We start from the raw sequence: 112799 nt of genomic DNA on the forward strand, positions 1-112799 counted from the left end.
GCGGTCGATCGCGGCAAGATCCGCCTCGCCGATTCGACCACCATCACGAAGAAGGATCTGACCCTGTTCCACCAGCCGAGCGCGGCGATGGTGGGATCGAGCGGCTGGACCACCACCTATTCCGACCTGATGCGCCGCGCGATGACGCAGAGCGACAATACCGCCAACGACACGCTGCTGCGCGCGGTCGGCGGGCCGGACGCGGTGCGTGGCTATCTGGCACGCCGCCACATCGCCAATATCCGCTTTGGTCCGGGCGAACGGCTGTTGCAATCGACCACCGCCGGCCTCGACTGGCGGCAGGATTATTCGATCGGCCGCAATTTCTACGCCGCCCGCGCCGCGCTCCCCATGTCGGTGCGGCAGAAGGCGCTCGACAATTATCTCGCCAGCCCGCCCGATGGCGCCGCGCCGGCGTCGATCGTGCAGGCGCTGGCCAAGCTCAAGGAAGGCGACATGCTGTCCTCCGCATCGGCCCGCGTGCTGATGAACTTCATGGAGGAAGCCAAGACCGGGCCGCAGCGGATCAAGGGCGGCGTGCCGCATAGCTGGACCTATATGCACAAGACCGGCACCGGGCAGGATCTGCCGCCGCGATCGACCGGCTTCAACGATGTCGGCATCATGACCGCGCCCGACGGCACCAGCTATGCGGTTGCGGTGATGATCGGCAGCACCACCGTGTCGATCCCCGAACGCTGGCAGCTGATGCAGGCCGTATCGCGCGCCGTGGTTGCCAATCACGAGAAACGGTGACGATCAGAAGCGCCTGACGAGGCCGACATAGAGTTCGGCGTCGGGGCTGTGATGGTTGAGGCCCAGATTGGCGCCGGCATCGAACTGCATGTCGTCGCCCGCCTGCCAGCCGAGCGACAGGCCGGCCAGCGCCTGGGTGGCATGGCCGTCGGGATCATCGTCGCGCATCAGCGACGCCTCGATCGATCCGGACAGGCTGTCGCTGATATCGAAGCCCAGCCCGGCGACGCTGCCATAGGCCAGATGCCGGCCATCGCCATCCTCATCGACCGCCGCATCCACTTCCGGCGTTGCCAGCAGGCTGAAACCCTGGCCCAGATCATAGCTGATCGGCACCAGCATCCCGGCGCCCCAGTCGCCATCGCCGATCGCGTCGCCGCCGGTCGGCAGGCTGGCATAGGGCATGACCGCGATCGAGAAGCCCGAACCATCCGGATTGCGCAGATTCTGCCGCAGCGCGACGCGCATGTCGCCGATGCCACTGTCCTTCTCGACCGCACCGGTCACGCGATCGCGCGTGCGCACATGGCCAAAAGCGGTCCAGCCCAGTTGCGCTTCCAGGCTGTCGGTCAGTCCGATGCGCAGCAGTGCGTCGCCGAAGTTCACAGTGTCGATGCGGCTCTCCGCATCCTGCTCGCGGGTCCAGTCGCCCAGCCCCAGTTCGACCTGCACCTTGCCCGGCGCCATGGTGCAGGGCGGCGTGTCCAGACCCGGCCGGTCGGCGCAGAATTCCCGCGCGTCCTGCGTCCAGGCCGCGCTGCCCTGCGCCGCCATCGCCAGCAGCATCGCCGCCCCCCATGCCCGCATCATACGCCCTCCCCTTCCCAATCTGTTTCCAGCGCAACGAAACGGATAGGAAGCGGCAAATATCCCGCGCTGGCCTTTACTGTCCCGCTGCGGCACTAAGTCCCTATGCCGCGCCCCTTTTCCTCGCTGCTCGACCGCGTGACGCCGCGCACCATCGATGAACTGGAATGTGCGCTGTCGGTGCTGGGCGCGATCCTGCTCGCCCATCTGCTGGGCGCCACCCATGTCTCCTGGGCCGCCTTTGCCGGCTATATGGTCATGCGCGGCCATGCCGCTGAAACATTGGCGCGCGGCGTGCTGCGGATTATCGGCACGGTCGCGGGCGGCCTGATCGCGCTGGGCAGCGCGCCCTTCATTGTCGGCTACTGGCCCGCCGCTGCTGCTGCGCTGGCGCTGATGGGGACGATCAGCCTCTATGCCGCGATCACCTCGCGCCGCTCCTATGCCTGGCTCTTCTTCGGACTGACCTATGCGATGGTCGTGCTCGACAAGATCGAGCATCCTGCGATCGCCCTGCCCGAATTCGTCCAGACCCGCGTGCTCGAAACGCTCGCCGGTATCGCCGCCAGCCTGATCGTCAGCCTGGCCTCCACCCTGACCCTGCGCCGCCGCTGGCCGGCCAAGCGCACGCCCGCCGCGACCGGCGCGGGCTGGCACGGGGATTCGCTGCGCCATGCGCTGCAGGCCGGCGTGGCGCTGGCGCTGCTGGTGGCGCTCAATGCCTGGATTCCCGTACCCGCGCTGGCGCAGGGGGCGATCATGATCATGGCAGTGATGCTGCTGCCGGTCACCGGCATCGGGTCGAGCGGCCTCGCCCCGGTCAGCCAGCGCATCCTGCAACGCATGATCGGCTGCATCGGCGGCGCCTTGTTCGCCGCCTTCTTCCTGGTCGCGGGCGCCGACAATATGACGCTGCTGCTCGGCGCCACCGCGATCGGCGTGATGCTGGGCCGGCATCTGGAAAATGGCGATCCGACCCATCGCTATGTCGGCACCCAGTTCACCCTGGCGGTGCTGGTGATGCTGGTGCCCGACCGCTATGACCAGCTGGTGCTGGAACCGGGCGTCGAGCGGCTGATGGCGATCTTCATCGGCATGGCCGTGCTGATGCCGGTGCTGCTGGTCGGCCATCTGCTGAGCCGCCGGCGCGCCGACGAAGTGACCGCCCCGGCCAGCGGCGAGAGCGGCGGCGTGTAAGCGCCCGGCACTGGAGCGGCGGGCCAAACCCCGCTATCCCCTGCCCCATGTCTCAGCAGAATCATCTCTATCTGGTCGACGGCAGCGGCTATATCTTCCGCGCCTATCACCAGCTTCCGCCGCTCACCAACCAGCACGGCCAGCCAGTCGGCGCCGTCTATGGCTATACCACCATGCTCTGGAAGCTGGCCGAGGAGCTGGGCAAGGCGGAGGGGCCGACCCATCTGGCCGTCGTGCTGGACAAGGGCAGCCACACCTTCCGCAACGACATGTATGATCAGTATAAGGCGAACCGGCCGCCCGCGCCCGAGGATCTGGTGCCCCAGTTCCCGATGATCCGCGACGCCACCCGCGCCTTCTCGCTCCCCTGCATCGAGGAAGCCGGGTTCGAAGCCGACGACATCATCGCCAGCTACACCCAGGCCGCCGTGCGCGCCGGCTGGCATGTCACCATCGTCAGTTCCGACAAGGATCTGATGCAGCTGATCCAGCCCGGCGTCGACATGTACGACACGATGAAGAATGAGCGGCGCGGCGCCGACTATGTCATGGGCAAGTTCGGCGTGCTGCCCGAACAACTGGGCGACGTGCTGGCGCTGATGGGCGACAGCGTCGACAATGTGCCGGGCGTGCCGGGCATCGGCCCCAAGACCGCGGCCAAGCTGATCACCGAATATGGCACGCTGGAAGCGGCGCTGGACGCGGCCCCCGCGATGAAGAAGTCGAAGATGCAGGAAAACCTCATCGCCCACGCCGACATGGCGCGGCTGTCGCGCCGACTGGTCGCGCTGCATGACAGCATGGACCTGCCCGAGCCGCTGGACGACCTGACCTTGAAGGGCATTCCCAAGGAGCCGTTGCAGGCCTTCCTGTCGCATCATGGCTTCAAGACCCTGCTCAACCGCCTGGGCGCGCCGGCCGCTGCGGTTGCGCTCGCCAGCACGGCCGCGGCGACCGGCAGCGCCGACGCGCCACCGCCGCCTCCCGTGGTCGAGGTCGAGCATCCGCCGATCGACTGCGCCCTCTATGAAACCGTCACCACGGTCGAGGCGCTGCAGGTCTGGATCGACGAAGCCCGCGCGCTCGGCGTGGTCGCGGTCGATACAGAGACCGATGCGCTCGACAGCATGGAATCGGGCCTGGTCGGCATCAGCCTGTCCACCGGGCCGGGCCGCGCCTGCTACATCCCGCTCGCCCATCGCTCCGCCGACGACATGTTCGGCGAAGTGCCGCAGCAGATCCCGCTCGACGACGCCATCCGGTTGCTCAAGCCGCTGCTCGCCGACGATGCGGTGCTCAAGGTCGGCCATAATATCAAATATGACCTCAACGTCCTCGCCCGCGTCGGGCTGGAGGTGACGCCGATCGACGATTCGATGGTGATGAGCTTCGACCTCGACGCCGGCAAGTCGCTGGGCGGCCATGGCATGGACGAGGCGGCAAGCGTCCACCTCAACCACACATGCATCAGCTTCAAGGAAGTGACCGGCACCGGCAAGAAGGCGATCAGCTTCGCCCATGTGCCGCTCGACAAGGCCACCGCCTATGCCGCCGAGGATGCCGAGGTCACCTGGCGTCTGTGGCACAAGCTGTCGGGCCGCCTGCCGGCCGAGGGCGCGACGCGGGTCTACCAGTTGGTCGACCGGCCGCTGATCCCGGTGGTGGCCGGCATGGAGCGCCAGGGGATCAAGGTCGACCGCGAAGCCCTGTCACGCCTATCGGGCAGCTTCTCGCAGTCGATCGCCGGCCTTGAAGCCGAAATCCACGAACTCGCCGGCCATCCCTTCACCATCGGATCGCCGCAGCAGTTGGGCGTCGTGCTGTTCGATGAAATGGGCCTCAAAGGCGGCAAGAAGGGCAAGAGCGGCACCTACTCCACCGACGTCACCGTGCTGGAGAAGCTCAAAGCCGAAGGCTCCGCCATTTGCGGACTGGTGCTGGAATGGCGCCAGCTTTCCAAGCTCAAGTCGACCTATACCGACGCGCTGCAGCAGCAGATCAACCGCGACACCGGCCGGGTCCATACCAGCTATTCGCTGACCGGCGCCCAGACTGGCCGCCTGTCCTCGACCGATCCCAACCTGCAGAATATCCCAATCCGCACCGAGATCGGCCGGCAGATCCGTCATGCCTTCGTCGCCGAACCCGGCAATGTCATCCTGGCGGCGGACTATAGCCAGATCGAACTGCGGCTGGCCGCGCACATGGCCGATGTCCCCGCGCTCAAGGACGCGTTCGAGCAGGGCGAAGATATTCATAACCGCACGGCCATGGAATTGTTCGGCGAGGTCAATCGCGACACGCGCGGCCGCGCCAAGACCATCAACTTCGCGATCCTCTACGGCATTTCGCGCTGGGGCCTGGCCGGCCGGCTGGAAATCAGCGCCGAGGAGGCGCAGGACATGATCAGCCGCTATTATGAGCGCTTCCCCGGCATCAGCGTCTATATCAACGAGACGCTGGAAAAGGCGCGCGCCAACGGCTTCACCGAAACCCTGTTCGGCCGCAAGACCTGGTTCCCGCGCATCAAGGCACCGGTCCAGCACGAACGGCAGGGCGCCGAACGCGCCGCGATCAACGCGCCGATCCAGGGCACCAGCGCCGACATCATCAAGCGGGCGATGGCGCGCATGGGCCCGGCGCTCGAGGCCGCCGGCCTGCCGCGCGTGCGCATGCTGCTGCAGGTGCATGACGAACTGGTGTTCGAACTGCCCGAAGCCGATGTCGAAGCCGCCAGCAAGGTGATCCGCCAGGTCATGGAAAGCGCCGCCGAACCGATGGTCAGCCTGTCCGTACCGCTGGGCGTGGAAATCGGCATCGGCCCAAGCTGGGGCGCGGCGCATTGAGAAAATCTAAGAAGCCAACATCTGCTGGCGTGACCGGACTGTCCCCCTCCACTCCCCGTCATGCCAGCGAAGGCTGGCATCTCACTGCCTTTTGACGCAGCATCACGGCCATGACGGGCGGCTGGGTCTATATCATGACGAACCGCGCTTATGGCGTGTTGTATATCGGCGTGACATCCAGCCTGCCGCATCGAACCATGCAGCATCGCGACGGGACGGGTTCGGACTTCTGTCGCCGATATGGTCTCGATCAACTGGTCTATGCCGAGCGGCATGCAGCGATCATCGACGCCATCGCCCGAGAAAAGGCGATGAAGGCATGGAAGCGTGAGTGGAAGGTGCGGTTGATCGAAGAGATCAATCCGCAATGGGCGGATCTGTTCGACACGCTGCACATGGAATGAAGCGTGGCGCCAGAAGAAAAGTGAGATGCCAGCCTTCGCTGGCATGACGGAAGGAAGAAGTCCTCTCCACGAAAAAGGCCGGCCCCATCGGGACCGGCCTTTTTCTCAATCGAACAGCTCTTCCAGAAAGCTCTTCCTGCGTTTCTTCGGATAGCCGCGCCCGTCGTCGCGATAGTCGCGGTCGGGGCGGTAGCTCATCTGCGGCGCGGCGGGAGCCGGGGCCGGCTGAACGGAACGCTCGATGATCTTGTCGAGTTCGCCCCGGTCCAGCCAGACGCCGCGACATTGCGGGCAATAGTCGATCTCCACCCCCTGCCGGTCGCTCATGTGGAGCCCCACATGGCAGACCGGGCAGAGCATGGCCGACACGGTGGCCTGGTCCCGCATGCTTATTCGCGCTCGCCGGTCAGGCTCAGCAGCATCTGGAACAGGTTGACGAAGTTCAGGTAGAGCGACAGCGCGCCCATCACCTGCATCTTCTGCGCCACCTCATGGCCGGCATAATAGAAATATTCCGACTTGATGCGCTGCACGTCCCAGGCGGTGAGGCTGGTGAAGACCACCACGCCGATGATCGAGATGACCATCGCCATGGCCGACGAGCCGATGAAGATGTTGATCAGGCTGGCGACGACGATGCCGATCAGGCCCATCATCAGGAAGCTGCCCATCTTGGTCAGGTCACGCTGGGTGGTATAGCCCCACAGCGCCATGGCGAGGAACATCACCGCCGCCGAGAAGAAGGCCTGGGCGATGCTGCCGCCGGTGAAGACCAGGAAGACGCTGCCCAGCGACACGCCCATCACCGCCGCGAAGGCGTAGAAGGCGGTGCGTGCGCCAGCCGTCGTCATCTTGTCGATGCGGAAGCTGAAGAAGAAGACAAAGGCCAGCGGCGCGAAGATCGCGACCCACTTCAGCGGCGTGCCGAAGATGGCAGCGGCCAGCACGGGGGTATTGCCGACCAGGGCGGCGACCAGGCCGGTGATGACCAGACCGATGCCCATGTTGCGGAAAACGCCGAGCATGTGCGCGCGCAGGCCAGCATCGGTCTGCGCCGTCTGGCTGGCACCATAGCCCGGCATGCGTACGGGATTGTTCACGGCTTCACTCACTCCATCATAAATGTGGTTCGAGTGAGCCCGGTGCGGTCTCCTGCGGCAAAAAGAGGGGGGAATTGCCACAAAACCTGCACCGGGCGCACCCGATGCGGTCCGACATCGCGACCTGGATCAAGGGGGAAGAGATCCATGTCGCCAGAGGGGCCCGGTCCGCTCCAGCAATATCGGGTCGCCCGGACGATCGCGCAAGGCACCACCGCCCAAGCAACAATTTATTACATTTGCCGCGCCGCCCCGACGCTGCGGATGAAGTCCCACACGGCCGATGCGAAGGGCGGGTGCCGCTCGTCCTTCCACTCGTCGACATGGTCGTACATGCGCGTCACCCCCTCCATCATCGCCGGCGTGGCGATGGCGGTGAAGGGCGCGAGCAGCGCCTGCCATTCGTCATAAAAGGCCCCGGCTGCGGCGCTGGCCGGATCGAGCGGCAGCGCCGCCTCTATCCGGGTGGTGAGGTCCGCCCATTGCGCGCTATAGGCCGCCTGATCGAAATCGGCCGGCATGTTGGGCATCGTCTCGGCAAAATCGGCCTCGGCCTGGGCGCTGATATAGCGGCCACTGACCGCCTTCCATTCTTCTTGCATGGTCATGCTTTCTCCACTGCGGATCAGCGAGCAAAGGGTCGCGGCATCGAGCGGCTCGCCACGGTCGATGCGGGACAAGGCAGTTTCCAGATGGCTGCGCGCCTGCGCCAGTTCCTGCGCCTGCGCGTCGATCGCCGCAATCTGCGCGCGCAGCAAAGCGCCAAGGTCGATCGGCCGGCCATCGAACAGGGTCTTGATCTGGGCGAGGCTCAGCCCCGCGCGCTTGAGCGCCAGCAATTCATGCAGCCGCGCCAGCTCGGCCGGGCCGAACAAGCGCCGTCCCGATGCGGTGCGCAACGGTGCAACCAGTCCACGCGCCTCATAGAAACGCAATGCCCGGCTGGTGAGGCCCGTGGCGCGGGCGATGGCGGCAATATCCAATATATCGGTCATGCCCCCTGCTACCGCTTGACCCAAGGTCAAGTTCAAGCGCTTTTTTGCGGTGCCCGCCCCGTTGACGATCGCGCCGTCTCGCGACATGGCTGGCGCCATGAGCCAAGACCAGCATAGCGACGCGCCCCTGCGCCTGTTCAACAGCCTGACCCGGTCGATCGAGCCGTTCGCGCCGATCGAGCCCAACCATGCGCGCGTCTATAGCTGCGGCCCGACCGTCTATAATTATGCCCATATCGGCAATCTGCGCGCCTATGTGTTCGTCGACACGCTGCGCCGGACCCTGCTGTGGAAGGGGCTGGACGTCACCCAGATCATCAACATCACCGATGTCGGCCATCTGACCTCGGATGCCGATGCCGGTGACGACAAGATGGAGGCGGCCGCCCGTGCCAGCGCCAAGAGCATCTGGGACATCGCGGCCCATTATACGCAGGCGTTCAAGGCTAATATCGCCGACCTCAACATCATGGCGCCCAGCGAATGGACGGTCGCGACCGACTATGTGCCGCAGATGATCGAATTTGCGCAGAAGATCGCCGACGCCCATTGCTACGAACTGGACAGCGGCCTCTATTTCGACAGCTCGACCGTGCCCAATTATGGCGCGCTGGCCGGCGGTCGCGACGATGCCGCCCACGCCCGCATCGACCCGGTGGCGGGCAAGCGCAACCCGAGCGACTTCGCCATCTGGCGCAAGTCGCCGCCGGGCGAGCAGCGCCAGATGGAATGGGACAGCCCCTGGGGCAAGGGCGCGCCGGGCTGGCACCTGGAATGCTCGGTCATGAGCCAGGCGCGCCTCGGACAACCGTTCGACATCCATACCGGCGGCATCGACCATCGCGAGATACATCATCCCAACGAGATCGCGCAGAACCAGGCCTATTGCGGCTGCACCGACACGCAGCCCGATTTCACCGGCGCGCGCTGGTGGATGCACAATAATTTCCTGGTCGACCGCCAGGGGAAAATGTCGAAGTCCAAGGGCGGCTTCACCACCCTGTTCAGCCTGGTCGATGCCGGCGTGCATCCGATCGCCTATCGCCTGCTGTGCCTGGGCGCCCATTATCGCAGCGAGCTGGAGTTCAGCGCCGACAATCTCGCCGCCGCGCTGACCCGCCTCAAGCGGCTGGTCATGGGGGTCGAGGGGCTGAAAAGCCGGGCCGAGGGCATCACCTGGCAGTCGGTGACGCTCGATTATCTGCGCGCCAATCTTCACCCCAAGCTGGTGCCGCTGCTGGAGCAGTTCGACGCCGCGATCGCCGACGACCTGATGACGCCCCGCGCTTTGCCGCTGCTGGAGGAAGCGATCAGCATGAAAAAGGTGCCGGTCGACGAGAAGCTCTGCCTCATCGCCGCGTTCGACCAGGCGCTGGGCCTGCGCCTGCTGGACCTCACCCGCGCCGAGTTGCGGGTGCAGCCCAAGGATGCGCAGATCACGCCGGAAGAGATCGAGGCCGAACTGGAACGCCGCACCGCCGCCCGCGCCGAGAAGGATTTCGCCCTGTCGGACGAGATTCGCGACGCGCTGATCGCGCGCGGGGTCGAGGTGATGGACGGCGATCCGCTGCGCTGGGACTGGCGCCTGACGCTGGCCTGATGGCTTGACGCCGTCCTGGGTTCGACCCAAGACGATATCGGGTCGAGAAAAGTGGGGCGCATCATGCTGTTTTCCGCGCGCGCGGGCGCGTTCCTGCTGGCCTTGGCCGGCCCCGCGCTGCTGCCTGCTGCCGCCGCCCCGCCGCCCGCCTTCCGCACCGACGATCCGCGCTATGCCCGGCTCTACGCGCTGGAGGACAAGGCCGACGCGCTGTTCGAGAGCGATGATTATGCCCTGTCCATGTCGCAGAAGACGCGCGATGCCTGGACAGCGCTCGAAACGGCGGCATCCCACAACAAGGTGCAGGGCCAGGCCCATCCGCTGGCGGGGGTCGCGCTCATCAACCTGTCGTCGATGGACCAGATCGACGGCCGCAATCCCGACGCGCTCGCTCATGCGGACCGCAGCCTTGCCCTGCTGGCCCCCTTCCGCGACGCCTATCCGATCTACTGGATGCAGGGCCTGTCGATCAAAGGCTATGTCCAGGTCACGCTGAACCAGATCGGCGCCGGGGGCGAGACGCTGGCCGAAGCGAGCCGCTATATCGACGGCTATTTCGCCCGCACCGATCCCAAGGCGCTGGATGAATCGGCGATGATGCTGAAATCCAACATCGCCTTCGCCCATGCCCAGGCGCTGTCCCGCCTCGGCCGCAACAGCGAGGCGGTCGAGGCGCAGCGCCGCAGCATGGAGGCGCGGGTCGCCGCCAGCGGCCAGAACAGCGCGGACGCGGTCGGCGCCTATTATATGTATGCGCAGATGCTCTCGCGCGCGGATCGCGATGCCGAGGCGGAAATCTATGCCCGTCTGGCGGTGGATACCGCAACCGACCATGTCGATCGCAAGCACCCCAATTATGCCCGCGCGCTCGAAGCGCTCGGCCTGCTGCTCTCGCGCACCGGGCGGCGCAGCGAAAGCCTCGCCTATCTGGAGCGATCGATCGCGATCAAGCGCGAGACCAGCGGCACGAAGAGCCTGGCCTTTGACTTCGCGCTGCAGAATCTCGGCAATCTGCTGCTGCCGCTGGAACGCTATGACGAGGCGGAACCGCTGTTCCTGGAGGCCGAGCGCGGCTTTCGTGACATCGAAGGTGACACCAGTCCGCAGTCCGCACGCGCGCTGGCCTTTGCCGGCGTCGCCGCCTTTGCCCAGGGACGCAGGGATGAAGCGATCGGCCGGCTGCAGACTGCATTGGCCCGCGGCCGCACCGGCAGCGCCGAGGATCGCGACATGGGGCAGCGCGTCTATCCCTTTCTGATCCCGGCGCTGATCCAGGCCGGCCGGATGGACGAAGCGCGCGCCGCCGCCGCCGATTTCGACCGGGAGACCCGCCAGCTCGACAATCTTCCCGGCTTCGCCATCGCCAATGCCGGCATGCTGTCCGCCTGGGCCAATGGCGGCGACAGCGTCGATGCGGCCTGCCGGCTGATCGCGCTGCTGCGCACCAGCCTCAGCCTGCAGGAGGACGGCGCCCTGACCGAGGATCAGCGCGCCGCGCTGGACAGCGTGCTGGCGATCGCGACACAGGCGCGCGACGCCGGGCTGGGGATGGACGCGATGGCCCTGCTTGCCGGATCAGGCATCGTCCAGGCCAATCATCTGGTCGCGCAGCGGATGGTGGACGACCCCGCACTGGGCAACCGGGTCCGCGCGCTGCAGGACCGGACCCGCGCGCTACAGTCCGCCGACAGCCTGTTGCTGCAGGCGCTCGCCCGCGACGAAGGCGTCGCCGCCGCACGCGCCAGCCGCGCCGCGCTGGCCAAGCAGGTCGATGCCGACCGCACCGCCATCGCCCATGACTTCCCCCGATGGCTGGAGGCGCGCGGCGGCGCCCTGCCCGACCTGGCATCGCTGCAAGCCAATCTGGCGGCGGACGAGGCGCTGCTGGCGGTGACGCCGGCCTTTGACGGCGTATATATTCTGGCCGTCAGCCGCGAACGGACCACCATCATCCGGGCGCAGGAGACGCGCGCCGATCTGGTCGGCCGGATCGCGCGACTGCGCGCATCGCTGAGCGCCACCGGCTTCGACCAGGAGGGCGCCCATATCCTCTACACCCAGATCTTCACGCCCGATGTCCAGGCCGCGCTGGGCAAGGCGCAGCGCCTGCGGGTCGTGCCGACCGGCGCTTTCGCCGCCCTGCCCTTTGCCATGCTGCCGCAAAGGCCGGTGCAGCATATCGACCGCAACACGCCCTGGCTGATCCGGCGCTATGCGCTGCGGATCGACAGCGGCTTCCGCCCGGTCGTGGCGCAAAAGCTGGCGGCGCAGGATGACCGGATGCTGGGCATCGGCGCGCCCCTGCCCTTTTCGCAGGAGACGCAGGCCATCGCCCTCAAGCAGCGTGGCGGCGGCGCGGCCACGCTGGCGCAATTGCCGCCCCTGCCCGGATCGGCCGAGGAATTGCGATCGGTCGCGCGCTATTTCGGCCCCGATCATGCCCGGCTGCTGATCGGCGCGAACGCCAGCGAGGCGATCCTACGCACCAGCGACCTGCGCCCCTATTCGGTCATGCTGTTCGCCACCCATGGGCTGGTCGGCGGCCAGATGGAGGGACTGGACGAACCGGCCCTGCTGCTGTCGCCCCCCGATACGGATTCCGGCAATGACGGGATACTGACGGCATCGGAAGTGACGCAGATGCGGATCGGCGCCGACTGGGTGATCCTGTCCGCCTGCAACACCGCCGCCGGCAGCAGCGCCCAGGCGCCGACCTATTCCGGCCTGGCCCAGGCGTTTCGTTATGCTGGTGCCGGCGCCCTGCTGGTGTCGCACTGGCCGGTGCGGGACGATGCCGGCACCTTCATCACGGTCGAGACGGTCAAGGCCAACCGGCGCGGCGCCTATCGTGGGGTGGCGCTGCAACGGGCGATGCTGAAGCTGATCCGGTCCGGCAAGCCGGACGCGGTGCAGCCCTATGTCTGGGCGCCCTTCATCCTCGTGGGGCAATAGCCGCTTGCGGATCGACCCGGTTGGCGAGCGGACGACCGGCGGCGAAATCGCTGATATTGGCCATCGTCGTCTCGGCGATGCTGGCCAGTGCCTCTTCGGTCAGGAATGCCTGATGCCCGGTGACCAGCACATTGGGGAAGGTCAGCAGCCGCTGGAACAGATCATCCTCGATGATCTCGTTGGACAGATCCTCGAAGAACAGGTCCGCCTCCTGCTCATAGACGTCGAGCGCGACACCGCCGATCTTGCGCGACTTGAGCCCCGCCACCAGCGCCTGCGTATCGATCAGCGCGCCGCGGCTGGTGTTGACGATCACCAGTCCATCGCGCGCCCGGCCGATCGCGTCGGCATTGATGATATGGCGCGTATCCGGGGTCAGCGGGCAATGGAGCGAGACGATGTCGACCTGTTCCAGCAGGTCGCGCGGCGACACGTAGCGCACGCCCATCGCCAGCAGTTCGGGATCTTCCGCCACATCGCTCGCCAGCACCTCGCAGCCAAAGCCCAGCTTCAGCGTGCGGGCGACCAGCGCGCCGATCCGCCCGGTGCCGATCACGCCCGCCACCCGGCCGTGGAGGTTGCGGCCGATCAGCCCGTCGAGCGCGAAATTATTTTCCCGCACCCGCGCCCAGGCGCGATGGATGCGCCGGTCGAGCGCCATCAGCAACGCGACGGTGAATTCCGCAACCGCATGGGGCGAATAGGCCGGCACCCGCACCACCGTCAGCCCCAGATCCGCCGCCGCGACCAGGTCGACATTATTATAGCCGGCACAGCGCAGCGCGATCAGCCGCGTGCCACCGGCCGCCAGCTTGGCCAGCACGGCTGCGTCCAGCCGGTCGTTGACGAACACGCAAACCGCCTCGAACCCTTCGCCCAGGCTCGCGGTATCCGCGTCCAGCCTGGGTTCCAGGAAATGCAGTTCATGTCCCTGATTGGCGGCCGACAGGAAATGCCGGTCATAGCCCTTGGTGCCGAAGATCGCGATGCGCATGGCAGCATAGTGCCTGCCCGACCGCCATCGTCAAGCCGCGGCCTATACTGAGCCAGTCCGTTTCACATGTCGGCCAGTCCGGTTGGACAGGCTATCCCAAAGACGGCACTTTGCGTCGCATCCTCAACGATCCGATATGAGTGCCCCGCCCCCATGTTTGCGCTTCTGCTGGCGATCGCCGCCGCGTCATCGAGCAAGGTTCCGCCGCCACCGCCCGCATCGGACGAAGGCGGCATCTACATGTTCGAGACCGGCACCAGCCTGCTCGCCAAATGCCGCAACAAGGCGCCGGAATATAAGCTCGCTTGCACCGCATATATCGCCGGGGCGACCGACGGCATCCGCAAGGAGATGTTCCTGGGCCGCGCCCGCACCGTCTGCTGGCCCAAGCGGATGGCGGCCGAGGATGTGAAAAACACCGTCGTCGCCTATCTGGAGCGCTACCCCGATCAGCGTGGTGCTGCGGCGTCGGCGCTGGTCAGCATCGCCCTCAACGATCGCTATCCCTGCCAGAAATAAAGCCGCTCGATCAGTCTGATCGATAGTATCCTTGCGCAAAGAGGCGCTGCAACCGCTATAAACTTGCCCTGCCGGGCGGTTGCGCGTAGATGCGGCCCCTATTTTTTTGACGTGAAGGAGACTCGACGTGGCGGCGAAGTGGACGCCGGAAAGCTGGCGGGAGCATAAGGGCATCCAGATGCCCTTTTATCGGGACCAGGAGGCGCTTGCCTCGGTAGAGGCCCAGCTTGGCCAGTTTCCGCCCCTCGTCTTTGCGGGCGAGGCACGGAATCTGAAGGCCGATCTTGGCCGCGTCGCGAACGGCGAAGCCTTCCTGCTGCAGGGCGGCGACTGCGCCGAAAGCTTTGCCGAGTTCCATCCGAACAATATCCGCGACACGTTCCGCGTGCTGCTGCAGATGGCGGTCGTCCTGACCTTCGCCTCGAAGCTGCCGGTGGTGAAGGTCGGCCGCATGGCGGGCCAGTTCGCAAAGCCCCGCTCGGCCGATACCGAGACGATCGGCGGCGTGGAACTGCCCAGCTATCGCGGCGACAATGTCAACGACATCGCCTTCACGCCCGAAGCGCGCGAGCCCGATCCGCAGCGGATGATCCGCGCCTATAACCAGTCGGCGGCGACGCTGAACCTGGTGCGCGCCTTCTCGACCGGCGGCTATGCCAGCCTCGACCGGGTGCATGGCTGGATGCTCGATTTCATGGGCCGCAGCCCCTGGGCCGCGAAGTTCGAGGCGATGGCCGATCAGATCGGCCAGGCGCTCGACTTCATGCGCGCCTGTGGTCTGGACGCGGACAGCGTGCCGCAACTTGGCGGCACCAGCTTCTACACCAGCCATGAGGCACTGCTGCTGCCGTTCGAACAGGCGCTGACCCGTCAGGACAGCCTGACCGGCGACTGGTATGACACTTCGGCGCACATGCTGTGGATCGGCGACCGCACCCGCTTCGAAGGGTCGTCGCATGTCGAATATCTGCGTGGCATCGGCAACCCGATCGGCATGAAGTGCGGCCCGACGCTGGAGCCCGACGAATTGCTGCGCCTGCTCGACCTGTTGAACCCGAAGCGGGAAGCCGGGCGTATCACGCTCATCACCCGCTATGGCCATGACAAGATCGAGGCCGGCCTGCCCAAGCTGGTGCGCGCGGTGAAGCGCGAGGGCCATTCGGTGGTCTGGTCCTGCGACCCGATGCACGGCAATGTCATCAAGGCGGCCAATGGCTACAAGACGCGGCCGTTCGACCGCATCCTGGCCGAAGTGCGCGGCTTCTTTGCCGTGCATCGCGCCGAAGGGACGTTTGGCGGCGGCATCCATGCCGAAATGACCGGCCAGAATGTCACTGAATGCACCGGCGGTGCGATCGCGATCACCGACGAAGGTCTGGCCGATCGCTATCACACCCATTGCGACCCCCGCCTCAACGCGGCCCAGAGCCTGGAACTGGCTTTCCTGCTGGCAGAAATGCTGAACGAGGAACTGAAGGAACGCCGCGCCGCGGCCTGACGAAAAAAGGAACCGGCCCCTCCGAACCGCAAGGAGGGGCCGGTCCAGCCGGCTTCTGCCCCCTGTTCAGCCGGGATCCGCGATCGGGTCGAATTCCAGATGCAGGTGCCGCAGCGCCCGCAATATATAGGTGGGCTCATAGTCAAAGCGCAGCGCATCACCCGCCCCATGATGGGCCGGGGACAGGCGGATATTGCCCATCCGCGCCAATAGCCGTTCGATGCTGACCGCCACCTCGCGCCGGGCCAGCGGCGCGCCGATGCAGGTATGGGCGCCCCGGCCGAACGCCAGATGCTCCTTGGCACGCGGCCGATCCATGTCGAACTGCGCCGGATTGTCGAAGCGGCGCGGATCGCGATTGGCGGCCATGTGCGACATCAGGATCGTCGTCCCCGCCTTGATCTCGACCCCGCCCAGTTCCGTCGTCCGCGTGCAGATGCGCCCGCCACTCTTCACCGACCCGTCATAGCGCAGCACTTCCTCCAGGAAATTGGGGATGCGCTTGGGGTCGGCGCGCAACTGCGCCTGGATATCCGGCCGGATCGCAATGATGCGGAAGGCGTTGGCCAGCAGCCGGTTGGTCGTGTCCTGCCCCGCGCCGAACAGGAAGGCCGCCATCGCCGTCAGATCGACCAGGGTCGGGCTCGTCCCATCCGGGAACTTCGCCAGCGCCAGCGTCGTCAATATGTCCTTCTTCTCCGTGTCCGCGCCCAGCAGCCGGCGCACCGGCAGCACCGCCGGATGGTTCAGGAAGCGGCGCCAGGCGATGTAGCGGAACATATGCTTGCCAAGGCCGACCAGCGGATTGTGCTTCAGATCTTCGGGCGATCCGTCGATCTGGGCCGGCACCGCCCCTTCCAGCAGGACGCGGAAGGCCGCGCGCCCCTTGGCCGGGATGCCCAGCAGATCGGCGATCACCAGCGTCGCATAGGGGCCGCCATATTGGCGCACCAGATCGACCTTACCGTCGGCGGCAAACTCGTCGATCAGGCTGTCGGCGGTCGCATAGAGGGATGGCTCCAGCGCCTTCAACCGGCTGGGAGTGAACAGGCTGCCGATCACCGACCGCAGCTTGGCATGGCGGGTGCCGCTTTCCGTCACGATCTGGTCGGCGAAGGCGATCTTGGGCCGGGCGGCCTCCAGTTCCGCCGCGATGTCGTCGCCCTGCGGCGTGAAGGGCAAGTCCGTCATCGGCCCGGTCACGGCGTTGATGCTGGAAAAATGCTCGGTGTCGAGCATCACCTGCACCGTTTCCTCATAGCCCGTCACCGCCACCACATTGCGATGGGGCAGCCGCGTCACCGGCCCCTGGGCGCGCAGAAAGTCGAAATAGGCATGGGGATCATCAACCAGATCCACATCCTTGTAGAAGTCCGCCGTGGCGTAATCGCGCATGATCCTCACCCATTTATGATATACATTGGATCATATCATCCGCCATGCCGCTGTCAACGACGGCAAAATGGTAAAGCAAATCGCAGGGCTTTCGCGCTAGGACAGCGCCATGCATGGGTCGGCACCACAGGAAAGCAGCATGATCGGGGCGGGTCGCTATCGCCGCGACATTGACGGGCTGCGCGCCATCGCCATCCTGCCGGTGCTGCTCTTCCATGCCCATGTGCCCGGCTTTTCCGGCGGCTATGTCGGCGTCGACATCTTCTTCGTGATCTCCGGCTTCCTCATCACCGGCATCATCGCGCGCGAGGTGGATGAACAGCGCTTCTCGCTCGTCCATTTCTATGAACGCCGCTTCCGCCGGATCATGCCGGCACTCAGCCTGATGATCCTGGCCGTGCTGGCGGCGGCCTGCTGGCTCTATCTGCCCGGCGATATAGAAGGCGTGCCGAAATCCGCGCTCGCCGCCACGCTGTTCGCCTCCAACCTCTGGTTCTTCACCGACACCGGCTATTTTGCCGGCGGCGCCGACGTAAAGCCCCTACTCCACACTTGGTCGCTGGCGGTGGAAGAGCAATATTATCTCGGCTTCCCGATCCTGCTGATGCTGGTCGCGCGCTTTGCCGCCCGCTGGCGCAGCCTGATCGTCGGCGTGATCGCCGCGATTTCGCTGGCACTGGCGATCGCGCTCCAGCGCGACACCAGCGGCTTCACCTTCTACCTGCTGCCGACCCGCGCCTGGGAATTATTTGCGGGCGCCTTGCTGGCGCTCGGCGCCATACCCGCCCCGCGCCCGCGCTGGCTGCGGGAGGCGCTCGCGTGGAGCGGCCTTCTATCTGTCGCCTTCGCTGTCATCTTCTATACGCGCGAGACCGTTTTCCCCGGCATCACCGCCCTGCCCCCGGTGCTGGGCGCGGCGCTGCTGCTGCACAGCGCGCCGGGCACCAGCGTCGGGCGCCTGCTCAGCCTGCCCCCGTTCGTCGGCGTGGGCCTCATCTCCTACTCCCTCTATCTGTGGCACTGGCCGCTGATCGTCTTCACCGAATATGCGACCGATGCGGCCCTGACCGGCTGGACGGCAATCGCCGTCGTGGCCGCCTCCTTCATCGCCGCCATCCTCTCCTGGCGCTTCGTCGAGCGTCCCTTCCGCGATGCCCGCCGCATCCCCGCCCGGCGCATCTTCCAGTTTACCGGCGGCGCCATGGCGCTGCTGTGCCTCCTGTCGCTGGCACTGCTGGCGATGGGCGGCTGGCCGCAGCGCTTTGCGCCGCAGGTGCTGCAACTCGCCGCCGGCCGCACCGACATCAGCCCCGCGCGCAAGGCCTGCCACGACACGTTCGCCCGCGGTGCCCAGCCCTGCATTCTCGGTGCCAAGGTCCGCCCCGACGCCCTGCTCTGGGGCGACAGCCATGGCGTGGAAATGGCCTATGCCCTATCGCTCGGGGCCAGGGCAGAAGGCCGCGCCCTGATCGAGCGCACCACCTCCAGTTGCCCGCCGGTGCTGGGCTATGACGCGCCCAAGGATGCCCGCTGCGCTCGCGCCAACCAGGCCGCCTTAACCGCCATCCGCGCCGATCCGGCCATTCGCCGCATCTATCTCGCCGCCTTCTGGGCCAATGGTGAATTTGACGATCCCGCCTTCGTCGCGAAACTCGACGCCACCATCCATGCGCTGCGCGCCGAAGGACGGCAGGTCATCCTGATCGGACCGGTGCCGCCCCAGCCCTTTGACGTGCCACGCCATCTGGCCCATCTCGCCCGCGCCGGCGATCTTGCGCAGGCGCAGGGCGTGGACCGCGCCACGATCGAGGCCCGCACCCGCAATCTGCGCGCACTCTTTGCCCGCTGGCAGGCACGGGGCGTGACGCTGATCGATCCGATGGCGCGGCTATGCGATGCCCGCCGCTGCGCCATCATCCATGACGGCAAGCCGCTCTATTTCGATTCCCATCATCTGAGCCTTGCCGGCGCGCGGTTGGTGATCGGCGAATAGGCTATTCCGCCGCCATCGCGTAGCTGCGCGGCAGTTCGTTCGCCAGCGCCTCGGCAATCGCCGCCACCACGCCCTGCATGCGCGTCAGCCCCGGCCCCGGCCGGTCGAGCGTGACGTCGAGATAAAGGGCACGGTCCACCTCCAGCTGCAGCGCATGGAAACCGCGCTCCGGCCGGCCATGCCGCTCGATCAGATGATCGCCGGCATAGGGATGGTTCTGCGACGTCAGCACGCCATGCCCGGCCGCGACATCGGCCGCCAGCATCATCAGCCGTGTCGCGGCGCTGCGGCCGAAGCGATCGCCCAGCACCAGCGCCGGGGCAGCCTGTCCGGCGGCCGGCGGCGGCAGCGGCGGCATCGAATGCAGGTCGATCAGGATGGCATGGCCATGCCGCTCCCGCGCGGCCGTCATCATCTGTGCCAGCCGGGCATGATAGGGCCGATGCACCGTTTCGATCCGCCGCCGCGCTTCTTCCCAGGGGATGGGGCGCTGCCACAATTCCAGGGCGCCGGGCAGGCGACGGGGAATGAGGCCCAGCCCGCCGCGCAATTTGGCGCTGCTCTGCAGCGGCTGATCGCGGGGCAGACCGGTCACCATCACCGGATCCAGCTCCCGCTCATGCCGGTTGAGGTCGATCATCGCACGCGGCGTACGGGCGACCAGCACGCTGTAGCCCCGCGCGACCAGCGGCCCTGCCAGCATGTCGGCCCAGCGATCCTCCAGCCGGCGCAGCACCTCCGGCCGCACCCGCGCCAGAGCCAGCAAATCAGGGGAATAGTCGCGCCCGGCATGGGGCACGGACACAATCAAAGGACCATTGGGAAGAGCAGGACCATGAAGATCATAGGCCGCCGTCGATTCGGTTGGCGGACACGTACCAAAATGATCCAACGCCATTCCTTTCACCGGCCGGGGAAAAATTTGGTCGGCTGGATAATCTTTAATCCTTGTCGCATATATCCGAACGGCTTGCCAGTCTGTGGGCAAGGCAAGGGGCGCCGCGGAAGACGGCTTACAGGAAATTTGGGGTCAATGGTTCGAATCCTGCTGGCGGAAGATGATGACAGCATGCGCGCCTATCTGGCGCGGGCGCTGGAAAAGTCGGGTTATGAGGTGGTGGCGGTCGCCACCGGCACCCAGGCCGTGCCGCATATCGAATCGGATCGGTTCGACCTGTTGCTGACCGACATCGTCATGCCCGAAATGGACGGCATCGAATTGGCCCAGCACACGGCCAATGTCGCGCCCCAGACCCGCATCATGTTCATCACCGGCTTTGCTGCCGTGACGCTCAAGGCCGGGAAGGCGGTGCCGCAGGCGAAGGTGCTGTCAAAGCCCTTCCACCTGCGCGACCTGGTGCTGGAAGTCGAACGAATGTTCGGCAGCGAGACGCTGACCGGCCTTAGCTGAGCGCTTCGGCCGCGACCTCGTCCGCGCCCTGCCCCAGCGGCGGCAGCGGCTTGCCCGCCATGGCCGCCGCAAAGCGCTCGCGATCCAGGCCCTTTTCCCAGACCGACACCACCACCGTCGCCACCGCATTGCCGACGAAGTTGGTAAGGCTGCGGCATTCGCTCATGAAGCGATCGACGCCCAGGATCAGGGTCATGCCCGCGACTGGCACCGACGGCACGATCGACAGGGTGGCGGCCAGGGTGATGAAGCCAGCCCCAGTCACACCCGCTGCGCCCTTGGACGACAGCATCGCCACCAGCAGCAGCAATATCTGTTCCTCCAGGCTCAGATGCACGTTGGTCGCCTGCGCGATGAACAGCGCCGCCAGCGTCATGTAGATATTGGTGCCGTCGAGGTTGAAGCTGTAGCCGGTCGGCACGACCAGCCCGACCACCGACTTGCGGCACCCCGCCTGCTCCATCTTCTCGATCAGGCTGGGCAGCGCGGCTTCCGACGAGGATGTGCCCAGCACCAGCAGCAGCTCGGCGCGCAGGTAGCGGATCAGGTGCAGGATGTTGAAGCCGGCGAACCAGGCGACCGTCCCCAGCACGACGAGCACGAACAGCAGCGAGGTGAGGTAGAAGGTCGCGACCAGCCCGGCGAGGTTGGCAAGCGTCCCGACGCCATATTTGGCGACGGTGAAGGCCATTGCGCCGAATGCGCCAAAGGGCGCTGCCTTCATCAGGAAGGACACCAGCTTGAAGATGGCGAGGCTGGCCGATTCCAGCACCGTCATCAGCGGCTCGGCCTTTTCCCCGATCATGCTGAGCGCGATGCCGAACAGGATCGCGACGAACAGCACCTGCAAGATATTATGCCCATCGGCCACCGCCGATACCAGGGTCGCGGGAATGACGTTCAGCAGGAAGGCGACCAGCGTGCGGTCATGCGCCTGCTGCGCATAATCGGCGATCTTGCTGGCATCCAGGGTCGCCGGATCGATGTTGAGCCCGGCGCCTGGCTGAACGACATTGGCGATGATCAGGCCGACGATCAGCGCCAAGGTGGAGAAGGTCAGGAAATAGGCAAAGGCCTTGGCCGCGACCCGGCCGATCGCGCCCAGTTCCTTCATGCCGGCAATGCCGGTGACGATCGTCAGGAAGATGACCGGCGCGATGATCATCCGCACCAGCGCGATGAAGGCATCGCCCAGCGGCTTCATCGCTTCGCCCGTCGCCGGGAAATAATGGCCGAGCAGCACGCCCAGCGCGATCGCCACCAGCACCTGGAAATAGAGATGGCGATAGAAGGGGAGCGGCCGAACCGGTTCCGTCGGCGTCGATGGCGTAGGCAACATGATGTTTTTGCGTCCCCCCTTATTTGCACCGCAGCATATGGCCTCCCCACCCCCTGTCCAGCGGGTTGGAAAAGTTTCTACAAAAAAGTGTCATTTAGCGCTTGCGCGAGTCACCGACCCCCGTTATTGGCCCCCTCCACGGCGGGCGTGTAGCTCAGTGGTAGAGCACTGTGTTGACATCGCAGGGGTCGCAAGTTCAATCCTTGCCACGCCCACCATTGAAAACCCCGGTAGGTCAACGACCTGCCGGGGTTTTTATTGCTCTGCAGCACAGAGCTCGTCCGGTTCAGTTGAACCAGCCCCTCACTATCCATCACCCCACATCAAGCTCACCAATCGAGCGCATCAGCGGCGTCTCGCATGAAGCCAGCGCTGTATCTCGCATAGGTCCGCTCGGTCACGCGCGTCGAGGTATGCCCGAGGAGCTGCGCGATCTTCTGCATGGCCACATCAGGCAGATCCATTCGAGTGAGTGTCGCCACCAGGCAACACCCTTCAAAAACGCAAATATGCTATTGCGAATCTATTGCATTAAAGGTCAGGCCAGCTTAGCAGGCGCCCCCTAAGCCAGAAAAGGGGTCGCACATTGAGACAGATCGTAACGCGGGCATTGCTCGCGAGTGCTGCGCTATTGCCTGTTCAGATCGCTACCGCACAGGATAGCGGCACCGATGCCCGCCTGCTGCCTGAAGTCGTTGCCGATGGCGAACGCACCGACGACAGCTATATCATGGGCACCGGTGCCGACGCCGGCACCACGCGCATCACCGAAAAGGAAATTCGCGCCCGCACGCCCGGATCAGGCGACGTCAATCAACTGCTCAAGGCGCTGCCCACGATCCAGTTCCGCAGCGATGAGTTCCTCGCAACGGAGGAAGATATTCAGGATATTCGTCCATCGGATATCTCGATTTCAGGCGGCCGCTACTACGACAATCTCATCAGCATCGACGGTATCGATGCCAATGCCCGTGTCGACATAACCCAGAACAGTCCCCAGCATTATGCAGAGCCGGCCGGGGCCAGCGCACAATCGCTATGGGTCGACGCCAATCTGGTTGGCGAGATCGTGGTGCGCGATTCCAACATTTCTGCCGAATATGGACGCTTCACCGGTGGCGTGCTGGACATCAGGACACGCGATCCCAAGCGCCGCTTCGGCTTCACCAGCACCCTGTCCTACACGTCCGACGCGCTGACCCATTTCAAGATGTCGGATGCGTCGCGTGAGGCAATTGGCGACGATGCCATGCCGGGAAAGCCCTCCTTCGAAAAATGGCGCTACGGCGTTACCGTCGATGCCCCGCTCAACGACGATATCGGGTTGCTGCTGGGCTATAACCGCTCGCGTGCCGACGTTATTTACACACGCAACGCCAAATATGGCGGCACGCGTTACGGTCAATCGAGCGTCAGCGACAATTATCTCGCCAGGCTGGTCTATGACATTCGCACCGACCTGAAACTGAGCGGCCAGTTTGCCTACACCCCCTATGAAAGCGAATCCTCCTCCGCTTCCGGGGTCGACAACAAGGTCACATCCCATGGCGGCGGCATCACCAGCAAATTGGAACTGGCGAAATCGGGCGACACCAACTGGTCGATCTCAGCCAGCCTCTCGCACAGCGACACCAGCCGCGACGCATCGCCCACCAATTATTCCATCCCATCCTGGACCACGAACGGCAATGTCTGTTCCAACACCAACTGCACCATCGGCGGCTTCGGCAATGTTGACCAGTGGCAGAATAATTACGCCCTGACCGGCCGCTGGTCGACGCCGATCGGCGCAGGCCGCCTGAGCCTTGGCGCGGATTATCAGCGGATCGAGGTGATGCGGAGCCGGCCTGACGACAATATTGCCTATTCCAGTGGCACAAGCCAAGCGAACGCCGCCAACATCCTGTGCAGCGACGGCAACAGCATGACCTGCGTTACCGGTGAATATGCCCTGACCACCTATTCGGTCTACCGAGCCTATCGCGCGCGGGTCAATCTCGACAGCTTTGCCGCCTGGGCGCAGTATCAGATGGAACTGGGTGACCTGACGCTGCGCGGCGGGCTGCGCTATGACTATGAAAGCTTCCTTGGCAATCATAATGTCTCGCCGCGCCTCTCGGCCAGCTATGACCTGCCATGGGACGGCTGGAACGTCACGCTCGGGGCCAATCGCTATTATGGCCGCTCCATGCTGGCCTATGCCCTGCGCGAACAATATCCCAATACCCTGACCTACAGGCGCACGGCGACGACATCGGGCTCAAGCCTCGTCTATGCCGACAGCGACTGGTATCTCTACCGGGCCAGCTCCGCGGCCAGCTATTCGGATGGGAACAAGAAGACTCCCTATTCGGATGAATTGTCGGCAGCCCTGACGGCTGGCGTGCTGGGCGGCAGTCTGCGCGTCAAGGGTGTATACCGCGAAGCCAAGGATGAGTTCGTGCGCTCGGCCGGCGAAACACTGACCACCACGCTCGAAGACGGCCGCACCACGACCAATACAAACTATGTCGTCACCAATGACGGGTTCAGCGAATATCGTGGCCTTTCGCTCGAATGGACACGCAGCTTCGGCAAGCATGCGATCGCGCTCAGCACCAACTTCTCCAAGACCAAGAGCAGCAACGACGATTATATTGAATCGGACATCGACGACCTGATCGAAAACCCTCTGGTCGTGTTCGATGGAGCGGTGCGCAGCTATGCCGATGTGATGGCGATGAACCAGCGCCCCGACATGGCCGCGCCCCTGATCATCAACGCTACCTGGACCGCCAACTGGCTGGACGATCGCATCACCACCAACATGAACCTGCGCTATCGCAGCGGTTTCGACCGGATCGAGGATACCGGCCGGAGCGCTACCGTGGACGGCACATCCTACGACCTTTACGACTATGTCCATTATCCCGATGCGTTCGACATGAACATGAACGCGCAGGTGGAGGTGATCCGCTCCCGCTATGGCACGCTGACCGCCGACGTGCGTGTGGCGAACCTGCTCGACAACACGCCCTCGCCCAACAGCAGTTCCACCTCTCAACCCTATCAATATGGCCGTTCCTTCTGGTTCGGGCTGAATTATCGCTTCTGAGAGGATGACGATCCGTATCCTGCGGCCCGTTCGCCTCGTGATGATGCTGGCCTGCGCCGCCATCGTCGCGGGGCCGATGGTGCGGGCAACCGCCGAGCCGGCGAGCCTGCGCCTTCTCTATGCGGGCACGCCGGAAAGCTGGCCGCGCCCATTGCTCAAGGATGGCGCGGCCTTCAGCGAATTTGCCCCCCTGCCCGCAAGGCCGGCGATGAGCGATCGCGACAAGGCACTTGCCGAGATCGGCCTGCGCCTGTTCGATGATCCGGCACTGTCCCGATCGGGCCAGATCGCCTGCGCATCCTGCCATAACAGTGAATTGGGTCTGGCCGATGGCATTCGCACATCCTTTGGCCACGACCGCCAGCGCGGCCGACGCAACGCCCAGTCGCTGTTCACCGCCGCCTGGATGACGCCGCTCTTCTGGGATGGCCGCGCCGCAGACCTGGAGGCGCAGGCGCTGCATCCGCTGGTCGACGGCAAGGAAATGGCGAGCAGCATTCGCATCGTCGAACGGCGGGTCAATCATGACCAGATCTATCGGACCGCCTTCGCCAAACTCAATGGCCGGCGGCGGATAAGCATCGCCGACGTGAGCGCCGCGCTTGCCGCGCATGAGCGGACCCTACGGCCGCCGCGATCGAAATGGTCCCGCTTCATCGCCGGCGATCTTCGGGCACTGGACGACCAGGAACTGGAAGGGCTGCACCTGTTCCGCACCAAGGCAGGTTGCGTCAATTGTCACAATGGACCGCTGCTGTCCGATCGGCAGTTCCACAATCTGGGCCTGAGCTTCTATGGCCGCCGGCTGGAGGATCTGGGCCGCTACGAGGTGACCGGCGCAGCCGCTGATGTCGGCCGTTTCCGCACGCCTTCGCTGCTCGGCGTCAAGCAAACCGCTCCCTATATGCATGTCGGCCTGTTCCAGACGCTCGATAATGTCGTTGCCTTCTACAATGGCGGCGGCGGAAAAGACCGCACGAAGAGGCCCGGCAATGTGCCCAGCCCTCAGCCCGATCCACTGGTAGCACCGCTCGGGCTCAGCAAAACGGAGCGCGATGCCCTGATCGCCTTCCTCCAGACATTATAGCCATTCAGAGCGGAGAGCGCCGCGCGATGTCGTCCAGCGCGAAGCCGATCAACGCGGCCGCGCAGGGCGTAGCGAACAGGACGAGGAAGCCCCAGGCCACGGGATCGGCAAAACCTACCATCAGGGCTGGCAGACCGAGCAGCGCAATCAGGATGTTGGGCGTCACCAGCGCCATCCTGGCCCAGGCGCGGTGCGGCACCAGGAACAGCATGTTGCAGAGATAGAGGATGGCCGTGCCCGCTGATAACCAGGCGATCGTCTCGTCCGTTCCCGCGCCCACACGGTCCTCCAGGAAATACCAGGACAGGTAGCTCAGGAATTGGAAACCATGCAGGGCCAGGAACATGAAGTTCACACTGCGCGCCACGAAATGGGGAATGGAGAGCACTGCCATCCGTCAATAATATGCTATTGAGAATCTTGAGCAACAACATTAGGGCGCGGACATGGATTTTTCGCGCACGACCTCCGGCCTGCTGACGCTGGGTGTTCACGGGCTGGTGATCGGCCTCGTCCTGATGCAGCGATCCTTCGGCGCTGCCCCCATGACCGACACTGCGGCCCTCTCCGTCTTCGCCCTGCCCGCCCAACCGCAGTCCACTCCCAAGGTCGAACCGCAGCCGGAAAGAGCAGAACGCGCTTCACCGACACCGCCCCCAAGCCTGACACTACCCACGATGATGCCCGCTCAGCCGCTTCTGCGTCAGCCTGCCCCCCTGGTGCAATTGGCAGCCCCGGTCCGTATTGCGGCGCCTCCGCAGATGATTGCTTCGCGCTCGGCTCAAAGCAGCACATCAATGGGCAGCGCCCCCGCAGCGGATATAGGCGATACCGCCCCGAACGCGGCCCCATCGCCCGATGCCGGCAAGGATGATGCCTATGCCCGCAAAGTCCTGGCCTGGATCGGCCGGCACAAGGATTATCCCCGCAGCCTCGCGCGCGAAGGGACCGAAGGCACTGTCCTCGTCCGCCTGCATCTCGCATCGGACGGCGATCTGGAGGATGTCGCACTAGCCCGTAGCAGCGGTTTTGCGGAGTTGGATCGGCTGGCGCTCGACCAGTTGCGCACAGCCACGCCCTATCCCCGGCCACCGCGGAATTTGCCGGCAATGGCACGCCGCTTCCTGGTGCCGATGCGCTATCGTCTGGCAGGATAGCATGTCGCCAAGCCGATCGCCTGCTCACGTATAAAGCATGAAGGTGCGCGCAACAGAATCAAGCTATAACCATTAGTTAGACGGATCGAAAACCTACAGTGGTCGTCTGGTTCAATATGAACCCAAGTGACCGTGCAGATCGAGAATCATGGGGTAAAACGCCCTGATTCGCCTGCATTTCGATACAGAAAACCGCAGTTTTGCGTGGATATCTGGTGTTGACATCGCAGGGGTCGCTTGCATGCCCTCCCCTAATCCTCATGCCCTTCCTGCGAGGTCCAGACCTCATGCGCGTCGATCTGGATGCGCAGGATGGCGCGCAGCAGCGTGGCGCGGGCGTCGATTTCCTGGCGGCGCGTCTCGTTCGCCTGGCGGCGGGCGAGCAGCGTATCGGCGAGGTCGATCTGGCCCAGTTCATAGCCTCGCTTCGTCCGGGTCGCGGCGGCGGCGGCGCTGGCGGCGGCGCTTTCCATGCTGCGCCAGACCGCTTCGCGAGCGCGGACATTGCTGAGGTCGGCGGCGGCGGTCGCCTCTATCTCGCGCCGCACGCGGGCGAGTTCCAGTTCCGCCGCACTGGCGTCTGCGGTCGCCTGGTCATGGGCGGCGCGGCGATAGCCACCGCCCAGCGGAATCGAGCCGACCAGACCGACGCCCTTTTCCAGCCCACCCCGTTCACTGAAGACGCGCACGCCGAAGGACGGATCGGCGATGCGATCGGCCCCAGCCCGGCGAGCGACCATGGCCAGCCGCTGCGCCTCCCGCTCCGACGCGCGAATTTCATGGCTGCGCTCGATCACCAGATTGCGCAGATCCTCCAGCGCCGTGGCGGGCATGGCCGGATCGGCGAGCAAGGGTGCCTCTTCGGGCAGAGCGAGGCCGGGGAAGCCGGCGGCGAGCTTCACCCGCGCCTCATCCCGCGCCGCGCGGGAGGTCGCGGCCTGCGCCTGCGCCTGGGCCAGTGCGGCTTCAGCCTGATCCACGTCCAACAGCGACGCGTCACGCAACTGGGCGCGGCGGCGCACGGCCGCCATATCCTGCGTCAGGCTGGCAGCGGAATCGAGGTCGGTGCGATGCTGGGCACTGGCGACCAGCCAGTCATGCCAGAGATCGGAAAAGGCGAGCGCGGTCTGATGCCGCACATCCTCCATGAGATTATGGGCGACTTCGACGCCCAGTTCGCCAGCCTTGCGATCCAGCGACGCCTTGCCGGGCAGGCGGAACGGGCGGGTGAGGTTGACGTCATATTCGCCATAATCGCCCTCCCCCTCGGCCGAGCGGCGGGAGACCGTGCCCTGAAAGGTAAATTCATGGTTGCCCCGGCGGAGCATGGCGGCGCCAGCCTCGGCCGAACGCACGCGCGCCTGTGCCGCGGTCACGGCGGGATGGCTATCAAGCGCTTCGACCACCAAGGGTTCAGGCGGCAGGTCGCTGCGCTGGGCTAAAGCCGGCGTGGTGATGAGGGCCGTGGCGGTCAGGAGAAATGCGCGGATCATGCGATGCGCCCCCGTGCCGCGACCGGGCAGGCATGCCAGCGAACCGGATGACCCCGCCGCGCATCGGTGACGGCGGCGACGAGCGCGTCGATATCGTCCGCCGGCACGATCAGGTCGATCGCCGCCCGGCGCAGCGTGCCGCGCACCTGCTCGCCCGCGCCGGCATCGCCGAAATCGCGGCCCAGCACCTGCTCGTCGCGCAGATGGAGCGGTGCCGGGGTGCGACCGCGCAGGGCATCGGCCACGCCGTCGCGGTCGATCGCGGCGCAATAGAAGGTCAGCAACATGTCGGTCATGATCGGGCTTCCGTGGCGCCTTCACCGAAGCGCTCGAACAGGATGGGCAGGAGGATGAGGGTGAGCAGGGTCGAACTGATCAGCCCGCCGATCACCACGATGGCGAGCGGCTTCTGGATTTCCGACCCCGGTCCGGTCGCGAACATCAGCGGGACAAGGCCGAAGGCGGTGATGCTGGCGGTCATCAGCACCGGGCGCAGCCGCCGTTCCGCGCCCAGTCGCACGGCCTGGGCCATGCTCTGCCCTTCCTCGCGCAGCTGGCGGAAATAGGCGACGAGGACGAGGCCGTTCAGCACCGCGATGCCCAGCAGCGCGATGAAGCCGACCGAGGCGGGCACGGAGAGATATTGGCCAGAGCCCCAGAGCGAGATGATGCCGCCGACCATGGCGAAGGGGATGTTGGCGAGGATCAGCAGCGACGCGCGCATCGATCGCAGGGTCATGAGCAGCACCAGCAGGATCAGCAGCAGCGCGGCCGGGATGACCAGCATCAGCCGGGCGGAGGCGCGCTGCTGATTTTCGAACTGGCCGCCCCAGACCATGCGATAGCCGGCCGGCATCTTGATTTCGCGATCGACGGTGGCGCGCGCCTCGTCGACATAGCCGACCAGATCGCGGCCGGAGACGAACGCCTGGACCAGCGCATAGCGCGAGCCATTTTCATGGTCGAGCTTGACCGGCCCCTCGGTGCGCTCGACCCGCGCCATGTCGCTGACCCGCGCGACGGTGCCGTCCGGCGTGCGCAGCGGCAGGTCGGCAAAGCGGGTCGCGTCGCTGCGGATTGTCTCGTCGCCCTTGACCAGGATCGGCACGCGCTTCTGCCCGTCGGCGACGACACCGGCATGCACGCCCTCGATCTGGGCACGCAGCGTGTCCTGCATCTGGTCGATCGGCATGCCGAAACGGCCAGCGGCGGCGCGATCGATATCGAGCTGGAGATAGTCGACATGGTCGTTGGCGACCGTCATCACCTCCGAAGCACCGCGCGTCTTCGACAATATCTTCTGCACCTGTCCAGCAAGGTCCGACAGGGTGGCGAGGTCCGGGCCGAAAATCTTGACGGCAAGGTCACCGCGCGATCCGGTCAGCATTTCCGAGACGCGCATCTCGATCGGCTGGGTGAAGGTCGGCTCGATGCCCGGCAGCCGGTCGAGCGACTTGCGGATTTCATCGACGATGAATGCCTTGTCGCCGCGCCACTCCTTCTGCGGTTTGAGCACCACGAAACTGTCGGTCTCGTTCGGGCTCATCGGGTCGAGGCCGATCTCGTCGGTGCCGACGCGGGCGATGATCTGCGCGATTTCGGGCACGTCCTTCATCAGCGACTGCTGCACCGCCGTGTCGCCCAGCACAGACTGGTCGAGATTGATGGTCGGCAGCTTGGCGGTCTGGACGATCACCGAGCCTTCATCCATCGACGGCATGAAGGTCTTGCCGACCGCGCCATAGGCCAGGCCCGCCAGCACCAGGCCGAGCGCGGCCAGGCCATAGACCAGCCGTTTGCGGCCAAAGGCGCCGTCGAGCAGCGCCCGATAGCGCGGTGTCAGCTTGCGCATGATCCAGGGTTCGCCATGATGGCCGGCCTTGAGGCCGAGCGAAGCCAGCACCGGGACCAGGGTGAGCGCGATCAGCAGCGATCCCGCCAGCGCGAAGATGATGGTGAGCGCGACCGGGGCAAACAGCTTGCCCTCCAGCCCTTCGAGCGAGAGCAGAGGCAGGAAGACGAGCGCGATGATGACGATGCCGGCCGACACCGGCACCACGACTTCGCCGGTGGCGCGGTAGACATGGTGCAACCGGGGCGGGCCGTCATCCTTCGCATGATTGAGCCGCTCGACGATGTTCTCGACCACCACGACCGCGCCGTCGACCAGCATGCCGATGGCGATGGCTAGGCCGCCCAGGCTCATGAGGTTGGCCGACAGGCCCATGCCGCGCATCATGAGGAAGGTGACGAGCGCCGACATCGGCAGGGTGGCGGCCACGATCGCCGCCGCGCGCCAGTCGCCCAGGAACAGGATCAGCAGGATGATGACCAATATGGTCGCCTCGATCAGCGCCTTTTCGACCGTGCCGACGGCGCGGCCGATCAGGTCGGAGCGATCATAGAAGACGGCGATCGTCGTGCCCTGTGGCAGGGTCTTTTCCAGTTCGGCGACGCGCGCCTTGACGCCATCGACCACGGCGCGGGCATCGGCACCGCGCAGCGCGATCACCAGCCCCTGCACCGCCTCACCCTTGCCGTTGGCGGTGACCGCGCCATAGCGGGTCAGGCTGCCGGTGCCGACGGTCGCGACATCGCCCATGCGGACGATGCGGCCATTGCGGGTGGCGATCACCATCGACTGGAGGTCCGCTTCCGACCGGATCGCACCGACGGCCCGGACGATCAGCGATTCCTCGCCCTGGGACAGGCGACCGGCGCCGTCATTGCGGTTGCCGCGTTCGATCGCTTCCTGAAGATCGGCGATGCCGAGGCCCGCGCTGGCGAGCGCGATCGGATCGGGGCGCACTTCGAAGGTGCGGACATAACCGCCCAGCGCATTGACGTCGGCAACGCCGGGCACGGTGCGCAGCGCCGGCCGGATCGTCCAGTCGAGCAGGGTGCGCTTTTCCTCCAGGCTCAAAGGCCCTTCGATCGTGAACATGAAGATGTCGGACAACGGCGTCGAGATCGGCGCCATGCCGCCCGATACCGCCGGCGGCAGATCGCCCATCACGCCCGACAGACGTTCGGCGACTTGGCTGCGCGCCCAGTAGATGTCGGTGCCGTCTACGAAATCGATAGTGATGTCGGCAATCGCATATTTGGCCGAGGAGCGCAGGATCGCCTGCCCCGGAATGCCCAGCATCTCCATCTCGATCGGGGTGATGACGCGGCTTTCCACCTCTTCCGGCGTCATGCCGGGCGCCTTGAGGATCACCTTCACCTGGGTCTGGGCGATGTTGGGATAGGCATCGACCGGCAGGTTGACGAAGGCCCAGGCACCCAGCCCGGCGGTCAGCAGGGCGAGCGCGATGACGATCAGGCGATAGGAGAGCGCCCAAGCGGCCAGCGATTTGAGCATCCGGCCTTACTCGCCCATCGCCAGCGGCTTGAGCGCGCTGGTGCCGGCGACAACGACCTGCTCGCCCGGCTTCACGCCGGAGAGGATCAGGACATGATCGCCATCCTTGCCGCCGGCCTTGACCGGGCGCGCGACGACGCCGGCGCGGGTGCGCACGAACAGCACGTCGCCGCCGGGCAGCGTCGTGACGGCGGCGGCGGGCACCATCGCGGCACCGGTCGGTGCCGGGCCGAAGATCGACAGGCTGGTGGCGCGGCCGGCCATGGCACCGGGGCCAGCCGGCAGCCTGGCCTTCAATGTCACCGATCGGGTGGCGGGATCGATGGTCGATCCGACGGTGGTCACTGTGCCGCGCAGATCATCGCCCAGCGCCACGGTCATACCGGGCTTCACCTGCCCCGCCAGCCGCTCGGGCAATTGCGCCTGCGCCTCATATTGGCCGGCCGCATCGATCATATAGGGTGCGGTGGTGCCATCGACGACGCTGCCGGCATGGATCGCGGCGCTGGTCACGCGGCCGGCGATCGGCGCGGTCAGCATGTAGGTGCCGCTGGCGCCCGATCCGTTCACCATCGTCAGGATGCGGCTCTTTTCCGACACATCGGCGCGGGCCTCGCCCAGCACGGCGCGGGCCTCGTCCGCGCGGGCGCCGGCGATGATGCCTTCGCGTTCCAGTTGCGACAGGCGGCTGGCGCTCGATTGCGCCACGCCCAGCCGTGCGCTCGCGCGATTGAGGTCCGCGCCCATGGACAGGACATCGCGACTGGAGACGATCGCCAGCGGCTGGCCGCGCCGCACTTCCTCGCCCTCGACCACCAGGATGCGGGTAACGACGCCGGGGAAGGTGGCGGCGACCGCGACACGGGCGTTGGGCGGGGGCGCGATAAGCGCGGGCACGACCGCGATCGGCGCTTCGGTAGCAGCGACGGCCGCGCCGAATTTCAGACCCAGCCGGGCGATATTGTCCGCCGTCAGCGGGATCGATCCGTCCGCTGGCCGCGCCGCAGCGCTGTCATTGGCGGGCGCGGCCTGCTCCCCCGAACAGGCGGCAAGCGTCAGGAGGGCGAGAGCGCCGGGCAGGCGCACGAATCGGAATAGCGGGACCATGGCCCCAGCCCTATGGGATCAAACTGACGAGACCCTGACGAGGGGTTTTCGGACGATCAACGCAGTGGCGCGAAATCCAGCACCAGTTCCTGTGCATCGGCCGTGCTGGAAAGGGTGCCGCCATGCGCGGCCATGATGCGGGCGACGATCGCCAGCCCCAGCCCGGCGCCTTCGCTGCTGGCATGATCCGCGCGGCGATGGCGCTGGACCAGTTCGGCCAGCCGCTCGGGCGTCAGCCCAGCGCCGCCATCCTTCACCCGCAGCCGGGGACCAGGACCGGCGATCACGGTGACGGCGCCACCGGGCGGCGTCACCCGCAGCGCATTTTCGACAAGGTTGCGCAGCGCCGCCGCGACCGTCTCACGCTGTCCCATGATCGGCGCGACATCGCCGACGCGGGTCAGCGACAGGCTCTTGTCGGCCGCGATCGCGCCGGGCGCCATCAGGCTGACAATGTCGGCGCCGACATCCTCCAGCCGGACGCTGTCGCGGATCGACTGGGCCACGCTCTGCGCCTCGACCCGCGCGAGCAGCATCAACTGGTCGATCAGGCGGCGCATCGCGATCACCTCGGCCCGCAGGCGCGGCGCGTCGGGATGCTCGAGTCCGTCCAGTTCCAGCGCCAGCACGGCGAGCGGCGTGCGCAGTTCATGCGCGACATCGGCGGCGAACGCCTCATGGTCGCGCGCCGCCTGATCGAGCTGGCCGAGCAGGCGATTGACGGCCTGGGCGAAGGGCACGGCCTCGGTCGGGAAGGCGGCATGATCGATCAGCACGCCGCGCTGATGGCGTTCGGCCACCTGCAACTGCGCGACCGCCTCTCCCAATGGCGCAAGCGCCTGGCGGATCACGATCAGGCTGGCCATGCCCATTGGGATGATCAGCACCAGGATCGGCAGGATCACATGCTCAAACAATTCGCGGAAGGCATGGCGGGCGGCCGCCGGGTCGCCCAGCGCGGTGAAGCTTTGCCGATGTTCGTTTATGATGAAGACCAGCAGCAGCGTGGTGCCGATGAAGCCCACGATTGAGAGGCCGATGAAGAGGCGGCGGGCGATCGAGCGACGCTGGCTCATGCCGCCGGCTCCCGCAGCATATAGCCGACGCCACGCACGGTATGGAGCATGCCGCGCGCGCCAGCCTCCTCCAGCTTGCGGCGCAGGCGCGACACCGTGGCTTCGACCGCATTGGGGGTGACCGGCTCGGCAAAGGAATAGAGCGCGCTTTCGATGCTTTCGCGCCGGACCACGGCACCGGCCTGGCGCAGCAGCAGTTCCAGCAGGTCAGTCTCGCGGCGCGACAGGTCGATCGCCTGCCCCGCGCAGAGCGTCATGCGGCGCGCCGAATCGACCAGCAGCGGACCGAAGCGCAATTCGGTCTGGGCGCGCGGCCCCGGACGGCGCATCAGCGCGCGGATGCGGGCGGCAATCTCGTCCACATCGGCGGGTTTCACGACATAATCATCGGCGCCGGCATCGAGGCCCGTGACGCGGTCCTCCAGCGCGTCACGCGCCGTCAGGACCAGGGCAGGCTGCATATGCCCCTGCCGCCTGATGTCGCGCAGCCAGGCAATGCCGTCGCCATCGGGCAGGCCGCGATCGACGATCAACACATCATGGACCTGCGCGGCGATCGCCTCGCTCGCCATGGCCAGGCTGGCGGCATGGTCGCAACTGAAGCCGCGCCGACCAAGCCCCGCAACGAGGAGGTCGGCGAGACGACCATTATCTTCCACCAGCAAGAGACGCATGCGCAGCTACATCCATGGCCGGGCGGTCACGATCAACTCCTTTGTGATTTCGCGCCAAGACCCCCGGCGACCAGGCAAGCGAACAGCCCCTTATCTTTTCGATCTTTCCGGCTATGACGCGCGGCAGCGAGACGGAGACCAGCAGATGACAGCGGCATGTGTGGTGATGGGCGGACGGCGGGTGCTGTTCGTGATGGCGATCGACGCCGAATATGGCCCGCATCTGCAAGCCCGGATCACCCCGCTGATGACCGGCGTCGGCCCGGTCGAGGCTGCACTGGCCATGGCCGTGACGCTCGACCGGATGGCACAGGCGGGCACCCTGCCCGATCTGGTCGTGTCGCTGGGTTCCGCTGGATCTCGCGTCGGCATGCTGGGGGAGGTCTATCAGGTCGCCAGCGTCTCCTGGCGCGACATGGATGCCTCTCGTCTGGGCTTCACCAAGGGGGTGACGCCGCTGATCGACCATCCGGTCGACATTCCGCTGGTCACGCCGCTCGAAATCCGCGCCCTGCGCCTGTCGACCGGCGCCAATGTCGTGGGCGGCGAGGAATATGCCGCGATCGACGCCGACATGGTCGACATGGAAACTTTTGCGATCGCCCGCGCCTGCCAGCGTTTCGGCGTGCCGCTGATGGGGTTGCGCGGCATTTCCGATGGGCCGGGCGAGCTGAACGACATGCTCGGCTGGACGCAGCTGCTCTCGCTGATCGACGAGAAGCTGGCGGTGGCCGTCGATGCCCTGGGCGAGGCGCTTTAACAGCCGCCCGGCTGGGGCACGGCGTCGCGCGGCCAGGACAGTTCATAGGTAACGAGGAAGCCGTCATGGTCGGACAGTTCCGGCCCGCTCGGCCCGCCATCGAACATCGCCTCCACCCGGATCGGGCGAACCGAGACCCGATCGCCCGGCCAGAAGAATTGCAGATCCTGCGTATCCATCCACGGCTCGTCGCCATCCCAGGACATGTGGACATCGCAGCCTGACGCGGCATCGGCGCAGACGCGATGGACCAGGTTGAGCGCCTGATAGCGAGAGAAATTCTCCCAGCGCGGTTCGGAATGGCGCATGTTGAAATCGCCGCCGAAGATCAGCGGATAGGCGTCGTCATGGCTGGCATCGATGAAGGCCGAGGCTTCGAGCGCCTGCCGCTCATGGGCGGCGAGGTTGCGCGGTCCGGGTGCGCGGGAAGCCCCGCGCGAGTTCATGTGGGTGTCATAGATGTCGATCGGCGTCGGCACGCCGGGCATGGCGATGCGCGCCAGCACGATCCCCTTGTTCGACAGGCAATCCAGGCCCGCACAGGATTTGCGGCCATAGGCGCGCCGCTGCGTCAGGAGAATCGGATAGCGCGAGGCGACCGCCAGGCCGCTGCCGGAAAAATGAATGCCGATCTCGCCCCGGTCGATATGCGACTTGCCCGGCAGCTTGTCCTTGGTCGACCCACGCGCGCGAGTCGTACGATGCGGGCCGGCGGCGATCGCCGGATAGCCGGTATCGGCCACCGCCTGCTTCGCCGATCCGCTGAACATTTCCTGGAACAGCACCACGTCGGGCGCCGTCCCCGCCGCGCGCATGGCGGCCAGCCTCTCCGCTATCTGGTCAAGTGACGGCCCACGCCCGCTGCGGGCCGGCCAGCCCAGCCCCTCGATATTATAGGTCAGCACCGACAGGGTGGTGGTGATCCGATCCGCATCCGGGGCGGCGAGCGCAGGCGCGACTGCCGCGCCACAGGACAATTCGCGATAGGGCGCCGGCGTCGCACAGGCCGATAGCAGCAGCGGCACCACACAGGCGCCGAACCGGCGGAGGAAGCGGGATGTAGCGGCCATATGCTCCTCGTCATCGGATCGGCGCATCATGACGCGAAAGGGCGCCGGCGACAACCGGCGCCTGGACCGGATCAGTCGCCCTCGAACAACAGGATCGCGCGCGAGGGGACACCGTCCTGCTCCAGCGCGGCAAGCCCGCCCAGATCCGGCAGGTCGATCGCGAACAGCGCCATCAGCACCTGCGCGCCCTGCTCGCGCAGCAACCGCGCCGCCGCCTGCGCCGTCCCGCCGGTGGCGATCAGGTCGTCGACCAGCAGCACGCGCGCGCCCTGCGGCACCTGTCCTTCATGCAGTTCCAGCCGGTCGGTGCCATATTCCAGCACATAGTCGATGCCGACGGTCTTGCCCGGCAGCTTGCCCTTCTTGCGGACCGGCACGAAACCCTTGCCCAGCTTCAGCGCCAGCGCCGCGCCCAGGATGAAGCCGCGCGCCTCCACGCCGACGATCAGGTCGGGGTCGAGCGGTCCTGCCACCTTCGCCATCTGGTCGATCAGTTCGGCCAGACCCGGCCCATCGGCCAGCAGGGTCGTGATGTCGCGGAACTGGATGCCCGGCTTGGGGAAGTCGGGGATGGTGCGGACCAGCGCGGTCAGACTGTCGATGCTCATGGTTGAAGCCCCATAAGGAAAGGGCGCGCTCCCGACAAGGAAGCGCGCCCTTTCTTTCATGCCATCAGGCGAAGGTGCGGTCAGGCCGCCTTCTTCTTGTCCGCCCAGATATTCTGATAGGCCATATAGGCAAGGCCCGTGGCGATCAGCAGGAAGAGGATCGTCGCCACGCCCGCGCGGCGGCGATTTTCCAGCTTCGGCTCGGCCGTCCAGGTAAGGAAGGCGGCCACGTCCTGCGACATCTGGTCGATGGTCGGCTTGGTGCCGTCGCCATAGGTCACCTGGCCATCGGCCGACAGCGGCGGCGCCATGGCAAGGTTCAGGTTGGCGAAATAGGGATTGAAGTGCAGCCCTTCCGGCGTCTTGGCATCCGGGAAATGTTTGAGCAGTTCGGCCGGCTGTTCCTGGAAACCCGTCAGCAGCGAATAGACATAGGCCGAGCCATGATGGCGCGCCTTGGTCATCAGCGAGAGATCCGGCGGGATCGCATTATTGTTCGCCGCCGCCGCCGCGACATTGTTCGCGAAGGGGGACGGGAAATAATCGGCCGGGATGCCATCGCGGGTCGAGGCCTCACCCGTCGCCGGATCGACGCTGGGGGTCTTGATCGCCCAGTTCTTGGCGATCGCCTTGATCTCCGCCTCGTTATAGCCAATGCCGGCCAGGTCGCGGAACGCGACAAACTTCAGGCTGTGGCAGGCCGAGCAGACCTCCTTGAACACCTGGAAGCCGCGCTGGAGCTGTTGGTTGTCATAGCGGCCCAGCGGCCTGTCGAACGAGAAGGAGACATGCTTGGGGGCCAGGTGGAACTCATGCTCCACCGTCTTGGCCGGGGGCTCCACCACATAGGAATAGGCACCTACGAGGAAGGACCATAATAGCCAGCCAGCGAAGAAGAGGCCGACAAGGAATGCACCTTTGCGTACCATGTTCGTCCTCCCCCTTATTCGGCCGGGACTGCGGCGGGTTCGCCGTCAGCCTTGGCATATTTGGCCAGCACCGCCTCGGTGATCGAATTGGGCAGCGGCAGCGGCTTTTCGAAGCGCGCGATCATCGGCAGGATGATCAGGAAATGCGCGAAATAATAGGCCGCGGCGACCTGGCTGATCATCACATAGGGCTCTTCCGCCGGCGCACCACCGCAATAGCCCAGGATCAGCACGTCGATGACCAGGATCCAGAAATATTTCTTGAACACCGGGCGATAGCTGCCCGAGCGCACCGGCGAGGTGTCGAGCCAGGGCAGGAAGAAGAGCAGCAGGATCGATGCAAACATCGCCAGCACGCCCAGCAGCTTGGCCGGCACGAAGAAGAAGTCGACGGTGAAGGCGCGCAGGATCGCGTAGAAGGGCCAGAAATACCATTCGGGCACGATATGCGCCGGGGTCGAAAGCGGGTTCGCCTCGATATAATTGTCCGGGTGACCCAGATAATTGGGCGCAAAGAACAGCAGGATCGCGAACAGGATCAGGAAGACGCCCGCCCCGAAACCGTCCTTCGCGGTATAATAGGGATGGAAGGGCACGGTATCCTGCGGCCCCTTAACCTCGACACCGGTCGGGTTGGAGGAACCGGGGATATGCAGCGCCCAGATATGCAGGATCACCACCGCTGCGATCACGAAGGGCAGCAGGAAGTGGAGCGAGAAGAAGCGGTTCAGCGAGGCATTGCCGGGGGCAAAGCCGCCCAGCAGCCAGGTCTGGATCGGCTCGCCCACCACCGGGATCGCGCCGAACAGGCCGGTGATCACCTTGGCGCCCCAATAGCTCATCTGCCCCCAGGGCAGGACATAGCCCATGAAGGCGGTCGCCATCATCAGCAGGAAGATGACGAGGCCGAGCAGCCACACCATCTCGCGCGGCGCCTTGTAGCTACCGAAATAGAGGCCGCGGAAAATGTGCAGATAGACGACGATGAAGAAGAAGCTGGCGCCGTTGGCATGGGCATAGCGCATCAGCCAGCCCGCATTCACGTCGCGCATCGTCTGTTCGACGGTGCCGAAGGCGACCAGCGTGTTGGCGCCATAATGCATCGCCATGACCACGCCGGTGACGATCTGGATCAGCAGCGCGAGGCCGGCGAGGACACCGAAATTCCAGAAATAATTGAGGTTGCGCGGCACCGGATAGCCGGCACCGACGGCATTGTAGACGAGGCGCGGCAGCGGCAGCTTCTCGTCGACCCACTGCATCAGCGGATGCTTGGGGGTATAATGTTCAGCCCATGGAAAGCTCATGACGGTCCCCCTCAACCCACAAGAATGGCAGTGTCGGAAGTGAAGCTATACTTCGGCACTTCCAGATTCTTGGGGGCAGGCCCCTTACGGATGCGGGCGGCCGTGTCATAGGACGAGCCGTGGCAGGGGCAGAAATAACCGCCGAATTCGCCGCGATTTTCGCCCTCGCCCGCGCCCAGCGGCACGCAACCCAGATGGGTGCAGACGCCCATGGTGATCAGCCACTGCTTCTTGCCGTCGACCGTTCGCTCCGCCAGCGTCTGCGGATCGCGCAGCGTGGACGGGTCGACCTTGTCGGCCTCGGCAATTTCCTTGTCGGTGAGCTGGCGAACGAACAGCGGCTGCGACCGGAAGGTCGTCTTGATCGCCTGGCCCGGCTGGATCGCGGAAAGATCGACCTCGGTCGATGCGAGCGCCAATACATCGGCGCTGGGGTTCATCTGATCGATGAGCGGGAGAATGACGCCGACGGCGCCCACCCCTGCAAAGCTCACCGCAGCGATATTGATGAAATCGCGGCGACGCACTCCGTCTTCGCCGGATAGACCCTGCCCGTCAACTTGTTCTGAGTTCGCCATGCACCTCTACCCTTGCAAGACTTCCCTATTCACGCCGGAATGCCTTGAGTGATCCTGATTATCAAGGGAGTTAGGGTATACCCCGCCTCCCCCCGGCGTGGGTCAAAGGTCTGATAACCGGACTGTCAGGGCTTTGCCAACCGCAAAGTCATCCAGACTATGACAAATCGCCGCGCTGCATTATGCGACAGCCATGCGTATCGCTCTCTACCAGCCCGAAATCGCCGGCAATGTCGGCGCCATCCTGCGCCTCGCCGCCTGTTTTGCCGTGCCCGTCGACATCATCATGCCGACCGGATTCGCCTTTTCCGATGCCCGGCTGAAGCGCGCGGCAATGGATTATGGCGCAGCGGCCGAAGTCGTGCGCCACGCCAATTTCGAGGCGTTCGACGCGGAAAGACGGGCCGCCGGCCGCCGCCTGCTGCTGATGAGCAGCCACGCGTCGGAACGACTGCCCGATGTGACATTTCGCAGTGACGATGTCTTGCTGATGGGATCGGAAAGCGCGGGCGTGCCCGATCATGTCCGCGATCTGGCCGATATTCGCGTGCGCATTCCGATGGCGCCGGGCTTCCGCTCGCTCAACATCGCCGTTTCCACCGGCATCGCCGTTGCCGAGGCCCTTCGCCAGACCGGGAGCTTCCCTGCATGACGCCTGACATCCGCTTTCCCCTGAACCCGCAGCAGCAGGCAGCACGTGCCTGGTTCGAATCGCTGCGCGACCGGATCTGCGCGGAGTTCGAGGCGATCGAGCGCGAAGCCGGCAGCGACGCCAGCTTCGCCTATACCCCCTGGGATCGCGAGGCCGAAGGCGTAGCGCCGGGCGAAGGCGGTGGCGGCGTGCGCGGGGTGATGAAGGGCAGGGTCTTCGAAAAGGTGGGCGTCAATATCTCCACCGTGACCGGCGATCTTGCCCCCGGCTTTGCCCAGACCATCCATGGCGCGGCCGACAATCCGGCCTTTTTCGCCACCGGCATCAGCCTGGTCGCGCATATGGCGAACCCGCATGTGCCGGCCGTCCACATGAACACCCGCTTCCTCAACACGACCAAGAACTGGTTCGGCGGCGGCGCCGACCTCAATCCGCCGCTGCCGCGCGACGAGGATACGGCGGATTTCCACGCGGTGTTGCAGGCCGCCTGCGACGCCCATGATCCGACCTATTATCCGCGCTTCAAGGCCTGGGCCGACGACTATTTCTTCATTCCCCATCGCGGCGTGCATCGGGGCGTCGGCGGCATCTTCTACGATCATCTCGAATGCGCGGACGATGCGGCGTTCGACGCCAATTTCGCCTTCACCCGCGATGTCGGCGACGCGTTCCTGGCCGCCTTCCCGCCGATCGTGCGGCGGCGGATGAACGAGGCGTGGAGCGAGGAAGAGTATCGCACCATGCTGGAATGGCGCGGCCGCTATGCCGAATTCAACCTGGTCCATGATCGCGGCACGCTGTTCGGGCTCAAGACCGGCGGCAATATCGACGCGATCCTGATGAGCCTGCCGCCGATGGCGAGCTGGAGCTGATCCGATGGCACTGATCCCGGTCGATCCGCGCGAGATCGCGACCATCGTCACCCATCTGGAAATGCGCGAGCGACCGAAACCCGCGCCGATCCCGCCCGCGCCGCTGCGGCTGGTGCCGTGGAAGACGCCGGACCTTGGTGCCTATCGCGCCCTGTTCCGCCGCGTGGGCGAACCGTGGCTGTGGTTCTCGCGGCTGGTGATGCCGGACGATCAGCTCGCGGCCATCCTGCATGATCCCCTGGTCGAGGTCTATGCCGTCACCGACCCGCGCGGGGTCGAGGTCGGCCTGCTGGAACTGGATTTCCGCAGCCCGTCACAATGCGAGCTGGCCTTTTTCGGGCTGGTACCCTCACTCAACGGCAAGGGACTGGGCAAATGGCTGATGGCGCAGGCCAAGTCGCTCGCCTGGCGCAAGGGGGTGGAGCGCTTCTGGGTCCATACCTGCACGCTCGACAGCCCGGCGGCGCTCGGCTTCTACATCAAGTCGGGCTTCTCCCCCTATGGCCGGGAGATCGAGACTTTCGCCGATCCGCGCCTGCTGGGCCTGCTGCCGCCCGAAGCGGCGCCGCAGATCCCGATGTTCGGTCAGCCAGCCGACGCCTGACGATAGATGCGAGCCAGCATCACCAGCATATAGACCTGGATCACGGTCGATACCGCCGCCGAGGCGACGCCGCCCACCAGCCGGGCGGCCTCCGGCCCGGCGGCAAGGCCGGCGAGCGCACCGAAGATCGTCTGCGCCGCCATGCTGGCAATGCCCGACAGCAGGGTGATCAGGATGATGAAGCCCAGCAGCCGCCAGAAACAGCCGCGCGTCAGCGCCCAGGCATGGCGCAGCGAGGGCACCACCCCCTGATTGCCGTCGATCACCGCCGGATTGAGCAGCATCAGCCGGACGCTGGCGAAGATGGTGGCGCCGCCGACAAAGGCGCCGAGGATGGCGCCGATGCTGGTGCCCACGGACTCCGAGACCAGGCTGGCCAGGACGGCGACCAGAATCGCGGCCAGCATCAGCCCGCCAATCAGGAACATGGCGAGCAAGGCGGTGCCCAGCAGCACCGGCAACCGCGCGAAGCCCAGGCGCAACGCCTCCCCCACGCTGATGCCCGGCCGCAGCGCCAGCGCAAACAGCGTCAGCGATCCGAACCAGATGATGACGACACCCAGCAGCATCGCCAGCGCAAAGCCGGGCGGTATGTCAGGCAGGCCGGTGCGCTGGGGATTGGCCATCCATTCGGCCAGTTGCGGCGGCGTCATTTCCTGCAGGATCAGCCCCGGCAGGGCCAGGAACAGCAGCGCGACGGGAAAGAGCAGCGACGCTTCGCGGGCAACGAAGGCAACCGCCTCCTCCCACGCCTTGCCGATCGAGACTGCCGCCATATCTAATGCCTACCCCTGTCCTGCGAAATGCGGCCCGAGACTTGATCGCTCGCCCCGCTCAAGTCAAGGAAGCGACATGACCGATCCCCTGCCCTTTCCTGACGTCGAGTGGCGCAGCGATGCCACCCCCGTCGACTATCCGACCGCCCTTGCCGATATGGAGGCGCGCGCCGCCGCCATTTATGAGGGCGAGGCGCGCGAGCGCGTCTGGCTGCTGGAGCATCCGCCGCTCTACACCGCCGGCACCAGCGCCGATCCGGCCGAACTGATCGATCCGCGCTTTCCTGTCCATGATGCCGGGCGCGGTGGCCGCTACACCTATCATGGGCCGGGCCAGCGCATCGGCTATCTCAACATCGACCTGCGCGAGCGCGGCAAGGATGTGCGCAATTTCGTCCATCATCTCGAAGGCTGGATGATCGACGCGCTCGCCGACCTGGGCATTGCCGCCCGCCGCGCCGAAGGCCGCATCGGCATCTGGACCGACGACAGGCAGGGGCGCGAGGCAAAGATCGGTGCGCTGGGCATTCGCGTCCGCCGCTGGGTGACGCTGCACGGCTTTTCGATCAACGTCGATCCCGACCTGTCCCATTTTGGCGGCATCGTGCCGTGCGGGATCAGCGAGTTTCCGGTGACCAGCATCGCCGCACTGGGCGGCGATGCCTCGATGGAAGCCCTTGATGCCGCGCTCAAGGCGCATTTCCCCGTCTTTCTCGGCCGGCTGCGGCGCTGCGGATCGGGCGACGGCACGGGACTTGAGCAATGCGGGACCGCCCGCTAGGGTCCGCCACTTCGCCAGGTGGGGGGCCGCCGGGCATGTTGAGCCATGTTATGGAGACCCGGATGCGCCTTGACGCAAGGATGATGACTGCCGCCCTGCTGATCGGCTGCATGCCGCTGGCAGGCTGCGGCGGTGGCGGCGAAAAGAGCGGCAACACGGTGCAGATGAAGGATATGGAAGTGGTCGATGGCACAGCCACCGACGCCATGACCGATCTGGACGGCGTACAGAGCGAAGGCACCAGCCTGGCCCTGCCGGAAAACCGTACCGAACCCAAGGCCGCTGCCCCGGCCAAGGCGGACAATACGGCCGCACCCGCCAATGATGAGGAAGTCGTGTCGGATCAGTGAGGCTTTTGCCGTTCACTTCCGATACAGCCGCGCTATAGTCGATGCCGTTATGGGGGAATTGGGCGTTCGCGCCGTCAAGACCCCGGCTGAGAGGGTTTATTCAATGACGTTCCGTTTTCGCTCGCGCCAGGCCTTTGCTGCCCTGACGATCGCCGCCGCGTCGCTCGCCGCCGCGCAGCCGGCCGCCGCGCAATTTTTCTGGTCGCCGCCCGACATGTCGGCCCCTGCCCTGACCGACGAAGCCGCCGCCACCGCGCTGGGCCTGCCCGGCGCCACCGCGGACGAGATCAAGGCCGGCCTCACCTGGAACCTGCGCGCCGCGATCAACGTCGCCGCGCTGCAGTGCCAGTTCGAACCGACCCTGCTGTCGGTCAGCAACTACAACGCCATGATCGCCCATCATGACGCCGAACTTGACGCAGCGCAGGCGACGCTGCTCAGCTATTTCCAGCGCACCAAGGGCAAGGGCAAGCCCGGCCAGTCGGCGTCCGACATGTATAATACCCGCATCTATTCGGGCTATTCGACGGTCCAGGCGCAGCGCGGATTCTGCCAGGCGGCAGCGGCGGTCGGTCGCCAGGCGATCTTCGCCGATCGCGGCCAGCTCAACGTCGTCGCCCGCCAGGGCCTGGCCTCGATCAAGAAGTCGCTCGTCCATGCCGGCGAGCAATATTATGGCGATCCGGGCTGGAACTATCAGCTCGCTTTGCCTTCGCTCGACGCCAAATGCTGGAAGAAGGGCGTGTTGCTGCCCGAATGCCACCAGCAGTGGAACCAGAAGGCGGGCGTCCAGCCCTGATCTGACGGAGACTTAACGCAGGCCCAGATATTTATGGGCCTGCACCGTCAGCCGCCAGCGCGGCCGGGCCATCACCAGATCGATGGCCGCGCGGGCATTGTCCACGGCATGGGCATCATCGAGCGGCTGGACCAGCAGATGGTCGAAGCCCCAGCCCTCCATCGCCTCGACATCGGCCAGGCTGTGGCCGCCATCGGGCTGCGGCCAGACCAGCTTCAGCTCATTGCCCTTCACCTGGACCACGTCGCTGCCCGCCTTGGGGCTGATGCAGACCCAATCGATGCCCGGATGCGCCGGCAAGGTGCCGTTGCTTTCGATCGCGATGGTGAAACCACGGCCGTGGAGCGCATCGATCAGCGCATCGTCGACCTGCAACATCGGCTCACCACCGGTCAGGACGATATAGGGGCCTTCCCCCTCGCCCCAGAAGGCGAATGCCGCATCGGCCAGCGCGTCGGCGGTCGCGAACTTGCCGCCGCCATCACCGTCGGTGCCGACGAAATCGGTGTCGCAGAAGCGGCAGACGGCATCGCGCCGGTCCTGCTCGCGCCCGCTCCACAGGTTGCAGCCGGCAAAGCGCAGGAACACCGCACGCCGCCCCGCCTGCACGCCTTCGCCCTGCAGGGTCAGGAACATTTCCTTGACCGCATAGGTCATGTGTCAGGCCTTTCCGGGACGCGTCGCATAGACGGTGGGATCGGGCAGGCCCGCTTCCTCGAAGCCCTTGGAGCGCAGGCGGCAACTGTCGCACAGGCCGCAATGCTTGTTGTCGGGCGTCGGATCATAGCAGGACCAGCTGAGCCCGGCATCCAGGCCCAGGCGATGCGCCTCGCGCACGATGTCCGCCTTGGTCATGAACTGCAGCGGCGTATTGATGCGGATCGGATGGCCCTCGACCCCCGCCTTGGTCGCCAGCGTCGCCATTTTCTGGAACGCGTCGATAAATTCGGGACGGCAGTCGGGATAGCCCGAATAATCGAGCGCATTGACGCCGATATAGATGTCGCTGGCCGACGCGACTTCGGCCAGGCCCAGCGTCAGCGACAGGAAGATGGTGTTGCGCGCCGGCACATAGGTGACCGGGATTTCGTCGCCCACGCCGCCCTTGGGCACTTCGATGTCGGCGGTCAGCGCCGACCCGCCAAAGGCAGTGAGGTCGAGCGGCAGCACGATATGCGACATGGCATTGAGCGCCGTCGCCACCTTGGCCGCGGCGCGCAGTTCGACGCGATGGCGCTGATTATAATCGATCGTCAGCGCCAGGACGCGATAGCCCGCTTCGCGCGCAAGCCCGCCCGCGACCATTGAATCCAGCCCGCCCGAAAGCAGGACGACGGCGAATTTTCCATTCTGTGCGACCATGATGCTGCGCTAGACCTCGTTATGTTGCAGTGCAAGGGGGCCGCCGGTCAGCGGCATGCCCCGACATGGCGCCCTTCGACCATGTTGGAAAAGGGCGCGCCGTCGCTGATCCCCTGCGATCGTATCTGGATGAGGCGCGGCGTTTCGACGCGCAGGTCGGTGCGCGCATTGCCGGCCGCCCCGCAATCGAAGGTCACGGTGGCGGCAGCAGGCGCGTCGCTGACCACGAACGGCTTGCAGCCGGGGCCAGCATTGGCCGGCTCCAGCAACTGATGCGGCATCGTCACGCACAGGCGGCGGGGCGGCGCGGACGGATCGTCGCGCAGGCGCAATTCCCATTCGCCCGTTTCCAGCTTGGCGAGCGCAGCCAGTTGCGGCGCGTTCGCCGCCCCGGCCCAGCTTGCCATCATCATTGCCGCCGCGGCGCCCAGCGCCTGCAGCCCCAGCCCTGCCATCTTGCGTCCAGACCTTGTCATCGGCGCCGGGGAGCGGCGCCATGCTTCATCCTGTTGTGCCGCGCAATTGCGGCAATTTGATAGCGCGGGGCGAACGGCCGTGCCGCAATTGCCCCGCGCCGGCTTTCAATGGGTCACGAAACTGTCCAGCGCGAGCGGGAACAGCCGCGAGCAGAAGGCGCAATCGACGCCGATAATGCCCTTCTCGTCCGCCATCGCCACCCGTTCGTCCGCCGGGAAGCGGCCGATCACATCGCGAATATGGGCAAGGTCACAGCGACAGCCCTTGGCGAGCGCCGTGGTCTCGGTGACGCGCACTTCCTCTTCTTCATGGAACAGGCGCCAGGCGATGTCGGTCAGCGGCAGGTCGAGATCGGTCAGTTCCTCGTCGCGCAGCGTACCGGCCAGCGCCTGCACATGCTCCCATTCGGGATGGTCATGGCGCACATGCAGGCGCTCGCGTCCCACTTCGCCCTCGGGCAGATGCTGAAGCAGCAGGCCCGCCGCGACGCAGCCTTCGCCCGGCTCATGCCGGGTCGCGATCTGGACGATGCTGGGGATCTGTTCGGACTGGAAGAAATAATGCTCCGCCGCTTCGGCCAGCGACGATCCGTCCAGCGGCACGATGCCCTGATAGCGCTCGCCGGTCGCCGCCTGGTCGAAGGTGATCGCCAGATAGCCCTTGCCGAACAGGCCGAACAGGGTCGGATCGCTGCCGATTTCCGCCAGCCGCTCGGCATCGAACTTGGCATAGCCGCGCAGCTCGCCGCCCTTGTAGTCGGCCACCAGCAGGCTGACGACGCCATTTTCTGTCTGCGCCTGCAGGGTCAGCTGGCCGCCGGCATCCTTGAGCAGGCTACCGAGCAGCGCGCCCAGCACCAGCGAGGACGCCAGCACCCGCTCGATCGCCGGGGGATAGGCATGGGCAGACAGCACCTGGTCCAGCACCGGCCCCAGCCGCACGAAACGGCCACGCACATGGCGCGAGGGGATGGTGAAGCCAAGGGCCTGATCGACATTGCTACTGGTCACGATATTTCCTTCCGATCCACCCGCCCCGAAAGCCGCGAGGGCCCGTCCTCCGCTTCCCAGCGCAGGACAGGCCCCGTCATCTTTCAGGGCGAACGGAAAATTTCGCCCGAATATAGGGTGAGCTTACAGCTTTCCAAGCGCCCAGAGCAGAACCGACTTCTGGGCATGGATGCGGTTCTCCGCCTCGTCCCAGATCAACGACTGCGGACCGTCGATCACCGCCTCGACCACTTCCTCGCCGCGATGGGCGGGCAGGCAGTGGAGGAATTTGGCGTCCGCCTTGGCGCCCGCCATCAGTTCCGGCGTCACCTGATAGGGCATCATCGCCGCCAGCTTCGCCTCGGCATGGGCCTGGCCCATGGAGATCCAGGTGTCGGTGACGACAACGTCGGCGCCGGTCACAGCCTGCGCCGCATCGCGGGTCAGGGTGATGGTCGAACCCGCTGCCTGCGCCGCCGCGGCAAAGGACGGATCGGGATCATAGCCCTCGGGGATGCCCATGCGCACGTCGAACTTCATCAGGCCGGCGGCCTCGACGATCGAGTGGAGGACGTTGTTGCCATCGCCCAGCCACGCCCACTGGCTGCCCGGCAGCGCCAGCCCATGCTCGACCACGGTCAGCAGGTCGGCGACGATCTGGCACGGATGCGACAGGTCGGTCAGGCCGTTGATGACCGGGACGCTGGCATATTCGGCCATTTCCTCGATCTTGGCATGATCGTCGGTGCGGATCATGATCGCATCGGCCATGCGGCTGAGCACGCGGGCCGTGTCGGCGACGGTCTCGCCGCGTCCCAACTGGCTGGTCGCGCCGTCCAGGATCAGCGAATTGCCGCCCAGCTGGCGGATCGCCATGTCGAAGCTGACGCGGGTGCGCGTGCTGTTCTTTTCAAAGATCATCGCCAGCGTGTGACCGGCGAGCGGCGCATCGGCGTCGACCCAGCCCTTGGGCTTGCCCGCGCGCGCCGCCTTGCGGTCGATGGCGTCGGCGATCATCGCGGCGATCGCGTCGCCGCCCGCATCGGTGAGATTCAGGAAATTCTTGGTCATTGGAAGTTTTCCCCGCTTCCAACCACCGTTCGTCCTGAGTAGCCATTGAGCGAAGTCGAAATGGCGTATCGAAGGATGCTTCGATACGGGGCTTCGACTTCGCTCAGCCCCTACTCAGCACGAACGGGGCAATATATGGTCAGGCCGCCTTGGCGTCCGCGAAGCTCCGCGCGCCGGCGGAAATCTTCTCGATGCACTCGGCGATATGGCTTTCGTCGATGACGAGCGGCGGCAGGATGCGCAGCACATTCTGGCCCGCCGATACCGACAGGAAACCATGATGGTCGCGCAGATGGCCGACAAAGGCACGCGCGTCATAAGCGTCCTTCATCTTGACGCCCAGCATCAGCCCCATGCCGCGCACATCCTCGAACATGTCGTCATGGTTCGGGATCATCTGCTCCAGCGCGGAACGCAGACGCGCCCCCATCGCCGTCACCTGCTCCAGGAAGCCGTCCGCCAGCACCTCTTCCAGCACCGCGATGCCCACCGCCATGGCGAGCGGGTTGCCGCCATAGGTGGAGCCATGGGTGCCGAACACCATGCCCTTGGCCGCTTCCTCGGTGGCGAGACAGGCGCCGAGCGGGAAGCCCGCGCCGATGCCCTTGGCCACCGCCATGATATCGGGCTTCACGCCATATTGCTCATGGGCGAAGAAGGTGCCGGTGCGGGCATAGCCGCACTGCACTTCGTCCAGGATCAGCAGCAGGCCATGCTCGTCGCACGCCTTGCGCAGGCCGGTCAGGAATGCCTGGGTTGCCGGGGTCACGCCACCTTCACCCTGCACCGGTTCCAGCAGGAAACCGGCGGTATTGTCATCGATCGCGGCCAGCGCCGCGTCGAGATCGTTGAAGGGCACGACCTGGAAACCGGGCAGCAGCGGCTCGAACCCGTCGCGCATCTTGGGCTGGCTGGTCGCCGAAATGGTGCCCAGCGTGCGGCCGTGAAAGGCGTTGTCGAAGCTGATGATCTTGTGCCGGTGCGCTTGCCCATTGGCATAATGATAGCGGCGCGCGGTCTTGATCGCGCACTCGACCGCCTCGGCACCCGAATTGGTGAAGAAGACGGTGTCCGCGAAACTGTTATCGACCAGCTTCTGCGCGAACGCTTCACCCAGCGGCGAGCCATAGAGGTTCGACGTGTGCATCAGCGTCGCGGCCTGATCGGCGATGGCCTGCACAAGCTTGGGATGGCCATGGCCCAGCAGATTGACGGCGATGCCGCTGGCGAAGTCGAGATAGCGCTCGCCGCGCTCCCCGATCAGGTAGCAGCCCTCGCCTCGGACCGGACGCACATCGCACCGGGGGTAAACGGGCATGAGCGGCGTAATCGACATGTGCCTTCCCTTTCTGGGTTGATGCTGCGCGTCCGTGCGCATTGGATATAACGCAAAAAGGCGGCCCCCGCCGGGCCGCCCTTGTGCGAGTGCCGCCTATACAGGCCACCGGAAGGGGGTGCAACCCCGCAACCGGGCCAGTCGGCAGCCTATGGACTGATCGTCCCGTGAGCGATCAGGGCTGGCCGATCTGGCTCCAGGCATCGGCAATCTCGCCGACCATGGCGCGGGCCTGCTCGACGGGCGCGGCGTCATGCTCCTTGGCGCTGACCAGCAGCAGCCGGCGGGCCTCGCGATAGATGCGCGCCAGGCCGGTGGCGATGTCGCCGCCCTTGTCGAAGTCCAGGCTGGCTTCCAGCGCGAACAGGATCGACATGGCGCGCGCCTGCTTGTCGGACACCTTCAGCCGGTCGCCATTGCGTTCGGCCAGCGCCGTGGCATCGAGCGCGATCAGAAGTTCGTCGAACAGGATCTTGACCAGCGCGTGGGGCGTGGCGCCCTCGATCCGGCTGCCCGAATGCACCGCCGCATAGCGTCGTGCCGCTGCCGTACCCGCAAAGCTGTGATTATAGAACATGTTTCAAAGTCCCCGATTAACTGTCGCTCTTGTTCCAGGCATCGATCTGCTGCTGGAGATAGCTTTGGGTTGCATTGAGCGCAGACAGCTTGGTCTGCATTGCCGAATAGATGGAAGTCAGGCGCGTCTCATAGTCGGCCATGTCCTCGTCCAGCTTTTCGAGCTGTTCGGTCAGGCTGTCGGCCAGCTTCTCATAACGGTCCTGCGCCGCCTTGATCGGGCCGTTGTCCAGCTCGATATTGTCGCGCACGCTGTCCATCAGGCCCGACAGGCCCAGATTGTCGGCGGTCGACTTGGCGGGATTGAGCATCTTGGTGATGCCCGCCGGATCGGCGGCCAGCGCCTTGTCCAGCGTGTCGGTGTTGAGCGTCAGCGTGCCGTCGCGGTTGGTCGCGATGCCGATATCGGCCAGCGTCTTGTAGCTGCCGGTCGAGGCCAGCTGGGTCGATGTGATCTTCGACAGCTGCGACTTCATGTCGCGCACCGCCGACACACCGTTGAGGACGCCCGCGGTCGATGAATCCGTCCCGGTCGAGGTCGACGTGTTCAGCGCCTTCATCAGCGTATTATAGGCGTCGACAAATTCCTGCAGCAGATCCTTCATCGTCGCGGTCGGCTGGGTCATGGTCAGGTTGACCGTGCTGTTGACGTCCGCCGCGGTCAGTTCGATCCGCAGATAGGGGATCGCATCGTCGATGGTGTTGCTGGCATATTCATAATCGGTGCCGTCGAGCGTGATCTTCGCATTGGCCGGGTCCGACGTCGAGGTCATCGCGCTGCTGTTGAGGCCGGCAAGGACGCTGGTCGAACTGCTGGCCGAGCTGGTGATGGTGAAATCATTGGCCGCGCCGGTTTCGCCCTTGAACACCAGCCGCGTGCCCTGCGCATCGGTGACGACGCTCGCGGTCACGCCGATGTCGGCCGCGTTGATCGCCGAAGCCAGGCCGGAAAAACTGTTATTGCTCGAATCGACGGTGATCGTCGCGGTCTTGCCACCCGCCGTCGTGATGGTGAGCGATCCGGTACCGACCGCCGTGCTGCTGGTGGCGCCGCTGGTCGAGGTCGAAGCGAAGATGCGGGCGGTCGCCAGCGACTTCACCACCAGCTGTGCCGGCATGCCGGTCGGCGTGCCGCCACTCAGCAGACTGACCGACGCGATGTTGGTGTTGGTCGAATTGGGCGTGCCGGTATATTCGGCACCCGACAGGACGCTGGTGAGCGCATCGGCGAAGGTGTCGAGCGAGCTGATGGCCGACGCCAGCGCCGAGATGCGGGCATTGTTGGTCGTCTGCTGGGTGGTGATCGCGGACTGGCGCGGGTCGCGGGTCGCGCTGACCAGGCTGGTGACGAGCGCGCTCGTGTCGATGCCCGAATTGGCACCCAGCGCCGACAGGATGCTGCTCCCTACCGATGTCGTCGTCGTTGCCATGGGCCGTCCTTTCAAATGAGAGAACGGCCGTAGCGCGAAGATGTTTAGGAATGATTTTCAAGCTGATGGCAAAGCCCGCAAAAAAGCGGGCATGGCCGCGATCAGATCGCCGATGCGGACAGGATCTGGTCTACGGTCCCGCGCGCGACATGCGCCTGGGCGGCATAGGCATAGCTGGCCTGCTGGGCGATCCGCTTGGCCAGATCGGCGGCCTGCTCCACCGCCTCGCGCGTGGCGGGCGGCAGCGGAATGTAGATGAAGGGCTGCGGCATCATCGCCTGGACCGCAGCCGATGCACCATCGACCGACACATCCCCCTGCCCGGCGCGCATATCGGCCAGGATGTCCGCGATCCGGGCATGGATGCGCGCATATTCGGCTGCGCCGGCGGCATCCTCGTCGACCGCAACGACATCGACCGCAAAACTCTCCTGCCTGCGCGCATCGCTGGCAGACATATTGCCCTGCTCGGTTGCCGATTCCGTCGCTGAAACCGGCTGAACGGCCGCAGCCGGCACCGGCGCGCGAACGACGCTCCGATCCACTGGCGAAATCTCGCTACGCGAAAGATACTCGTTCATGACGCACCATCCTAATGCGTCCCCGTAAACAGAATACGGACAAGCGTGGCTAAACTTTAATTCACCATCGCCCTAATTCTTCGATCAACTGCCAAGTATCAGCAAATTCTCTACAATTTCTTTCCATCCGGATCGAAACGCAGATCTTCTGGCACGGTAATGAACGGACGGTCCATTTCCGTCGCCATCTTGTTCTCGACCCGGAAGACGAAGGCCAGCACCGTCGCCACCGCCATGTAGAGGCCTTCATTGACGATCTCGCCAGCGCGCGAGGTGAAGTAGATGGCGCGCGCCAGCTCGGGATATTGCAGCACCGACACGCCATGATCCTCGGCCAGTTCGCGGATCGAGGCCGCGATCGCGTCACAGCCGCGCGCGACCACCACCGGTGCGGCATCCACGCCGGGCCGATAGCGCAGCGCCACCGCGAAATGGGTCGGGTTGGTGATGATGACGCTGGCCTCTGCCACCGCCTGCCGGGTCGATCCGTTCAGCACCTCGAACTGGCGCCGGCGGATCTGGCCCTTGAGTTCGGGCGAGCCTTCGCTTTCCTTATGCTCGTCCTTGATGTCCTGCTTGCTCATGCCCAGCCGCTTGGCGCGCTGGGAAATCTGCATCGGCACGTCGATGCCGGCGATCACGAACAGCCCGCCCGCCATCACCAGGCAGACCAGGATGAACATGTTGCCAAGGTCGCTGATCGCATTGCCGACCCCCGCCTTGCCCAGGCCGATGATCGCGGTCAGCCGGTCCCAGATCATCCAGAAGCCGACCGCACCCAGCAGCCCCACCTTGGCGATCGACTTGACCAGTTCGATCAGCCCCTGCGCGCCGAACATGCGCTTGAGGCCCGAAGCCGGGTTCATCTTCGACGCCTTGGGCGCGAAGGCACCGGGACGAAAGCCCAGCGATCCGAGCAGCGCCGGCGCCGCAATCGCGGCAAAGAAGGTCGCGAGCAATACGCCGCCCACCGGCAGCGCGATGTCCGCCAGCAGGCCGGTGCCACGCGTCACCGGCGAGAAGTTCACGATATCCTCGCGCCCGAAGCGCAGCGCGCGGGTCAGCATGCCCGACAACGCGTCGATCAGGCCCGGCCCGGCAACCGCCAGCCAGCCGATGCCGGCCATCACCACCAGGGCCGTCCCCAGTTCGCGGGACTGGAGGATGTCGCCTTCCTTGGCGGCATCCTGCAATTTCTTCTGTGTCGGTTTTTCGGTCTTTTCGCCGCCCTCGGATCCGCCCGCCATGGCTCAGCGTCCTTCCGAGATGGCGCGGGCCTGTTCCAGCCCCGACTTGAGCGCGATGGTGATCCCCTCGCCCATCACCGGCACCGCCATCGCCAGCAGCACCAGCCCCGCCATCACCGCCATCGGCATGCCGACGGCGAACAGGTTGAGCGCGGGCGCGGTGCGCGCCAGCATGCCCATGACGATCTGCACCAGCACCAGCGCAAAGCCGACCGGCAGCGCGATCGTGACCCCGGCGCCCAGCAGTGAGCCGCCAAACTGGATCATGTGCCAGACCGCATCATTGCTGAGCATCGCCGCACCCGGCGGCAGCGCCTTGTAGCTCTGCACCACGAAGCTGACGAGCAGCAGATGGCCGTCCATCGCCAGCAGCAGGAAGGTCGAGAGGATCGACAGGAACTGGCCGACCGCCTGCGTCCCCTGCCCCGACCCCGGATCGACCATCGCGGCAAAGCCCAGCCCCATGGTGTTGGCAATCGCCTCACCCGCAACGAAGGCGGCGGAGTAGCCGATCTGCACGGCAAAACCCATGGCAAGGCCGGTCAGCACTTCGCCGGCGACCAGCATCACGCCTTCGAAACTGGCGACGCCGTCATGCGGCAACTGGATGGTGACGCTGTTGAGCGCGGCCATGCCAAGCGCGAGCGAGAGGATCAGGCGCAACTGAAGCGGCATCGCGGGCGCACCGAAGACGGGCGCGGCCAGAAAGGCTGCACCGGGGCGGATCATGGCGATCAGCCAGATCCACAATTGCGTCTCGACGCCTGCGAAGCCGGGTGCGATCATTGCAGCAGGTCCGGTATCCGCTCGAATATCTCGCGCGTGAAGTCAGCGATCAGCACCATGATCGATCCGCCGAACAGGGTCAGCATCGCACCCACGACCAGAATCTTGGGAATGAAGCTGAGCGTCTGTTCGTTGATCGACGTCGCGGCCTGGACCATGCCGATCAGCACGCCCGCGACCAGCGCCGGAATCAGGATCGGCGCCGTCGCCAGCGCCGTGATCCACAGCGCATGCTGTGCCAAGCCCATGAAGAAATCCGCATTCTCCATTGCCGCCCTCCTATGTCGCGAAGGAGCCGGCGAGCGACCCCATCGTCAGCGCCCAGCCATCGACCAGCACGAACAGCAACAGCTTGAAGGGCATGGAGATGATCGTGGGCGACAGCATCATCATGCCCAGTGCCATCAGAGTCGATGCGACGACCAGGTCGATGATGAGGAAGGGCAGGAAGATCATGAAGCCGATCTGGAACGCGGTCTTCAACTCGCTGGTGACGAAGGCCGGCAGCAGGATCGTGAAGGGAATGTCGTCGGGCGTGCGGAAGGCCGGAGCCTCGGCCATGTTGGCGAACAGCTTGAGGTCGCTCTCGCGCGTCTGCTTGGCCATGAAGCCGTGCAGCACCTTGCCCGAACGGCCGACCGCTTCCTCGATCGATATCTGGCCCTTGCCATAGGGATCATAGGCCTGGCCGTTGATCTGGTCGATCACCGGTCGCATCACGAACAGCGACAGGAACAGGGCAAGCCCGACCAGCACCTGGTTGGGCGGCGTCTGTTGCAGGCCCAGCGCCTGGCGCAGCAGCGACAGGACGATGATGATCCGGGTGAAGCTGGTCATCATGAGGATCAGCGACGGCAGGACCGACAGCAGGCTCATGAGGACGAGGATCTGCAGCGACAGCGACAGCGAGCGGCCGTCGCCCGAAATCTGTCCCATCGCGCGGGTCAGCGCGCCGCCATTGTCGACCGGCGCCGGCGCGGCCGGCACCGCCTGCGCCAGCGCAGGATCGACCAGCATCAGCCCGGCGGTCAGCAGGATGCCGCCGACCAGCCAGTGACTAGCGCGCACGATAGGGGTCGCCTTCCGCGATCTTCTCGATCCGGCCGCGGGTGACCGACAGCAGGATCTTCTTGCCCTCGAACTCGACCACGGCCAGCTTGCCGAACGTGCCCATGGGCAGCGCTTCCAGCAGCTTCAGCGACCGGTCATTCTGGCCGACCATCATGCCGGGCTGATATTTGCGCCACAGCCACAAGGCACCAAAGGCCATGCCGCCCACAAGCGGCAGCAGGATCAGCAATTTGACGAAATACCAGAACATGCACGCGCCCCGCGTTTAGGTTAATGCGTCATCCGATCCGCAAGAATGGGCCGCAAGGCAAGCGCAAAAGCACGGCCCTGCGATCAGCCGCGCCGTTCGACCCCGGCCATGCGGGTTTCGGTGGCGGCGATATCGACGATGCGGATGCCATAGCGGCCGTTCACCGTCACGACCTCCCCCTTCGCGATCAGCGCGCCATTGACCATGATGTCGAGCAGTTCGTCGGCCTGGCGATCCAGTTCCACAATGCTGCCTTCGGCCAGGTCCATGACTTCGGCCAGGCGCAGCGAGGTCGATCCGACCTCCACCGACATGCGCACCGGAATATCGGCCAGCAGCTTGAACTGGCGGTTCGCCGCCATGCGGCTGGCGCTGTCTTCCCCACGGGGATCCATCATCGGGGCGTCGCTCATATCACTCATTGTTCCGGTCCCTGTGCAATCTTTTCAATCTGGAAGGCGGCACGGCCATCCTGTTCGCCGATCGTGCCGTGCGCGACGATCCTGTCGCCGACGATCAGCGGCAGGCTGCGGCCGATCGTCACGGGTATGATGTCGCCGGCCTTGAGCTGCATCAGCTCCGCCAGCGAGAGATTGGGGCGGGCCAGCACGGTGCGGGCCGGCAGGCGGATGTCGCGCATGCGGCGCGCCACGCGGGCCTGCCACACCGGATCGACATGCTCATCATCGCTTGCAACCTTGCTGCCCATCAGCGCCTCGACGCCGCGCAGCGCCGCCAGCGGGAAGACCATGTCGATCGACCATTCGCGATCCCGGTCCAGCCCGACGCGGAAGCGCTGCACCACCATCTGGTCGGCGGGCTGGGCAGCGGCGGCAAAGCCGATGCCGGTTTCACGCAGCAGCAGGCCGGGTTCCAGGGGCAGGACTTCGGACCAGCATTCGACCATGCGGGCCATGATGGTTTCCGACAGGCGGGCGATCAGCCGGTCTTCGGTCGGGGTAAATTCGCCGCGCGCGGGCAGCGCCCGGTTGCCAAGGCCGCCATAGAAGCAGTCGACCAGGGTCGAGATCATGGTGGCGTCCATGCACAGCAGCATCTGGCCCTTCAGGGGCAGCAGGCGATAGATGGACAGGCTGCAGAAATTGGGCGCGCCGGCCGACCAGGCGCCGAACTCCACGACCCGCGCATCCTCGGCCGCGACGTGCGGGCGGATGCCGGAAATGGGTTCGATCAGCGCACGGATACGCCGGCCGAGCTTTTCACCCAGCCGGTCGAGGCCCGACAGCATTACCGGAGCTTGCGCGTCCCCCCGCCCGAAGGCGAAGGATTGAACGTGATTCATGTCTGTCCCCTGCCCTCGGCCAGGGGACTTCCCAGCGTTCAGGCAGCGCTATTGAATAACGAAATTGGTAAAATAAACGTTATCGACACCGCCATAGCCGGTCTTCTGCTTGAGTACATCGTTGATGATGCCCCGGATTTTTCCTTGCAGCATGCGCTTGCCGTCGGGCGTGACCAGCTGCTCCTCGGGCTGTTCGGCGAGCATCATCAGCACCTGGCTGCGAATCGCCATCTCGTGCATCTTGATCGCGGCAATCACGCGATAGTCATAATAGGTCGACACCGCGACGGTGATCTGGGCGAAGGCGTCGGTGTCCGTCATGTTCGACGTGAAGGGCGCCTGGAGCTGGAAATAGGTGGCCTGATAGGCAGTCGGATTGCTTGGTGCCGGCAGGTCGATGCCCTTGCCGGGCGCATGGGCGGCCGACGGGGCATGCCCCTCGCCACCGGCGCTCGCATGGCCACCGCCTTCGCCACCACCGCCGCCGCCTTCACCGGCCCAGCCATGGGCGGTGGCGACAGCCTGCGCATCCTCGCCCGCCAGGACGAGTACGGGCTTGTTGGGATCTTCCTTGGGGCCTTCGGCCTTGGGGCTGAAGAAGCCGGCGGCGTACAGCCCGCCCGCAGCGCCGGCACCGCCCACCACCATGGCGACGGCGACCAGCAGGATGAGCTTCATCCCCCCACCCTTCTTCTTCTTCGCCTTGGGTTCATCGCTCATCGTTCACGTCCCCTGGAATATCCCGTCCCGGCCGTCAGGCGTAGCGCGCGCGGCGGACGTCACCGGCGCTATCGCCGGTGTCACCATGGTTAAGAACGGCCGGATCGCTCCCGGCTTTATGGCCAAGGCCATTATTTTCACGGCCCTGCCAGCGGCTCTGCGACGAGGATTGGCCCATCGACTGGCCCGCCATCTGGCCCGCACCCTGCCAGGCGCCCTGCTGCTGGGAGGCATTGCCCTGCTGGCCGTTCGACTGGCTGCCGGTCTGACCATTGGCATCGGCCTTGGCCGCTTCAGCAACATGCGGCGCGCGTTCGATCTTCACTTCATGGATGCGCACCGCGGCAAGGCTCGCGTCCAGCTTCAGTCGGTCGCTATCCTGGCGCAGCGCCATTTCCGCCGCCTCGCTGGCGACAGTCAGGCTGACCGCCGCGCCATCGCCATCCTGGCGGATATCGACCTGGATCGGGCCAAGCTGGTCGGCATTGATCTGGAACCGGCCCTGCGCGCCATTGGCCGACAGGCCGGCAATGTCGCGGGCCAGCCCGTCAATCCACTGTCCCGACACGCCCATATCGACCACCTGCTGGCCAAGACTGGCCGACAGGTCGACCGTCGGCATCGCCGCCGGGGTGACCGAAGCGGCTTGGGGTGCTGCGGCCTGTGGCACGGAGGCTTCCGAGCCATGATGGGGTGCGGCCGGGGTGGCAGCGACCAGCGGATCGACGGCCGTGGCCGCCTTGTCCGGCGTGTGATCGCTGACCGGCGCTGCCGCTTCGGCGCTGTCGCGCACCGGCGTCGCCCGGCGGTTCATATGGTCGCGCACCAGTTGCAGCAGCGACAGGGCTTCCGCCTTGGCCGGCTTGGCGGCCACGGGCGCGGCCGGAAGGTCGGTGCCGGCGGATGCGATCTCTACATCACCCTCGTCCGGGCTGCTGGTCGCAACCACCGGTGCGGTCTTCTCGGTCGGCATGTCAGGGTTGACCTCCGGCGCCGCCGCCACGGCGGGCAAGACCTGCTCGACCGGGCGCGGTGCCATCGCGGGCTGCGGGGCGGCCTGGACCGGGGCCTGCACGACATTCGGGGCCGCCTTGGCAGCTGGCGCAGGCTGGGCCGGGATCATCGAAGCGACCAGTTCGGGCGTCATTGCAGGCGCCGCCACGGGCGTTGCAACAATCTGGTCATCCTGCCCATCCGCGCCGACCACCGGGGCCGTCACCGCTTCCTGTCCCACGGCCGGTTTCGAAGGGGCCTGGGTTTGGGACGATGAAGGTGACAGCGAAGGAGACACGCTCAAAGGCATCTCCCGGGTCGGCGCGGATGGAGCCGAAGATGCGGGGGCATCGATCGGCGCCTGCGGCAAGGGGGGGAGTGCAGCAGGCAAGGAATGGGCAATCGGATCGGTGACAATCGGCGCGTCGCTGTCGACGGGCGCATCGGCCGTCACCATGTCAGCTTCGCTGTCAACATCGGCGATGTCGTCGGCCTCGGGCGCGGCCATCGCAGCCGGCAGAGGCTGCGGCGCGGGCGTCGGCGTGGTCTTGATCGGCGCGTCGGCAAGCGCGCGCGCGATCGGCCCTTCGGCGTCGACCGGCAGCGGCAGGGCCACATCGCTGGTCGGAACCGGCGCCGGCGTCCGGATATCGGCAGGCGCAGGCGCGACCGCCGGCGCCGGGGTCGGCAAGGGCAGCGGAAGGGCTTCGGCGACAGCCTCGCCCTCCGGCAGGACGATTGGCGCAGGCTCGGCCGATCCGGGCGCGACGGCCACCTGATTCTGGACTGGCGCAGCGATGGGCAGGACCGGTTCGGCAACCGGCGCGGCCTCAGCGACCGGCAACGCCGGTTCTGCGGCCGGCTGGACCGGCATGGCCCGCTGGGTCAGAAATTCGGCAGTATCCGGCAGAGCCGGCGCCTCGATTGCTTCGGGCATCACGACCGGCGCATCACCCTCGATCGTCGCTTCCACCGGCAGGGCTGGCACGCCCATGGTCGTGGCAGGCGCAGCCGGCTGCGGCGCGCCATCGACATCGCCCAGCAGTGCGGCGAAGTCGGCCGCACCCTCGACCACGGCCGAAGCAGCGGCCGTCGTCGCACCGGCCAGCGGCGTCGAGGAGAAGAGCAGCGATTTGAGGCTGGCGAGCATGGTCATGTCAATTGTCCCCCGTGCGCTGCATGCGGCGATAGCGCGGCAGCGCGGCAAGCTTGTTCTCGCGCCATTCTTCCAGCGCGACGCGGGCCCGATCCTTCAGGCGCGCGGCAATTTCCTTCTCGCGGTTGGCCACGATGCTGAGCCCTTCCTTCGCCTCCACCTTGCGGCGGGCGTCGTAGAGCGCGCCGTCGAGCTGGCGACCGGCCTGCTCCAGACGGCTGGCCAGTTCCTGCATCGATGCAAAGGAGGCACCGGTGGCACCGCCCTGGACACCGAACAGCTCGCCCCGCACCCGGCGCAGACGTTCGAGGTTGGTGGCGATCCCCTCCGCCTCGTCACGGGCGCGCGCGGTCTCGGCCATGGCCATGGCATGCTGGACATGGCGCACGCGCAGCACGCGGTGACGGCGGGACACCAGCCCCTTCACGCGCCGAACTCCGCGATGAGCGCGTTGGCGCTGGTATCAAGGTCGATCCGGCTCTTCTGGTCCTGGCGGATGAAGTTCAGGATTTCCTGGCGACGCTGCACCGCCTCATCGATCACCGGATCATTGCCGGGGCGATAGGCGCCCATCAGGATGAGATCGCGATTTTCCTCATAGGCGGCCCAGAGGCGGCGATAGGCGGCGGCTGCCTGGCGATGCTCGTCCGGCACGACGTCGGCCATCACGCGCGACAGGGACTTGCCGATGTCGATCGCCGGGAAGATCGCCTGTTCCGACAGGCTGCGCGACAGCACGAAATGTCCGTCGACAATGGCACGGGCGGCATCGACGATTGGATCGTCGGTGTCGTCGCCATCGGCGAGAACGGTGTAGAGCGCGGTGATCGAGCCGCCGGTGCGGGCGTCGACGCCGGCGCGTTCGACCAGACGCGGGATCAGCGCCAGCGCCGAGGGCGGATAGCCCTTCATCGCCGGCGGTTCGCCGAGCGCCAGACCGATCTCGCGCTGGGCATGGGCGCAGCGCGTGAGGCTGTCGATCAGCAGCAGCACCTTCTTGCCGCGGGCGCGGAAATATTCGGCGATGGCGGTGGCGCGGGCAGCGGCGCGCAGGCGCAGCACCGGCGGATGGTCGGCCGGCACGGCAACCACGATGCTCTTGTGCATCGCATGCTTGAGCTTGGTTTCGAGAAAGTCGCTAACCTCGCGGCCACGCTCGCCGATCAGGCCGGTGACGACGATATCGGCTTCCGCGCCGGCGATCATCTGGCCCATCAGCACCGACTTGCCGACACCCGAGCCGGCGATGATGGCGATGCGCTGACCGCGCCCGGCGGTCAGCAGCGCGTTGACGGCGCGCACGCCGAGGTCGAACGACTCGGTCACGCGGCCGCGATCGAGGACATTGCCCTTCACCCCGTTGAGCGGCCAGACGCCGCCGGCGATGATCGGCCCCTTGCGGTCGAGCGGCTGGCCCATGGCGTCGATGACGCGGCCGATCAGCCCCTCGCCCACCTGCACCATATTGGCCTGGCTGTCGGGTTCGACACGAATGCCATTTTCCAGCGGCGCGTCAGCGTCGAGCGGCACCAGCAGGGTGCGTTCCCCGCGAAAGCCGACGACTTCGGCGCGACAGACCGATCCGTCGCTGGCAAGGACGCGGGCGCCCGAACCGATCGGACGGCGGAAGCCGGTGACTTCCAGCATGCCGGCATCATGGCTGACCAGACGGCCGACATGGCGCGGCTGGCGATTCTGGACCTGAAGATGCTCGAACAGGGTTTCGGCCTGCGCCAGTTCGGCGCGGATCATGCCTTACCCTCCATGTCGTCCATCAGGGCGCGCAGGCGCGCCAGACGAACGTCCGGGCCATCCTCGACCCAGCCATCGGCGGTTTCGAGGCGCACGCAGCCGCGCTGCATGTTCTTGTCCGACACCAGCGGCACGCCGATCTGCTCGCCTTCGAGCAGGGCGACGTCGTCAGGATGCAGATGCAGCGCACTCTTGTCGCTGCTGTCATCGATGAAGGCGGCGACCGCTTCGCAGCGCTGGGTCAGCCGGTCGAGATCGATCTGCACTTCTCCGACAATCTGTTCGACCAGGCGGACGACCGTGGCCGACAACATGGTCGACAGGCTGCCGCTGGGCGCCGGCGCCAGCATTTCAAGCGCGGCGGTCAGGCGGTTGCGCGCCTCGATCTCGTTCGCCTGATCCTCACCGGCAGCGCGATAGCCTTCCTCGAAACCCTGCGAGAAGCCCGCCATATGGGCTTCGTCGATCGGATCGGTTTCCGGTTCGGCATGGATCGGCGCGCGGGCGGGCGCCGCGACGACGTCGCCGGGCAGCGCCGAATAGAGGCTGCGGAAGCCGTTGCTGGCCACCTGGCCAACGCCGATCATCGGCACGCTCGATACGTCGTGACTGGCTTCGGCGGCCCAGATCTTAGACAAAGTCGTTCCCCTTGCCACCCAGCATGATGGTGCCGGCATCCGCCATGCGGCGGGCGGTGGCGATGATCAGCTTCTGCGCGTCGATGACTTCGGCCAGGCGGATCGGGCCGCGTTCCTCGATCTCGTCGGCGATCGCCTGTGCGGCGCGGGCCGACATGCAGCTGAAGATCTTCGCCTTGAGCATGTCGTTCGCGCCCTTGAGCGCCACGACCAGCACCTGGCTGTCGACGGTGCGCATCAGCGTGCCCAGATTCTTGTCATCCATGTCGATCAGGTTATCGAAGACGAACATTTCCTCTTCGATGGTCTGGGCGATCATCTTGTCGCGCTTGGCGACGGCCTTCATGATCCGCTGCTCATTGTCCTTGCGGACATTGTTCATGATCGCGGCCGCTTCGACCGTGCCGCCGCGCTGCGACGCCGCACCCTGCTTGTTCACCGGACCGCGCAGCAGCAACTGCTCCAGATCATCCAGCGCCTCGTTCGACACCGGGCCGAGCGTGGCGATGCGATAGACGATCTCTTCCTGATATTCGGTCGGCAGCAGTTGCAGCACGTCGGCGGCAACCGGCGCTTCCAGATGCGCCAGAACGATCGCCATGATCTGCGGATGCTCCATCTCGATCAGGACGGCGATTTCCTTGGCGTCCATCCACTTCAGCATTTCCAGCTGGGTGGAGCGGGTCGGCGGGGTGATGCGGGCCAGGATGGTTTCGGCCCGCTCCTCGCCCAGCGCCTTGGTCATCGCGCCGCGGATATGGCGGGTCGCGCCATAGCCGATGGTGGTGCGCTTCTTGGCCTTGGTGACGAAATGGTCGAGCGCCTCGTTCACTTCCTCCGGATCGACATCCTGCACGTCATACATGGCATAGCCGAGCTGACGGACTTCTTCGGGCTCCAGGCGCGACAGGATCTGGGCGGCCTCATCCTCATCGAACAGCATCAGCAGGACGGCGGCGGCGGCGCTGCCCTTGAGCGCCTCGGGACGGCCGGGGACGATCTCAGGCATTTTCCTTCTTCCCTTCCTTCAGAAGGTCGCGGACCACCAGGGCGGCGCGATCGGGGTCCTGCTTCACGAAGTTGCGGATCAGGTCGGCGCGCTGGGCATAGTCATAGGTGGACGAGATCATGTCGAGCGTCACCGGACGGCTGGGATCGGGATTTTCGGTCGCCTGCTTGGTCAGTTCGCCCGAGATTTCGCGACCCAGGCGCTGCCCGGCTTCGGCGGTCTCCACGACCTTCGCTTCCTGGGCGGCGGCGCGGCGCTTGAGCAGCGGGCGACCGATGCCGAAGATCACCAGCAGCGCGACCAGCAGGGCCGAGACATTGCGGATCAGCGGCGACATCCAGTCGGCCTCATACCAGGGGGCCTTGACCTCTTCGGCCTTGGCGAAGCTGCGGGCCGACAGGGCGACGACGTCGCCACGGGCCTGGTCGAAGCCGACGGCGCCCTTCACCAGCGCTTCCAGCGCGGCGATTTCCTGGGCGGAGCGCGGCTTGCCATCGGCGCCGGTGTCGAGCGCGACGGCGACCGACAGGCGCTTGACCGTGCCGACCGCATCCTTCGTGACCGACACTTCACGGCCCAGCTCGAAGCTGCGGTTGAAGGTTTCCTCGGTCTTCATCGGCGGCAGGCCCGGCGTGGCCGGCTGCTGCTGTTCGGCCGTCTGGCCCTGCGTCACGGCCTGGCCGTTCGGGTTGGTCTGGGTCACGGTCGGGTTGACCGGCGCCTGGTTGCTGAGCGCGCCGGGGATGCCCGAAGCCTCGCCAGCCTTCTGACCACGCTCGTCCGACGACCAGCTGCCCTGCTCTGCACGCAGGCGCGCCTCGTCCTGGGGGAAGCTTTCGCGGGTCGCCTGGCGTTCGGCGAAATTCAGTTCGGCATGGACCTCGGCCGAGAATTTGCCGTCGCCCAGGATCGGGGTCAGCAGCGCAACCACCGACTGGCGATAGCGATCCTCGATCCGGGTCTGGATGGCGAGCTGGCGATCGTCGGCTGCATTGCCGTCATTATTGCTGAGCAGGCGGCCATTCTGGTCGACGACCGAAATATCTTCCGGATTCAGTTCCGGGATCGAAGAGGCGACGAGATGAACGATGGCGCTGACCTGTGCGTCAGTGAGCGTGCGGCCCTGCGACAGGCGCAGCATCACCGAGGCAGACGGCTTGGTGCGTTCGCGCAGGAAGACGCTGGGCGCTTCGACCGCGAGATGCACCTTGGCGCTCTCGACGCTGTCGATCGCCTCGATCGTGCGGGCGAGATCGGTCTCGCGGGCGCCGCGCAGCTTCTCATTCTCGACCGCGCGGCTGGCGCCCATCGGCAGGCTGTCGATCATGCTGTTGCCGTCGGGCGCGCTCTTGGGCAGGCCCTGGGCGGCGAGCATCATCTTCGCCTTGAAATAGTCGCCTTCGCCAACGGTCATGCCGCCAGCGTTATCGAAGTCGTACTTGATGCCATTCTGGTCCAGCACCTGGGCGACGGCAGACTTGTCGCCATCGGGCAGGCCGCGGAACAGGTCGCGCTGCGGCGGTTCGCGCAGGGCCAGCCAGGCCGCGCCAGCCACCGCGACGGTGCCGAGCAGGCCGAGCAGCGGCAGGCTCTTGGCCACGGCCGGCTGCTTGATGAAGCCGGCGAAGCGTGCCTTGAGCGCGTCCACGCCCTTGGCATTGCCGAAGCTGGCACCGGTGACGGCCGGGAGGGCCGGGGCAGCGGCCGAGCCGCCATCGATGGTGAGTGCGTTCTCGCTCATGGGTTAGACCGGCATGCTCATGATGTCCTTGTAGGCGGACAGGAGTTTGTTGCGGACCTGGAGGGTCGCCTCGAAGCTGACCGATGCCTGCTGCTTGGCCAGCATGACCGCAGCGATATCGGTGGTTTCGCCCCGTTCGAACGCCGAGGCGGCATCGCCGGCCTGGGTCTGCAGGCCGTTGACCTGCTGGAGCGCGTTGTTGAGCGCGTCGGTGAAGCCGCCGGGCGCGGTGTCCTGCGTTGCGCCCGCGCCGCCAGCCGAACCGACATTGCCGGTCGAGGCGACGTCGCGCAGCGCGGCGTTCTTCTGCAGGATGGCATTGCGCATCGCCATCACGCTGTCGGTGGGAGAGATACCGGTCATGCCCTAACCCTCCTTATGCCGCAGCCAGCTCGCGCATCTCGGCGAGCCGATAGCGCAGCGTGCGTTCGGAAATGCCCAGCTTGCGGGCGGCGGCGGCGCGATGGCCATCGGTCTCGCGCAGGGCGGTGCGGATCGCTTCCAGCTTGGAATGATGGGCGACGTCGCGCAGGCGGATCGGTTCGGCCGGCGCGGCAGCGACTGCGGCCACCGGCGCGGCCGAAACGATACGCAGCGGCTGCGGCGCGCCAGCGACATGCAGGTCGTCGGCCTCGATCCGCTCGCCGTCGCGCAGCACCAGCGCGCGCTGCAGCACATTGCCCAGCTCGCGGGCATTGCCCTGCCAGCGATGGGCGGCCAGCTTGTCGAGCGCGGCGGCGGTCGGCCAGACAAAGCCGTCCTTGCCGGCATCCTGGTGGCGCAGCAGCATGGCGGCGGCGATCGCGGCGATGTCGCCGGGACGTTCGGCCAGCGGGCGCAGTTCGAGCGCCATGACATTGAGGCGCCAGTAAAGGTCTTCGCGGAAGCGACCGGCAGCGACTTCGTCGGCCAGATTGCGGTTGCAGGCGGCAACGATGCGGACATTGACCGGCACCGGATGGGTGGCGCCGACCGGCAGCACTTCGCCTTCCTGGAGGGCACGCAGCAGCTTGGCCTGGAGCGCGAGGGGCAGCTCCGCGATTTCGTCGAGGAACAGGGTGCCGCCGTCCGCGGCCAGGAACAGGCCGTCCGAAGCATTGGATGCGCCGGTGAAGCTGCCCTTCTTGTGACCGAACAGCATGGCTTCCATCATGGTTTCGGGCAGCGCGGCGCAGTTGACGGCGATGAAGTCATGGGTGACCCGGCCGGACTGGGTATGAAGGAAGCGCGCCATGCCTTCCTTGCCGGTGCCGGTATCGCCCTGGATCAGGACGGTGGCATCGCTGCGGGCCACGCGGCCGGCCAGCGTCATCAGGCGGGCGCTGGCGGCATCGCCAACCGCCGGCACCGAAGCCGGACGGGCCAGTTCGGCGATCAGCGCGAAGGCAAAGCCCATGTCTTCGAGGCCAAAGGCGACGCGGGCGGGCAGGCCATTGGCCGCCGGCACCAGCGACGGCTTGCCGTCGACCAGGTTGATGAGGATATCGCGATGGGTGGCATGGCCGATCTCGGTCGCGAGAAGGACGCGGCGGCTATCCCGCTCACGCGGGCTCTGCGCATCCACGATCCGCACCGTGTACAAGGCATTTTCGAGCCAGTGCTGCAAGCCCGGAACGAGCGCGCAGACCCCACGGCTCACGTCAAGCGATGACATGAACTGTCCCCAGTGTCTTGGCAGGTTTGTGCCCCCGCACGCCCCTACCCCCTTCGATGACTTAAATTTACGCCAGCGTGGTTATTAGATGGTTAACGCGGCCATTAACTTGCCGGTGACCGGCAATTTTTTTCCGCTCCGCCGGCAGAAAAATCGCACTCTATATATACGCGCACGCGTAGAGGGCTGTTTTTCCGTCTTTTTCCAGAAAAATCGCATCGCCCCCTAAAAGCTTTTCGCGGCCCGCCGTTATCCCCTTTCGAGGCCGCAAGCGTCAGACGACAGCGACCTGATGAACGGAAAGGGAATATCATGACTGTTATCGGAACCAACTCGTCGGCGCTGCGGGCCACCAATGCTTCGGCCGCCTCCAGCAAGGCTCTGTCCACCGCCATGGAGCGCCTGTCGACCGGCAAGCGCATCAACTCGGCCAAGGACGACGCCGCTGGCCTGGCCATCGCTTCGTCGATGACCTCGCAGATCAAGGGCATGACCCAGGGCATCCGCAACGCCAATGACGGCATCAGCCTGGCGCAGACCGCAGAAGGCGCACTGGGCGAAGTCACCAACATGCTGCAGCGCATGCGTGAACTGACCGTCCAGGCCGGCAACGACACCAACGACGCCACCGCCAAGGGCAACATCAAGTCGGAAATCGACCAGCTCGCCACCCAGATCGGCAAGGTTCTGACGGACACCAGCTTCAACGGCATCAAGCTGTTCGACGGTTCGGCCGGCCCCGCCGCTGACGGCAAGATCAACATCCAGGCTGGCGCCAACTCCAGCGACGCGATCGAAATCGACCTGGGCGACGTGCAGGGTGACGCGGATGTCGCCGCTGTGGTGACCGCCGCTGGTGCGGCCACCACCGCCCTCGACGTCACGGCCACCACCTTCGATGTCGGCGCCGCCCTGGATCTCTATGACGACGCCCTGAAGGCTGTTGACACCTCGCGCGCCAATCTCGGTGCGGTGCAGAACCGCCTGGAATCGACCGTCAACACGCTGACCGCGAACGTCACCAACCTGACCGACGCCAAGAGCCGCATCGAAGACGCCGATTTCTCGACCGAAACCACCGCGCTCGCCAAGGCCCAGATCCTGAGCCAGGCATCGACCGCGATGCTGGCCCAGGCCAACCAGAGCCAGCAGAACGTCATGAAGCTGATCCAGTAATCCGGATCAGACACCGAAAATGACGGGTTGAGGTATTGGTCACCGGCAACCCGCCATGTCACCCCCGGCACATCAACAGTCCCCACCGTGCCGGGGGTAACACCTTCGATCAAACGGCCAAATTCGAAGCCTCCGTCCCCCCGGGCGGGGGCTTCATCGCGTTTGATTACAGGCACATCTTGCAATGCCGCGATCAGCACCCATGATGGACGCATGACCATGATCGACCGGCGCGCCTTGATCGCTGCTTCGGGCGCAGCGCTGCTGCTCCCCCGCCCTGCCCTTTCCCAGACCCGAAACGACCGTTTCTCGTGGGACGGCATCATCGCCATGGCGCAGAAGCTGGCGCGCAGCCCCTTTGCCGAAACCCCGCCCAATCCGGTCGCCGCCAAGGTCGGTTATGACCAGATGCACCAGGCCCGGTTCCGCGACGAGAAGACGATCTGGGGCGACCTGCCCGGCGATACCGGCGTCCGCCTGTTCCCGCTGAGCGGCACGGCCCAGCAGCCGGTGCAGATCGCGTTGGTGGACAAGGGCGTGGCGACGCCGCTGCGTTATGATCCGGCCATGTTCGAGACGCCCGACGGCAATGCCGTCGCGGACCTTGGCCCGGACGCAGGCTATGCCGGCTTCCGCATCATGAATGCCAGGCGCGACGGCGACTGGCTGTCCTTCCTGGGTGCCAGCTATTTCCGCGCGCCCGGCCCGACCAAGCAGTTCGGCCTGTCCGCCCGCGCGATCGCGATCAACACCAGCATTCCGGGCAAGGAGGAATTTCCCCGCTTCACCCATTTCTGGCTGGAGCGGACCGGCGACAACAGCGTCACCGTCTATGCCCTGCTGGACGGGGCTTCGATCACCGGTGCCTTCCGCTTCGTCAACCGGCTTGGCCCCAAGGGGGTGACGCAGGACGTGACCGCCGCCCTCTTCCCGCGCCGGACGATCCCCGAACTGGGGCTGATGGCGATGACCAGCATGTTCTGGTATGACGAGGCGCACCGGACCAAGGGCACCGACTGGCGCCCCGAAATCCATGATTCCGACCTGCTCTCCATCGCCAGTGCCGATGGCAGCGCGCAGGCCCGGCCGCTGGTGAACCCGTCCGTCCCGCGCGTCGATGGCTTTGCCGAAACCAGCCCCAAGGGCTTTGGCCTGTTGCAGCGCGACCGCAATTTCGACCATTATCAGGATGACGGCGTCTATTATGACCGTCGCCCCTCGCTATGGGCGACCCCGTCTGCGCCGCTGGGCGCGGGACAGGTGCGGCTCTACACCTTCCCGACCGACAGCGAATATACCGACAATGTCTGCGCCTATTGGACGCCGGCCAAGGCCGTGCGTCCCGGCAGCCGGATCGATGCCGCCTATCGCCTGGACTGGACCGCGGACCGGGCACCCGCCGGCAGCAATCTGGCGATCGTGCAGGCGGTCTGGCGCGGTCGTGGCGACGAAGCCGGGGTCGAACGACTGGTGATCGATTTTGCCGGCCTGCCCGCCGATGCGAAGCCCGAACTGTGGACCGATATCGGCAATGGCACAATCGTCAAGAAGGGCGGATATCCGGTGCTGGGCCAGGCGGGATTGTATCGCGTGGCGATCGACATCCGCAAATCGGGCGACAGGGCGGCGGATATCCGGGTCCAACTTCGCTCTGGCAATCGCGCGTTCAGTGAATATGTGCATTATCCGATAGGCGCATGAAGGGAACCACGCGGGTAGCGAAAGGTTCTAGCGCTCGGGTTAACCAGGAATGGGTCTGACATGACATCGACAGGAGGCACGAACGTGGCCGATGGGGCCACGGGGTCGCAAGCGCTTGTCCGAGCGTTCGAAAGCGTGCCGGCAGAGGCGCCGCTTGCCATGCCGGTGCAGGATTTCGCGACCGCACCGGGTCGGATCCATCGGCCGCTGAACATCGACCTGTGGGCCCGCCGGCTGCTGGTCGTGCTGTTGGCGCTATTGCCCGCCGCGCTTGCCGCGCACGAGATGCGCCGGTCGATCGGCCTGGACGGCATTTCCTTCTGGGAGGGCGTCTATCTTGCCCTGTTCATCCCGCTCTTTGCCTGGATCGCCTTCGGCTTTGCCACCGCCGCGATCGGCTTCCTGCTGCTGACGGTCGGCAAGGGCAAGGGCGTTCGCCCCTATATCCCGCGCGACCGCACACCGCTCAAGGCGCGCACCGCGATCCTGCTGCCGGTCTGTAATGAAGATTTCCTGGGCGTGCTCGGCCGCCTGTCGATCATGGAACGATCGCTGTCCCAGGTGATGGGTGGCGAGCGCTTCGAATTCTTCATCCTGTCGGATTCCAACCCGGAAAATGGAGAGACCGAGCGCAAGGCCTATCTGGAAATGCGCAAGGCCTTCTCGCGCCCGGTCCATTATCGCCGCCGCGCCCGCAATATCGGCCGCAAACCAGGCAATATCGAGGAGTGGGTGACCCGTTTCGGCGGCGCATATGACCATATGATCGTGCTGGATGCCGACAGCGTGATGAGCGGCCAGACCATGGCGCGCCTGTCGGTCGACATGGAACGCCACCCGCATCTGGGCCTTATCCAGACCGTCCCGACGGTGATGGGCGCCGCCACGCTGTTCGCCCGCTGGCAGCAATTTGCCAGCCGCCTGTTCGGGCCGATCTCGGCCGCCGGCATGATCTGGTGGGCCGGGTCCGAAGGCATGTTCTGGGGCCATAATGCGATCGTCCGGGTGCGTGCCTTCGCCGAAAGCTGCGGCCTGCCCGAACTGCCGGGGCGTGCGCCCTTTGGCGGCCATATATTGAGCCATGACATGCTGGAAGCGGCGCTGCTGCGCCGGCGCGGCTGGGACGTCCACATGGTCACCGCCGACGACAGTTTCGAGGAATTTCCGCCGGCCATGCCCGACCTGTTCACCCGCGATCGTCGCTGGTGCCAGGGCAATATCCAGCATGTCCCGCTGCTGGCGAAGATCAAGGGGCTGCACCCGGTCAGCCGATTCCAGCTGTTCGTCGGCGCATCGGCCTATTGCACCTCGCCGCTATGGCTGGCGATGATGCTGGTGGTGCTGGGCGGCGTCGCCACCGGCGTCTGGCCGCCGGCCGCCGTGCTGCCGTCCAGCACGCTGCTGACGGTGACCGCCGTGCTGCTGTTCGGTCCCAAGATATTGGCGATCGGCTGGGCCATGGCCGACCCGTCGCGGCGGATCGGCTTTGGCGGCGCAGTGCGGATGACGCGCGGCGTGATCGCCGACATCCTTCTGTCAATCCTGATGGCGCCGGTCGCGATGCTGACCCAGACGATCAACCTGTTTTCCATCCTGATGGGCCGCAAGGCGAGCTGGAACGGCCAGACCCGCGACCGCGACGGCATGGCGATCCTGGGCGCGATCTGGCTGTTCAAATGGCATATCTTGCTGGGCGTCGGCCTGGCCGTGCTGGCGGTGCGCGCCAATGCGATCGGCTGGATGAGCCCGGTGCTGGCCGGCCTGTTCGCCGCGCCCATCCTGGCCGCGCTGACCGCACGCAAGGATCTGGGCCAGCGGGCGGAAAATAGCGGCCTGTTCCAGGTGCCCGAACCCTGGTGGCGGACACAGAATTACCGGCCGCTGCGTTTCCGCTGGCCGGTTCCGGGTCGCAAGGCATCGGTATCGCGTCCCGCCAACGACGGTTGACGGGCGCGCGGGCTGGTCAGTTCCAGTCGTTGAGCTTGCCGCGCAGCTTGTCGAGCGCCGACTTCTTGATCTGGCACACGCGCGCGGCACCAATGTCCAGCGTCTGGCCGATTTCCTCCAGATTGAGTTCCTCGACGAAATAGAGTTGCAGCACCAGCGCCTCGCGCTCGGGCAATTCGCCGATGCATTTGGCGAGCGCGCCCTTGAGCGATTCGCGCTCCATGATGTCGTCGGCGCGATCCTCGACATCGGCGAACCACATGGACTGGTCGGAATAGACCTCGTCCATGCTGGTGTGCTGGACCATCTCGGCGCCATCGGCCGCCTCGCGATAGTCGGCGGCATCCATGCCCAGTTCAGCGGCCATTTCCGCTTCCAGCGGCGTCCGCCCTAGCTTCTGTTCCAGCTTCGCACGGGTGGCGGCCAGCTTCTTGCGGGTCGCCATGGCGGAGCGGCACAGGGTCGAATGGCGCCGCAGATGATCGATCATCGCGCCGCGCACGCGCAGCTGCGCATAGGAGGCGAAGCCCAGGCCGCGATCCTCGAAACTGTTGGCAGATTCCACCAGTGCGACCATGCCGATCTGCAGCAGATCCTCCACCTCGATCGCGCTGGAGACGCGGCCATGGACATGCCAGGCGATCTTGCGCACCAGCGGCATGTAGCGGCGCGCCAGCTGTTCGGGGGAATTGGCAAGCCCTGCCCGTCCATAGGTGAGGACATCCGAGCCTGCAGCGACCTTATTCATATACATTGGTCAGTCTCCTCAGGCGACGCGTTCACGCGGCAGCGGATCGTGCCGGGGCGTGGGACGCTGCTCGCCACCGACGACGGCGACAACCTCGACACCCTTGCCGTCCGGGATTTCCAGGAAGGACAGCACCGGGGTCTCGGGCAGATGGGGTTTGAACAGCCGGGCGAGCGCGCGGCGCGCGACCGGCGAGGTAACGATGGCGAAATTGCGCGCCTGGCCCAGCATCGGCCGGGCGGCATGCACGACCGATTCGACGATGCGATTGCCCAGGCTCGGCTCGATCGGATGCTTGGCGTCGCCCGCGACACGCATCGCCTGCGCCAGCATCGCTTCCAGATCGCCGTCGAGGGTGATGACCGGCAGCGGCATCTTCACCGGGACGAGGCCCTGGATGATGAGTGCGCCGATGCGCTGGCGCACCGCTTCGACAAGCTGTTCGTGGTTCATGTCGGGGCGGGCCGCATCGACCATCGCCTCGCAGATGCGGCGGAAATCCTTGAGCGCGATCCCTTCCGACAGCAGCGCGCGGCAGAGCGCGGAAATCTGCGTCAGGCTGAGCGTGCCGGGGGTCAGGCCGTCGACCAGCTGCGGCGCGACATCCTTCAGGTTGTCGAGCAGCTTGCGGGCTTCGTCCAGACCGAACATCTCGGCCGCATTCATCGCGATCAGCTGGTTGAGATGGGTCGCGACCACCGTCGGCGGATCGACGACGGTATAGCCGGCGACCACCGCCTCGCTGCGCTTGGCCGGGGAAATCCAGACGGCGTCGAGGCCGAAGGTCGGATCCTTGGCCGGGCGACCGGCGACCGTGCCTTCCAGCATGCCGCTGTCCAGCGCCAGCAGATCGTCGGGCCAGATATCATCCTCGCCCACGACGACGCCGGCGATGGTGATGCGATACTGATTGGGTTCGAGCGCCAGATTGTCCTTCACCCGGACCATCGGCACGACAAAGCCCAGTTCCTTCGACAGCTGGCGACGAATACCGGTGATGCGAGCCATCAGCGGCGCGCCCTTGCGCTCGTCGACCAGGCCGATCAGGCCATAGCCGATCTCCAGACCCAGGATCGCGCCATCGGACACGTCGTTCCATTCGATGATGGCCGGGTTGGGCGGCGGGGCGACCGGTTCGGGTTCGGCGGCCTTGCGCTGGCCGGCCTTGCGCAGCTGCCAGGCGATACCACCGGCGATGGCGGCGGCCGTCAGGATGATGAGATGCGGCATGCCCGGCAGGATGCCGAGGAAGCCGAGGATCGCGGCCACGGGCACCCAGGCCTTGCCCGTGCCGAACTGGCCGGCGACCTGCGCCGACAGATCCTGTTCGGACTTGACGCGGGTCACGATCGAGGCGGCGGCGATCGACAGCAGCAGCGCCGGGATCTGCGCGACCAGCGCGTCACCGATGGCGAGCAGGATATAGGTCTGGGCCGCATCGCCCATCGCCAGGCCATGGCTGACCACGCCCAGGATGATGCCGCCGATGATGTTGATCGCCAGGATCAGGATGCCGGCGATCGCGTCGCCCTTCACGAACTTGGACGCACCGTCCATCGAACCGTAGAAATCCGCCTCGGTCGCGACTTCGGCACGGCGCAGCTTGGCTTCTTCCGGCGTCATCAGGCCGGCATTGAGGTCGGCGTCGATCGCCATCTGCTTGCCCGGCAGGGCGTCCAGGGTGAAACGCGCCGACACTTCCGACACGCGGCCGGCGCCCTTGGTGATGACCACCAGGTTGATGATCATCAGGATCGCAAAGACGAAGATGCCGACGACATAGTCGCCGCCGATCAGGAAGTGGCCGAACGCTTCAATCACCTGGCCCGCGGCGTCCGAACCCTCATGGCCCGACACCAGCACGACGCGGGTCGAGGCGACGTTGAGCGCCAGGCGCAGCAGGGTCGCGAACAGCAGCACCGTCGGGAAGCTGGAAAAGTCGAGCGGCTTGGCGGCGTTCAACGCCACCATCAGCACGGCAAGGCTGATCATGATGTTGGTGATGAAGCCGATGTCCAGCATCACCGCCGGCACCGGCACCATCATGAACAGCACGACCATCAGCGTGGCGAACGGCAACACCGCCCCCTTGGCGGCGCTCATCCAGATCTTCGCTTTGACTTGGGTGGGAGTCATGAGAGGCCGTTACCTTCCGAGGGTGGCGAGCATGAGATAGGCGAGACGCGCGGTCTGCGGTTCCGGGCGGACGGTGACGTCGGCCTGGGTCGCAAGGCGCTGGGTTTCGATCCGCACATAATCGGCGGGAGCGACGGTCTTCGCGCCACTGGGCAACGAAGCATCGGCATATTGAACATTGCCGGTGCCGATCGAATCGACACCCTTTTGCAGCTTGCTGGCGAAGCGATCGCGAATATCGGCGAAGCTGCGGGCATTGCCCTGCTTGTCATAGAAGATCGAGCGATTGGCGCGGGCCGCCGCCGGGAAGATCGAGGCAGCCGTTGCGCCAGGCGCGCGATCATTCATCGACAGGAATTTGGAAGCACCACCCACGCCCAGGAAATGGGCGAGGTAGAGATCGACCGGCTCGGCCTCACGGCCCAGGCGGCTTTCCAGATAGGCCTTGTTGTCGGCGGCATGTTCCGCCGCCATGACCGAGGCGGTCTCGGGATGCTTGCGCAGGTCCAGGATCTGCTGGCGCAGGTCCGGGTCCGACACATAATAGCGGCCATTGCTGCCCTTGCTGATCGCGTCAGCCGCCCAGCCCAGCCCATATTCGGCGCCATGCTTGTCGACGACGGCGAGCCAGCTCTGGTCGACGAACTGATAGAGGCCGGTGGCGGAAGAGGTGGCGGCACGCGCGCTGGGGTTCAGGCTGGATTCGATCTTGGCCTGACCAAGCAGGTAGGAGAAGTCCACGCCGGTACGGCGGCTCGCCATCGCAATCGCGTTGGTGACGCGATTACCGGCCGAAGCTCCCGTTGCTGAAATGTCTGCAAGTGCCGACACTGACCCACAATCCCCATTTGGTACCGTGGGCTATTAGAGCAATGCTTGTGCCAAGATTTGGTTAACGCGGTTAAACAAGATTCTGCGTAAAACGAAAAACGGCGCCGATTGGCGCCGCTTTAGCCCGAAAGCAAAATTTATTTTTGTCAGCGCCGACCGTAGGTGAGCGGCGCATTGCGCGCGCCGTTGGAGGTCAGGATCGCGAGTCGCTGGCTGGTATAGTCCGCCAGCACATTGGTGCGGACGCGCGCCGCTTCGATCAGCGGCAGGAGGCGGTTGAGCCGTTCGACCACATCGGGTTCGGAACGCCAGGCGCCGATCGCACGGGCGGCGGCCGCCGCCGTGCTGACCCTGGTGCTGGCAGCTTCGATCGCGGCCGCATCATTGCCGTCCAGCGCAGCGCGCAGGTCGTCAAAGGCGGCGAAGAGACCATCCAGTGCAGCAAGGCCGAGGGGCATGAAGGAATGTCCTGTTTAGGCGGGAAGATCGAGCGCCATCATCCGGTCGGCGATCACCGACGGGTTGACGGGGTAATTGCCCGAAGCGATCGCAGCCTTGATGGCGGCGATGCGGTCCATGTCGACAGGCGCGCCTTCGGCCGCCATGCGCGCCGCCGGGCTGGCCGACGTCGATGCCGACGCGGTGGTGCCGGTCGATCCGGTTGCCGATGCGGCGCGGGTCTTGCCCCCTTCGCGCAAGCGGTTAGCCTCGATTGCCGAACTGATGCTCTGGCCGACTGAGTTGATCATTGGTTCATTCCTTCACTCGTCCCTTGAACGCTATAACGGACAAGTTCAAAAATTATTAAATCCCGGAATGCGCACTACGCCCATGTCCACGATCTGGGCAAGTACAGGCGATGACTTCTTGTCTTCGCGCACGCGAATCGTCTCGCCAATTGCGCCATCTTCATCGGCGATCATCATGCGCGATACGCTGAAACTGGCATTACCAGCCATGAGCTGGACCGGATCGCCGCGTTTGACGACCGATTGCTTGGCGACCGGCCGCGCGGCCGGGGCATAGCGGCCGACCGGACCGGAGGCAGCTGCGGCGGCGCCCGCGACCAGCGGCACGCGGATGCGCCAGCCCAGTGCATCGCACTTGACCATGGCGGCGCCGAAGATCGGCCCTTCGACGCTGGGCGTGGTCGGGCAGGCGGCGAGGCGGAGGCGACGATCGACCGGCGCCAGCGGGCCACCGGGCTCACCCATGTTCGCGCCGACGGTCATCGCGACCAGGCTGTCGATGCGATCCAGATTCTCGAACTTCTGCTGCGCCAGCGCGGGCTGCGCAGCGGCGCAGGCCAGGGCAATGGCGAGGAACTGGACGGGTCTGGTCACGGCGTTTCTCCGAAAATGCGGACTTTCGCCATGGTTAAAAGCAATTACCGTGCCAGTTGAGGATCAGGACTTCACGGCCTCACCCGGCGCGATGCGGATCAGCTGCCCCTGCCCGTCGGCGCTGTCCGCCTGATCCAGGCCGCGGATGAGCAGCCGATCGCCGCCTATGCCCTGCGCCTTGAGCGCACGCGCCACGGCGCCAAGCCGCGCCGCCGCCAGATCCCAGTCGTCGAAACGCTGTCGCGCCCGGTCCTGCCCCTGACTGCGCAGTTCGATCATGCGGTCATCCTGCATGTAGGGCCGCACCGCCGCGCGCAGACGCATTTGCCCCTGCGGCGTCAGCATCGCCTCGCCCGGCGCAAACAGCTCTGCCGCGCGCAGTTCGATCGCGGTGCGGGCGGGGCGGCCGCCAAATTGGCGACTGACCTCGGCCAGCATCGCATCGCGGCGCTGGCTGCCGGTCGCCTGGAGCAGCACGAAGAAGCCGAGCAGCAGCATCAGCAGATCGGCAAAGCTGACGGCCCAGCGATTGCGCCGGGCCGCCGTTGCTGCCGATGGGATTGCGGGCGCGGTCATGCGACTTCGCGGATCGATGCGCGGCGCAACGGCGCATTTTCGCGCCGTGCGATCGCCAGCATGCGCGCCACCGCCTCCTGCTGCCAGGCCAGTTCCTGTTCGGAGAGGGTCGCCAGCCGCGCGGCGATCGGCGCGGCGAGCAGGTTGGCGATGACCACGCCATAAAGGGTTGTGAGCAGCGCAAGCGCCATGGAAGGACCAAGCGCGGACGGATCATCCATCGCCGCGAACATGCCGACCAGCCCGATGATCGTGCCGGCCATGCCCAGCGCCGGCGCCGCATCGGCAACCGACAGCCAGACGTTGCGCACGCTGGCGTGGCGCTGGGCCCGATCGGCCAGCGCCTGCGACGCCCAGGTTTCGAATTGTTCGACGCGATCGCAATTGGCGAGGCGCCGCGCGGCATCGACCATGAAGCCACTGTCGCTCTTCACGCGGTCGATGCACATCAGGCCGCGCAACTGGGCTACCTGGTCGATCTGGAGCAGGGCCGTGCGCGCCGCATCCCGGTCGCGCAGCGGATCGGCGCGCAGCAAAGGCCGCAGCGCCACGCAGGCCCGACCGACCGCCTGGACGCCATTCTGCGCCAGCGCCACGACCGCGACGCCACCCAGCATCGCGGCGAGCGTGAGCGGATCGAACAGATGCGCCAAAATCCCGATCATGCCACCTTCCGTTCCGCCATCCTGACCGGGCGGCAAAAGATTGCCGCCACCCGGCAAATTTTTGCCGCCCTTGCCGCCCGATGCCGCGAAAGCCCGGATTTCCGGCAGTTTGCCGCGCCATCCTGCGTCACCCACGCAAATTGGCACGGTCCTTGCGGATATCCGGCTGGATCGCTCGCATCGAACGCCATCAGGCAGGAGAACGGCGGGACGATCGAAAGCTTTAGGCCCGAATGGGCAAAAAGGGACTGACGGGAAATGTCGCTGGAAGACGGTTTGTTCGGGATCCATGGAAAGGCGCTGGCGCTTCGCTCGCAGCGCCTGTCCCTGCTCGCGTCCAACATCGCGAACGCTTCGACCCCCAATTACAAGGCGCGCGACATCGACTTCGATGCCGCGCTCAAGGAAGCGACCGCCCAGAGCGACCGCGGCCCGGCCGATGTCGGCCAGGCGGTGGACGATGCCATGGGCTATCGCGTGCCGTTGCAGCCCAGCCTTGACGGCAACACCGTCGAACTGAGCACCGAACAGACCCTGTTTGCGGAAAATGCGGTGAAATATCGCACCACCCTCTCCTTCCTGGAGGGCCGCATCAACACCATCAACCGCGCGCTGAAGGGAGAATGAGCATGAGCGGTTCAGGCCCCATGAATGTGTTCGACATCGCCGGCCGCGCCATGAGCGCGCAGCTGGTGCGTCTGAACGCCACCGCATCGAACATGGCCAATGCCGGCAATGTCACCGGCAGCGCGGCCGAAGCCTATCGCGCGATCAAGCCGGTTTTCCAGTCGGTTACCGACAGCCCCGGCGTGTCGACGGTCAAGGTCGCCAATGTCGTGACCACCAATGCGGAACCGACCAAGCGCCACGACCCCAATCATCCGCTGGCCGACGCCAATGGCGATGTCTGGGAATCGGCGGTCGATAGCAATGCGGAGATGGTCGACATGATCGAGACCGCCCGCATGTACCAGAATAATGTGCAGGTGCTCAACACCGCCAAATCCCTGATGCTCGAAACCATAAGGATCGGCAAATGACGACGACGTCTACCGTCACCGATAGCGCAGGCCTTTCGGTCTACAACCCGAATGCCAATGTCGGCACGGGCAGCGCGACCATGGACCAGTCGAGCTTCCTGACGTTGCTGACCGCGCAGATGCAGTATCAGGATCCGTTCGAACCGGTCGACAATACCGAGATGGTGTCGCAGATGGCGACCATCACCCAGTCGACCGGCATTGCCGAAATGAACCAGTCGCTGAAGTCCCTGGCTTCGGAACTGAGCGGCACGCGGCTTGGCGATGCGGCCAGCTGGATCGGCAAGTCGATGCTGGTCCAGAGCAATGTCGCGGTGCCCGATTCCAGCGGCTATTATGCCGGCCAGATTACGCTGAGCGGCGCCAGCGATGCTGTCAGCGTCGACCTGGTCGATGGCGACGGCAATGTCGTCAAGTCGATCGACCTGGGCGCGCAGAGCGCCGGCGAAGTCGCCTTCTACTGGGACGGCAAGGATGATGCGGGCGAGACCGTTTCCTCCTCCGCCCTGCAGGTCAAGGTCAATGGCGGCACCACCAGCCAGGTCGCGACCTGGGCCACCATCGCCGCCGTCCAGTCACCCGCCGACGGTTCCTCCTCCAAACTGATCACCGCGCTCGGCAGCTATGCGCCGACCGACGCGATCAGCCTGATGTAATTTCACCCATCCTTTTCACCCAAGGAGCTACGCCATGTCCTTCTATGTTTCGCTTTCCGGCCTCAAGGGCGCACAGGCCGACCTGTCCGCCGTCTCGAACAACGTCGCCAACGTGAACTCGACCGCCTTCAAGAAGAGCAAGGCCCAGTTCGGCGACATCTTCGCCGCTGCGCCGATGCAGACCACCCACCAGGTCGCCGGCCAGGGCGTGCGCGTGCAGGGCATCACCCAGCAGTTCACCCAGGGCACGATCGAAACCACCGACAAGACGCTGGATATGGCGATCTCGGGCGAAGGCTTCTTCACCGTGAAGGGCGAAGACGGCACCATCAGCTATACCCGCAACGGCGCCTTCTCGGTCGACAATGACCGCTATGCCGTCGACACCACCGGTTCGCGCATCCAGGTGTTCGCGGTCGACCCCGACACCGGCGAGATCACCACCCCGCCGACCAATTCGACGACGCCCAACGACCTGACCGACCTGCAGATCCCGACCACCTACAAGGGCGAGGCCGATGGCGCGCAGCTGACCAGCGTGGGCGTGGGCAAGGACGGCCTGGTGTCGGCCATCTATGCCGACGGTTCGACCGTCTATCTGGGCCAGGTCGCGATGGCATCGTTCAACAGCCTGGAAGGGCTGCGCCAGCAGGGCGACGCGCACTGGACCTCGACCGTGGAGAGCGGCAGCGCGATCATCGGCACGCCCAACCAGGGCATGTTCGGCGCCGTCAACTCGGGCTCGCTGGAACGTTCCAACGTCGACATCACCGACGAACTGGTCCAGCTGATCGCTGCCCAGCGCAACTTCCAGGCGAACTCGAAGGCGATCGAGGCGGCCAACACGCTGACCACCACCATCGTCAACATCCGTAGCTAAGGCTTAGGGTAGAAGGGGTAGCCCATGGACCGGCTCGTCAACACGGCACTGACCGCGATGCGCGGTGCGATGGCCCGCCAGGCGTCGATCGCGAACAATCTCGCGAACGCCAACACGGTCGGCTTTCGCGCCGAAATCGCCAATGCCGAGACGCGCTGGATCAAGGGCGATACCTTCGATACCCGAGCCCAGGCCTCCGAACAGGTGATCGCCGCCGACATGGCGCAGGGGGCGGTCACCGAAACCGGCAATCCGCTGGACGTGGCAATGAACGGCGACGCACTGCTCGCCGTTCAGGCCCCGGACGGACAGGAAGCCTATACGCGCCGTGGCGACCTGAAGGTCAATGACAGCGGCCTGCTGACCACCGGCGACGGCCTGGCTGTGCTGGGCCAGGGCGGCCCGATCACCCTGCCCCAGATGGACAGCGTGTCGATCGCCCAGGATGGCAGCATCTGGGGCGTGCCCCAGGGCGGCGATCCGGCCAATCCGCAGCAGGTCGACAAGCTGAAGCTGGTCAATGCCGCCGGTTCCAGCATCGCCAAGGGCACCGACGGGCTGTTCCGCGAAGTGAATGGCGGCGCCCTGCCCGAAGATCCGATCGCGACCGTCACATCGGGATCGCTGGAAGGATCGAACGTCAACGCGACCGCCGCGCTGGTCCAGATGATCGAGGCCAGCCGCGCCTGGGAAACCCAGATCAAGATGATCGACACCGCCAAGCAGATGGATGACGGCGGCGCATCGCTCATGAAACTGGATGGTTAATTTTGGCACGTATCTTGCTGTGAACGACGCATGAGCATCCTTTCGGGGAGCCGCACGGAGATTGAACGATGACCAACGCCGCCCTTCATGTCGCCCGCACCGGCCTTGACGCGCAGAACACGAAGATGCGCGTGATCGCCAACAACCTGGCGAACGTCAACACAACCGGCTTCAAGAAGGACCGGGCCGACTTCGAGACGCTAGCCTATCAGCAGATCGTCGCCGCCGGCGCCAACAGCGACAGCCAGAACAAGTTCGCCACCGGCCTCAATCTGGGTTCGGGCGTCTCGGTGCAGGGCACCAGCAAGATCAACACGCAGGGCACGTTGCAGGAAACCGGCAATGCGCTGGACATGGCGATCGAGGGATCGGGCTATTTCCAGGTGCAGCAGGCCGACGGTTCGACCGCCTATACCCGTGCCGGCAATTTCAGCGTCACCGCCGAAGGCACCGTCGTCACCAGCGACGGCCTGCCGCTGATCCCGCAGATCACCGTGCCGCAGGGCGCGACGTCGGTCACCGTCGGCAATGACGGCACCGTGTCGGCGACGCTGCAGGGTGAGAGCGAACCGACCCAGCTGGGCCAGATCGAACTGGCGAGCTTCATGAACCCGGCAGGGCTTCAGTCGATCGGCGGCAACCTGCTGGTCGAAACCGCCGCCAGCGGCACGCCGCAGGTCGGCACCGCAGGCCTCGAAGGCCGCGGCCTCATCCGCTCGGGCAATCTGGAAACCTCGAACGTCAACATCGTCGAGGAACTGGTCGACATGATCGAGACCCAGCGCGCCTATGAGGTCAATTCCAAGATGATCAAGGCGACGGACGAAATGCTCCAGTACGCCAACCAGAATATGTGAGCTGACTGATGCGCGCGCTCTCCACCTCGCTCGTCGCCCTCGCCATGGTCTCCATGGCCGCGTCGCCCGCCTTCGCTGCCAAGAAGAAGCGCGAGGTCGAGCGCGAATATTATGCGCCGACCGTCATCGCCCAGCCGCAGGCCCCGCAGGCCAATGGCTCGATCTTCCAGGTGTCGACCGGCTATACGCCGCTGACCAGCGGCGCGCGCGCCGGCAATGTCGGCGACATCATCACCATCGTGCTGGTCGAACGAACCCAGGCGACCAAGAGCAACAGCGCGGACACCAACCGCAGCGGCTCGATCGGCCTCAACCCGCCGACCACCGGCCCGCTGTCCAAGCTCTTCTCGTCCAGCGACATCGCTATGGGTGGCAACAACACGTTCACCGGCAAGGGCGCAGCGACCCAGTCGAACGCGCTCAACGGCGAGATCACCGTGACGGTCGCGGCCGCCTATCCCAACGGCACCATGCTGGTGAAGGGCGAGAAGGCGCTGACGCTCAATCGCGGCGACGAGTTCATCCAGATCAGCGGCCTGGTCCGCCAGGCCGATATCGGCCCGGACAACCGCATCCTGTCGACCCGCGTGGCCGACGCCAAGATCATCTATACCGGCAAGGGCGAAATCGCCCGCGCCAGCCGCCAGGGCTGGCTGCAGCGCTTCTTCTCGATGATCAGCCCCTTCTGATGGAGACCCGGACCGCCATGACACGCCTGTTCCGCTTCCTCCTGCCGCTGCTGGCGCTGATCGCCGCGCCGGCCCATGCCGAACGCGTCAAGGATCTGGGCACCTTCCAGGGCGTCCGTCCCAACCAGCTGACCGGCTATGGCATCGTAGTGGGCCTGGCTGGCACCGGCGACGACAGCATCGAATATACGGTGCAGGGCATGAAGGGCGTGGTTTCGCGCTTTGGCCTGACCCTGCCCGCCGGCGTCAACCCCGCGCTCAAGAACGCCGCCGCCGTGCTGGTGACGGCCGACCTGCCCGCCTTTTCCAAGCCCGGCCAGCGGCTGGACGTCACCGTGTCGGCGATGGGCAAGGCCAAGTCGCTGCGTGGCGGCACGCTGATCATGACGCCGCTGCGCGGTGCCGATAACGAAATCTATGCGATGGCGCAGGGCAATCTGGCCGTTGGCGGCCTGGGCGTGTCCGGTGCCGATGGCAGCCAGGTGTCGGTGAACATCCCGTCGGCCGGCCGCATCCCCGAAGGGGCGACGGTCGAGCGTGCGGTCGCCACCGGCTTCGACACCGCGCCGACCCTGACCTTCAACCTGTCCGAAGCCGACCTGACCACCGCGCTGCGCGTGGCCGACGGCATCAACAAGACCTTCGGCGATCGCCGCGCCCGCGCGATGGATGCCGTGTCGGTCGCGATCGACGCAACGCCGGGTGCCGAGGAGCGCATCCTGATGATGGGCATGATCGAGAATATCGAGATCACGCCCGCCGATGCCCCGGCCCGCGTGATCGTCAACGCCCGCACCGGCACCGTCGTCATCAACGGCGCGGTGAAGATCCATCCGGCCGCCGTCGCCCATGGCAAATTGACCGTCAGCGTCAATGAAAGCCCGCGCGTCGTCCAGCCCGCGCCCTTCAGCCAGGGCCAGACCGCCGTCGAGCAATCGTCGAACATCAGCATCGACGAACAGAAAAAACCGATGGTCAATTTTAAAGGTGGGGCGTCGCTGGCCGATATAGTCAAGGCGGTCAACGCCATCGGGGCATCCCCGGCGGACATGGTCGCGATCCTTGAGGCGCTGAAACAGGCAGGCGCGATGAAAGCGGAACTGGTGGTGTTGTGATGCAGGTATCGAACGCAACCGCGGCGAGCGGCACGTCCAACCCCTTCGAGACCAAGGCTGCGCTGCAGAAGGCGGCGCAGCAGTTCGAAGCGGTGTTCCTGCGCCAGATGATCGGCGCGATGCGATCGGCCAGCCTGGCCGAGGGCATCACCGATTCGAGCGCGACCCAGCAATTCCAGGACATGGCCGATGCGCGCACCGCCGACGCCATGTCGACCAAGGGCGCGATGGGCATCGCCGAACTGCTGATGCACCAGTTCGGCGCCCGCGTGAAGGACGACAGCCCGGCCCAGACCGGCAGCACGGCCGCGACCGGCACGGCAACCACGGCTGAGGGCGCATGAGCGACCTGTTCATCATCGGTGCGTCGGGCACCAAGGCCTATCGCACGGCGATGGCCGCCATTTCCGAGAATATCGCCAATGCCAGCACCGACGGCTATGCCCGCCGGTCGGTGACGACGGTGGAATCGGGATCGTCGACCGCGACCATGGCGACCTATGTCGCCAAGGCGAATTTCGGCGGCACCCAGGTCGCCAGCATCAATCGCGGCACCGACCCCTATCTGGATGCGTCGGTGCGCATCACCGCCATGGCGCTGGGCAGCGCGAACGCGCGCGTGCGCTGGCAGACCGACATCGAAACCGCGCTCAATGACACCGCCACCGGCGTCGGCCAGCTGATGACGACGATGTACCAGAATCTGGACAAGCTGGCGGCGAGCCCCAGCGACACGTCGCTGCGCGTCACCACGCTGGACAGCATCGGCCGCGTCGCCGAATCCTTCCGCCAGACCGCCGCCGATCTGGAAACCATATCGACCGGCATCAATACCGAGGCGCAGGCGTCGGCCCAGACGATCAACCAGCAATTGTCGTCGCTGGCCGCGATCAACAACAGCCTGCTGCGCGCGCAGCCGGGCACGTCGGCCTATGCCCAGTTGCTCGACAGCCGCGATTCCGCGCTGCAGACGCTGTCTTCCAACCTGAATGTGACGATCAGCTTCGGCGCGCATGACAGCGCCGAGGTCAGCTATAACGGCACCACTTTGGTATCGGGCGACACCGCCGCGTCGGTCGCGGTGACCGCGTCCGCCACCGATGGGCGCCTGTCGCTGGCCCTGTCCGACGGCACGGCGCTCGCCGCCCCGTCGAACGGCACGCTGGGCGGGCTGTTCGCATCGGCCGACACCACCGCCGAACGCCGTGCCAGCCTCGACACGCTGGCCGAGCAATTCGCCACCGACGTCAATGAGTGGCATGCGCAGGGCTATACCGATACCGGCGCCAGCGGCGTGCCGCTGCTGTCCTATGGCGGCAGCGCCGCGACGCTGGTCGCGCTGGACGTGGAGCCGGATGCTCTCGCGACCAAGTCGGCCGACGGCACGCTGAACGGCAATCTGCTGACGGTGTCATCGACCCTGCGCGGCAGCGGCAGCGTCGAACAGGGCTGGACGACCCTGATCACCAGCAACGCCAATCTGCTGACTGCCAGCACGGCGGAAAAGACCACGGCCCAGAGCCGCAGCGACCAGGCGGTCGCCGCGCGCGAAGCGGTAAGCGGGGTCGATCTCGACATGGAGGCGGCAGACCTGCTGCGGATCCAGCAGGCCTATTCGGGCTGCGCCAAGATCCTGCAGGTCGCCAAGGACACGGTCGATTCGATCCTGCAGATCATGTGACGGAAGGACGCTGAGACATGGTAGGCATCACCAACAAGATCATGCTCGCCGAGATCCGCCGGCAACAGCAATTGTCGCAGAGCATCGTCGACGGACAGACCTCGATTTCGACCGGCATCACCCTGAACAAGCCGTCGGACGACGCGCTCGCCTGGGTCCAGGTGTCCGACATCGGCCGCGCTCAGGCGCAGCAGTCGGCCTGGCAGACCAATGTCAGCTATGGCACGACCCGCGCCGGCAATGCCGAAGCCAATCTGGAAGAAATCAACAATCTGATGACGCGGGCGCAGGAACTGGTGACGTCGGCGCGCAACGGCGCGCTGAACGACACCAGCGCCGCCGCCATCGCCGAGGAATTGAAGACGATCCGCACCACGGTCGGCGAATTGCTGAACCAGAAGGATTATCAGGGCGTGTCGGTGTTCGACGACGGCCAGAGCGTACTGGTGCCGGTGAGCCGCGGCCTCAACCTGGCAGTGGTCGGCACCAAGCAGGAAATTTCCGAGAATATCGACGTCAACGGCACATCGATGTCGCTGGACGATATCTTGGGCAAGGCGATCGACGCGGTCGAGGGCGGCAATGACACCGACCTTGCCAGTTCGCTGGATGCGATCCAGATCGGCCAGAATCGGGTCGTGGTGGAGCGCGCCAAGCAGGGCGTGCGCGCCGACCGGCTGGATGTGATCGGCACGCGGCTGACCGATGTCGACATCAACCTGTCGGAACGGCGCGACACGCTGGAATCGGCCGATCTGACCACGGTCATTTCGAACGTGAAGGCGCAGCTGCTGCAGCTGGAGGCGGCCCAGTCCGCCTTTGCGCGGATCAACCAGCAGACCCTGTTCGACCTGATCAGTTAAAGGCGGCGAAAAAGCGTCGCCGTCCTAAAGGGGACGGTAACCAGTCCGTATTAACCAGAAAGGGACTGGCGCCACGGGGCGCCGACGGAGCCACCGCCTCCAGGCGCATTTTCGGGGATCAACATGTTTGCAGTCATCGGCCTTGTCGTGCTTTTGAGCATGGTCTTCGGTGGGTTCATCTTCACCGGGGGCGACATCGGACCGGTGCTGCACGCCCTGCCCCACGAAATGATCATCATCGGCGGCGCCGCTGTCGGCGCGCTGATCATCGGCAATTCGGGTTCCGACCTGAAGGCGCTGGGTGGCGGCCTGGGCAAGGTGTTCAAGGGGCCGCAGTACAAGAAGCAGGACTTCCTGGACTGCATCTTCCTGGTCAGCAAGCTGATGAAGACGCTGCGCGTCGAAGGCCCGGTGGCGCTGGAACCGCATATCGAGGATCCGGGCACCTCGCCCATCTTCGGCGAATATCCCAAGCTGATGAAGGACAAGACGCTGATCCACCTGATCAGCGACACGCTGCGCCTGGTCGTGGTGTCGTCCGGTACGCTCGATCCCCACGCGGTCGAGGAAGTGATGGATAACAGCCTCAAGACCCATCATCATGAAGCGCTCAAGCCCGCCGACAATCTCCAGGGCCTGGCCGACGCTCTCCCGGCCCTCGGCATCGTCGCCGCGGTGCTGGGCGTGGTGAAGACCATGGGCTCGATCGACCAGCCGCCTTCGGTGCTGGGTGCGATGATCGGCTCGGCGCTGGTCGGCACCTTCCTGGGCGTGCTGCTCGCCTATGGCATGGTCAATCCCTTCGCCAATCGCTGCCGCGCGGTGATCGAGCAGGACGGCGCCATCTATCATGTCGTCAAGCAGATCATCATCGCCTCGCTGCACGGCCATCCGCAGCCGCTGGTGATCGAGGCCGCCCGTTCCAGCCTGATCCATGCGAACCAGCCCGGCTTTGCCGAAGTGTTCGACGGCATGCGGAACAAATAAGCCATGGCGGAGAAGAAGCGCGGCGCGAACGAGCCCGAACCCCGGCCGATCATCGTCAAGAAGATCATCGTCGAAGGGCATGGCGGCCATCATGGCGGCGCCTGGAAGGTGGCCTATGCCGACTTCGTGACGGCGATGATGGCCTTCTTCCTGCTGATGTGGCTGCTGGGTGCGACCACCGAAAAGCAGCGCAAGGCGCTGGCCGACTATTTCACGCCGACGCTGGTCGAGCTGAAGATGAATTCGGCCGGGTCCACCGGCATGTTCGGCGGCGACAGCCTGATGGCGAAGGAAAATTACCCGACCACCGGTGGTCAGGGCAACCTGGCCATCACCATCCCGCGCGACGCCACCGGTACCAAGGACCAGGGCGGCAAGGCATTGCGCGCGGCCGACCGGCAGAAGTTCGAGAATATCAAGAAGCAGCTCGAGGAGCGCATGTCCAAGAAGGGCCTGGCCCGGCTGCGCAAGAATGTCCGCTTCACCGAAACTCGCGAAGGGCTGCGCATCGACCTGATCGACGAAGCGGATTTCGCGATGTTCCGGTCGGGCACCGACCAGTTGCTGCCCGAAGCCAAGGCGCTGATCGCCGAGGTCGCAGACGCACTGGCGACCATGCCCAATCCGCTGATCGTGCGCGGCCATACCGATGGCCTGCCCTATGCGTCGGGCCGGAGCATGAACAACTGGATGCTGTCGTCGGCCCGTGCGGAATCGACCCGCAAGGCGCTCGCCGAAACCGGCATTCCCAATGCCCGCTTCGCCCGGATCGAGGGGGTCGCCGATCGCGAACCGTTCGTGAAGACCGACGCCTATGATCCGCGCAACCGGCGCATGTCGGTCATCCTGGGCTGGACCCGTGGCGGCAATGCCTCGGCCGACGAGGATGACGCGCAGGATCCCGAAACCCAGGCGGCGATCAAGGAGCGGGACGATCCGCAGCGGGTCGCGCGGGAACAGGCGCAGAAGCTGGACATGGGCGGCACCGGCCTGCCCAGCGGCGCGGCGCTGATCAACCCGACGGCGGCCGGGACATCGTCCAAGCCGGGCAAGCATTGAGGCGGACAGTCGGGGCGGCAAAATAGGAAATCACCGCCTTAACTTCCCATATTTCCCGCACATTCGGCAATTTTGATGCAGGGGTTGGAAATCTTGTTTCCAACCCCTGCTTCGTCATGTCCGCCCGAAATCCCATCGCGACGCAGCATAAGCCATGATGCGCCAATAGGACAGGCCGGGGTCGGCTCACCCCCATGCGGGCACGGCCTGCCCCTTTGTTGCACCTTTTTGCGGGCGATTGCCTATATGGGGCCCTCCTCGCTTGATGCCCCATGCGGCGTCGCAACGTTCCAAGGCCCTGATTATCGGCCGACATTGCCTGTCCGATGGCTGTGAGGCGCGCCCCGCGTGCCCGCCTGGACGGGCCGGGAGATTACTGTGTCCACATCTGCCGCGCATGCCGCGCGCCACACCCATTTCGGCTGGTTCAAGCGCCGCCGCGACCTGGAAGTCGATGATGTCACCGTCGTCGACCGGTCCCTGCTGAACCGCGCCGTCGGCGCCGCAGCACTGGGCAATGCCATGGAATGGTTCGATTTCGGCGTTTACGGCTATATCGCCGTTACGCTGGGCCATGTCTTTTTCCCGTCGAGCGATCCGGCGCTGCAGCTGATCGCGACCTTCGCCACTTTCACCGTCGCCTTCCTGGTCCGGCCGCTGGGCGGACTGGTGTTCGGGCCACTGGGCGATCGCTATGGCCGGCACAAGATATTGGCGATGACCATGATCCTGATGGCGGTCGGCACCTTTTCCATCGGCCTCATCCCCTCCTATGCCCAGATCGGCATCGGTGCGCCGCTGATGCTGCTGGCCGCGCGGCTGGTGCAGGGTTTTTCGACCGGCGGCGAATATGGCGGCGCGGCGACCTTCATCGCGGAATATTCGACCGATCGGAAACGCGGCCTGATGGGCAGCTGGCTGGAGTTCGGGACGCTGGGCGGTTATATCGCCGGTGCCGGCACCGTCACCGCGTTGCAGATGGCGTTGAGCGACGCGCAGATGCTCGAGTGGGGCTGGCGTATTCCCTTCCTGGTCGCCGGGCCGCTGGGCCTGCTTGGCCTCTATATGCGGCTGAAGCTAGAGGAAACGCCGGCATTCCAGGCCTATAGCGAACAGATCGACGCGCGCGAAAGCGAGCGGCCGGGGCTTGGCACCCTGTTCCGCGTGCATTGGCGGCAACTGCTGAAGTGCGTCGGGCTGGTGCTGGTGTTCAACGTCACCGACTATATGTTGCTGACCTACATGCCCAATTATCTCAGCGTCACCATGGGCTATGCCGAGACCAAGGGGCTGCTGCTGATCATCATCGTGATGCTGGTGATGATGCCGCTCAATGTCGTGGGCGGGCTGTTCAGCGACCGGCTGGGCCGGCGGCCGATGATCATCGGCGCCTGCGTCGCGCTGATGCTGTTGTCGGTGCCCTGCATGTTGCTGATCGGCACGGGCAATGACGCGCTGATCTTCCTCGGGCTGATGCTGCTGGGGATTGCGCTGGTCTGCTTCACCAGTTCCATGCCCTCCACCCTGCCCGCGCTCTTCTACACGCCGGTGCGCTACAGCGCGCTGTCGATCGCGTTCAACATCTCGGTCTCGCTGTTCGGCGGCACGACGCCGCTGATCACCGCCTGGCTGGTGCAGAAGACCGGCGATCCGCTGGTGCCGGCCTATTATCTGATGGGTGCGGCGCTGATCGGCCTGCTGACCATGCTGACGGTGCGCGAGACGGCCGGCATGCCGCTGCGCGGATCGCCGCCGGCGGTGGCGAATGAGGCCGAGGCGATCGCGCTGGTCGAAAGCGGCGAGCCGGTGACGGTGGACAAGGCGCTGCCCGACCTGCCCCCGGTGGCGCCGGTCGCGGTGGAGACTCCGGCGATGATCCGGCCGCTGGCGAGCTAGGGCCACATTTTCCGACGCTGCGCCATCGGGCCTGTGCCCCTCCACCACTCGCTACGCGACCGGTCCCCCTCCCCAAGCACGCTTGGGGAGGAATGGCCTAGTCAGGCGGGGAGGACGAGGCTGGCTTCGAGGCCGCCGCCGGGGCGGTTGGCGAGTTGGAGCGCGCCGCCATGTTCGGCCATGATCGCGCGGACGAGGGCCAGGCCGAGGCCAGCGCCGCCGGTCTCACGGTTGCGCGAGCCTTCGAGCCGGGTGAAGGGCTCCATCATCTCGCCCATCTTGTCCTCGGCAATGCCGGGGCCTTCGTCGGCAACGATGATGCGGATCATGCCGTCCTGATGCTGGACGCTGACATGGGCGCGGTCGCCATAGACGATCGCGTTTTCGATGAGGTTGCGCAGCGCGCGGCGGATCTGCTGGGCACGGACGAAGGCGACGGCGCGATCGCTGTCGATCATGTCGACCGGCGATCCCAGCTCGATGAAATCCTCCACGACGGCATCGGCGAGCGAGGTCAGGTCGACCTTCTGCGCCATCTCGCTGCTGCGGCCGGCGCGGGCGAGCGAGAGGATGTCGTCGAGCATCCGGTTCATTTCCTCGATCGTTTCCGACATGCGGGCGCGTTCGCCCTCATCCTCGACCGATTCGGTGCGGACCCGCAGCGAGGCGAGCGGGGTGCGCAGATCATGGCCGATGGCACCCAGCATCCGGTCCTTCTCGTCCAGCATGGCGATGATGCGCGCGCGCATGGCGTTGAAGGCGGTGGTGAGCTGGCGCACGTCGCCCGGCCCGCTTTCCTCGACCGGATCGGCCGCGCCGGTCTTCGCGAACTGGCGGGCGGAGCCGGTCAACTGCTTGAGCGGGCGGGCAAAGCGGCGGCCCATCCAGAGCAGCGGAATGAGGACGATGACGTAGAGGATCAGCGTCTGGGCCACCAGCCAGCCGCCAAAACGCGGCGGGCGGCTGCCGATGCGGGCCATCGCGGTCACCCATTTGCCCGGTTCATATTCGACCGCCAGAGAGAGACGGCCGAGACGACGATCGCCCGGCTGCTCTCCCGTCGCGCGACGGCGTATCTGTTCCCAGCGACGCTGCGGCATGATGCGACTATCTTCCGTCGCGACCACCGAATGGACGGTCAGGCCGATATCCTCGAACATGGCGACGGCTCGCGTCTCGACATCTGGTCGAGGCTTGCCGGCAAGGACGGGCCGCGTCGTCGAAAATTCCACATTGCGCCGGTCACGTTCCTCTTCCTGCTCGTGATCGCCGCGCCTTGGCCGACGGTCGGGCCGGATATCGAGTGCGTTGATCACCCGATAGACGACCGGCGCGGTCTGGCTGGTCAGTTCGACCCGATTGCGTTCGCGCAGCAGCAGGCCGAAATTGATCGCCTGCGCCACGAACAGCGCGATCGCGACCAGGATGATGATCTGCCCGACCAGACTTTGCGGCCAGAGGCGCAGTTGCTTCACAGTTTGCGAACCTCCGACGACAGGGTGTAGCCGCCGCCCCAGACCGTCTTGATCAGCGTCGGGTTCTTCGCATCGGGCTCGATCTTCTTGCGCAGGCGGCTGATCTGGTTGTCGATCGCCCGGTCGAAGGCGTTCGCTTCGCGCCCCTGGGTGATGTCGAGCAACTGGTCGCGGCTGAGCACCTGATTGGGCCGGGTGGCGAAGGCGAGCATCAGATTATATTCGGCGGTGGAAAGCGGCAGCGACACCCCCTCGGCATCGACCAGGGTGCGTTCCTGCGTCTTCAAGAGCCAGCCGGCAAAGGCATAGGTGGCGCCGTCGGGCGCGGTGACGCGCTGACCGCCGGTGGCGACGCGGCGGAAGATCACCTTGATGCGGGCGACCAGTTCGCGCGGCGAAAAGGGTTTGAGCACATAATCGTCGGCGCCCATTTCCAGCCCGACGATGCGGTCGGTCTCTTCCGACCGGGCGGTGAGCAGGATCACCGGAATCTCGCTGGTCTCGCGGATATGGCGGCACAGCGACAGGCCGTCCTCGCCCGGCATCATGATGTCGAGGATGACGAGATCGATGGCATTGGCGGCCAGACGCAGCCGCGCCTCCGCCGCATTCTCGACGGCGGTCACGCGGAAGCCGTTGCGGGAGAGATATTGGGCCAGCGGCTCGCGGATCGATCGCTCGTCATCGACGAGCAGGAGATGGGGTCGTTCGCTCATGGTGCCTGTCTGTCATGCCGGGGGACGGGTTGGAAGGGCGAAGGCAGGGGAACCTTCGCCCTTCCCCCTTGGGACGATCGACTGGAGCGGGGCGCTAGGGGGAAAAGCCCCGCTCCGGATCGTCGGCGCTGTCAGCCGATCAGTTGGCCGGCGGCGGGGGCGGACCCTTGCGGTCCTGCCACTGACCACGCATCGCCTGGCGGGCGGCCTTCATTTCCTCCGCCGTGACCTTGCCATCCTTGTTGGCGTCGGCCTTGTCGAACATGGCGAGCGGGCCGGCCATGAACTCTGCCTTCGTCACGGTGCCGTCCTTGCCGGCGTCACCGAGGCCGGGACCGCCTGAGCCACGATGCATCATGCCGCGGCCGGGACCGCCATGGCCACGCCCGCCCCAGCGCTTGCCGTCGGGGCCGCCGGGCTTGCCAGCTTCCGGGCCGCGATCCGCGCGCGGCTGATGACCGGCCTGATACTCGGCCTTGCTGATCTGGCCATTCTTGTCGGTGTCGAGCGCGGCGAAGCGTTCGTCCAGACGCTGCTGGCGGCGGATGTCACGATCCTCCTTGGTCAGCTTGCCATCCTTGTTGGCGTCGAGCTGGGCAAAGCGGGCTTCGAGCGAGGCGGTCAGTTCCGCCTTGGTGATGGTGCCGTCCTTGTTGGCGTCGGCCATCATCATGGGACCACCGCGCATGCCGCGCGGACCCGGACCACCATCCTGCGCGAAGGCGACATGGGTGGCCGCCAGCCCGCCGACGAACAGCGAACCGACCGCGACGGTGGCGAAGAAATTGCGGAGCATTGGGTCTTTCCTTCCAAGTTCAGTCGTGGATGGCGTGTCGACCATCCTTGACGTCGCTTATCGGCAAGACTTGTCCCGCAACTTTGTCATGTCACCCAATAGTTTGTCGCAATTTGTATCGGGGAGGAAAGAGAAAGGCCCCGGCCCGCTCATGTGCGGACCGGGGCCTTCCCCGAAACATCAGTGCCGCGCTGAATCAAAGCCCGTCGCGGCGACCCAGCAGGCGCAGGCGCAGCGCGTTCAATTTGATGAAGCCCGCCGCGTCGCGCTGGTCATAGGCACCCGCGTCGTCCTCGAAGGTCACGACCTTCTCGCTGTAGAGCGTATAGGGCGACTTGCGGCCGACGACATAGACGCCGCCCTTGTAGAGCTTCAGGCGGACCGTGCCGGTCACCTTTTCCTGGCTGTGGTCGATCGCGGCCTGGAGCATCTCGCGCTCGGGCGAGAACCAGAAGCCGTTATAGATCAGCTCGGCATATTTGGGGGCCAGCTCATCCTTCAGATGGGCGGCGCCACGGTCCAGCGTGATCTGCTCGATGCCGCGATGCGCGAGGTGATAGATGGTGCCGCCCGGCGTTTCATACATGCCGCGCGACTTCATGCCCACGAAGCGGTTCTCGACCAGGTCGAGACGGCCGATGCCATGCTTGCGGCCATATTCGTTGAGGGTTTCGAGCAGGGTCGCGGGCGACATGGCGATGCCGTTGATCGCGACGCCGTCGCCACGCTCGAAATCGACCGTGATATATTCGGGCGCGTCGGGCGCGTCTTCCGGGTTGACGGTGCGCGAATAGACGAAGTCCGGGGTTTCCTCCCACGGATCTTCCAGCACCTTGCCCTCCGAAGAGGTGTGCAGCATGTTCGCGTCGGTCGAGAAGGGGCTTTCGCCACGCTTGTCGCGCGGGATCGGGATCTGATGCTGTTCGGCGAATTCGATCAGCTTGGTGCGGCTGGTCAGATCCCACTCGCGCCAGGGGGCAATCACCTTGATGTCGGGCTGCAGGGCGTAATAGCCCAGTTCGAAGCGGACCTGGTCATTGCCCTTGCCGGTGGCGCCATGGCTGACGGCGTCGGCGCCGAGCTGCTTGGCGATCTCGATCTGGCGCTTGGCGATCAGCGGACGGGCGATCGAGGTGCCGAGCAGGTAGAGGCCTTCATAGAGCGCATTGCCGCGCATCATCGGGAAGACATAATCCTTCACGAATTCCTCGCGCAGGTCGTCGATGAAGATATGCTCTTCCTTGACGCCCATCAGGCGGGCCTTGGCGCGGGCGGGTTCCAGTTCCTCGCCCTGGCCAAGATCGGCGGTGAAGGTGACGACTTCGCACTGATAGGTCTGCTGCAACCATTTCAGGATCACGCTGGTGTCGAGGCCGCCCGAAAAGGCGAGGACGATACGATTGATCTTGTCGGACATGGTGGGCGACTCTTCTGCAGGCCAATGATGGCGTGGGATATAAACCGCGCGCCGGTAACAGGCGGGACGGGCAAGCGCAACAGCGCGGGGGTGCCTGTGGGAGACTGCGAGCCTTAACTTCCCATATTTCCCGCAGATTTTGACATAATCTTGCTGGACGCTGATCCTATCGGAAAGGGCGATGTCCTCCCCTACCCCGCACTTCTATCAGGAAGACATGGTTGTAGGACAGGCAAGACAAAGGGGACGATGGCGGGCCACCGTCCCCTTCATTGTCAGCTCAGGGCGCCGATCAGCTGGTGCGCGGCTTGAACAGGCCCGGACGGGCGCGGTCGCTGCCGAAGCGATAGACGGTCTGGCTGCGATCGGTCGCCGCGGCGCTGGCCGGGGTTGCCACCGGTGCGGCGCGGGCGACCGGATCGGCCGTGCGGAGCGCCTGCCGCTGGGCGAGCAGGAAATGGGCGCGGCGACGGCGGTTGCGCTGGGTCAGGAAGGGATTGTCGCGGCTGGGGGCAGCGGCGACCATCGCTTCGACATCGCTGGCCGGCATGGGGCTGGCGGGAGCCGTGGCGGCGGCCAGCGGGGTGCGTGCCGCAATCGGAGCAGCAGGCGGAGCAGCCGGGGCGAGGGGCATCGGTGCCGGGGCCGGGCCGGTTTCGATCGGCGCGATCGCTTCGCGCTCGGCTTCGACACGCTGGCGGCGGCGACGGACGATGGCAGTGGCGCCAAGGCCGACCAGCAGCAGCGAACCGCCGCCCAGCGCCAGCAGCAGCGCCGGATCGATCAGGGCCGAGGGCTGTTCGGCCGGCGCGGCAGCCGGGGCCGGTTCGGCAACCGGGGTGACGGCAGCCGGTTCCGGAGCCGGCGTTGCGGCCGGGGCTACGGGTGCCGGCGCTTCGGTACGTTCAGCCGCGACCGGGGTCGGAGCAGGCGCCGGGGCGGGTTCGGAAGCACGTTCAGGCTGGCGAGCTTCCGCGCGGCGCGGTGCCGGGGTGGCCGGGGCAGCGCGGCTTTCCTGCGCGGCGGGCGCTTCAGGCTGCGGCTCCGGGGTCGGCGGCGTCTGTTGCACGACTGGCTGGCTGGGCGCGAAGACCGGCGCCGCCGGGGTTGCAGGCGCTGTGACAGGCGCTGCGGGTGCGGACTCTGCCGCCGGCACCGCGGGGGCGATGTCAACTGGCGCGGCCGGCGGGGGCGTCATCCCCTCCTGCGCAAGCAGGGGCGTTGCGGACAATGCCAGGACAGCGGCGATCGCGGCCGAGGCGGGACGGATGGATCGAATATTCTTGGTCATAGCGATAGATCAACCGCCGACCATCTCCATTGGCCTCAAACATATCGTCAAATGCGGGACGATCTGTTTTTCAATATCGATGAATTGAAAAATCCCACTTCAATATGAACAGATGTTCATTCCGAACATGAACAACAGATTTATATCATGACTTCACAGCATCAGACATCGTCGCCGGACTCTTCCTTGCGCTCAAGACGCACACCATCCAGCAGAGCCGACTTTCGACGTTCTTCTTGCTGATCGGCAAGTTTCTGCGCCTTGGTCCGGCCGAACTTGGCGCGATTGCTGTCTGCCGCCTGCGCCTTGTCGGCCCGATCCCTGGCCTTGCGCGCCAGACGAAAATTAATGACGTTGCTCATCTTCCATCCTTGGTCCTATGGGGAATAGTGCCACAAAGATCCGGGGCAGCACCAGTCGCCTTCGGCCCGGCCCTATAGGAAAATCATGCCCAGCATCCATGACGTCGCCGCCCTTGCCAAAGTCTCGATCAAGACGGTGTCCCGCGTTGTCAACAAGGCGCCGAACGTCAGCGACGAACTGCGCGAGCGGGTGAACGCGGCGATCGAGCAACTGGGCTATCGCCCCAACCAGTCGGCGCGGCGGTTGGCCGGTGGCCGGTCCTTCATGATCGCCTATCTCTACAGCAACCCCGCCCCCGCCTATACCGGCGGCATCCAGTCGGGCGCAGCGGCGCGCTGCCGCGACCTTGGCTATCATCTGGTGGTGGAGCCGATTTCCGACGGCGGCGAGGAGCGGATCGAAGTGCTGGACCGGCTGGTCGCGGCGCTGCGCCCCGACGGCGTGTTCCTGGTGCCGCCGCTGTCCGACGATGCGCTGCTGCTCGACCGGCTGGCGGAAATGAACCTGCCCTGCGCACGGATCGCCGGCACGGCGGACGCATCCAGGGGCGGCATCAACATGCCGACGCCCGAACATGCCGCCGGGCGGATGGTGGCCGATCATCTGGCGTCATTGGGCCATAAGCGGATCGCGGTGATCACCCCGCCCCCGACCCACAAGGCGGCGCTGCAGCGTGTCGAAGGCTTTCGCGAGGGGATGGCGGCGGCCGGCCTGCCGATCGACGACAGCCTGTTCATGCAGGGCAGTTTCGATTTCGCGTCCGGCATTGCCTGCGCAGAGGCGCTGTTGCAGCGGGACGACCGGCCGACCGCGATCTTTGCGACCAACGACCCGATGGCGCTGGGCGTGCTGACGCTGGCGCATGATCTGGGCCTGCGCGTGCCCGAGGATCTGTCGGTGGCCGGGTTCGACGATACGCCCGCAAGCCGCACCAGTTGGCCGCCGCTGACCACCGTGCGCCAGCCGCTGGACCATATGGGCCGCGCCGCGATCGACGCGCTGATCAACGGTCCGGGCGAACCGCCGCGCTTCACCTTCTCGCTGGTCGCGCGCGGCAGCACCGGCGCGGCGACTCCGTAAAACGAAGGCAAGGCCCGGCATTGCCAGCGAAAAATCCGTCAGCCCGTCCCGGCGCAGGGAACCGAAAGCGGCGCGGGCCGTCATGCTCATTCGCGCCCCTATCGTTCATGCGCGCCCTGCCCCGTCGACCTGCCTGGAGCATCATCATGGCAAAATCTTTCGGACCCGCGGCCATCGCCATGACGGCGATGCTGGCCCCTCTCATCGCCGCGCAACCGGCAAGGGCGGCGGCCGCGCCGCCCGAGATCGTCGACTTTCTGGTCCAGGATGTGTGCCTGAACGATAACGGCAACATCATCGTCGGCATGATCCCCACCGATGCGCGCTGCAAGAAGCGGCGCGACCTGACGTCGGCGGACCGGATCCCCTATCACCTGACCAAGGTGGTGCCCCAGAACGCTGTGGACTGTGGCGCCCGGCGGACGATCCGCGACAATATCCTGTGGCAATATCAGGGCAATGCCCGTGTAGTCGGCGCCGTCCAGATCCAGAAGGACGCCTGCAGGACCGAGGGTTTCATTCCCGCCTATTTCTCGGTGCGCTGGTATGATGACCAGTTCGCCTTCATCATGGGCTGGTGGTCGCGCGGCAAGGACGGCGGAACGGTCGGCGGAGGGATTTCGTCACAATGCCCCAAGGGGCCGCACAGTTCGGTCCGCTATTTCCGCAACTGGCTGCTGACGTCTCGCACGGTGCCGGCCAATGGCGCGATCGGCATCGCGGTGAACCAGAAGAAATCGTCCAATATCGGCCTGTCGCCGATATCAGGGCCATGCCCCGACGATTATCCGTCGAAAGTTCTGGCGCTGTGGACCAGGGGCGATTTCACCTATAGTTCGGGCAAGCGACTGAACACCATATTGTCCCACCCCTATTCGCAGGTCGATCCATCCGGCCTGACGCCCGGCAAGGCGCGGCAGATGGAGCGGACCTACTGGACCCGCGAGTTTGGCCAGGTGCGCTGGGAAGCGTGGAAGCGGGACGATTATACCCGGTCGCGCGACGGCAAGTCGGCATCGGAAATGGCGGAAAGCTTCGCCGATGTTGGCACCTGCTCCAAGCCGTTCGAATTGAAGGGCGCCGTGACCAAGGGCCTGACGTTGGGCCCGGTGGAGCAGATCAACGGCATATATAGCCAGGTCGCGACCGACGTGCGCACTGGCGAAAAGCACCGGTGGATCATGGCCACCTGCCAGGACATGACCGCCACGATCGTTCCGCAGGACCCCAAGGGCGACCCGATGCCTGCCGTCCAGGGCATCACGCCGCGATACTGGGACTTCTGGCGCTAGACGGGGTTTTCCCTGGTTTGTCCGGGACCGGCCCGATGGCTAGTCCAGCGCCAGCCCGTCATAATAAGCGAGAAATTCGTCCAGCGTGATCGACCAGTCATCCTGGACCGCGAGAAACTGCTCCTCCACCCAGGCGCGATATTCGAAGCCGCGCAGAATGGCCAGACGCGCATAGTTCCAGCGCAGGAGATAGGTGCCCATCGCGATGGGCAGGAGTTCGATGATCTTCACGTCCGCACTGGCCATCAGCATATGCGCCAGCCCCGCGCCATGCGGCGCCACGATGACGCGCGCCGAATTGACCAGCGCGATCTGGTGCCAGAGCGGAATATCCTCGAACCGGTAGATGCGCACGCCGCGCGCGGCCAATGCCTGTTCCAGCGCCTCTTCGTTGCGCATCGACCGTCGCGCCGCCGCGGCGCGGGAAATGTAGATACGGGGCGGCAGTTCCACCTGATGCCTGGCCGCCTCTGCCAGCGCGGCGTTCACGATCGTCTGGAACATGGGCACCATGTGCGACCAGCCGGTCATGCCCTCGAACCCGCAGACGACCTTCAGCAACCGCTCTACAAACACCGGTTTGTCCACCGCGACCAGCCGGTCCGGCCCGAAACCGGCCAGATCCAGCAGCGCGCGCTCGAACGCCTTGCCCCCTGCATTCGTCAGCAGCTTCACGTCCGGATCAGCCCCCTGCTGGAACAGGAAGGCCAGCCTTGGCAGATGGTCCACCATGAAATGATAGATGCCCTTGGTGTGGGCAACGACGCTGGTTGCTACCGCGACATGCCCACCCGCACCGGCTTCGTTGAAATCGATCGGCTTCCCGAGGCTGACGATGACCTTGCCATCGGGCGTCCAGATCTGACCATGGCGATCGACCACGACATTGGCATATTCGACGATATAGCCGGGCGCGGGCTTCTGCATCCTGGCGAGGAATTTCGCGGTATCGCCCGTCAGCCGGTCGATATGCCGGCGATCCAAGCCCGGCGCGGGAACGATCTGCACTGGCGGCCCCATCAGGGCCGGCAGCGGCGCGGGAAAATGATGGGACGAGGGCTCGCCCTTCATGTCCCAGCCGCCATTTGTCGCGGCATTGAGCGCCGCCTCCAGCGTGGCTGTGCGCCCCTCGTCACCACGATTGAGGCTGATCGCGCGGCGCAGGAAAACGGCATAGCGCGGATCGGCCGCCGCATTGGCGCGCCCCAGCAGCATGTCGGCCCCAATATCGCCATGGCCGCTGCGCTGTATCTGTCCGACCAACGGATAGAAAAGCGGATGGCCGTCCGGCAGGTCGATGATTTCCGGCGCGAGTGCAGCAAGCAGCGTCTTGTCGTTAAGGGCGCAGGCGGCAGTGACCTTCATCCGCAACAGCGCGGGATTGACCTCTTCCAGTTCCACCGAGGTCGCCAGCGTGTAGACATCATGCCAGCGCACATCCAGGCAGAGTGCGCGACAGCTTTCGATGATCCGGTCAATTGCCGCCGCATTGTCCACCATATCCATCGACCGGTCTTGCCCCTGTAATCAGATCGAACCCCAGCACCCATTGGCACTTCGCCCTGCACAGCCGCATATTGCCGCTTGCAGCGCTTCGGACAATCCCCCGTGTTCACGTCGGCATGTCACAAGATGGCAGCGTCATCCAATTGAAATGCCTTGGTCATCAAACTGACCGCAGCGCCCGCTAAGCGGCCGGTCGCATGAGCGAGCATCCTTCTGAACAGGCGCTGCGGGCGCCGCGGCGGCTATGGACCGGCTGGGCCGGGCTGCTGGCGCAGGTCGAGCGGATGACCCGGCGTTCCGACAGCGAGGATCTGTTGCACGATGCCTATGTCCGCATGGCGGCCCGGCCCGAACGGCCCGACAATGAGGAAGCCTTTCTGGTCCGCGCGGCGGTCAACCGGGCGCGGGACAGCTATCGGCGGGAAAAGGTGCGCGGGCCGGCAGGCGGCGAGGATGCGCTGGCGCTGCTGCGCGACGGCGCGCCGTTGCAGGACGAGGCGCTGATGGCGCAGGCGCGGCTGCGGCGCGTGTCGGAAGGGATCGACAGGCTGCCGCCACGCACCCGCGAGGTGTTCCTGCTGCAGCGGATCGACAATCTCAAATATCGCGAGATTGCCGAACGGCTGGACATCAGCCAGAGCGCGGTCGAGAAGCATATGGCCAGGGCGATGAGTTTCCTTGGCGAATGGACGAAGGATTGGTGAGCCCCGACATGCCCGGTGAGCGCCCCATGGCCCGGACCGCCGCCGAGTGGATTGCAAGGCTGAATGCGGACGAACGGACGGTGGACGACGAACAGGCCTTTCGCGCCTGGATCGCCGCCGACCCCGCGCATGCGGCCGATTTCGAGCGGGCGACCGATATCTGGGCGCTGGTGCCCGGCACCGATGCTGCCGTGCGCCCTGCGCCGGCGTCCGCACGCCCCCTTTCGCGCCGGCGGATGATGGCAGCCTGCGCCGGCACTTTGGTGGTGGGCGGCGGCGGCATGGCGATCATGCAGACGGCAATGGCGGGCACCCGTTATCGCACCGGCATCGGCGAGCAACGCCGGCTGACCCTGCCGGAAGGGTCGGCGCTGTTCCTGGATGCCGATACCGATGTCCGGGTGCTGGCGAGCGCCAGCCGGCGGCGGTTGTGGCTGGAACGGGGGCGCGTCGCGCTGACGGTGAAGCCGTCCGCCGTGCCCTTTGCGATCGATGCCGGCCGGGGGCGTTTCGTCGCCGGCAGCGGCCGGTTCGATGTGCGGCGCGACAGCGATGACCGGCTGGCGATGACGGCGCTGGCGGGACAGGCCGATGTCGCGGTCGCCGGCGGGCAGCGCAGCCTGTCGGCCGGGCAGCGCATCCGCACCGATGCCGCCAATGTCGTGCAGCTTGATCGGCCCGATGTCGAAACTACCCAGGCCTGGCTGAGCGGCCGGGCGGCCTTTCATGACGACCGGCTGGATGCGGTGGCGGCGGAGGCCAATCGCTACAGCCTCACCCGGCTGGTGATCGCCGATCCCGTCACCGCTGCGCTGCGGGTGAGCGGCATGTACCGGATGGGCGACAATGTCGCGCTGGGCCAGGCGCTGTCGCAATTGCTGTCCGTGCCCGTCCGCCAGGTGGACGACCGGGTGCTGCTGGGCCGCTGAAAAAAAATGGCCGACGCCGGGGTGGGGTAAAATCCCGCTGGCGCGTCGGGGAGGCGCGGCGCCTTCTGCCGCTGTCCACGGGGGATGATCGTGACCGTTTCTTCTTCGCGCACTTTGCGCCGCTCTCTGGTGCTGGGCGCCGCTCTTGCCGCCTTCTGCGCGGTTCCGGCCCAGGCGCAGCCGCGCCAGGCGACCGTCCAGATCGCCGCGCAGTCGCTGGGGACCGCGCTGGAGGCGCTGGCCCGCCAGACCGGCACCGACATCTTGTTCGCGCCGCAACTGGTCGCGGGGATGAGTGGCCCGTCGCTCAGCGGCCGGATGGACGCCATGGCGGCGGTCGAGCGGCTGATCCAGGGCAAGCCGCTGGCGGTGCGGCGGCAGGGCAATGGCGCGCTGCTGGTCGTGGCGGCGCCGGCCGCGCCGCAGGAGACGGTGGCCAGCGGCGGCGTCGAAGTCGCGCCCGACATCATCGTCACCGGCTACGCCGCCAGCCTGTCCGGCGCGCTGGCCGAAAAGCGCAAGGCGACCAATGTCGTCGACGTGGTGAAGGCCGAGGATATCGGCAAATTCCCCGCCCAGAACATCGCCGAAGCGCTGCAGCGCGTGCCGGGCGTGTCGATCGTGCGAGATCGCGGCGAAGGCGTGTTCGTCCGCATCCGCGGCCTGGGCGCCAATTTTCAGGTCGTGACGCTCAATGGCCGGTCGGCCGCGGTGAACGAGAATGTGCGCGACAGCGGCCAGAGCGGGCGCCAGTTCCGTTTCGACACGCTGCCGTCCGAACTCATGTCGGCGGTCGAAGTCATCAAGAGCCCGCGCGCGGACCTGGCCGAAGGGGGCATCGGCGGGATCGTGAACCTGCAGACCTTCCGCCCGATCGACCTCAAGAAGCCGGTGCTGGCGCTGTCCGCCACCGCCAGTTCGCCGCGCCTGGCCGACACGGTCGATCCGCGCCTGTCGGGCATGGCCAGCTGGGTCAATGAGGAGGGCACGTTCGGCGCGCTGATCGCGGCGGTCTATGACGAGCGCACCACGCGGCAGGATCGTGTCACCGGTGTCGGCTGGGCCGACGGTCGGATCGACACGGATGGCGACGGCACGCTGGACAGCGACACCATATTGGTGCCGACCAGCACGCGCCCGACGCTGGAGCGCGAGAATCGCGACCGCATCGGCCTCAATGGCGCGATCCAGTGGAAGCCCGACGACCGGTTCGAGCTGAATGTCGATGGCCTGTGGAGCCGGCTCAACATCGATTATGACGAGCTGACCTATTCGACCGATTTTTCGGCGACCACGCCGGGCGCGATCGTGCCCGGCACGGCGGTGATCGAAAATGGCGTGCTGACCGCTGCGACCGTCAATACATCGACCCAGATCGGGCGCGAAACGTCGCGGCTGGAATATGAGAATTGGCTGATCGGCGCGAACGCCAAATGGTCCGCCAATGGCTGGACGCTGGCCGCCGACGCGAGCCTGGGCCGGGCCTATTCCAACACGCCCACGCCCATCTATCGCACCCGCCTGCTCGGCAGCGTGGGCCAGGTCGCGTTCGATTATGGCAAGGTGGGCGAGCGCTTGCCGAACCTGGAGTTCCTGACCGCCGACCTGACGGAATCGACCACCTTGCCCGGTCGCCGGATCGAGTATCGCGTCAATGACTCGCTCGATCGCCAGCGGGCTGCGACCTTCGACGTGACGCGCGAGCTGAGCGGCGTGGTGCACGCGCTGCGCTTCGGCGCCAAATATGAAAAGCGCGACCGCACCTATAATCGCCGCGACATCAACTTCACCAGCGGCATCGCCGGCCAGCGCTTCGACGACAGCTATTTCGAGGCCTTTCCGGTCGATGATTTCCTGAACGGCGTGGGCGGCAACCTGCCGACGAACTGGGTCATGCCCGATCCCGACCGTTTCTGGGACGCGGCGACCGGCAAGGAAGCCTTGCTCGACGCGCCGCTGACCCGTGGCGACCGGCGCAACAGCTATGCCATCGATGAACGGATCATCGGCGGATATGGCATGGCGGAGTTCAGCCTGCCGCTGGGCGGCGTGACCATCCGGGGCGACGCGGGCCTGCGCTACGCCTATACCCGCCAGACATCGTCGGGCTATGCCGACAATGGCAGCGCGGCGCTGCCGGTCAGCTATGAGCGCAATTACGGGAATTTTCTTCCCTCGCTCAATCTGGTCGCGGAGTTCACGTCGAACCTGCAGATGCATCTGGCCGCGTCCAAGGTCATCACCCGGCCGTCGCTGGCCGACCTGGCGCCGCGCCTGACGATCAATTCCAACCCGACCGTGCTGACGGCGGTGGGCGGCAATCCCGAACTGCGGCCGTTCGAGGCGTGGCAATATGACGGCACGGTCGAATGGTATTTCGCGCCGGGCAGCGCGCTGATCGGGGGCGCCTTCTACAAGGACATCACGACCTTCGTCTTCCAGCAGACCCGCAATTTCGACCTGGATGGCCAGATCTATCGCCTGACCGCGCCGCAAAATGGCGGCAATGCCTATGTCGCGGGGATCGAGATCGCTTATCAGCAACTGTTCAAGATGCTGCCGGCGCCGTTCGATGGCCTGGGTTTCCAGGCCAATTACACCCATACCAAGAGCAAGGGCACCTATGCCCTGTCCGACGGCACCACCTTCCGCGACGACCTGACCGACGTGGCTGGCGATAGCTTCAACCTGACCGCCTTCTACGAAAAGGGACCGGTCGGCGCACGGGCCAGCTATAGCTGGCGCGGCAAGGTGCTGCGCGATGTCGGCGGCGCGGGGCTGGCCGCCAACAACGACGCGGCGTTCGGCAGCCTGGACTTCGATATTTCCTACAAGGTCACGCCCAATGTCACATTCGTGGTGCAGGGCATCAACGTGGCCGGCGGCGTCCAGTGGCAATATGTCCGGGACGATCGCTTCGCGGGCTACACCGATTATGGCACCACGCTGATGGCCGGCGTGCGGGCCCGTTTCTGAACGGAAGGACGGCAATGACGATGCGATCGATCGGGATCATGCTGGCGGCGGGCGCAATGCTCGCCGCCGCTCCAGCGCAGGCCCGCAATGATGACGGGGCCGCGCCGCAGCGGGCCCGCAACATCATCCTGTTCCTGGGTGACGCCGGCGGCGTGCCGACGCTGAACGCTGCGGGCATCATGGCGCATGACCGGCCGCAGTCGCTGTTCATCCAGTCCATGCCCCATGTCGGCCTGTCCGACACGTCGGCACTCGACAATTGGGTGACGGATTCGGCGGCGGGCATGAGCGCGATCATGACCGGGCACAAGACCAACAGCGGCATGATCTCCGCGTTGCCGGCGGCCGATGGCGCGATCACCCCGGTCAAGAGCTTCCTGGAATATGCCGAGCAGCGCGGCCTTTCCACCGGCGTCGTCACCAACATGCCGATCTGGGATGCGACCCCGGCGGCCTGCTTTGCCCATGTCGCCACGCGCAAGGACAAGGACCAGATTTTCCGCCAGATGCTGACGCCCCGCTTTGGCAATGGCGTCGACATATTGATCGGCAAGGGGCAGGCCGATGCGGTCGCGTCCTTCGCCAAGGATGGCACCACCCCGCAAGCGGCCTTTGCCAGGGCGGGCTATCGGTTCGGGGACGATCCGGCACTGGTGAAGGATAGCGGCCGGGCGGCGGTGCTGCGCGATGCCGACTATGCGCCGATCCCGGCGGTCGAGGCGACGATCGGCCAGCTTGCCCGCAATCCCAAGGGCTATTTCCTGATGGTCGAATGGGACATGCACACCGACAAGCCGGAAAATGGCCTGAAACATGTGATCGAGATGGACGAGATGATCCGCCGGGTCAGCGCGATCGCGGGCAAGGATACGCTGATCCTGTTCACCGCCGACCATAGTTTCGGCCTGCGCATGACCAGCGGCAAGCGCAACGCGCCGATGGCGCAGCAATATGCGGCGGCCGCCGCCAAGCCGGGGGCAACGGTCGCCAGCAATGCGATCATCGGCGTCGAGGACAGTCACACCGGCGAGGAAGTGATTGCCGCCGCCGCCGGGCCGGGCGCCGATCAGGTCCATGGCTTCTTCGCCAACACCCGCCTGTTCGATGTGATGCTGAAGGCGATGGGCTGGACGAAGGAGGATTGAACGCCGCAGCGGCACCCGGCCCGATCCTGCGGATCAAGCTGCGGTGCCGCTGATATGTCGGGGATGACGGACTGGAGCGGGTAGCGGGGATCGGGCCTGCGGCTGGTCGATCGGCGATTTCATCATGAACATGGCGATGCATGGGTGGGATCGTTGCCCGACGTGATCGGGGCGTCAACGGGTCTGCTATTTCATCGGCCGCGATATGGCTCGCAGGCGATGCCGTCGTGGTCCCCGTCCATGTGCTCGCCATAACCCGGCTCCCCAGCGTAAAGCGGCGCGGCGCCCGCTGCGCGTGCCGCTCGGCAGTTCGGATAGGACCAGGAAGGTTGAACGGGAGCAGTGGTCCGGGCAGGTCGGTTCGCTGCTAGACCTGCGGATGGTTGTTGTGCGTCGAGATCGGCCGCACTGGCCCCCCGATCATATTGGGGCAACTGACCTGCGCCAGTCGAGGCGAGGAGATGAGGGGCGTCGATCGGGCTGGTTTCTGCGGATGAACTTTCTGCCCGATCGAGTGCATGCAAGGCCAAGGCGGCGACCAGGCCGAAGCCGACCGCGCCACCCAGGAGCTTGACGGTCGCGAGGTCATCCCGGCGTTTCCGCTTTGCCTGATAGTGTGGGCCTGGTCTGACCGGCGCCGCGCGAAAGGGCTTCTTGAACGACATTGTGCGACGATATCTCTCGCCGGTGAATCAATCGTTCCCTTCAGGCGGCCAAAGCACGATAGACGCTGGCCCTGCCGATCCCCATCTTCCTGGCGATCGCGGCGGCGCCCATACCGGCGTCCTTGAGTTCCTTGACCTTGGCCGGGTCGATGGACGGCGGCCGCCCCTTGTATTTCCCCGCTGCCTTAGCCTTCGCTACACCCTCCATCTGGCGCTCGTGCCGGATGTCAGCCTCGAAGGCCGCGACCGCGCTCAATACGCCGATGAGCAGACGGCCCATGCTCGTGTCGGTATCGACGCCGGACTGGTTCAGGCACCGGAATGCCACCCCCTTCGCCGTCAGCTTCTCGATGATCTGGTGAAGATCACCGACGCTCCTGGCAAGACGATCCAGGCGGGTGACGACCAGGGTATCGCCTTCGCGGACAAAATCGAGGGCAAGGGCGAGTTGATCACGATCGGTGGTTGAGCGCCCGGACATCTTTTCGGCGAAGATTTTCTCGCACCCGGCGGCGGTCAGTGCCTCCTGCTGGATGTCGAGCGACTGACTATGAGAGCTTACTCTACCGCATCCGACCAGCATGGCGCCTCTTGTCTCGTTTGATCCTAGCGTTGCTCTATCACATGTCTCGGATTTCGGACATCGATACTGTCGAGACGCGTCATCTGTCTCAGGCGAGTTCCCGTGCGGGTTTACCCATCAGGGACAGATTCTCACTTCCGTGGAATCGGTTCAAGCACTTCATTTACTTCGATATTTTTGATTCTGGAGTATCATCGAGCATCAATGATGGGAGGCCGACGATGGACCTGCACGATCTTAGAATCGGCGACTATGTCATCCGCGAAGATGCGCATGAAGGGCGGCTTATCGGCGAAATTTTGCACATCAGAGCGCGGGTGCAATACCTCAATGTCGACTACCCCTGCCGAGATTGGATCGAAATCAGCACTGCCACGGCATATCCCTACCGGCTCGATGATGCGGACAAGCCGGTGATCTACAAAGCCAGCGCCGAGGATGTCCGGCGATATGGTCTGACGGATCGTCCGCGCCGAACCCTGCCCGCAATCAATGGTGGACAGCCATAGCCACTTCATATCGTGAATGGGCATCGTCGAAGGAAATCGTTCTGGAAATATCGTTGCGCTAGTGGTCGTTGACGATCGTCAGGGTGAGATCATCGACGACCGTCACGGCTGAGATCGTTGATGACATCGGTTCAGTGGAACATCAGTCAGATGGCTTCGGAGAACGGCGCTTCCCCTTTGGTTCCGGAGGCAATGCCGGTGCCGGTGGCGTAAATTTGGGGCATGGAGCAAGCCCTCGGAGGAACGCGATGAGATCATCGGTCGGCGTTCGAAAGGGAGAGCGAGGCTGCTGAACCAAAGGGCCATTGTCGACGACGAGGCGGAGCGCAGGGCGCGCTGGTGGGGATGATGGTTTTTTCATGATCCAACCGGAGGAAACCGGGTTTCGGGAAATCCATTTGTTTCATCATTGGCAGCGTGATGCAGCGAAATATCGGGGCTTTAGGGCTGCCGATCGTGGAAATACCGCATCGTTGAAGTGAACAGAGGGTCCCTTCAGGAATATGACGGCGGGCGACGGCACGGGTCAGGTGGCGAAAGTGATCTAGGACAGCGCGGGCGAAACATATGGGTAAAGAAACTGAGCGGGTGAAAGGGGCAGCCTTGACTGCCCCCAGCTTTGGCTAATCGATCTGCTTTGCCCAAATGAGATCGGCATCCTTGAAAGCGGATTTCATAGTCTCCAAGAAGCGCTGACTAACGTCGAGGATAGCATCAGCTAATTCGTTAACACTTGCTCCAAACACACCTCGACGCACTCTGTCTGCGCCAAAGTGGTCATAATATAGCTCCGCCACATACTGGTTCCCAGCCGTTTTATAAACTTCAACTGAATGAGTGAATCCATTTCGCTCATGATATGCCTCACCTAGCTTTTTACCGCAAAAAGAGATGTCAGCATCATAATCGTCGTGGACGATAATTTTATCAAAAATTTTTAATTCATTACTCACTCAAAATCTCCAATTCTGATTCGGAGTGATAATACAGGATTACATATTGGAAAAAAGCATTTTTTTCATACTACGTTTTATCATTATGCGCGATATATTGATGATTACATCATTTTATTATTATACTACCTTTTATGATTAATTGTAATTATGATATATAAATAAAAATAACGGTAATTATTACTATATATTGATGCAGGAGTTTGGATTTGTAGTAATCGAAAACGATTGATGGTGCAGCCAAAAGCGAAGGCCAGTGAGTTTCAATTGAATTGCTGGCAGCAAATAATACCGAAGGCATAAGCGCAAAGCGCCCCATGGCGGGATATGGGGAGCGAAGTAAATCACTCCCCCTCCATCACTTCATTTCTGATCAGGCAACTCGAACTTTGCAGCCCCTCGCTGCCGCCGTTTTCGCAGCCTATCCTTCTCCCTCTGGGCTTTTTTCGCCGCTTCGATCTCCTCATTCGTCCGCACTTTTGCTTTGCGCCCCGGCATGCTGTTGCGCTCATATTCGGCGATACCCATGCCGGGAATGTCGATTAGCTCGAGGGTAACATCGCAATATCCGGTGCTCTGGAAATACGCCTCCAGATGTCGAGCTTGCACCTCATCATACACGTAGAGGTGGACGGTTTCGGTGCTCTCTGCGACCCGAACGCTGGTGCGGCACGCGAACTGGACCATGATGTCGAGTTCGCGGGTCTCGATGATCGCCTCGGGAGAAATTCCGATGAGCTTGGCTACGCTGATGTCGGCTGCGGACGGCTTTGCGGTGTAAAGTATCGCCGCTTCATTGGATGCCTGCCAGCGGTTCGAACCTTGTTGACGAGGTGTCAGGAAGCGCCCCGGCATCAGTGGTTCGTCATCGTCCATCCCCATAAACATGTCGCGCTCTTCGCTGTTGCATGTCCAGATAAGCCGTTCAGGATCGACGCGCCTTGCGATGTCCTGTCCGATAGCCAAGAGGAAGCGGCGGCCAACAGGGCTTCCCCAGAGGGTTCGGCTCGCCTGATGGGCTTGAGCATAATAGTGCACCTCCACACGACGATGTGCGTGCCGAAGCTTTGTTTTGCGATTGAGGTTTACCCATTCGATATCAGGCCAGTTGGCTTGCATGACGCGATAGGTAATCGAGGCAGTCAGCGCATGGGCCAGAACCGTCACGCGCTCGAAGACCAGAAGCGCCGTCGGTTTCCAAATCGACCACCATTCCCACCGACGATCGGTGTCGAGTTGGTCAAATGAAGTGAGCCGCGTGGCGACGATGCACCGATCCCCAATTATGCGTTGAGACAGAACCGCCAATGGGCTGCCGCAGGTGTCTTCGTCGAAATCCTTCGCCGTGGCGTCGGATGCCGACACGATCCGGTTAATCGTTTCACCATCGGTCACTTCAAGTTCTTCCAGCCGGAAGTGCTGAGTCAGCAGCCCCTTGCTCAGCCTGCACGACAAGCTCTGCCGATCCCAGATGGAAGGGCGCTCATCAATGACAAGTTGCCATCCGTGGAAACCCGACAGGTCCGCTGCCTTGAGGGCCTCATGGGTGATCACAACAACGACATGACCGCCTGTATAAGTGTTGGGGAGCCCCTGAACGCGAACCCGGACGCTCGGAGAACGGAGTCCGATCAGGTCAGGATCGCGATATCCGTTCCGACCAGTGCTACAAATCGTAGCGACCTTGACGTTCACGCCCGCCTCGGCTGCCATTTCCCGAATTTCCTTGGCCCGCTCTTCTACCGCCGCTTTGCGCTCAACCGCATAGAGGTAAAGACCAGCATTATTGATGATATTAAGGCATTCGTCGTAAGATTTTCCCGCTCCACATGGGCGGTCGTCATAATAGAATTTCGTCATTTCGCTCCGTTAGGACGGGTCCCAATCGCGCTACTCGATGTATGCGTGTCCCGTCTCTTTCTCTCTTTTAGAGATATGGGTGGGACAAAGGCGAAATTAAAATTAGATTACTTGAACAAATCAATCCGATTTGCCGTCCTTATGCGCGTAAAGGGCTTGTTTATAGCAAGGGCGACGAAGTAATTTCAAATCGGTGCTTTTGGTGTTCACATCGACGAGGGCTCGCAGTCGAGGTGGGCAGCAAAAGCGCCGGTTTGTTCTGGCGTCCTACCTCTGGGAGGGCGCAGACGTATATCCATATGCCTCCAATGCGGTAGCAGGCCTCAAGTCGATCACAGGTTATAGCCGTCGAGGGATGTGATCTGTTGAAGTGAGGCATCTGCCTTTCTTTTCAGCAGCCAGACCTGCTGACTTCATCGAACCGACACCTGACGGAAGATGTCGATATTGCAGGTGGCAATGAAGGAAATACGCGGGAAGCGATCGGCGATCCCTCCCCGGAGCCAAAAGCCAACGTCGTCGACGAGCCGCCGAGCCGTTGGCCTCTGGCTATCCATATAGCTGCTGACATCTCGATCAGAGCAGTTTTCCTGCCCCTCACTTCAAAGGCAACGACATCTCTGCGATCTCTTCAGGTCAGCCAACGGAGAAAAGGCCCTCAAGGCCGCGAACAACCCCACCGCCGTGCGCAGCGCGGTTCCCACCGAAGCTAGTAGCGCCAAGTGGGACGTCGGATCGACGCCGCTCTCGTATGCAAACCGATCCTTTACCCTGATCGGCGATACCTCTCGCATGCGTAACAATTTCGCTCTGAAGTCGCTCGTGGTCGCCGGGCTCGTCGGCGTCGCCGTGGGCGGTGGTGGCCGATATCTGTCATCACCATCGACAACCCCCGGAACCAGCGTCACCGATGGATTGACATCGGAGTGGCGACCAACCCGGAACACCATCCGGGATCGCCCGATGTCGGCGGCAGAACTGGATGCCCAGCAGCCCGCCGATCGCGGTTCTACATCTCGCCCCCAACCCCAGACCGTCGCCACTTCAACGAACACCTCAACATGGTCGTATCGCAACTGTCGGGAAGCAAGGGCAGCAGGTGCTGCGCCGCTTCATCGGGGGCAGCCGGGCTACGGCGCGCATATGGATGGCGACGGCGACGGGATCGCGTGCGAGCCATATCGAGGGCGATATTGATGTTGGACAGTCATGACGATCTGATTCGAAACTTCAATTCAGCAGCGATCATCAGGAAGTGATTGATCATCAGGCCACTTAGAGAATATTCGGTTGGGCCTGATGCGATGAGGATGATTGGAACCGATATTGTGGCGGGAATAGGTGGTTTTAGAAATTTACTTCACAAATTTAGATATGGTATGATCGCCGATGCCTGCATTTAGGACTGTGGTCCGATGATGGAGAACAGCGCTGCGCAGCGCGCCGAAACGACCTATCAGGTTTACTTATGCCTACATGGCGCGCGCGATGCTTACCCGGAGAAAACGCTGCGCGTTGTTATATCAGAGTTAATGTATTCGGAAATTTATGCGTGGCGGGCCGTCGGGATCACCCGTGCAGCGCTAGACATCTACCATCGCGCGGGCCGCAATCGAGTAAAAGGCATCGAGCGCGCCCACCTTACTGATCGGGCCGTGATGGTGCGCCACATCCTGTATCGAGAAGCACCGTTACCAAAGGACGACCTGTTCACCTACTGGCGCGAAACTGATCGAGTTGTGATCGCAGAAAAGCGCGAAAACCGCAGCAACACGCTCGGCGACTGGATACCCTTCGACAATGACGATGCGCGGTTTTTCCCGCCTATGAATATTGGAT

General features: G+C 65.1%; 112 protein-coding genes and 1 tRNA gene (2 of these 113 running past the window's edge). 47 read left to right on the forward strand and 66 right to left on the reverse strand.

Annotated features, from left to right (window positions below):
* Positions 1–756, forward strand: the 3' portion of a protein-coding gene (locus tag U0025_RS14470) for a serine hydrolase (RefSeq protein ID WP_004208126.1). The gene continues 393 nt to the left of window position 1, outside the view; 756 of the gene's 1149 nt are visible here — the last part of the coding sequence; its start codon lies beyond the left edge, outside the window; the stop codon is at positions 754–756.
* A gap of 3 nt (positions 757–759) precedes the next feature.
* Here the strand turns inward: U0025_RS14470 and U0025_RS14475 are convergent, their stop codons facing one another.
* Complete coding sequence (locus tag U0025_RS14475; protein ID WP_037491700.1) at positions 760–1563, reverse strand: transporter; 804 nt, start codon at positions 1561–1563, stop codon at positions 760–762.
* Positions 1564–1668: 105 nt separating this feature from the next.
* On the opposite strand from U0025_RS14475, the gene U0025_RS14480 reads away from it, so the two are divergent.
* The 3 genes from U0025_RS14480 to U0025_RS14490 all read left to right on the forward strand — a co-directional run bounded on the left by U0025_RS14480 (position 1669) and on the right by U0025_RS14490 (position 6010).
* On the forward strand, positions 1669–2760 hold the full coding sequence (locus U0025_RS14480; protein WP_004208128.1) for an FUSC family protein: 1092 nt from the start codon (positions 1669–1671) through the stop codon (positions 2758–2760).
* Between the two features lie 47 nt (positions 2761–2807).
* The gene (gene polA / locus U0025_RS14485; protein WP_004208129.1) at positions 2808–5606 is read left to right on the forward strand and encodes a DNA polymerase I; all 2799 of its coding nucleotides are present in this window, start codon (positions 2808–2810) and stop codon (positions 5604–5606) included.
* A 110-nt stretch (positions 5607–5716) separates the two neighbouring features.
* Entirely contained in the window at positions 5717–6010 is a 294-nt protein-coding gene (locus tag U0025_RS14490) for a GIY-YIG nuclease family protein (RefSeq protein ID WP_004208130.1), read from the forward strand.
* Positions 6011–6115: 105 nt separating this feature from the next.
* Here U0025_RS14490 and U0025_RS14495 read toward each other — a convergent pair whose 3' ends face one another.
* From U0025_RS14495 to U0025_RS14505, 3 genes are all read right to left on the reverse strand, one after another.
* Positions 6116–6397, reverse strand: coding sequence for a TFIIB-type zinc ribbon-containing protein (locus U0025_RS14495; protein WP_004208131.1), 282 nt, complete (start codon positions 6395–6397; stop codon positions 6116–6118).
* A gap of 2 nt (positions 6398–6399) precedes the next feature.
* A complete protein-coding gene (locus tag U0025_RS14500; RefSeq protein ID WP_037490430.1) occupies positions 6400–7092 on the reverse strand; it encodes a Bax inhibitor-1/YccA family protein in 693 nt (230 codons plus the stop codon).
* A gap of 251 nt (positions 7093–7343) precedes the next feature.
* Positions 7344–8105 (reverse strand): MerR family transcriptional regulator, encoded by a 762-nt coding sequence (locus U0025_RS14505; RefSeq protein ID WP_004208133.1) that lies wholly within the window; start codon positions 8103–8105, stop codon positions 7344–7346.
* A 97-nt stretch (positions 8106–8202) separates the two neighbouring features.
* On the opposite strand from U0025_RS14505, the gene cysS reads away from it, so the two are divergent.
* Positions 8203–9705: a cysteine--tRNA ligase gene (gene cysS / locus U0025_RS14510; RefSeq protein ID WP_004208134.1), complete on the forward strand. Its 1503-nt coding sequence runs from the start codon at positions 8203–8205 to the stop codon at positions 9703–9705.
* A gap of 63 nt (positions 9706–9768) precedes the next feature.
* Positions 9769–12657, forward strand: coding sequence for a CHAT domain-containing protein (locus tag U0025_RS14515; RefSeq protein ID WP_004208135.1), 2889 nt, complete (start codon positions 9769–9771; stop codon positions 12655–12657).
* On the opposite strand, the gene U0025_RS14520 is transcribed toward U0025_RS14515, so the two are convergent.
* Positions 12638–13651 carry a 2-hydroxyacid dehydrogenase gene (locus tag U0025_RS14520; RefSeq protein WP_004208136.1) on the reverse strand — a complete coding sequence of 338 codons (1014 nt, stop codon included), beginning with the start codon at positions 13649–13651 and terminating at the stop codon, positions 12638–12640. The two genes, U0025_RS14515 and U0025_RS14520, sit on opposite strands and share 20 nt — an antisense overlap.
* Positions 13652–13804: 153 nt before the next feature.
* Here U0025_RS14520 and U0025_RS14525 point away from each other — a divergent pair, with 153 nt between their 5' ends.
* Complete coding sequence (locus U0025_RS14525) at positions 13805–14170, forward strand: Rap1a/Tai family immunity protein (RefSeq protein WP_004208137.1); 366 nt, start codon at positions 13805–13807, stop codon at positions 14168–14170.
* Between the two features lie 127 nt (positions 14171–14297).
* A complete protein-coding gene (locus tag U0025_RS14530) occupies positions 14298–15668 on the forward strand; it encodes a class II 3-deoxy-7-phosphoheptulonate synthase (protein ID WP_004208138.1) in 1371 nt (456 codons plus the stop codon).
* Positions 15669–15734: 66 nt separating this feature from the next.
* Here U0025_RS14530 and U0025_RS14535 read toward each other — a convergent pair whose 3' ends face one another.
* The gene (locus U0025_RS14535) at positions 15735–17063 is read right to left on the reverse strand and encodes a cytochrome P450 (RefSeq protein WP_004208140.1); all 1329 of its coding nucleotides are present in this window, start codon (positions 17061–17063) and stop codon (positions 15735–15737) included.
* A 139-nt stretch (positions 17064–17202) separates the two neighbouring features.
* On the opposite strand from U0025_RS14535, the gene U0025_RS14540 reads away from it, so the two are divergent.
* Positions 17203–19056, forward strand: a complete 1854-nt coding sequence (locus tag U0025_RS14540) for an acyltransferase family protein (protein WP_004208141.1) — start codon at positions 17203–17205, stop codon at positions 19054–19056.
* Position 19057: 1 nt separating this feature from the next.
* Here the strand turns inward: U0025_RS14540 and U0025_RS14545 are convergent, their stop codons facing one another.
* A complete protein-coding gene (locus U0025_RS14545) occupies positions 19058–19954 on the reverse strand; it encodes an N-formylglutamate amidohydrolase (RefSeq protein WP_037490433.1) in 897 nt (298 codons plus the stop codon).
* A gap of 135 nt (positions 19955–20089) precedes the next feature.
* On the opposite strand from U0025_RS14545, the gene cpdR reads away from it, so the two are divergent.
* On the forward strand, positions 20090–20467 hold the full coding sequence (gene cpdR, locus U0025_RS14550; protein ID WP_004208143.1) for a cell cycle two-component system response regulator CpdR: 378 nt from the start codon (positions 20090–20092) through the stop codon (positions 20465–20467).
* Here cpdR and U0025_RS14555 read toward each other — a convergent pair.
* Positions 20460–21806: a dicarboxylate/amino acid:cation symporter gene (locus U0025_RS14555; protein WP_004208144.1), complete on the reverse strand. Its 1347-nt coding sequence runs from the start codon at positions 21804–21806 to the stop codon at positions 20460–20462. The genes cpdR and U0025_RS14555 overlap by 8 nt on opposite strands.
* Positions 21807–21949: 143 nt before the next feature.
* Here U0025_RS14555 and U0025_RS14560 point away from each other — a divergent pair.
* Positions 21950–22024 (forward strand) — tRNA-Val (locus U0025_RS14560).
* A 111-nt stretch (positions 22025–22135) separates the two neighbouring features.
* Here the strand turns inward: U0025_RS14560 and U0025_RS14565 are convergent.
* Entirely contained in the window at positions 22136–22270 is a 135-nt protein-coding gene (locus U0025_RS14565) for a hypothetical protein (RefSeq protein ID WP_312218495.1), read from the reverse strand.
* Between the two features lie 122 nt (positions 22271–22392).
* On the opposite strand from U0025_RS14565, the gene U0025_RS14570 reads away from it, so the two are divergent.
* Positions 22393–24900: a TonB-dependent receptor plug domain-containing protein gene (locus U0025_RS14570; protein ID WP_004208145.1), complete on the forward strand. Its 2508-nt coding sequence runs from the start codon at positions 22393–22395 to the stop codon at positions 24898–24900.
* Between the two features lie 4 nt (positions 24901–24904).
* Entirely contained in the window at positions 24905–25987 is a 1083-nt protein-coding gene (locus tag U0025_RS14575) for a cytochrome-c peroxidase (protein ID WP_004208146.1), read from the forward strand.
* A gap of 4 nt (positions 25988–25991) precedes the next feature.
* On the opposite strand, the gene U0025_RS14580 is transcribed toward U0025_RS14575, so the two are convergent.
* On the reverse strand, positions 25992–26381 hold the full coding sequence (locus tag U0025_RS14580; RefSeq protein ID WP_004208147.1) for a hypothetical protein: 390 nt from the start codon (positions 26379–26381) through the stop codon (positions 25992–25994).
* A gap of 52 nt (positions 26382–26433) precedes the next feature.
* Between U0025_RS14580 and U0025_RS14585 the strand changes: the two genes are divergently transcribed.
* Positions 26434–27144 carry an energy transducer TonB gene (locus U0025_RS14585; RefSeq protein ID WP_004208148.1) on the forward strand — a complete coding sequence of 237 codons (711 nt, stop codon included), beginning with the start codon at positions 26434–26436 and terminating at the stop codon, positions 27142–27144.
* A gap of 251 nt (positions 27145–27395) precedes the next feature.
* On the opposite strand, the gene U0025_RS14590 is transcribed toward U0025_RS14585, so the two are convergent.
* From U0025_RS14590 to U0025_RS14615, 6 genes are read right to left on the reverse strand one after another with little or no spacing between them, the layout of a single operon-like run.
* Entirely contained in the window at positions 27396–28637 is a 1242-nt protein-coding gene (locus tag U0025_RS14590) for a TolC family protein (protein ID WP_004208150.1), read from the reverse strand.
* The gene (locus tag U0025_RS14595; protein ID WP_004208151.1) at positions 28634–28933 is read right to left on the reverse strand and encodes a DUF3240 family protein; all 300 of its coding nucleotides are present in this window, start codon (positions 28931–28933) and stop codon (positions 28634–28636) included. The genes U0025_RS14590 and U0025_RS14595 overlap by 4 nt, the downstream gene beginning before the upstream one ends.
* Entirely contained in the window at positions 28930–32001 is a 3072-nt protein-coding gene (locus U0025_RS14600) for an efflux RND transporter permease subunit (RefSeq protein WP_004208152.1), read from the reverse strand. Before U0025_RS14600 ends, U0025_RS14595 begins: the two co-directional genes overlap by 4 nt.
* 6 nt (positions 32002–32007) lie before the next feature.
* Positions 32008–33108 carry an efflux RND transporter periplasmic adaptor subunit gene (locus tag U0025_RS14605; protein ID WP_004208153.1) on the reverse strand — a complete coding sequence of 367 codons (1101 nt, stop codon included), beginning with the start codon at positions 33106–33108 and terminating at the stop codon, positions 32008–32010.
* A 56-nt stretch (positions 33109–33164) separates the two neighbouring features.
* Positions 33165–34184 carry a sensor histidine kinase gene (locus tag U0025_RS14610; RefSeq protein WP_004208154.1) on the reverse strand — a complete coding sequence of 340 codons (1020 nt, stop codon included), beginning with the start codon at positions 34182–34184 and terminating at the stop codon, positions 33165–33167.
* Positions 34181–34858, reverse strand: a complete 678-nt coding sequence (locus U0025_RS14615) for a winged helix-turn-helix domain-containing protein (protein ID WP_004208155.1) — start codon at positions 34856–34858, stop codon at positions 34181–34183. Before U0025_RS14615 ends, U0025_RS14610 begins: the two co-directional genes overlap by 4 nt.
* A 145-nt stretch (positions 34859–35003) precedes the next feature.
* Here U0025_RS14615 and U0025_RS14620 point away from each other — a divergent pair, with 145 nt between their 5' ends.
* A complete protein-coding gene (locus U0025_RS14620; protein WP_004208156.1) occupies positions 35004–35618 on the forward strand; it encodes a 5'-methylthioadenosine/S-adenosylhomocysteine nucleosidase in 615 nt (204 codons plus the stop codon).
* On the opposite strand, the gene U0025_RS14625 is transcribed toward U0025_RS14620, so the two are convergent.
* From U0025_RS14625 to petA, 5 genes are all read right to left on the reverse strand, one after another.
* Positions 35615–36688 carry an endonuclease/exonuclease/phosphatase family protein gene (locus U0025_RS14625; protein WP_004208157.1) on the reverse strand — a complete coding sequence of 358 codons (1074 nt, stop codon included), beginning with the start codon at positions 36686–36688 and terminating at the stop codon, positions 35615–35617. The genes U0025_RS14620 and U0025_RS14625 overlap by 4 nt on opposite strands.
* Positions 36689–36759: 71 nt before the next feature.
* Positions 36760–37296: an adenine phosphoribosyltransferase gene (locus tag U0025_RS14630; protein WP_004208158.1), complete on the reverse strand. Its 537-nt coding sequence runs from the start codon at positions 37294–37296 to the stop codon at positions 36760–36762.
* Positions 37297–37376: 80 nt separating this feature from the next.
* Complete coding sequence (locus tag U0025_RS14635) at positions 37377–38225, reverse strand: cytochrome c1 (RefSeq protein WP_004208159.1); 849 nt, start codon at positions 38223–38225, stop codon at positions 37377–37379.
* Between the two features lie 14 nt (positions 38226–38239).
* Positions 38240–39532 carry a cytochrome b gene (locus U0025_RS14640; RefSeq protein WP_004208160.1) on the reverse strand — a complete coding sequence of 431 codons (1293 nt, stop codon included), beginning with the start codon at positions 39530–39532 and terminating at the stop codon, positions 38240–38242.
* Positions 39533–39543: 11 nt separating this feature from the next.
* Complete coding sequence (petA, locus tag U0025_RS14645) at positions 39544–40110, reverse strand: ubiquinol-cytochrome c reductase iron-sulfur subunit (RefSeq protein ID WP_004208161.1); 567 nt, start codon at positions 40108–40110, stop codon at positions 39544–39546.
* A gap of 193 nt (positions 40111–40303) precedes the next feature.
* On the opposite strand from petA, the gene U0025_RS14650 reads away from it, so the two are divergent.
* From U0025_RS14650 to U0025_RS14660, 3 genes are read left to right on the forward strand one after another with little or no spacing between them, the layout of a single operon-like run.
* The gene (locus U0025_RS14650; RefSeq protein WP_004208162.1) at positions 40304–40762 is read left to right on the forward strand and encodes a tRNA (cytidine(34)-2'-O)-methyltransferase; all 459 of its coding nucleotides are present in this window, start codon (positions 40304–40306) and stop codon (positions 40760–40762) included.
* The gene (gene hemF, locus U0025_RS14655; protein ID WP_004208163.1) at positions 40759–41634 is read left to right on the forward strand and encodes an oxygen-dependent coproporphyrinogen oxidase; all 876 of its coding nucleotides are present in this window, start codon (positions 40759–40761) and stop codon (positions 41632–41634) included. Before U0025_RS14650 ends, hemF begins: the two co-directional genes overlap by 4 nt.
* 4 nt (positions 41635–41638) lie before the next feature.
* A complete protein-coding gene (locus U0025_RS14660; RefSeq protein ID WP_004208164.1) occupies positions 41639–42238 on the forward strand; it encodes a GNAT family N-acetyltransferase in 600 nt (199 codons plus the stop codon).
* On the opposite strand, the gene U0025_RS14665 is transcribed toward U0025_RS14660, so the two are convergent.
* Complete coding sequence (locus tag U0025_RS14665) at positions 42220–43014, reverse strand: hypothetical protein (RefSeq protein ID WP_004208165.1); 795 nt, start codon at positions 43012–43014, stop codon at positions 42220–42222. The two genes, U0025_RS14660 and U0025_RS14665, sit on opposite strands and share 19 nt — an antisense overlap.
* Positions 43015–43090: 76 nt before the next feature.
* On the opposite strand from U0025_RS14665, the gene lipB reads away from it, so the two are divergent.
* The 3 genes from lipB to U0025_RS14680 all read left to right on the forward strand — a co-directional run bounded on the left by lipB (position 43091) and on the right by U0025_RS14680 (position 44944).
* Positions 43091–43795: a lipoyl(octanoyl) transferase LipB gene (lipB, locus tag U0025_RS14670; protein WP_004208166.1), complete on the forward strand. Its 705-nt coding sequence runs from the start codon at positions 43091–43093 to the stop codon at positions 43793–43795.
* A gap of 62 nt (positions 43796–43857) precedes the next feature.
* On the forward strand, positions 43858–44145 hold the full coding sequence (locus tag U0025_RS14675; RefSeq protein WP_004208167.1) for a hypothetical protein: 288 nt from the start codon (positions 43858–43860) through the stop codon (positions 44143–44145).
* Positions 44146–44248: 103 nt separating this feature from the next.
* The gene (locus tag U0025_RS14680; protein ID WP_004208168.1) at positions 44249–44944 is read left to right on the forward strand and encodes a hypothetical protein; all 696 of its coding nucleotides are present in this window, start codon (positions 44249–44251) and stop codon (positions 44942–44944) included.
* Between the two features lie 12 nt (positions 44945–44956).
* Here the strand turns inward: U0025_RS14680 and queE are convergent, their stop codons facing one another.
* The 25 genes from queE to U0025_RS14805 all read right to left on the reverse strand — a co-directional run bounded on the left by queE (position 44957) and on the right by U0025_RS14805 (position 67086).
* Complete coding sequence (queE, locus tag U0025_RS14685; RefSeq protein ID WP_004208169.1) at positions 44957–45601, reverse strand: 7-carboxy-7-deazaguanine synthase; 645 nt, start codon at positions 45599–45601, stop codon at positions 44957–44959.
* Positions 45602–45604: 3 nt separating this feature from the next.
* Positions 45605–46306 (reverse strand): 7-cyano-7-deazaguanine synthase QueC, encoded by a 702-nt coding sequence (gene queC, locus U0025_RS14690; RefSeq protein WP_004208170.1) that lies wholly within the window; start codon positions 46304–46306, stop codon positions 45605–45607.
* Between the two features lie 47 nt (positions 46307–46353).
* Positions 46354–46761 carry a DUF3617 domain-containing protein gene (locus tag U0025_RS14695; RefSeq protein WP_004208171.1) on the reverse strand — a complete coding sequence of 136 codons (408 nt, stop codon included), beginning with the start codon at positions 46759–46761 and terminating at the stop codon, positions 46354–46356.
* Between the two features lie 126 nt (positions 46762–46887).
* Positions 46888–47793, reverse strand: coding sequence for an Hsp33 family molecular chaperone HslO (hslO, locus tag U0025_RS14700; protein WP_004208172.1), 906 nt, complete (start codon positions 47791–47793; stop codon positions 46888–46890).
* Positions 47794–47916: 123 nt separating this feature from the next.
* Positions 47917–48843, reverse strand: coding sequence for an ornithine carbamoyltransferase (argF, locus tag U0025_RS14705; protein ID WP_004208173.1), 927 nt, complete (start codon positions 48841–48843; stop codon positions 47917–47919).
* Positions 48844–48982: 139 nt separating this feature from the next.
* The gene (locus U0025_RS14710) at positions 48983–50179 is read right to left on the reverse strand and encodes an aspartate aminotransferase family protein (protein WP_004208174.1); all 1197 of its coding nucleotides are present in this window, start codon (positions 50177–50179) and stop codon (positions 48983–48985) included.
* 175 nt (positions 50180–50354) lie between these two features.
* Positions 50355–50756, reverse strand: a complete 402-nt coding sequence (locus U0025_RS14715; RefSeq protein WP_004208175.1) for a flagellar export chaperone FliS — start codon at positions 50754–50756, stop codon at positions 50355–50357.
* Between the two features lie 16 nt (positions 50757–50772).
* Positions 50773–52185 (reverse strand): flagellar filament capping protein FliD, encoded by a 1413-nt coding sequence (gene fliD, locus U0025_RS14720; protein ID WP_004208176.1) that lies wholly within the window; start codon positions 52183–52185, stop codon positions 50773–50775.
* Positions 52186–52286: 101 nt separating this feature from the next.
* Positions 52287–52766: a hypothetical protein gene (locus U0025_RS14725; RefSeq protein ID WP_004208177.1), complete on the reverse strand. Its 480-nt coding sequence runs from the start codon at positions 52764–52766 to the stop codon at positions 52287–52289.
* A 110-nt stretch (positions 52767–52876) separates the two neighbouring features.
* Entirely contained in the window at positions 52877–54013 is a 1137-nt protein-coding gene (gene flhB / locus U0025_RS14730; RefSeq protein ID WP_004208178.1) for a flagellar type III secretion system protein FlhB, read from the reverse strand.
* Between the two features lie 3 nt (positions 54014–54016).
* Positions 54017–54799 carry a flagellar biosynthetic protein FliR gene (fliR, locus tag U0025_RS14735; RefSeq protein WP_004208179.1) on the reverse strand — a complete coding sequence of 261 codons (783 nt, stop codon included), beginning with the start codon at positions 54797–54799 and terminating at the stop codon, positions 54017–54019.
* Positions 54796–55068, reverse strand: a complete 273-nt coding sequence (gene fliQ, locus U0025_RS14740) for a flagellar biosynthesis protein FliQ (RefSeq protein ID WP_004208180.1) — start codon at positions 55066–55068, stop codon at positions 54796–54798. Before fliQ ends, fliR begins: the two co-directional genes overlap by 4 nt.
* 10 nt (positions 55069–55078) lie before the next feature.
* Positions 55079–55816, reverse strand: coding sequence for a flagellar type III secretion system pore protein FliP (gene fliP / locus U0025_RS14745; RefSeq protein WP_169863187.1), 738 nt, complete (start codon positions 55814–55816; stop codon positions 55079–55081).
* A gap of 40 nt (positions 55817–55856) precedes the next feature.
* Positions 55857–56120 (reverse strand): FliO/MopB family protein, encoded by a 264-nt coding sequence (locus U0025_RS14750; protein ID WP_004208182.1) that lies wholly within the window; start codon positions 56118–56120, stop codon positions 55857–55859.
* A gap of 83 nt (positions 56121–56203) precedes the next feature.
* Complete coding sequence (fliN, locus tag U0025_RS14755; protein WP_004208183.1) at positions 56204–56542, reverse strand: flagellar motor switch protein FliN; 339 nt, start codon at positions 56540–56542, stop codon at positions 56204–56206.
* Positions 56539–57423, reverse strand: coding sequence for a flagellar motor switch protein FliM (locus tag U0025_RS14760; protein WP_004208184.1), 885 nt, complete (start codon positions 57421–57423; stop codon positions 56539–56541). Before U0025_RS14760 ends, fliN begins: the two co-directional genes overlap by 4 nt.
* A gap of 48 nt (positions 57424–57471) precedes the next feature.
* Positions 57472–58143: a flagellar basal body-associated FliL family protein gene (locus tag U0025_RS14765; protein ID WP_004208185.1), complete on the reverse strand. Its 672-nt coding sequence runs from the start codon at positions 58141–58143 to the stop codon at positions 57472–57474.
* 34 nt (positions 58144–58177) lie between these two features.
* Positions 58178–60292, reverse strand: coding sequence for a flagellar hook-length control protein FliK (locus U0025_RS14770; RefSeq protein WP_004208186.1), 2115 nt, complete (start codon positions 60290–60292; stop codon positions 58178–58180).
* 1 nt (position 60293) lies between these two features.
* Positions 60294–60719: a hypothetical protein gene (locus U0025_RS14775; RefSeq protein WP_004208187.1), complete on the reverse strand. Its 426-nt coding sequence runs from the start codon at positions 60717–60719 to the stop codon at positions 60294–60296.
* Positions 60716–62044 carry a FliI/YscN family ATPase gene (locus tag U0025_RS14780; RefSeq protein WP_004208188.1) on the reverse strand — a complete coding sequence of 443 codons (1329 nt, stop codon included), beginning with the start codon at positions 62042–62044 and terminating at the stop codon, positions 60716–60718. The genes U0025_RS14775 and U0025_RS14780 overlap by 4 nt, the downstream gene beginning before the upstream one ends.
* The gene (locus U0025_RS14785) at positions 62041–62682 is read right to left on the reverse strand and encodes a FliH/SctL family protein (protein ID WP_037490446.1); all 642 of its coding nucleotides are present in this window, start codon (positions 62680–62682) and stop codon (positions 62041–62043) included. The genes U0025_RS14780 and U0025_RS14785 overlap by 4 nt, the downstream gene beginning before the upstream one ends.
* Positions 62675–63691, reverse strand: a complete 1017-nt coding sequence (gene fliG, locus U0025_RS14790; RefSeq protein WP_004208190.1) for a flagellar motor switch protein FliG — start codon at positions 63689–63691, stop codon at positions 62675–62677. Before fliG ends, U0025_RS14785 begins: the two co-directional genes overlap by 8 nt.
* On the reverse strand, positions 63684–65432 hold the full coding sequence (gene fliF, locus U0025_RS14795) for a flagellar basal-body MS-ring/collar protein FliF (RefSeq protein WP_004208191.1): 1749 nt from the start codon (positions 65430–65432) through the stop codon (positions 63684–63686). The genes fliG and fliF overlap by 8 nt, the downstream gene beginning before the upstream one ends.
* 3 nt (positions 65433–65435) lie before the next feature.
* Positions 65436–65795 carry a flagellar hook-basal body complex protein FliE gene (gene fliE, locus U0025_RS14800; protein WP_004208192.1) on the reverse strand — a complete coding sequence of 120 codons (360 nt, stop codon included), beginning with the start codon at positions 65793–65795 and terminating at the stop codon, positions 65436–65438.
* Between the two features lie 13 nt (positions 65796–65808).
* Positions 65809–67086, reverse strand: a complete 1278-nt coding sequence (locus U0025_RS14805; RefSeq protein ID WP_004208193.1) for a sigma 54-interacting transcriptional regulator — start codon at positions 67084–67086, stop codon at positions 65809–65811.
* A gap of 312 nt (positions 67087–67398) precedes the next feature.
* On the opposite strand from U0025_RS14805, the gene U0025_RS14810 reads away from it, so the two are divergent.
* The 3 genes from U0025_RS14810 to mdoH all read left to right on the forward strand — a co-directional run bounded on the left by U0025_RS14810 (position 67399) and on the right by mdoH (position 71910).
* A complete protein-coding gene (locus U0025_RS14810) occupies positions 67399–68262 on the forward strand; it encodes a flagellin N-terminal helical domain-containing protein (RefSeq protein ID WP_004208194.1) in 864 nt (287 codons plus the stop codon).
* A gap of 213 nt (positions 68263–68475) precedes the next feature.
* The gene (locus U0025_RS14815) at positions 68476–69963 is read left to right on the forward strand and encodes a glucan biosynthesis protein (protein ID WP_037490447.1); all 1488 of its coding nucleotides are present in this window, start codon (positions 68476–68478) and stop codon (positions 69961–69963) included.
* Positions 69964–70023: 60 nt separating this feature from the next.
* Complete coding sequence (mdoH, locus tag U0025_RS14820) at positions 70024–71910, forward strand: glucans biosynthesis glucosyltransferase MdoH (protein ID WP_037490449.1); 1887 nt, start codon at positions 70024–70026, stop codon at positions 71908–71910.
* 16 nt (positions 71911–71926) lie between these two features.
* Here mdoH and U0025_RS14825 read toward each other — a convergent pair whose 3' ends face one another.
* The 8 genes from U0025_RS14825 to U0025_RS14860 all read right to left on the reverse strand — a co-directional run bounded on the left by U0025_RS14825 (position 71927) and on the right by U0025_RS14860 (position 78209).
* Positions 71927–72664, reverse strand: coding sequence for a FliA/WhiG family RNA polymerase sigma factor (locus U0025_RS14825; RefSeq protein ID WP_004208197.1), 738 nt, complete (start codon positions 72662–72664; stop codon positions 71927–71929).
* A 12-nt stretch (positions 72665–72676) separates the two neighbouring features.
* Positions 72677–74794, reverse strand: coding sequence for a flagellar biosynthesis protein FlhA (gene flhA, locus U0025_RS14830; RefSeq protein ID WP_004208198.1), 2118 nt, complete (start codon positions 74792–74794; stop codon positions 72677–72679).
* Positions 74795–74803: 9 nt separating this feature from the next.
* Positions 74804–75625 carry a hypothetical protein gene (locus U0025_RS14835; RefSeq protein ID WP_004208199.1) on the reverse strand — a complete coding sequence of 274 codons (822 nt, stop codon included), beginning with the start codon at positions 75623–75625 and terminating at the stop codon, positions 74804–74806.
* A gap of 146 nt (positions 75626–75771) precedes the next feature.
* A complete protein-coding gene (locus U0025_RS14840) occupies positions 75772–76083 on the reverse strand; it encodes a hypothetical protein (protein ID WP_004208200.1) in 312 nt (103 codons plus the stop codon).
* Between the two features lie 15 nt (positions 76084–76098).
* Positions 76099–76374: a flagellar biosynthesis anti-sigma factor FlgM gene (gene flgM / locus U0025_RS14845; protein WP_004208201.1), complete on the reverse strand. Its 276-nt coding sequence runs from the start codon at positions 76372–76374 to the stop codon at positions 76099–76101.
* A gap of 45 nt (positions 76375–76419) precedes the next feature.
* Positions 76420–76968 carry a flagella basal body P-ring formation protein FlgA gene (locus tag U0025_RS14850; protein ID WP_004208202.1) on the reverse strand — a complete coding sequence of 183 codons (549 nt, stop codon included), beginning with the start codon at positions 76966–76968 and terminating at the stop codon, positions 76420–76422.
* 63 nt (positions 76969–77031) lie between these two features.
* Positions 77032–77544: an OmpA/MotB family protein gene (locus U0025_RS14855; protein WP_004208203.1), complete on the reverse strand. Its 513-nt coding sequence runs from the start codon at positions 77542–77544 to the stop codon at positions 77032–77034.
* Positions 77541–78209, reverse strand: a complete 669-nt coding sequence (locus tag U0025_RS14860) for a motility protein A (RefSeq protein ID WP_004208204.1) — start codon at positions 78207–78209, stop codon at positions 77541–77543. Before U0025_RS14860 ends, U0025_RS14855 begins: the two co-directional genes overlap by 4 nt.
* Before the next feature lie 258 nt (positions 78210–78467).
* On the opposite strand from U0025_RS14860, the gene flgB reads away from it, so the two are divergent.
* The 14 genes from flgB (at position 78468) to proP (ending at position 90700) form a co-directional block, all read left to right on the forward strand.
* Entirely contained in the window at positions 78468–78836 is a 369-nt protein-coding gene (gene flgB, locus U0025_RS14865; protein ID WP_004208205.1) for a flagellar basal body rod protein FlgB, read from the forward strand.
* Between the two features lie 2 nt (positions 78837–78838).
* Positions 78839–79249 carry a flagellar basal body rod protein FlgC gene (gene flgC, locus U0025_RS14870; protein WP_004208206.1) on the forward strand — a complete coding sequence of 137 codons (411 nt, stop codon included), beginning with the start codon at positions 78839–78841 and terminating at the stop codon, positions 79247–79249.
* Positions 79246–79905 (forward strand): flagellar hook assembly protein FlgD, encoded by a 660-nt coding sequence (locus U0025_RS14875; RefSeq protein WP_004208207.1) that lies wholly within the window; start codon positions 79246–79248, stop codon positions 79903–79905. The genes flgC and U0025_RS14875 overlap by 4 nt, the downstream gene beginning before the upstream one ends.
* Before the next feature lie 34 nt (positions 79906–79939).
* Positions 79940–80785, forward strand: coding sequence for a flagellar hook-basal body complex protein (locus U0025_RS14880; protein WP_004208208.1), 846 nt, complete (start codon positions 79940–79942; stop codon positions 80783–80785).
* A gap of 24 nt (positions 80786–80809) precedes the next feature.
* Positions 80810–81553, forward strand: coding sequence for a flagellar basal body rod protein FlgF (locus tag U0025_RS14885; RefSeq protein ID WP_004208209.1), 744 nt, complete (start codon positions 80810–80812; stop codon positions 81551–81553).
* A 68-nt stretch (positions 81554–81621) separates the two neighbouring features.
* On the forward strand, positions 81622–82410 hold the full coding sequence (gene flgG, locus U0025_RS14890; protein WP_004208210.1) for a flagellar basal-body rod protein FlgG: 789 nt from the start codon (positions 81622–81624) through the stop codon (positions 82408–82410).
* 8 nt (positions 82411–82418) lie between these two features.
* A complete protein-coding gene (locus U0025_RS14895; RefSeq protein WP_004208211.1) occupies positions 82419–83099 on the forward strand; it encodes a flagellar basal body L-ring protein FlgH in 681 nt (226 codons plus the stop codon).
* Positions 83099–84214, forward strand: a complete 1116-nt coding sequence (locus tag U0025_RS14900) for a flagellar basal body P-ring protein FlgI (protein ID WP_004208212.1) — start codon at positions 83099–83101, stop codon at positions 84212–84214. Before U0025_RS14895 ends, U0025_RS14900 begins: the two co-directional genes overlap by 1 nt.
* Complete coding sequence (locus tag U0025_RS14905; protein ID WP_004208213.1) at positions 84214–84558, forward strand: rod-binding protein; 345 nt, start codon at positions 84214–84216, stop codon at positions 84556–84558. The genes U0025_RS14900 and U0025_RS14905 overlap by 1 nt, the downstream gene beginning before the upstream one ends.
* Positions 84555–85895 (forward strand): flagellar hook-associated protein FlgK, encoded by a 1341-nt coding sequence (flgK, locus tag U0025_RS14910; RefSeq protein WP_004208214.1) that lies wholly within the window; start codon positions 84555–84557, stop codon positions 85893–85895. The genes U0025_RS14905 and flgK overlap by 4 nt, the downstream gene beginning before the upstream one ends.
* Positions 85896–85912: 17 nt before the next feature.
* On the forward strand, positions 85913–86758 hold the full coding sequence (locus tag U0025_RS14915; RefSeq protein WP_004208215.1) for a flagellin: 846 nt from the start codon (positions 85913–85915) through the stop codon (positions 86756–86758).
* A 123-nt stretch (positions 86759–86881) separates the two neighbouring features.
* The gene (motA, locus tag U0025_RS14920; protein WP_004208216.1) at positions 86882–87745 is read left to right on the forward strand and encodes a flagellar motor stator protein MotA; all 864 of its coding nucleotides are present in this window, start codon (positions 86882–86884) and stop codon (positions 87743–87745) included.
* A gap of 3 nt (positions 87746–87748) precedes the next feature.
* A complete protein-coding gene (locus U0025_RS14925; RefSeq protein ID WP_004208217.1) occupies positions 87749–88804 on the forward strand; it encodes a flagellar motor protein MotB in 1056 nt (351 codons plus the stop codon).
* Positions 88805–89182: 378 nt separating this feature from the next.
* Positions 89183–90700, forward strand: coding sequence for a glycine betaine/L-proline transporter ProP (gene proP, locus U0025_RS14930; protein ID WP_037490453.1), 1518 nt, complete (start codon positions 89183–89185; stop codon positions 90698–90700).
* A gap of 101 nt (positions 90701–90801) precedes the next feature.
* On the opposite strand, the gene U0025_RS14935 is transcribed toward proP, so the two are convergent.
* From U0025_RS14935 to U0025_RS14960, 6 genes are all read right to left on the reverse strand, one after another.
* Complete coding sequence (locus U0025_RS14935) at positions 90802–92175, reverse strand: sensor histidine kinase (protein ID WP_004208219.1); 1374 nt, start codon at positions 92173–92175, stop codon at positions 90802–90804.
* On the reverse strand, positions 92172–92891 hold the full coding sequence (locus U0025_RS14940; RefSeq protein WP_004208220.1) for a response regulator: 720 nt from the start codon (positions 92889–92891) through the stop codon (positions 92172–92174). The genes U0025_RS14935 and U0025_RS14940 overlap by 4 nt, the downstream gene beginning before the upstream one ends.
* A 139-nt stretch (positions 92892–93030) precedes the next feature.
* On the reverse strand, positions 93031–93687 hold the full coding sequence (locus U0025_RS14945; protein WP_004208221.1) for an EF-hand domain-containing protein: 657 nt from the start codon (positions 93685–93687) through the stop codon (positions 93031–93033).
* Positions 93688–93883: 196 nt separating this feature from the next.
* Complete coding sequence (locus U0025_RS14950; RefSeq protein WP_004208222.1) at positions 93884–95104, reverse strand: argininosuccinate synthase; 1221 nt, start codon at positions 95102–95104, stop codon at positions 93884–93886.
* Positions 95105–95396: 292 nt separating this feature from the next.
* Entirely contained in the window at positions 95397–96395 is a 999-nt protein-coding gene (locus U0025_RS14955; RefSeq protein ID WP_004208223.1) for a hypothetical protein, read from the reverse strand.
* A gap of 161 nt (positions 96396–96556) precedes the next feature.
* Positions 96557–96757 carry a DUF4169 family protein gene (locus tag U0025_RS14960; RefSeq protein ID WP_004208224.1) on the reverse strand — a complete coding sequence of 67 codons (201 nt, stop codon included), beginning with the start codon at positions 96755–96757 and terminating at the stop codon, positions 96557–96559.
* Between the two features lie 85 nt (positions 96758–96842).
* Here U0025_RS14960 and U0025_RS14965 point away from each other — a divergent pair, with 85 nt between their 5' ends.
* Both U0025_RS14965 and U0025_RS14970 read left to right on the forward strand, forming a co-directional pair.
* A complete protein-coding gene (locus tag U0025_RS14965; protein WP_004208225.1) occupies positions 96843–97838 on the forward strand; it encodes a LacI family DNA-binding transcriptional regulator in 996 nt (331 codons plus the stop codon).
* A gap of 146 nt (positions 97839–97984) precedes the next feature.
* On the forward strand, positions 97985–99130 hold the full coding sequence (locus tag U0025_RS14970; protein WP_004208226.1) for a hypothetical protein: 1146 nt from the start codon (positions 97985–97987) through the stop codon (positions 99128–99130).
* Between the two features lie 39 nt (positions 99131–99169).
* On the opposite strand, the gene U0025_RS14975 is transcribed toward U0025_RS14970, so the two are convergent.
* The gene (locus tag U0025_RS14975; protein WP_004208227.1) at positions 99170–100636 is read right to left on the reverse strand and encodes a glycosyltransferase family 61 protein; all 1467 of its coding nucleotides are present in this window, start codon (positions 100634–100636) and stop codon (positions 99170–99172) included.
* A 197-nt stretch (positions 100637–100833) separates the two neighbouring features.
* On the opposite strand from U0025_RS14975, the gene U0025_RS14980 reads away from it, so the two are divergent.
* From U0025_RS14980 to U0025_RS14995, 4 genes are all read left to right on the forward strand, one after another.
* Positions 100834–101340, forward strand: a complete 507-nt coding sequence (locus tag U0025_RS14980) for an RNA polymerase sigma factor (RefSeq protein ID WP_004208228.1) — start codon at positions 100834–100836, stop codon at positions 101338–101340.
* Positions 101341–101366: 26 nt separating this feature from the next.
* Positions 101367–102269 (forward strand): FecR family protein, encoded by a 903-nt coding sequence (locus tag U0025_RS14985; protein ID WP_254792245.1) that lies wholly within the window; start codon positions 101367–101369, stop codon positions 102267–102269.
* Positions 102270–102353: 84 nt separating this feature from the next.
* On the forward strand, positions 102354–105245 hold the full coding sequence (locus U0025_RS14990; protein ID WP_004208230.1) for a TonB-dependent receptor: 2892 nt from the start codon (positions 102354–102356) through the stop codon (positions 105243–105245).
* A 14-nt stretch (positions 105246–105259) separates the two neighbouring features.
* Entirely contained in the window at positions 105260–106390 is a 1131-nt protein-coding gene (locus tag U0025_RS14995; RefSeq protein WP_004208231.1) for an alkaline phosphatase, read from the forward strand.
* Between the two features lie 191 nt (positions 106391–106581).
* Here U0025_RS14995 and U0025_RS15000 read toward each other — a convergent pair whose 3' ends face one another.
* Both U0025_RS15000 and U0025_RS15005 read right to left on the reverse strand, forming a co-directional pair.
* The gene (locus tag U0025_RS15000) at positions 106582–107055 is read right to left on the reverse strand and encodes an excalibur calcium-binding domain-containing protein (protein ID WP_080604465.1); all 474 of its coding nucleotides are present in this window, start codon (positions 107053–107055) and stop codon (positions 106582–106584) included.
* Between the two features lie 40 nt (positions 107056–107095).
* Positions 107096–107638, reverse strand: a complete 543-nt coding sequence (locus tag U0025_RS15005) for a recombinase family protein (protein WP_004208232.1) — start codon at positions 107636–107638, stop codon at positions 107096–107098.
* A 221-nt stretch (positions 107639–107859) separates the two neighbouring features.
* Here U0025_RS15005 and U0025_RS15010 point away from each other — a divergent pair, with 221 nt between their 5' ends.
* Complete coding sequence (locus U0025_RS15010) at positions 107860–108147, forward strand: hypothetical protein (RefSeq protein ID WP_004208233.1); 288 nt, start codon at positions 107860–107862, stop codon at positions 108145–108147.
* 623 nt (positions 108148–108770) lie between these two features.
* Here U0025_RS15010 and U0025_RS15015 read toward each other — a convergent pair.
* The gene (locus U0025_RS15015) at positions 108771–109100 is read right to left on the reverse strand and encodes a hypothetical protein (protein ID WP_157225192.1); all 330 of its coding nucleotides are present in this window, start codon (positions 109098–109100) and stop codon (positions 108771–108773) included.
* Between the two features lie 363 nt (positions 109101–109463).
* Positions 109464–110960 carry a hypothetical protein gene (locus U0025_RS15020; protein WP_004208235.1) on the reverse strand — a complete coding sequence of 499 codons (1497 nt, stop codon included), beginning with the start codon at positions 110958–110960 and terminating at the stop codon, positions 109464–109466.
* Positions 110961–111923: 963 nt separating this feature from the next.
* Here U0025_RS15020 and U0025_RS15025 point away from each other — a divergent pair.
* Together U0025_RS15025 and U0025_RS15030 are read left to right on the forward strand one after the other, a co-directional pair.
* Complete coding sequence (locus tag U0025_RS15025) at positions 111924–112157, forward strand: excalibur calcium-binding domain-containing protein (RefSeq protein ID WP_080604466.1); 234 nt, start codon at positions 111924–111926, stop codon at positions 112155–112157.
* A 218-nt stretch (positions 112158–112375) separates the two neighbouring features.
* Positions 112376–112799: the 5' portion of a hypothetical protein gene (locus tag U0025_RS15030; RefSeq protein ID WP_004208236.1), read on the forward strand. 89 nt of this gene lie beyond the right edge of the window; 424 of the gene's 513 nt are visible here — the first part of the coding sequence; its start codon is at positions 112376–112378; its stop codon lies off the right edge, out of view.

Origin of the sequence: Sphingobium yanoikuyae (genome assembly GCF_034424525.1) — a bacterium.
Classification (GTDB): Bacteria; Pseudomonadota; Alphaproteobacteria; order Sphingomonadales; family Sphingomonadaceae; genus Sphingobium; species Sphingobium yanoikuyae.

Excerpts from the sequence above, each read along its gene's own strand:
- U0025_RS14600 (WP_004208152.1), bottom strand. The coding sequence starts at position 32,001 with ATGCTCAAATCGCTGGCCGCTTGGGCGCTCTCCTATCGCCTGATCGTC.
- flhB (WP_004208178.1), bottom strand. The coding sequence starts at position 54,013 with ATGGCGGGCGGATCCGAGGGCGGCGAAAAGACCGAAAAACCGACACAG.
- U0025_RS14620 (WP_004208156.1), top strand. The coding sequence starts at position 35,004 with ATGACAGCGGCATGTGTGGTGATGGGCGGACGGCGGGTGCTGTTCGTG.
- U0025_RS14975 (WP_004208227.1), bottom strand. The coding sequence starts at position 100,636 with ATGGATATGGTGGACAATGCGGCGGCAATTGACCGGATCATCGAAAGC.
- fliE (WP_004208192.1), bottom strand. The coding sequence starts at position 65,795 with ATGACCGGTATCTCTCCCACCGACAGCGTGATGGCGATGCGCAATGCC.
- U0025_RS14970 (WP_004208226.1), top strand. The coding sequence starts at position 97,985 with ATGGCAAAATCTTTCGGACCCGCGGCCATCGCCATGACGGCGATGCTG.
- U0025_RS14905 (WP_004208213.1), top strand. The coding sequence starts at position 84,214 with ATGCAGGTATCGAACGCAACCGCGGCGAGCGGCACGTCCAACCCCTTC.
- polA (WP_004208129.1), top strand. The coding sequence starts at position 2,808 with ATGTCTCAGCAGAATCATCTCTATCTGGTCGACGGCAGCGGCTATATC.
- U0025_RS14650 (WP_004208162.1), top strand. The coding sequence starts at position 40,304 with ATGCGTATCGCTCTCTACCAGCCCGAAATCGCCGGCAATGTCGGCGCC.
- U0025_RS14965 (WP_004208225.1), top strand. The coding sequence starts at position 96,843 with ATGCCCAGCATCCATGACGTCGCCGCCCTTGCCAAAGTCTCGATCAAG.
- U0025_RS14545 (WP_037490433.1), bottom strand. The coding sequence starts at position 19,954 with ATGGCGTTGGATCATTTTGGTACGTGTCCGCCAACCGAATCGACGGCG.
- U0025_RS14640 (WP_004208160.1), bottom strand. The coding sequence starts at position 39,532 with ATGAGCTTTCCATGGGCTGAACATTATACCCCCAAGCATCCGCTGATG.
- U0025_RS14995 (WP_004208231.1), top strand. The coding sequence starts at position 105,260 with ATGACGATGCGATCGATCGGGATCATGCTGGCGGCGGGCGCAATGCTC.
- U0025_RS14490 (WP_004208130.1), top strand. The coding sequence starts at position 5,717 with ATGACGGGCGGCTGGGTCTATATCATGACGAACCGCGCTTATGGCGTG.
- U0025_RS14540 (WP_004208141.1), top strand. The coding sequence starts at position 17,203 with ATGATCGGGGCGGGTCGCTATCGCCGCGACATTGACGGGCTGCGCGCC.
- U0025_RS14555 (WP_004208144.1), bottom strand. The coding sequence starts at position 21,806 with ATGTTGCCTACGCCATCGACGCCGACGGAACCGGTTCGGCCGCTCCCC.
- U0025_RS14815 (WP_037490447.1), top strand. The coding sequence starts at position 68,476 with ATGACCATGATCGACCGGCGCGCCTTGATCGCTGCTTCGGGCGCAGCG.
- U0025_RS14780 (WP_004208188.1), bottom strand. The coding sequence starts at position 62,044 with ATGATCCGCGCCGAACTGGCGCAGGCCGAAACCCTGTTCGAGCATCTT.
- U0025_RS14565 (WP_312218495.1), bottom strand. The coding sequence starts at position 22,270 with ATGGATCTGCCTGATGTGGCCATGCAGAAGATCGCGCAGCTCCTCGGG.
- U0025_RS14695 (WP_004208171.1), bottom strand. The coding sequence starts at position 46,761 with ATGGCAGGGCTGGGGCTGCAGGCGCTGGGCGCCGCGGCGGCAATGATG.
- U0025_RS14805 (WP_004208193.1), bottom strand. The coding sequence starts at position 67,086 with ATGTCATCGCTTGACGTGAGCCGTGGGGTCTGCGCGCTCGTTCCGGGC.
- U0025_RS14760 (WP_004208184.1), bottom strand. The coding sequence starts at position 57,423 with ATGAATCACGTTCAATCCTTCGCCTTCGGGCGGGGGGACGCGCAAGCT.
- U0025_RS14810 (WP_004208194.1), top strand. The coding sequence starts at position 67,399 with ATGACTGTTATCGGAACCAACTCGTCGGCGCTGCGGGCCACCAATGCT.
- U0025_RS14925 (WP_004208217.1), top strand. The coding sequence starts at position 87,749 with ATGGCGGAGAAGAAGCGCGGCGCGAACGAGCCCGAACCCCGGCCGATC.
- U0025_RS14520 (WP_004208136.1), bottom strand. The coding sequence starts at position 13,651 with ATGCGCATCGCGATCTTCGGCACCAAGGGCTATGACCGGCATTTCCTG.
- U0025_RS14610 (WP_004208154.1), bottom strand. The coding sequence starts at position 34,184 with ATGAGCCAGCGTCGCTCGATCGCCCGCCGCCTCTTCATCGGCCTCTCA.
- U0025_RS14880 (WP_004208208.1), top strand. The coding sequence starts at position 79,940 with ATGTCCTTCTATGTTTCGCTTTCCGGCCTCAAGGGCGCACAGGCCGAC.
- U0025_RS14535 (WP_004208140.1), bottom strand. The coding sequence starts at position 17,063 with ATGCGCGATTACGCCACGGCGGACTTCTACAAGGATGTGGATCTGGTT.
- U0025_RS14675 (WP_004208167.1), top strand. The coding sequence starts at position 43,858 with ATGCGCCTTGACGCAAGGATGATGACTGCCGCCCTGCTGATCGGCTGC.
- U0025_RS14635 (WP_004208159.1), bottom strand. The coding sequence starts at position 38,225 with ATGGTACGCAAAGGTGCATTCCTTGTCGGCCTCTTCTTCGCTGGCTGG.
- U0025_RS14660 (WP_004208164.1), top strand. The coding sequence starts at position 41,639 with ATGGCACTGATCCCGGTCGATCCGCGCGAGATCGCGACCATCGTCACC.
- flgG (WP_004208210.1), top strand. The coding sequence starts at position 81,622 with ATGACCAACGCCGCCCTTCATGTCGCCCGCACCGGCCTTGACGCGCAG.
- U0025_RS14680 (WP_004208168.1), top strand. The coding sequence starts at position 44,249 with ATGACGTTCCGTTTTCGCTCGCGCCAGGCCTTTGCTGCCCTGACGATC.
- fliR (WP_004208179.1), bottom strand. The coding sequence starts at position 54,799 with ATGATCGCACCCGGCTTCGCAGGCGTCGAGACGCAATTGTGGATCTGG.
- U0025_RS14765 (WP_004208185.1), bottom strand. The coding sequence starts at position 58,143 with ATGAGCGATGAACCCAAGGCGAAGAAGAAGAAGGGTGGGGGGATGAAG.
- U0025_RS15005 (WP_004208232.1), bottom strand. The coding sequence starts at position 107,638 with ATGCTGGTCGGATGCGGTAGAGTAAGCTCTCATAGTCAGTCGCTCGAC.
- U0025_RS14665 (WP_004208165.1), bottom strand. The coding sequence starts at position 43,014 with ATGGCGGCAGTCTCGATCGGCAAGGCGTGGGAGGAGGCGGTTGCCTTC.
- U0025_RS14940 (WP_004208220.1), bottom strand. The coding sequence starts at position 92,891 with ATGAGCGAACGACCCCATCTCCTGCTCGTCGATGACGAGCGATCGATC.
- fliN (WP_004208183.1), bottom strand. The coding sequence starts at position 56,542 with ATGAGTGATATGAGCGACGCCCCGATGATGGATCCCCGTGGGGAAGAC.
- flgC (WP_004208206.1), top strand. The coding sequence starts at position 78,839 with ATGAGCGGTTCAGGCCCCATGAATGTGTTCGACATCGCCGGCCGCGCC.
- U0025_RS15020 (WP_004208235.1), bottom strand. The coding sequence starts at position 110,960 with ATGACGAAATTCTATTATGACGACCGCCCATGTGGAGCGGGAAAATCT.
- fliP (WP_169863187.1), bottom strand. The coding sequence starts at position 55,816 with ATGCTGGTCGATCCTGCGCTGGCGCAGGCGGTGCCGGCCGCGCCGGCG.
- U0025_RS14990 (WP_004208230.1), top strand. The coding sequence starts at position 102,354 with ATGATCGTGACCGTTTCTTCTTCGCGCACTTTGCGCCGCTCTCTGGTG.
- U0025_RS14875 (WP_004208207.1), top strand. The coding sequence starts at position 79,246 with ATGACGACGACGTCTACCGTCACCGATAGCGCAGGCCTTTCGGTCTAC.
- U0025_RS14825 (WP_004208197.1), bottom strand. The coding sequence starts at position 72,664 with ATGTATATGAATAAGGTCGCTGCAGGCTCGGATGTCCTCACCTATGGA.
- cysS (WP_004208134.1), top strand. The coding sequence starts at position 8,203 with ATGAGCCAAGACCAGCATAGCGACGCGCCCCTGCGCCTGTTCAACAGC.
- U0025_RS14945 (WP_004208221.1), bottom strand. The coding sequence starts at position 93,687 with ATGCTCCGCAATTTCTTCGCCACCGTCGCGGTCGGTTCGCTGTTCGTC.
- flgB (WP_004208205.1), top strand. The coding sequence starts at position 78,468 with ATGTCGCTGGAAGACGGTTTGTTCGGGATCCATGGAAAGGCGCTGGCG.
- U0025_RS15000 (WP_080604465.1), bottom strand. The coding sequence starts at position 107,055 with ATGTCGTTCAAGAAGCCCTTTCGCGCGGCGCCGGTCAGACCAGGCCCA.
- mdoH (WP_037490449.1), top strand. The coding sequence starts at position 70,024 with ATGACATCGACAGGAGGCACGAACGTGGCCGATGGGGCCACGGGGTCG.
- fliF (WP_004208191.1), bottom strand. The coding sequence starts at position 65,432 with ATGAGCGAGAACGCACTCACCATCGATGGCGGCTCGGCCGCTGCCCCG.
- U0025_RS14590 (WP_004208150.1), bottom strand. The coding sequence starts at position 28,637 with ATGATCCGCGCATTTCTCCTGACCGCCACGGCCCTCATCACCACGCCG.
- U0025_RS14985 (WP_254792245.1), top strand. The coding sequence starts at position 101,367 with ATGGCCCGGACCGCCGCCGAGTGGATTGCAAGGCTGAATGCGGACGAA.
- U0025_RS14515 (WP_004208135.1), top strand. The coding sequence starts at position 9,769 with ATGCTGTTTTCCGCGCGCGCGGGCGCGTTCCTGCTGGCCTTGGCCGGC.
- U0025_RS14495 (WP_004208131.1), bottom strand. The coding sequence starts at position 6,397 with ATGCGGGACCAGGCCACCGTGTCGGCCATGCTCTGCCCGGTCTGCCAT.
- U0025_RS15025 (WP_080604466.1), top strand. The coding sequence starts at position 111,924 with ATGTCGGCGGCAGAACTGGATGCCCAGCAGCCCGCCGATCGCGGTTCT.
- U0025_RS14500 (WP_037490430.1), bottom strand. The coding sequence starts at position 7,092 with ATGCCGGGCTATGGTGCCAGCCAGACGGCGCAGACCGATGCTGGCCTG.
- motA (WP_004208216.1), top strand. The coding sequence starts at position 86,882 with ATGTTTGCAGTCATCGGCCTTGTCGTGCTTTTGAGCATGGTCTTCGGT.
- U0025_RS14595 (WP_004208151.1), bottom strand. The coding sequence starts at position 28,933 with ATGACCGACATGTTGCTGACCTTCTATTGCGCCGCGATCGACCGCGAC.
- U0025_RS14950 (WP_004208222.1), bottom strand. The coding sequence starts at position 95,104 with ATGTCCGACAAGATCAATCGTATCGTCCTCGCCTTTTCGGGCGGCCTC.
- U0025_RS14710 (WP_004208174.1), bottom strand. The coding sequence starts at position 50,179 with ATGTCGATTACGCCGCTCATGCCCGTTTACCCCCGGTGCGATGTGCGT.
- U0025_RS14955 (WP_004208223.1), bottom strand. The coding sequence starts at position 96,395 with ATGACCAAGAATATTCGATCCATCCGTCCCGCCTCGGCCGCGATCGCC.
- U0025_RS14885 (WP_004208209.1), top strand. The coding sequence starts at position 80,810 with ATGGACCGGCTCGTCAACACGGCACTGACCGCGATGCGCGGTGCGATG.
- flgM (WP_004208201.1), bottom strand. The coding sequence starts at position 76,374 with ATGATCAACTCAGTCGGCCAGAGCATCAGTTCGGCAATCGAGGCTAAC.
- U0025_RS14725 (WP_004208177.1), bottom strand. The coding sequence starts at position 52,766 with ATGAACGAGTATCTTTCGCGTAGCGAGATTTCGCCAGTGGATCGGAGC.
- U0025_RS14585 (WP_004208148.1), top strand. The coding sequence starts at position 26,434 with ATGGATTTTTCGCGCACGACCTCCGGCCTGCTGACGCTGGGTGTTCAC.
- argF (WP_004208173.1), bottom strand. The coding sequence starts at position 48,843 with ATGACCAAGAATTTCCTGAATCTCACCGATGCGGGCGGCGACGCGATC.
- flhA (WP_004208198.1), bottom strand. The coding sequence starts at position 74,794 with ATGACTCCCACCCAAGTCAAAGCGAAGATCTGGATGAGCGCCGCCAAG.
- U0025_RS14575 (WP_004208146.1), top strand. The coding sequence starts at position 24,905 with ATGACGATCCGTATCCTGCGGCCCGTTCGCCTCGTGATGATGCTGGCC.
- U0025_RS14605 (WP_004208153.1), bottom strand. The coding sequence starts at position 33,108 with ATGGTCCCGCTATTCCGATTCGTGCGCCTGCCCGGCGCTCTCGCCCTC.
- U0025_RS14505 (WP_004208133.1), bottom strand. The coding sequence starts at position 8,105 with ATGACCGATATATTGGATATTGCCGCCATCGCCCGCGCCACGGGCCTC.
- U0025_RS15010 (WP_004208233.1), top strand. The coding sequence starts at position 107,860 with ATGGACCTGCACGATCTTAGAATCGGCGACTATGTCATCCGCGAAGAT.
- U0025_RS14480 (WP_004208128.1), top strand. The coding sequence starts at position 1,669 with ATGCCGCGCCCCTTTTCCTCGCTGCTCGACCGCGTGACGCCGCGCACC.
- hemF (WP_004208163.1), top strand. The coding sequence starts at position 40,759 with ATGACGCCTGACATCCGCTTTCCCCTGAACCCGCAGCAGCAGGCAGCA.
- U0025_RS14895 (WP_004208211.1), top strand. The coding sequence starts at position 82,419 with ATGCGCGCGCTCTCCACCTCGCTCGTCGCCCTCGCCATGGTCTCCATG.
- petA (WP_004208161.1), bottom strand. The coding sequence starts at position 40,110 with ATGGCGAACTCAGAACAAGTTGACGGGCAGGGTCTATCCGGCGAAGAC.
- U0025_RS14615 (WP_004208155.1), bottom strand. The coding sequence starts at position 34,858 with ATGCGTCTCTTGCTGGTGGAAGATAATGGTCGTCTCGCCGACCTCCTC.
- U0025_RS14630 (WP_004208158.1), bottom strand. The coding sequence starts at position 37,296 with ATGAGCATCGACAGTCTGACCGCGCTGGTCCGCACCATCCCCGACTTC.
- U0025_RS14625 (WP_004208157.1), bottom strand. The coding sequence starts at position 36,688 with ATGGCCGCTACATCCCGCTTCCTCCGCCGGTTCGGCGCCTGTGTGGTG.
- U0025_RS14855 (WP_004208203.1), bottom strand. The coding sequence starts at position 77,544 with ATGACCGCGCCCGCAATCCCATCGGCAGCAACGGCGGCCCGGCGCAAT.
- fliG (WP_004208190.1), bottom strand. The coding sequence starts at position 63,691 with ATGCCTGAGATCGTCCCCGGCCGTCCCGAGGCGCTCAAGGGCAGCGCC.
- queE (WP_004208169.1), bottom strand. The coding sequence starts at position 45,601 with ATGACCTATGCGGTCAAGGAAATGTTCCTGACCCTGCAGGGCGAAGGC.
- U0025_RS14915 (WP_004208215.1), top strand. The coding sequence starts at position 85,913 with ATGGTAGGCATCACCAACAAGATCATGCTCGCCGAGATCCGCCGGCAA.
- U0025_RS14770 (WP_004208186.1), bottom strand. The coding sequence starts at position 60,292 with ATGACCATGCTCGCCAGCCTCAAATCGCTGCTCTTCTCCTCGACGCCG.
- fliD (WP_004208176.1), bottom strand. The coding sequence starts at position 52,185 with ATGGCAACGACGACGACATCGGTAGGGAGCAGCATCCTGTCGGCGCTG.
- U0025_RS14980 (WP_004208228.1), top strand. The coding sequence starts at position 100,834 with ATGAGCGAGCATCCTTCTGAACAGGCGCTGCGGGCGCCGCGGCGGCTA.
- U0025_RS14960 (WP_004208224.1), bottom strand. The coding sequence starts at position 96,757 with ATGAGCAACGTCATTAATTTTCGTCTGGCGCGCAAGGCCAGGGATCGG.
- U0025_RS14715 (WP_004208175.1), bottom strand. The coding sequence starts at position 50,756 with ATGTTCTATAATCACAGCTTTGCGGGTACGGCAGCGGCACGACGCTAT.
- U0025_RS14475 (WP_037491700.1), bottom strand. The coding sequence starts at position 1,563 with ATGCGGGCATGGGGGGCGGCGATGCTGCTGGCGATGGCGGCGCAGGGC.
- queC (WP_004208170.1), bottom strand. The coding sequence starts at position 46,306 with ATGGTCGCACAGAATGGAAAATTCGCCGTCGTCCTGCTTTCGGGCGGG.
- flgK (WP_004208214.1), top strand. The coding sequence starts at position 84,555 with ATGAGCGACCTGTTCATCATCGGTGCGTCGGGCACCAAGGCCTATCGC.
- lipB (WP_004208166.1), top strand. The coding sequence starts at position 43,091 with ATGACCGATCCCCTGCCCTTTCCTGACGTCGAGTGGCGCAGCGATGCC.
- U0025_RS14525 (WP_004208137.1), top strand. The coding sequence starts at position 13,805 with ATGTTTGCGCTTCTGCTGGCGATCGCCGCCGCGTCATCGAGCAAGGTT.
- U0025_RS14580 (WP_004208147.1), bottom strand. The coding sequence starts at position 26,381 with ATGGCAGTGCTCTCCATTCCCCATTTCGTGGCGCGCAGTGTGAACTTC.
- fliQ (WP_004208180.1), bottom strand. The coding sequence starts at position 55,068 with ATGGAGAATGCGGATTTCTTCATGGGCTTGGCACAGCATGCGCTGTGG.
- U0025_RS14840 (WP_004208200.1), bottom strand. The coding sequence starts at position 76,083 with ATGCCCCTCGGCCTTGCTGCACTGGATGGTCTCTTCGCCGCCTTTGAC.
- U0025_RS14860 (WP_004208204.1), bottom strand. The coding sequence starts at position 78,209 with ATGATCGGGATTTTGGCGCATCTGTTCGATCCGCTCACGCTCGCCGCG.
- U0025_RS14750 (WP_004208182.1), bottom strand. The coding sequence starts at position 56,120 with ATGTTCTGGTATTTCGTCAAATTGCTGATCCTGCTGCCGCTTGTGGGC.
- U0025_RS14900 (WP_004208212.1), top strand. The coding sequence starts at position 83,099 with ATGGAGACCCGGACCGCCATGACACGCCTGTTCCGCTTCCTCCTGCCG.
- cpdR (WP_004208143.1), top strand. The coding sequence starts at position 20,090 with ATGGTTCGAATCCTGCTGGCGGAAGATGATGACAGCATGCGCGCCTAT.